The organism is Acinetobacter sp. YH12070, from assembly GCF_013419625.1.
Taxonomy (GTDB): Bacteria; Pseudomonadota; Gammaproteobacteria; order Pseudomonadales; family Moraxellaceae; genus Acinetobacter; species Acinetobacter amyesii.
In genome coordinates this window covers 1-115,343 of record NZ_VOZT01000001.1, presented here as the reverse complement: position 1 = coordinate 115,343, position 115,343 = coordinate 1, and the positions used below count along the sequence as shown (strand labels likewise).

The 115,343-nt window shown below is 41.8% G+C and carries 99 protein-coding genes, 5 tRNA genes and 3 pseudogenes (1 of these 107 running past the window's edge); 40 read left to right on the top strand and 67 right to left on the bottom strand.

Annotated features, from left to right (window positions below):
* The 4 genes from FTU17_RS00535 to FTU17_RS00520 all read left to right on the top strand — a co-directional run.
* Positions 1-320 carry the 3' portion of a hypothetical protein gene (locus FTU17_RS00535; protein ID WP_078189759.1) on the top strand. The gene continues 70 nt to the left of window position 1, outside the view, so the window shows 320 of its 390 coding nt (coding positions 71-390); the start codon falls outside the window, past its left edge; it ends in the stop codon at positions 318-320.
* Between the two features lie 352 nt (positions 321-672).
* A complete protein-coding gene (locus FTU17_RS00530; RefSeq protein ID WP_180026632.1) occupies positions 673-1,320 on the top strand; it encodes a hypothetical protein in 648 nt (215 codons plus the stop codon).
* A gap of 260 nt (positions 1,321-1,580) precedes the next feature.
* On the top strand, positions 1,581-2,069 hold the full coding sequence (locus FTU17_RS00525; protein WP_180116720.1) for a hypothetical protein: 489 nt from the start codon (positions 1,581-1,583) through the stop codon (positions 2,067-2,069).
* A 111-nt stretch (positions 2,070-2,180) separates the two neighbouring features.
* Complete coding sequence (locus tag FTU17_RS00520) at positions 2,181-2,690, top strand: hypothetical protein (protein WP_180134475.1); 510 nt, start codon at positions 2,181-2,183, stop codon at positions 2,688-2,690.
* Positions 2,691-2,833: 143 nt separating this feature from the next.
* Here the strand turns inward: FTU17_RS00520 and FTU17_RS00515 are convergent, their stop codons facing one another.
* From FTU17_RS00515 to FTU17_RS00505, 3 genes are all read right to left on the bottom strand, one after another.
* On the bottom strand, positions 2,834-3,787 hold the full coding sequence (locus tag FTU17_RS00515; protein ID WP_180134474.1) for a 2-hydroxyacid dehydrogenase: 954 nt from the start codon (positions 3,785-3,787) through the stop codon (positions 2,834-2,836).
* A gap of 97 nt (positions 3,788-3,884) precedes the next feature.
* On the bottom strand, positions 3,885-4,076 hold the full coding sequence (locus tag FTU17_RS00510) for a hypothetical protein (RefSeq protein ID WP_257227349.1): 192 nt from the start codon (positions 4,074-4,076) through the stop codon (positions 3,885-3,887).
* A 124-nt stretch (positions 4,077-4,200) separates the two neighbouring features.
* On the bottom strand, positions 4,201-5,472 hold the full coding sequence (locus FTU17_RS00505; protein ID WP_180134489.1) for an alpha/beta fold hydrolase: 1,272 nt from the start codon (positions 5,470-5,472) through the stop codon (positions 4,201-4,203).
* Positions 5,473-5,588: 116 nt separating this feature from the next.
* On the opposite strand from FTU17_RS00505, the gene FTU17_RS00500 reads away from it, so the two are divergent.
* Together FTU17_RS00500 and FTU17_RS00495 are read left to right on the top strand one after the other, a co-directional pair.
* Complete coding sequence (locus tag FTU17_RS00500) at positions 5,589-6,365, top strand: class I SAM-dependent methyltransferase (protein WP_180134472.1); 777 nt, start codon at positions 5,589-5,591, stop codon at positions 6,363-6,365.
* 9 nt (positions 6,366-6,374) lie between these two features.
* Positions 6,375-6,950: a hypothetical protein gene (locus FTU17_RS00495; protein ID WP_168377944.1), complete on the top strand. Its 576-nt coding sequence runs from the start codon at positions 6,375-6,377 to the stop codon at positions 6,948-6,950.
* A gap of 127 nt (positions 6,951-7,077) precedes the next feature.
* On the opposite strand, the gene FTU17_RS00490 is transcribed toward FTU17_RS00495, so the two are convergent.
* The 3 genes from FTU17_RS00490 to FTU17_RS00480 form a co-directional block, all read right to left on the bottom strand.
* Positions 7,078-7,488, bottom strand: a complete 411-nt coding sequence (locus tag FTU17_RS00490) for a GFA family protein (protein ID WP_180048801.1) — start codon at positions 7,486-7,488, stop codon at positions 7,078-7,080.
* A 73-nt stretch (positions 7,489-7,561) separates the two neighbouring features.
* The gene (locus FTU17_RS00485; protein ID WP_180134471.1) at positions 7,562-8,767 is read right to left on the bottom strand and encodes a TIGR03862 family flavoprotein; all 1,206 of its coding nucleotides are present in this window, start codon (positions 8,765-8,767) and stop codon (positions 7,562-7,564) included.
* 6 nt (positions 8,768-8,773) lie between these two features.
* Positions 8,774-9,424, bottom strand: a complete 651-nt coding sequence (locus FTU17_RS00480; RefSeq protein ID WP_180002966.1) for an SAM-dependent methyltransferase — start codon at positions 9,422-9,424, stop codon at positions 8,774-8,776.
* Between the two features lie 83 nt (positions 9,425-9,507).
* Here FTU17_RS00480 and FTU17_RS00475 point away from each other — a divergent pair, with 83 nt between their 5' ends.
* Positions 9,508-9,693 carry a DNA gyrase inhibitor YacG gene (locus FTU17_RS00475; RefSeq protein ID WP_078189771.1) on the top strand — a complete coding sequence of 62 codons (186 nt, stop codon included), beginning with the start codon at positions 9,508-9,510 and terminating at the stop codon, positions 9,691-9,693.
* A gap of 93 nt (positions 9,694-9,786) precedes the next feature.
* Here the strand turns inward: FTU17_RS00475 and FTU17_RS00470 are convergent, their stop codons facing one another.
* The 5 genes from FTU17_RS00470 to FTU17_RS00450 form a co-directional block, all read right to left on the bottom strand.
* Positions 9,787-10,431, bottom strand: a complete 645-nt coding sequence (locus FTU17_RS00470) for an MBL fold metallo-hydrolase (protein WP_078189772.1) — start codon at positions 10,429-10,431, stop codon at positions 9,787-9,789.
* A gap of 12 nt (positions 10,432-10,443) precedes the next feature.
* Positions 10,444-11,466, bottom strand: a complete 1,023-nt coding sequence (gene hemH, locus FTU17_RS00465) for a ferrochelatase (RefSeq protein WP_168377948.1) — start codon at positions 11,464-11,466, stop codon at positions 10,444-10,446.
* 65 nt (positions 11,467-11,531) lie between these two features.
* Positions 11,532-12,560 carry a DUF4062 domain-containing protein gene (locus tag FTU17_RS00460; protein ID WP_180054294.1) on the bottom strand — a complete coding sequence of 343 codons (1,029 nt, stop codon included), beginning with the start codon at positions 12,558-12,560 and terminating at the stop codon, positions 11,532-11,534.
* A 122-nt stretch (positions 12,561-12,682) separates the two neighbouring features.
* Positions 12,683-13,570 carry a glutamate racemase gene (murI, locus tag FTU17_RS00455; RefSeq protein ID WP_168377950.1) on the bottom strand — a complete coding sequence of 296 codons (888 nt, stop codon included), beginning with the start codon at positions 13,568-13,570 and terminating at the stop codon, positions 12,683-12,685.
* Between the two features lie 49 nt (positions 13,571-13,619).
* Positions 13,620-14,228, bottom strand: a complete 609-nt coding sequence (locus FTU17_RS00450; RefSeq protein ID WP_168377951.1) for a DUF1285 domain-containing protein — start codon at positions 14,226-14,228, stop codon at positions 13,620-13,622.
* A gap of 194 nt (positions 14,229-14,422) precedes the next feature.
* Between FTU17_RS00450 and FTU17_RS00445 the strand changes: the two genes are divergently transcribed.
* Positions 14,423-16,135 carry an electron transfer flavoprotein-ubiquinone oxidoreductase gene (locus tag FTU17_RS00445; protein WP_180134470.1) on the top strand — a complete coding sequence of 571 codons (1,713 nt, stop codon included), beginning with the start codon at positions 14,423-14,425 and terminating at the stop codon, positions 16,133-16,135.
* Between the two features lie 511 nt (positions 16,136-16,646).
* Here the strand turns inward: FTU17_RS00445 and FTU17_RS00440 are convergent.
* From FTU17_RS00440 to tusA, 4 genes are all read right to left on the bottom strand, one after another.
* Positions 16,647-17,126 (bottom strand): hypothetical protein, encoded by a 480-nt coding sequence (locus tag FTU17_RS00440; protein WP_180002898.1) that lies wholly within the window; start codon positions 17,124-17,126, stop codon positions 16,647-16,649.
* 128 nt (positions 17,127-17,254) lie between these two features.
* The gene (locus tag FTU17_RS00435; RefSeq protein ID WP_180002896.1) at positions 17,255-18,046 is read right to left on the bottom strand and encodes a hypothetical protein; all 792 of its coding nucleotides are present in this window, start codon (positions 18,044-18,046) and stop codon (positions 17,255-17,257) included.
* Positions 18,047-20,824, bottom strand: coding sequence for a type VI secretion system Vgr family protein (locus tag FTU17_RS00430; RefSeq protein ID WP_180002895.1), 2,778 nt, complete (start codon positions 20,822-20,824; stop codon positions 18,047-18,049).
* Between the two features lie 133 nt (positions 20,825-20,957).
* Positions 20,958-21,215, bottom strand: coding sequence for a sulfurtransferase TusA (gene tusA / locus FTU17_RS00425; RefSeq protein WP_078189780.1), 258 nt, complete (start codon positions 21,213-21,215; stop codon positions 20,958-20,960).
* Positions 21,216-21,415: 200 nt separating this feature from the next.
* On the opposite strand from tusA, the gene FTU17_RS00420 reads away from it, so the two are divergent.
* Both FTU17_RS00420 and lnt read left to right on the top strand, forming a co-directional pair.
* Positions 21,416-22,255 carry an HlyC/CorC family transporter gene (locus FTU17_RS00420; RefSeq protein ID WP_078189781.1) on the top strand — a complete coding sequence of 280 codons (840 nt, stop codon included), beginning with the start codon at positions 21,416-21,418 and terminating at the stop codon, positions 22,253-22,255.
* The gene (gene lnt, locus FTU17_RS00415; protein WP_180002894.1) at positions 22,252-23,811 is read left to right on the top strand and encodes an apolipoprotein N-acyltransferase; all 1,560 of its coding nucleotides are present in this window, start codon (positions 22,252-22,254) and stop codon (positions 23,809-23,811) included. Before FTU17_RS00420 ends, lnt begins: the two co-directional genes overlap by 4 nt.
* 83 nt (positions 23,812-23,894) lie before the next feature.
* Here lnt and FTU17_RS00410 read toward each other — a convergent pair whose 3' ends face one another.
* The 4 genes from FTU17_RS00410 to gspF form a co-directional block, all read right to left on the bottom strand.
* Entirely contained in the window at positions 23,895-24,233 is a 339-nt protein-coding gene (locus FTU17_RS00410; RefSeq protein ID WP_180010276.1) for a tRNA-binding protein, read from the bottom strand.
* 233 nt (positions 24,234-24,466) lie between these two features.
* On the bottom strand, positions 24,467-24,802 hold the full coding sequence (locus FTU17_RS00405) for a hypothetical protein (protein WP_180010249.1): 336 nt from the start codon (positions 24,800-24,802) through the stop codon (positions 24,467-24,469).
* Positions 24,803-25,085: 283 nt separating this feature from the next.
* A complete protein-coding gene (gspG, locus tag FTU17_RS00400; RefSeq protein WP_373683025.1) occupies positions 25,086-25,502 on the bottom strand; it encodes a type II secretion system major pseudopilin GspG in 417 nt (138 codons plus the stop codon).
* 57 nt (positions 25,503-25,559) lie between these two features.
* On the bottom strand, positions 25,560-26,765 hold the full coding sequence (gene gspF, locus FTU17_RS00395) for a type II secretion system inner membrane protein GspF (protein ID WP_180089615.1): 1,206 nt from the start codon (positions 26,763-26,765) through the stop codon (positions 25,560-25,562).
* Positions 26,766-26,915: 150 nt separating this feature from the next.
* Here gspF and FTU17_RS00390 point away from each other — a divergent pair, with 150 nt between their 5' ends.
* From FTU17_RS00390 to FTU17_RS00350, 9 genes are all read left to right on the top strand, one after another.
* Positions 26,916-29,138 (top strand): primosomal protein N', encoded by a 2,223-nt coding sequence (locus FTU17_RS00390; RefSeq protein ID WP_180134469.1) that lies wholly within the window; start codon positions 26,916-26,918, stop codon positions 29,136-29,138.
* Between the two features lie 78 nt (positions 29,139-29,216).
* Positions 29,217-31,058 (top strand): monovalent cation:proton antiporter-2 (CPA2) family protein, encoded by a 1,842-nt coding sequence (locus tag FTU17_RS00385; RefSeq protein ID WP_180134468.1) that lies wholly within the window; start codon positions 29,217-29,219, stop codon positions 31,056-31,058.
* Between the two features lie 50 nt (positions 31,059-31,108).
* Positions 31,109-31,984 (top strand): Hsp33 family molecular chaperone HslO, encoded by an 876-nt coding sequence (gene hslO / locus FTU17_RS00380; RefSeq protein ID WP_168377962.1) that lies wholly within the window; start codon positions 31,109-31,111, stop codon positions 31,982-31,984.
* Between the two features lie 261 nt (positions 31,985-32,245).
* Entirely contained in the window at positions 32,246-32,698 is a 453-nt protein-coding gene (locus FTU17_RS00375; RefSeq protein ID WP_180041039.1) for a DUF2147 domain-containing protein, read from the top strand.
* Positions 32,699-32,982: 284 nt separating this feature from the next.
* Positions 32,983-33,447 carry a DUF2147 domain-containing protein gene (locus FTU17_RS00370; protein WP_168377964.1) on the top strand — a complete coding sequence of 155 codons (465 nt, stop codon included), beginning with the start codon at positions 32,983-32,985 and terminating at the stop codon, positions 33,445-33,447.
* Positions 33,448-33,635: 188 nt separating this feature from the next.
* Positions 33,636-34,100, top strand: a complete 465-nt coding sequence (locus tag FTU17_RS00365; protein WP_078192815.1) for a DUF2147 domain-containing protein — start codon at positions 33,636-33,638, stop codon at positions 34,098-34,100.
* 141 nt (positions 34,101-34,241) lie between these two features.
* Positions 34,242-35,204: a DnaJ C-terminal domain-containing protein gene (locus FTU17_RS00360; protein ID WP_180010275.1), complete on the top strand. Its 963-nt coding sequence runs from the start codon at positions 34,242-34,244 to the stop codon at positions 35,202-35,204.
* Between the two features lie 10 nt (positions 35,205-35,214).
* Positions 35,215-35,553: a chaperone modulator CbpM gene (locus FTU17_RS00355; protein ID WP_078189792.1), complete on the top strand. Its 339-nt coding sequence runs from the start codon at positions 35,215-35,217 to the stop codon at positions 35,551-35,553.
* Positions 35,554-35,622: 69 nt separating this feature from the next.
* Positions 35,623-35,886, top strand: a complete 264-nt coding sequence (locus FTU17_RS00350; RefSeq protein ID WP_180002890.1) for a YdcH family protein — start codon at positions 35,623-35,625, stop codon at positions 35,884-35,886.
* A gap of 477 nt (positions 35,887-36,363) precedes the next feature.
* On the opposite strand, the gene FTU17_RS00345 is transcribed toward FTU17_RS00350, so the two are convergent.
* The 6 genes from FTU17_RS00345 to FTU17_RS00320 form a co-directional block, all read right to left on the bottom strand.
* Entirely contained in the window at positions 36,364-37,632 is a 1,269-nt protein-coding gene (locus tag FTU17_RS00345) for a magnesium transporter CorA family protein (protein ID WP_180105926.1), read from the bottom strand.
* 138 nt (positions 37,633-37,770) lie between these two features.
* Complete coding sequence (pnp, locus tag FTU17_RS00340) at positions 37,771-39,858, bottom strand: polyribonucleotide nucleotidyltransferase (RefSeq protein WP_171262611.1); 2,088 nt, start codon at positions 39,856-39,858, stop codon at positions 37,771-37,773.
* A gap of 273 nt (positions 39,859-40,131) precedes the next feature.
* Positions 40,132-40,401 carry a 30S ribosomal protein S15 gene (gene rpsO / locus FTU17_RS00335; protein WP_005007057.1) on the bottom strand — a complete coding sequence of 90 codons (270 nt, stop codon included), beginning with the start codon at positions 40,399-40,401 and terminating at the stop codon, positions 40,132-40,134.
* An 869-nt stretch (positions 40,402-41,270) separates the two neighbouring features.
* Positions 41,271-43,052 (bottom strand): exodeoxyribonuclease V subunit alpha, encoded by a 1,782-nt coding sequence (gene recD / locus FTU17_RS00330; protein WP_180134488.1) that lies wholly within the window; start codon positions 43,050-43,052, stop codon positions 41,271-41,273.
* Between the two features lie 140 nt (positions 43,053-43,192).
* Positions 43,193-46,963, bottom strand: coding sequence for a UvrD-helicase domain-containing protein (locus tag FTU17_RS00325; RefSeq protein WP_180134467.1), 3,771 nt, complete (start codon positions 46,961-46,963; stop codon positions 43,193-43,195).
* The gene (locus FTU17_RS00320) at positions 46,960-50,745 is read right to left on the bottom strand and encodes an exodeoxyribonuclease V subunit gamma (protein ID WP_180134466.1); all 3,786 of its coding nucleotides are present in this window, start codon (positions 50,743-50,745) and stop codon (positions 46,960-46,962) included. Before FTU17_RS00320 ends, FTU17_RS00325 begins: the two co-directional genes overlap by 4 nt.
* A gap of 179 nt (positions 50,746-50,924) precedes the next feature.
* On the opposite strand from FTU17_RS00320, the gene FTU17_RS00315 reads away from it, so the two are divergent.
* Complete coding sequence (locus FTU17_RS00315; RefSeq protein ID WP_168377972.1) at positions 50,925-51,446, top strand: hypothetical protein; 522 nt, start codon at positions 50,925-50,927, stop codon at positions 51,444-51,446.
* A 136-nt stretch (positions 51,447-51,582) separates the two neighbouring features.
* Here the strand turns inward: FTU17_RS00315 and FTU17_RS00310 are convergent, their stop codons facing one another.
* Positions 51,583-53,001 (bottom strand): phosphate--AMP phosphotransferase, encoded by a 1,419-nt coding sequence (locus tag FTU17_RS00310; RefSeq protein WP_180002885.1) that lies wholly within the window; start codon positions 52,999-53,001, stop codon positions 51,583-51,585.
* Positions 53,002-53,206: 205 nt separating this feature from the next.
* On the opposite strand from FTU17_RS00310, the gene FTU17_RS00305 reads away from it, so the two are divergent.
* The 7 genes from FTU17_RS00305 (at position 53,207) to FTU17_RS00275 (ending at position 59,506) form a co-directional block, all read left to right on the top strand.
* Positions 53,207-53,920, top strand: a complete 714-nt coding sequence (locus FTU17_RS00305) for a hypothetical protein (RefSeq protein WP_180134465.1) — start codon at positions 53,207-53,209, stop codon at positions 53,918-53,920.
* 226 nt (positions 53,921-54,146) lie between these two features.
* Complete coding sequence (gene ubiE, locus FTU17_RS00300; protein WP_078192823.1) at positions 54,147-55,091, top strand: bifunctional demethylmenaquinone methyltransferase/2-methoxy-6-polyprenyl-1,4-benzoquinol methylase UbiE; 945 nt, start codon at positions 54,147-54,149, stop codon at positions 55,089-55,091.
* Between the two features lie 16 nt (positions 55,092-55,107).
* On the top strand, positions 55,108-55,776 hold the full coding sequence (locus FTU17_RS00295; RefSeq protein ID WP_168377975.1) for an SCP2 domain-containing protein: 669 nt from the start codon (positions 55,108-55,110) through the stop codon (positions 55,774-55,776).
* Between the two features lie 18 nt (positions 55,777-55,794).
* Positions 55,795-57,414 (top strand): AarF/ABC1/UbiB kinase family protein, encoded by a 1,620-nt coding sequence (locus FTU17_RS00290; protein ID WP_180041028.1) that lies wholly within the window; start codon positions 55,795-55,797, stop codon positions 57,412-57,414.
* Positions 57,415-57,525: 111 nt separating this feature from the next.
* A complete protein-coding gene (locus tag FTU17_RS00285; RefSeq protein WP_180134464.1) occupies positions 57,526-57,933 on the top strand; it encodes a hypothetical protein in 408 nt (135 codons plus the stop codon).
* Between the two features lie 106 nt (positions 57,934-58,039).
* Entirely contained in the window at positions 58,040-59,119 is a 1,080-nt protein-coding gene (locus FTU17_RS00280; RefSeq protein WP_180002876.1) for a patatin-like phospholipase family protein, read from the top strand.
* A gap of 72 nt (positions 59,120-59,191) precedes the next feature.
* Positions 59,192-59,506 carry a hypothetical protein gene (locus FTU17_RS00275; protein ID WP_078189807.1) on the top strand — a complete coding sequence of 105 codons (315 nt, stop codon included), beginning with the start codon at positions 59,192-59,194 and terminating at the stop codon, positions 59,504-59,506.
* 70 nt (positions 59,507-59,576) lie between these two features.
* Here the strand turns inward: FTU17_RS00275 and FTU17_RS00270 are convergent.
* From FTU17_RS00270 to FTU17_RS00260, 3 genes and pseudogenes are all read right to left on the bottom strand, one after another.
* Positions 59,577-61,758 (bottom strand): annotated as a pseudogene (locus FTU17_RS00270) (SulP family inorganic anion transporter).
* 232 nt (positions 61,759-61,990) lie between these two features.
* A complete protein-coding gene (locus tag FTU17_RS00265) occupies positions 61,991-63,958 on the bottom strand; it encodes a DUF2075 domain-containing protein (RefSeq protein ID WP_180007251.1) in 1,968 nt (655 codons plus the stop codon).
* An 89-nt stretch (positions 63,959-64,047) separates the two neighbouring features.
* Positions 64,048-66,408 (bottom strand): Tex family protein, encoded by a 2,361-nt coding sequence (locus FTU17_RS00260; RefSeq protein ID WP_180089629.1) that lies wholly within the window; start codon positions 66,406-66,408, stop codon positions 64,048-64,050.
* 335 nt (positions 66,409-66,743) lie between these two features.
* Between FTU17_RS00260 and ompR the strand changes: the two genes are divergently transcribed.
* The 5 genes from ompR to FTU17_RS00235 all read left to right on the top strand — a co-directional run bounded on the left by ompR (position 66,744) and on the right by FTU17_RS00235 (position 72,320).
* A complete protein-coding gene (gene ompR / locus FTU17_RS00255; protein WP_078189809.1) occupies positions 66,744-67,508 on the top strand; it encodes a two-component system response regulator OmpR in 765 nt (254 codons plus the stop codon).
* Between the two features lie 246 nt (positions 67,509-67,754).
* Positions 67,755-69,215, top strand: a complete 1,461-nt coding sequence (locus FTU17_RS00250) for an ATP-binding protein (RefSeq protein WP_180134463.1) — start codon at positions 67,755-67,757, stop codon at positions 69,213-69,215.
* 206 nt (positions 69,216-69,421) lie between these two features.
* The gene (locus tag FTU17_RS00245) at positions 69,422-70,939 is read left to right on the top strand and encodes an acetyl-CoA hydrolase/transferase family protein (RefSeq protein WP_180002958.1); all 1,518 of its coding nucleotides are present in this window, start codon (positions 69,422-69,424) and stop codon (positions 70,937-70,939) included.
* A gap of 126 nt (positions 70,940-71,065) precedes the next feature.
* On the top strand, positions 71,066-71,485 hold the full coding sequence (locus FTU17_RS00240) for a GNAT family acetyltransferase (protein ID WP_078189811.1): 420 nt from the start codon (positions 71,066-71,068) through the stop codon (positions 71,483-71,485).
* 148 nt (positions 71,486-71,633) lie between these two features.
* Positions 71,634-72,320, top strand: coding sequence for a DsbA family protein (locus tag FTU17_RS00235; protein WP_078189812.1), 687 nt, complete (start codon positions 71,634-71,636; stop codon positions 72,318-72,320).
* 76 nt (positions 72,321-72,396) lie between these two features.
* On the opposite strand, the gene FTU17_RS00230 is transcribed toward FTU17_RS00235, so the two are convergent.
* Positions 72,397-72,597: a dodecin family protein gene (locus FTU17_RS00230; protein WP_067761311.1), complete on the bottom strand. Its 201-nt coding sequence runs from the start codon at positions 72,595-72,597 to the stop codon at positions 72,397-72,399.
* A 237-nt stretch (positions 72,598-72,834) separates the two neighbouring features.
* On the opposite strand from FTU17_RS00230, the gene FTU17_RS00225 reads away from it, so the two are divergent.
* From FTU17_RS00225 to FTU17_RS00205, 5 genes are all read left to right on the top strand, one after another.
* Positions 72,835-73,083 carry a glycine zipper domain-containing protein gene (locus tag FTU17_RS00225; RefSeq protein WP_218950844.1) on the top strand — a complete coding sequence of 83 codons (249 nt, stop codon included), beginning with the start codon at positions 72,835-72,837 and terminating at the stop codon, positions 73,081-73,083.
* A 234-nt stretch (positions 73,084-73,317) separates the two neighbouring features.
* Positions 73,318-73,506, top strand: a complete 189-nt coding sequence (locus tag FTU17_RS00220; protein WP_180010237.1) for a hypothetical protein — start codon at positions 73,318-73,320, stop codon at positions 73,504-73,506.
* Between the two features lie 349 nt (positions 73,507-73,855).
* Entirely contained in the window at positions 73,856-74,035 is a 180-nt protein-coding gene (locus tag FTU17_RS00215; RefSeq protein ID WP_180007056.1) for a hypothetical protein, read from the top strand.
* A gap of 83 nt (positions 74,036-74,118) precedes the next feature.
* Positions 74,119-75,495, top strand: a complete 1,377-nt coding sequence (locus FTU17_RS00210) for a hypothetical protein (RefSeq protein WP_180134462.1) — start codon at positions 74,119-74,121, stop codon at positions 75,493-75,495.
* A gap of 98 nt (positions 75,496-75,593) precedes the next feature.
* On the top strand, positions 75,594-76,754 hold the full coding sequence (locus FTU17_RS00205; RefSeq protein WP_180107104.1) for a hypothetical protein: 1,161 nt from the start codon (positions 75,594-75,596) through the stop codon (positions 76,752-76,754).
* A 68-nt stretch (positions 76,755-76,822) separates the two neighbouring features.
* Here FTU17_RS00205 and FTU17_RS00200 read toward each other — a convergent pair whose 3' ends face one another.
* From FTU17_RS00200 to FTU17_RS00175, 6 genes are all read right to left on the bottom strand, one after another.
* Positions 76,823-77,098 (bottom strand): hypothetical protein, encoded by a 276-nt coding sequence (locus FTU17_RS00200; RefSeq protein WP_180007052.1) that lies wholly within the window; start codon positions 77,096-77,098, stop codon positions 76,823-76,825.
* Positions 77,099-77,251: 153 nt separating this feature from the next.
* Positions 77,252-79,171, bottom strand: coding sequence for a molecular chaperone HtpG (gene htpG, locus FTU17_RS00195; protein ID WP_180134461.1), 1,920 nt, complete (start codon positions 79,169-79,171; stop codon positions 77,252-77,254).
* A gap of 117 nt (positions 79,172-79,288) precedes the next feature.
* Positions 79,289-79,636 carry a lysozyme inhibitor LprI family protein gene (locus FTU17_RS00190; protein WP_078189819.1) on the bottom strand — a complete coding sequence of 116 codons (348 nt, stop codon included), beginning with the start codon at positions 79,634-79,636 and terminating at the stop codon, positions 79,289-79,291.
* Positions 79,637-79,792: 156 nt separating this feature from the next.
* Positions 79,793-80,401 carry an OmpW family protein gene (locus FTU17_RS00185; protein WP_180113614.1) on the bottom strand — a complete coding sequence of 203 codons (609 nt, stop codon included), beginning with the start codon at positions 80,399-80,401 and terminating at the stop codon, positions 79,793-79,795.
* Between the two features lie 306 nt (positions 80,402-80,707).
* Entirely contained in the window at positions 80,708-82,075 is a 1,368-nt protein-coding gene (locus tag FTU17_RS00180; protein WP_117007831.1) for a Na+/H+ antiporter family protein, read from the bottom strand.
* 96 nt (positions 82,076-82,171) lie between these two features.
* Positions 82,172-83,047 (bottom strand): alpha/beta fold hydrolase, encoded by an 876-nt coding sequence (locus FTU17_RS00175; RefSeq protein WP_180134460.1) that lies wholly within the window; start codon positions 83,045-83,047, stop codon positions 82,172-82,174.
* A 128-nt stretch (positions 83,048-83,175) separates the two neighbouring features.
* Here FTU17_RS00175 and FTU17_RS00170 point away from each other — a divergent pair, with 128 nt between their 5' ends.
* Positions 83,176-83,658 (top strand): DUF4442 domain-containing protein, encoded by a 483-nt coding sequence (locus tag FTU17_RS00170; RefSeq protein ID WP_180110483.1) that lies wholly within the window; start codon positions 83,176-83,178, stop codon positions 83,656-83,658.
* A 51-nt stretch (positions 83,659-83,709) separates the two neighbouring features.
* On the opposite strand, the gene FTU17_RS00165 is transcribed toward FTU17_RS00170, so the two are convergent.
* The 30 genes and pseudogenes from FTU17_RS00165 to FTU17_RS00020 all read right to left on the bottom strand — a co-directional run bounded on the left by FTU17_RS00165 (position 83,710) and on the right by FTU17_RS00020 (position 113,087).
* Positions 83,710-84,066 carry a DNA transfer protein p32 gene (locus FTU17_RS00165; protein ID WP_078192840.1) on the bottom strand — a complete coding sequence of 119 codons (357 nt, stop codon included), beginning with the start codon at positions 84,064-84,066 and terminating at the stop codon, positions 83,710-83,712.
* 129 nt (positions 84,067-84,195) lie between these two features.
* Entirely contained in the window at positions 84,196-84,738 is a 543-nt protein-coding gene (locus FTU17_RS00160; protein WP_180002852.1) for a hypothetical protein, read from the bottom strand.
* Positions 84,739-84,898: 160 nt separating this feature from the next.
* Positions 84,899-89,098, bottom strand: coding sequence for a DNA-directed RNA polymerase subunit beta' (gene rpoC / locus FTU17_RS00155; RefSeq protein WP_078192842.1), 4,200 nt, complete (start codon positions 89,096-89,098; stop codon positions 84,899-84,901).
* A gap of 140 nt (positions 89,099-89,238) precedes the next feature.
* A complete protein-coding gene (rpoB, locus tag FTU17_RS00150; RefSeq protein ID WP_180063747.1) occupies positions 89,239-93,327 on the bottom strand; it encodes a DNA-directed RNA polymerase subunit beta in 4,089 nt (1,362 codons plus the stop codon).
* 303 nt (positions 93,328-93,630) lie between these two features.
* A complete protein-coding gene (gene rplL, locus FTU17_RS00145; RefSeq protein WP_078189828.1) occupies positions 93,631-94,002 on the bottom strand; it encodes a 50S ribosomal protein L7/L12 in 372 nt (123 codons plus the stop codon).
* Between the two features lie 48 nt (positions 94,003-94,050).
* Complete coding sequence (gene rplJ / locus FTU17_RS00140) at positions 94,051-94,557, bottom strand: 50S ribosomal protein L10 (protein WP_111885844.1); 507 nt, start codon at positions 94,555-94,557, stop codon at positions 94,051-94,053.
* A 301-nt stretch (positions 94,558-94,858) separates the two neighbouring features.
* Entirely contained in the window at positions 94,859-95,554 is a 696-nt protein-coding gene (gene rplA, locus FTU17_RS00135; protein ID WP_180134459.1) for a 50S ribosomal protein L1, read from the bottom strand.
* Between the two features lie 3 nt (positions 95,555-95,557).
* Positions 95,558-95,986, bottom strand: a complete 429-nt coding sequence (rplK, locus tag FTU17_RS00130) for a 50S ribosomal protein L11 (protein ID WP_004868049.1) — start codon at positions 95,984-95,986, stop codon at positions 95,558-95,560.
* A gap of 115 nt (positions 95,987-96,101) precedes the next feature.
* Complete coding sequence (nusG, locus tag FTU17_RS00125) at positions 96,102-96,635, bottom strand: transcription termination/antitermination protein NusG (protein WP_078189831.1); 534 nt, start codon at positions 96,633-96,635, stop codon at positions 96,102-96,104.
* 7 nt (positions 96,636-96,642) lie between these two features.
* Entirely contained in the window at positions 96,643-97,083 is a 441-nt protein-coding gene (gene secE, locus FTU17_RS00120) for a preprotein translocase subunit SecE (protein ID WP_078189832.1), read from the bottom strand.
* 76 nt (positions 97,084-97,159) lie between these two features.
* Positions 97,160-97,235: transfer RNA gene (locus FTU17_RS00115), tRNA-Trp, on the bottom strand.
* A 55-nt stretch (positions 97,236-97,290) separates the two neighbouring features.
* A complete protein-coding gene (gene tuf, locus FTU17_RS00110; RefSeq protein ID WP_180134458.1) occupies positions 97,291-98,481 on the bottom strand; it encodes an elongation factor Tu in 1,191 nt (396 codons plus the stop codon).
* A gap of 154 nt (positions 98,482-98,635) precedes the next feature.
* Positions 98,636-98,710: transfer RNA gene (locus tag FTU17_RS00105), tRNA-Thr, on the bottom strand.
* Between the two features lie 23 nt (positions 98,711-98,733).
* Positions 98,734-98,809, bottom strand: a tRNA-Gly gene (locus FTU17_RS00100).
* Positions 98,810-98,847: 38 nt separating this feature from the next.
* Positions 98,848-98,931, bottom strand: a tRNA-Tyr gene (locus tag FTU17_RS00095).
* A 54-nt stretch (positions 98,932-98,985) separates the two neighbouring features.
* Positions 98,986-99,061, bottom strand: a tRNA-Thr gene (locus FTU17_RS00090).
* Between the two features lie 98 nt (positions 99,062-99,159).
* The gene (trpE, locus tag FTU17_RS00085) at positions 99,160-100,653 is read right to left on the bottom strand and encodes an anthranilate synthase component I (protein ID WP_168379029.1); all 1,494 of its coding nucleotides are present in this window, start codon (positions 100,651-100,653) and stop codon (positions 99,160-99,162) included.
* A gap of 117 nt (positions 100,654-100,770) precedes the next feature.
* Entirely contained in the window at positions 100,771-101,439 is a 669-nt protein-coding gene (locus FTU17_RS00080) for a phosphoglycolate phosphatase (RefSeq protein WP_180002846.1), read from the bottom strand.
* A 77-nt stretch (positions 101,440-101,516) separates the two neighbouring features.
* Positions 101,517-102,266, bottom strand: coding sequence for an FHA domain-containing protein (locus tag FTU17_RS00075; RefSeq protein WP_180012116.1), 750 nt, complete (start codon positions 102,264-102,266; stop codon positions 101,517-101,519).
* A gap of 77 nt (positions 102,267-102,343) precedes the next feature.
* A complete protein-coding gene (gene gspD / locus FTU17_RS00070) occupies positions 102,344-104,575 on the bottom strand; it encodes a type II secretion system secretin GspD (RefSeq protein ID WP_180050750.1) in 2,232 nt (743 codons plus the stop codon).
* Positions 104,576-104,617: 42 nt separating this feature from the next.
* Positions 104,618-105,484, bottom strand: a complete 867-nt coding sequence (locus tag FTU17_RS00065; RefSeq protein WP_180012118.1) for a type II secretion system protein N — start codon at positions 105,482-105,484, stop codon at positions 104,618-104,620.
* Positions 105,484-106,227, bottom strand: a complete 744-nt coding sequence (gene gspN, locus FTU17_RS00060) for a type II secretion system protein N (RefSeq protein ID WP_180012120.1) — start codon at positions 106,225-106,227, stop codon at positions 105,484-105,486. Before gspN ends, FTU17_RS00065 begins: the two co-directional genes overlap by 1 nt.
* A 167-nt stretch (positions 106,228-106,394) precedes the next feature.
* Complete coding sequence (locus tag FTU17_RS00055) at positions 106,395-106,721, bottom strand: H-NS family nucleoid-associated regulatory protein (RefSeq protein ID WP_180007248.1); 327 nt, start codon at positions 106,719-106,721, stop codon at positions 106,395-106,397.
* 142 nt (positions 106,722-106,863) lie between these two features.
* The gene (locus FTU17_RS00050) at positions 106,864-107,295 is read right to left on the bottom strand and encodes a thioesterase family protein (protein WP_180012122.1); all 432 of its coding nucleotides are present in this window, start codon (positions 107,293-107,295) and stop codon (positions 106,864-106,866) included.
* Positions 107,296-107,304: 9 nt separating this feature from the next.
* Complete coding sequence (locus FTU17_RS00045; protein ID WP_180105495.1) at positions 107,305-108,498, bottom strand: heme biosynthesis protein HemY; 1,194 nt, start codon at positions 108,496-108,498, stop codon at positions 107,305-107,307.
* 6 nt (positions 108,499-108,504) lie between these two features.
* Entirely contained in the window at positions 108,505-109,347 is an 843-nt protein-coding gene (locus FTU17_RS00040) for a hypothetical protein (protein ID WP_180134457.1), read from the bottom strand.
* On the bottom strand, positions 109,344-110,123 hold the full coding sequence (locus tag FTU17_RS00035) for a uroporphyrinogen-III synthase (RefSeq protein ID WP_180041304.1): 780 nt from the start codon (positions 110,121-110,123) through the stop codon (positions 109,344-109,346). The genes FTU17_RS00040 and FTU17_RS00035 overlap by 4 nt, the downstream gene beginning before the upstream one ends.
* A gap of 3 nt (positions 110,124-110,126) precedes the next feature.
* Positions 110,127-111,044, bottom strand: coding sequence for a hydroxymethylbilane synthase (gene hemC, locus FTU17_RS00030; RefSeq protein WP_218950642.1), 918 nt, complete (start codon positions 111,042-111,044; stop codon positions 110,127-110,129).
* Positions 111,045-111,139: 95 nt separating this feature from the next.
* Positions 111,140-111,880, bottom strand: coding sequence for a LytTR family DNA-binding domain-containing protein (locus FTU17_RS00025; protein WP_078190465.1), 741 nt, complete (start codon positions 111,878-111,880; stop codon positions 111,140-111,142).
* A 53-nt stretch (positions 111,881-111,933) separates the two neighbouring features.
* A pseudogene (locus tag FTU17_RS00020) lies at positions 111,934-113,087 on the bottom strand (sensor histidine kinase).
* Between FTU17_RS00020 and argH the strand changes: the two are divergent.
* A complete protein-coding gene (gene argH / locus FTU17_RS00015) occupies positions 113,078-114,508 on the top strand; it encodes an argininosuccinate lyase (protein WP_180002826.1) in 1,431 nt (476 codons plus the stop codon). The pseudogene FTU17_RS00020 and the gene argH sit on opposite strands and share 10 nt — an antisense overlap.
* Positions 114,509-114,535: 27 nt before the next feature.
* Entirely contained in the window at positions 114,536-114,805 is a 270-nt protein-coding gene (locus tag FTU17_RS00010; RefSeq protein WP_078190466.1) for an oxidative damage protection protein, read from the top strand.
* Positions 114,806-115,246: 441 nt separating this feature from the next.
* Here FTU17_RS00010 and FTU17_RS00005 read toward each other — a convergent pair.
* Positions 115,247-115,343 (bottom strand): annotated as a pseudogene (locus FTU17_RS00005) (IS1595 family transposase); the annotation flags it as partial.

The window sequence follows — 115,343 nt, the reverse complement described above, 5'->3', positions numbered from 1 at the left end:
CGATTCCACAACTTGAAACTGGTGTATTACAAGAAGTTCAAAACATTGATGTCTACCCAGATACCACGGATAACAAAGCAAAACTGACTAAATTTGTAGATAAATGCGTGATTGAATTTACAGGCAATTTAGAAGAAGCAAAATCGGTTGAACAATGGTCATTTAAAGGCTTAACCCTGATTTCAGGTGGTACAGCAACCTTTGCTAAAGACGGCACAAGTTCAGCACACAATTTTGATTTAAATGCTGCGGATGTACAAAAGAACTTCCTTGCATTACGCGGTCATTTTGCAAAAGATGCACTTACACAATGTGAATAAATGATAAAAACCATATCTCCAAATGGGGGTATGGTTTCATTTTTCCTTGAATCTTGAACTATAATCCGTTCAAACCCATTATTTTTTATGATGAAAATCGTAACTAGAACCACACCACAGCAACGCGCAAATCACATATAAGCCACTGTATTTTCATAAAATTACAATACTACGTTAACTTAACTAAGTTTCCACATTTCAAACTTCCGCGTATCTGAGCTGTTATCGCATTGTGTGACTTATCGCACAAAACCACTTTTTGCTTTTTTTTTACTCTTAAGATGTCCTCTGCTCCAAAAGCGCAAATGCTGAGTGCAACAGCAGCGTTCAATAAAAGAGGACAAATGCAAAGATGAAACCTTTATTTAAAACAACACTGATCACCGCAGCATTATTCGCAACCACCCCACTATTTGCGAACACCGCAGTAGAAGCCAATGCGAAAGTTGAAACACAGCAACCGTCTGTACTGCAAAATCTAAAACAAGACATTAATCAGTCTGCGCATACAGCCGGTGACAAAATTGAAAAAGGCGTCGATAAGACCAAAACATTCACCCAAGAAAAATGGCAAGACACCAAAGAATTCAGTGCTGACAAAAAGCAAGATGCAAAAAATAAATGGGCTGACCTAAAACAGTCTAAAGATGAAAAGTCAGATGCAGCGAAAGCCAAGATCGATGCCAAGGCTGAGCAAAATAAAGCTAAGCTTGATGAGCGCAAAGCACAGCTCGATGAAAAAGCTGCAAAAGACAAAGCAAAACTTGATGAACGTAAAAGCAATGTCGACAACAAAGTTGATCAAACCAAGAGCTATTTAGGTGAAAAAGCTCAGGAAGGTCGCCAATTTGCCAGTGAAAAATGGCAACAAACCAAAGCGAATTTCCAAAAAGGTCAAGAAGCCAATGTGAGTGGCAGTAGCAATGTACAGTTGCAAACGCCTGTCGCACAAGCTGAAGTCCATAGCTCACATGAAGCCAGCTTAGGTGCTCACAAATAAGTAAACTGGCTTTCATACCCTCTCCTCCAGAGAGTAGGCTCACCCTTCGGTGGGCCTTTTTTACCTTATGCAAAATACAAACGTGTACAAAGCTGTCATTTGCTGTATTGATTTTGCTAAGGCAAGTTTTTTTCGCTGCAATTTTTCCTATAATGCGTTAAAACCATTCATCAGATAGAAAATCTATAAAACTCAGAGGTGAAGCTGTGAAGATTTCATTAAAAGCAACGTTATGCCTAAGCTTAATATTCACGACACCCATGCTTTGGGCACAAGAAAACACGGCAGCGCAAAGTACTGAGCAACAAGCGAAAAAACCTGTGAGCCCTTATGGCGATAATCCAAATTTATTGCATGTGTGGGCCTATAAAGCCCAAGAAGGCGTGGTCGGTGCTGCTAAAAATATTGGTGAAATGACTGAACGTGGAATTTCTAAAATTAAGCCTTCGGTCAACCAAGCTTGGGACAATACGAAAACTGCTACTCAAAATACAGTACAACAGGTTGATCAGGGCGCACAGCAAGCCACCCAAAACGTCAATGAAAAATTGAAGCAAACCCGTGAAAATATCACAGGCAAAACCAGCCAACCTGCGCCCATTAGCCAACAGTCGTTGAGTGAACCGTCTTCAGGCAATACAATCAATACGGCTCCGAGCAACAATGCGGGGCAAAATAACAATCAATATCCACAAAGTAGCTATCCATCGAGTTCAACGTCTACGACCTATCCAGTGACTGATTTATAATTTAGCACCACATTTAAAAGCTCAACTTTGGTTGGGCTTTTTTAAAACCAAAATTAAATACTTTTGGTCTTTGGCCTATGCCTATAAAAACAATGAATTAATGAGAAAAAAATGCGAATTTTATTTGGTATCTTGCTTGGCATTCTGCTCTGTGTTGGCTCTATGATTGGCTTACAACGTTTTCCACAATTGTTGAAAAGTTATCCACAGTTGCAAACTATTTTTCCCCAATTGTACGATTCATACCAATATAACCATGATGCCGAAGGTAAATTATTACAAACCTTAGAGATGCTAGATGACGAAGAATACAAATCGACTGAAGGCAATGAAGCGACGTTGTATCAACTTGATGGTCAATGCAAAATAAACCTCTATGTTTTTGGTGAATCCTATCAAAGCCTAACAAGTTTCTATTTTCACAATGATCAGATTTTACGTGCCTATGAGACAAATTTGATCTACCCAAATGGTGGCTTTAATCCTGTACCCAATACCAAAGAGCCTTTTAAACTCGAAAAAAGTTATTTACGAATCATGATGCCAAACAGTATCAAGACTGAACTTGAATTTGAGCGGATCAAAAATCATTTCAAACCAGCCTTCATTAAAGCCTGTTAATGCTGTGCATCTTCACTTTGAAGCGATTCACCACACTGTAAAAGTGTTATTGCTTACAGAGATATACCGCACGTACGGTCAATGCCATACAGAGCTGTAAAAGCATCAATCCAACACAGAAAAAGCAGTGTTAAAGACAAAATTTAGTTGACCTGACGACGAGGATGGCCCGCTTCAAAGGCTTCTACATTTTCCACCAATTGCTGCACAATGCGTTGTCGTGCATCGACGCTTCCCCATGCACTATGTGGGGTAATGATTAAATTTGGAATACTTGGGTCGAGCAGCACATTACCCTGCTTGGGTGGCTCAACCGTCAAGACATCGGTTGCTGCGCCTGCGATCGTGCCTGATTTTAATGCCTCAGCTAAGGCAGTTTCATTGACAACACCACCTCGTGCGCAATTGATCACAAAGGCCGATGCTTTCATTTGAGCCAAGCTTTCATGATTGAGTAAATCACGAGTTTCATCAGTTAAAGGACAATGTAAACTCAGAAAATCGACCTGCGCTAGCATCTCAGAAAATGCTACACGCTCAGCCGCCATAGGTCGATTCGGTAGCGCACCAATCATAATTTTCATGCCAAAAGCTTTAGCCAAATGGGCCACGGCTTGCCCCAATTCGCCATAACCAACAATCCCCAAAGTCTTACTAGCCAACTCAATAATTGGAAAATCCAGTAAGCAGAACTGATCCGCTTTTTGCCAATCTCCCTGTTGGACCGCCCGATCATACTGTCGAAATGATGTCGCCAAGTTCAACATTAACATCAAGGTATGCTGTGCGACCGCAGCGGTGCCATAAGCTTGGCAATTACACACCACGATGCCTTGTTGCTGTGCGTGTACAAGGTCAACATTATTGGTGCCAGTAGCAGAAATCAAGATCAGTTTTAATTGCGGATTGAGCTGCATGTGCTCAGCATTGATGTGTACTTTATTGCTGATAATCACATCAGCCCCTTGTATGCGCTGAGCAACCTCTGCAGCCGTTGTTGCGGGATAGAGTGTCAATTCATCAAACTGTGCGTCTAGTCCGCTAAAATCTAAGTCCTGTTTATCTAGAGACTGATAATCTAGAAATACCGCTTTCATGGCTGCTTCCCTTCTGGCCGATTATAAAGATTCGATTGTGAATGATTAAAACCTGTGATGCACCAAAGTGCAATCGAATAGCATATAAAAAAACCCGCTATTTCGCGGGTTTATCGAGATGATGTTGCAGTGAATTTCGAATTTTGAGTATGACATAAATGGTCAGTATCGTAAGTAACAACATACTGCTGCTAAAAACCAGTATGCTTGAACTAACCCCCTGTGCATAGGCTGAACCCATGGTCAGCACTAAGATGAATAATACAGCAAGCATCTGCGTTGAATGCATACTGATACCCCTCATATTCCTTATGATGTTTTGGGCAGTATGATTGTTTTTTATACTGCCTTTCTCTCATCATAATCTCTTCCTACAAATTAGCAAGCTTTGGATTTTCAACTAAATATCGAGCTTAAATTTGTTCGGGTTGCACCACGAACTGACAAGATGCATCGGCATTTTCCACAAAGAAGATTTGACCAAATTCATCACTACTCAAACGCAGTTCTTTATAGTTCAGCGTGTAATAGCCCACATATTTCTGCATTAAAATCGGATGCATACCTGTCGCCAATTCATCTTGAGCTAAGACCAGTTTCATTACCTGACGGTCATTCATCACCACCATGTAACGCTCATCTTGGACTTGTACGTATACCAGGCCTGTGCCCTTCGGCTGCAAAGGGATCAAAAACTTGTGATTCAGCGCAATCACACCGGCTGCATAGCTTTCAATTTTTTGGCTAATCACATTAAACACTAAACCATGTTCAAACTGGTCGAGTAACAGGTTACGATTATCCTGTGGCACAAAAGTTGTGATCCCCAACTTTTGCAGATCTTGCTCACTGACTTGTTTGTTATTAAACAATACCCGTAATAAGGTCTGCTTTTGTTTGGCATCAAAAAATTGTGGATCAAGCTGAAACGAATTGCTTTTTAAAATTTCACCCAAGGCATCACGATGGCGTGTCAGTAAATTTTCAATGACTTTTCGATAGTAGAATTTACTGTTTTTCTTAACCCGACGCATTTTTTGATAAAAATACGGCGCATCAAAAGGATGTCTTAAGAAATCATTTAACAGTTCTGAACTCGCCAACACTGCAATGGCATCATGCCCTGTAAACGGCAGATGCAACACATGCACATGCGGAATTAAAGCCTGTAGTTTTTCAAAGTGAGCGCGATCTTCTGGGCAATAAGGATCATACACCACGATATATTCGCGTGTAGTCGATACGTCTTCAGCAAGTACCCGCATATTGGCATGCAGATTGGGCTGAAAGAACATGCCATAGCGTGTATCGACAATGTCTTCTGGGTCTATGGAGTACTGCGGCACCATACTGACCACGCGCTGAAAACCAAATAAATTGGCATACTTAATGGCAGCATAGCCGCCCATGGAACCACCATAGGCAATACGCATCTCAAATTGCTCTAGGATCGGCTTGATGGCTTGATACATCGGTTGCATTGACGATGCTGGAAACCACGATTTTTGTTTCGGCATCACACCGATCACATTAAAATCATATTTTTGCAAAGACTTCTCGGCATTGATGCTCAAACCCTTGGCACGGGTAATCAAATCACCGAAGGAGAAAATAAGCTCACGAGAATTGCCAGGCTGAAAAATGACACGAATTTGATCATCTTCAAAAATGATGTGCTTTTCCATTGTGCTTTGCTCCAGTCCTTGTTGCGTCACGCTTTTCCTTCCTTGTTGCATTCAAAGTTTATCTTGTTCCGAATATGCTATTTTATAGAGGCCATACAGATTAAAAAGTGCAGAATATGACACATTCAATACATCCTGCCGCACAACAAGGCTTTAGCTCTGCAGCTGAACTCTATCAACAAGCCCGCCCTGACTACCCGATTGAAATCAGTGCGTGGCTACAACAACATTTAGCTTTAGCCCCTCAAGCCCATCTGGTGGACTTAGGCTCAGGTACAGGCAAATTTCTCGAGTATATTCGCCCACTCAGTGAAAATATCACCGCGATCGAACCTGTGCATGAAATGCTGCAACAATTGCAGAAAAAACATCCGCATATTGCAACTTTAGCCGCCCAAAGTGATCAGATTCCACTGCATGATCATTCTGTGGCAGCGGTATTTTGTGCCCAGTCTTTTCATTGGTTTGCCACCCCTGAAACCCTCAATGAAATCAGTCGTATCTTAGTTCCCAATGGGGATCTTGTATTGATTTGGAACCAACGTGATATCCAAGTCAATTGGGTCAAACAACTCGCTGATATCTTGAGTGAACTCGAAGGTGAAACACCACGTTATCATAGTGGGCAATGGCAAAAAGTGTTTGAGCAGCAGCAAGTGTTCAAATTAATTGCCGAAACCACCTTTCAACAATTGCATCATGGTACAGTGGAACACGTGGTTTCCAAACGATTATTGTCCACCAGTTTTATTGCAGCGTTAAGCCCGGATGAACAACAAAAACTGAAACAACAATTTGAAAATATCGTGGCTGAATCAACCCAAAAGACTGCGCAGGATTTCATTGATTTTCCCTATATCACGCATGTCTATATCTTTAGAAAAACACATTAGGACACGATTATGCTCTTGCCAATCTCTTTAAAAAAACTCAGTGTCATCTTCCTCATGGGTACAGTCTTAGGACTCACTGCATGTGAAAAATCATCAAAAACGGTGGAACAAAATAGTGAAATCAGTTCCGACGATCAAATCATGAAAGAGCTGAATAGTGATCCTATTAAAAACTTTGCCAAGACCCCAGATGATCTACACGACTTAACGCTTCTGACGCAATATGATGAGAGCTTTAGTCAAATTAGCGATGAGATGGAAGATGAGCTGATGAAACTGCGTGAGGAAGGCAAACTCACTGATGAATTTGCTACACAGCGTAAGCGTGACAACATCCAGTCAGCACTGAATATGCTCAAAGAACTCGAAATGAAAACTGAGCAAGGCCGTTATATTCAAGGCTTGATGTATCAGTACTGGGACAATCAATCACAAATTTATCGTGAGAAAAATCAAGCAGCCGATGGTGAGTTGAAAAATCCTAGTGATAGTGTCAAAGGTCTCGGTCAGTTTATTCATGCTCAAGAACAATTGGGACATTGGCAAGAACAATATCCTGAACTACAAAAAACTCGACAACCCTAATCATCCACCCTGTTGCAATCTATGCACCCAAATTCAACTTGGATGAATGAGAGAGCGATACGAGCTTATTACTTAACATCAAGGGTGCAAACCTGCCCTTGATGTGATTGCTCAATCTTGATTTTCGCTATGGTCGTTCAGCATATTGTGGTAAATCACCTGCGATATCATCCCATTCTGCTTTGGATGCGACAAAGATATGACAGGTTGGTTTCTGCGTCAGAGGTGTATCTAAGGTGCCTATACGTAAGCGGTAATAATCAGGCGTTTCAGCCTTTATACTGATGATCGGCGAACCACACTCACTACAAAAACAGCGCTGTGTGGTAGCGGTAGACGCATACTGTTTCAGAAACTGCTCACCGGCTACAATTTTAAAATCTGCTTTAGCAATCGGGGCATTGGTCGCAAATGCTGTACCATTGGCTTTGCGGCACCGAGAACAATGGCATTGCATGATCTCACCGACCGGACCATTGATCTCATAACAAACCGCTCCACACAAGCAGCTTCCGGTATATTGTTCTTGTACGCGCATAGTGGTCTTTCTTAGAAGAATTTCATCTCAAAATATCACAACTCCTCAGCAAGATTGTGACAATTTGAAGCGCTTAGTTCTGCAAAGAAACCAGATAGTTTTGAACCCCTTCACCCGCTGCTCGACCGGTTGCAAGGCAGGCTGTTAGTAAATAGCCTCCAGTAGGCGCATCCCAATCCAACATTTCACCGCAAGCAAATACTGCAGGATTGCTCTTCAATTGTAAGCCATCATTTAGGACTGAACGCTTCACACCACCTGCGCAGCTAATCGCCTCATCTATCGGGCGAAATCCATCAAGTTGAATATCTAAGTGTTTAATTTTCGCAGCAAGTAAGGCAGGTTCATGCCACAAAGATTTATCCACCAGTTCACGGACCAGTGCAGCTTTCGCCACATCTAAACCGGCTTTACGCCAAACATTGGTTAAAGATTGCTTTTTCGAAGGCTGTAATTTCTTAGCCAATTGCTCAACACTTTGATCTGGCAATAAGTCCAAAGTTAGCTGCATGGGCTGAGCAGATTTCACCTGTTGACGCAGTGCTCGACCTTGTTTGTAGATCAATCCACTTTCCAGTCCATAGTGTGAAATGATGATATCACCTTGGGTCGGCTCGGCTTGCTCGACCCATGCATTGACCCGCTTTAAAGGCTGTCCAAACACGGGCTGCATGAACTTCGACCAAACGCGTTCCACACCGGCATTACTGGCCTGAAAAACTTCAATACTCTCAGGCTGCAGCCATTTTTGCCATGCGCCATCACTGCCTAAACGTGACCAAGACACAGCCCCACATGCCATAATAATCGCATCAAAGCCAAGCGCTTGATTTGATCCATCAACAAGGTTTTGAATCGTCAGCTGATTGGACTGTAAGTCCAAAACTTGATGTCGATAATGAAACTGCACCCCGTCGAGACTGAGACGTTTTAACCAGGCTCGCAGCAAAGGCGCAGCTTTCATTTCAATAGGAAATACCCGACCCGATGAACCAATATAGGTTTCAATGCCCAGCCCCATCATCCACTGTTGAATCCATGCTGCATCCCACTGCTTAACCCATGGGCTCAGCCATTCCACTTGATCATAGCGCTGCACAAATTGTTCAACGGGTTCTGCATGCGAAATATTCAGCCCCGTCTTGCCAGCCATTAAAAATTTACGGGCTGCCGATGGTTTTTGCTCATAAACATGAATGTCATAGTCAAATTGGCTAAGCACTTCCGCCGCCATCAATCCCGCAGGACCTGCCCCAATGATTGCAATACGCTGAGTCATGCCCAATTATTCCGCAGATGCTTCGGTGGGTTGCTTGCCTTGTAGCGGCTGAAAATCATCAAAACGTGTGGTATAGCCAGCGGGTTTAGTCACCAATAATTGTTGGCACAACTCACCACGTTCTAGATATTTAATCTCAAAGTGTGTACGTGCTGAAGTCTCTGCAATGCGTTCTTTGACAAAAGGTAGCTTCCAAACATCGATTAACTGCTGCTGCGCTTCCTCAATATATTCAGGAATATTACTGGCCAAGGTAATCTGACCACCCGGCTGCAAACGCGACAATAAAAATTCAAAAAACGGCATATTTAACCAGCGCTGTGCAGGATTATGCGGTTCAGGGTTTGGATACAAAATAAAGAATTGCTGTACTTGCGCAGGATGTAAGGCATGTACTACCCAAGGCAATGCATCAGCATGAATTGGAGCTAAATTGCTTTGCCCTTCAAGTTGATGCTGCTTTTGCATTGCCACAAATTTTTCACGTGTCCGCTCAACAGCAATCAATTGAAATTCAGGGTGATTGGCTGAAAACAATAATGCATGTTTACCTTTACCAGCCCCAATTTCCACACAAATCGGCGTGGAATCAATCGGCTGAAAATCACGGGGAGCTCGCATACGCTGCGCTTGAAATTGACGAATAGGCATAAACAGATCAAACTAAACAGAACGGCATAAGTCTAACAACTGCGACTGTATTTGCCTAATTGAATCATCCGTTTTTGCTGGAGTTAAGCATGCCCACCACCATGAATTGTCCACGCTGCGGCGCATTGACGACTTGGGAAAATAATGAATATCGCCCGTTTTGCTCAGATCGTTGTAAATTGATTGATCTCGGTGCATGGGCCAATGATGAATATCGTCTGCCGACACAAGATGCACCTCAGGCCGATGGTGGCCGTGAAGAAGACCAATTCTAAGGACTCAAGTGCATAACCCTATTATTTAGGTAAATAAAACAGGAATCCGTTTGGATTCCTGTTTTGTTAATTTAAGTTTCTCAATCTAGTTGCTTAACCCGCTTTACCAGCAACGAAAGGATTATGTTGTTTTTCATAACCAATGGTACTCATTGGACCATGCCCTGAAATAAACTGCGTGTCATCCGGCAAGCTAAAACATTCACGCTGAATGGAGTCGAGTAATTGTTGATGGTTACCGCGTGGAAAATCTGTCCGGCCTATCGAGCCTTTAAATAACACATCCCCCGTCCAAAGCACGGCATATTTTGCGTTATAGAACATGACATGACCTGGTGTATGCCCCGGTGCAAAACGAACTTCAAACTCTTCTGCACCCAGCTTCAAGGTTTCGCCGCCTTCCAACCATTGGGTCACATGGACATTTTCAGGGATCGGGAAACCGTATTTCGCAGAAACCTCCTGAATCATGTCCAACCAAAACGCATCTTCTTTATGCGGGCCAATCACTGGAACATTCCAAGCTTGGGTTAATGCCCCAACCGCACCTGCATGGTCTAAATGGCCATGCGTTAACCACAAGGCTTTGACCGTTAAACCGAGCGCTTCAACTTCGGCTTTTAATTTTTCAGGCTCTCCCCCTGCATCAATCAAGACCGCTTCTTTCGACTCAGAGTCCCAAACAATGGAACAGTTTTGTTGAAATGCCGTAACGGGCACGATTTTAACTTGCAACATAGGGCGAAAACCTCAAGGCGATGAATGGGCTAATGTTTGCTTTAAGGCATCAAGATTAGCTTGAAGTAATAAATTGAGCAATGCGACATGATCATCCCGCGCGTTTAATGCAGGAATATAACCATATTCACCACCGCCTGCAGCTTGGAAAATTTCAGCATTTTGCAGCGCCAACTCTTCTAGCGTTTCCAAACAATCCGCTGAAAATGCAGGGCTCATAACCTGTACCGATTTCACGCCTTGTTTGCCCCATGCGTCCAAAGTGGCATCAGTATAAGGTTTCACCCATTCTTGCTTACCAAAGCGAGATTGGAAACTGATTTCATATTGATCTTCAGTTAAACCAAGCGCTTGCGCGACTAAATGTCCTGTTACACGGCAACGGTCAGCATAGGGATCACCCTTGTCTGCATAAGGCTGTGGAATGCCATGAAAAGACATCAATAACTTATCCGCGACCCCATGCTCCGCTTGATAATCACGCACACTTTGCGCTAAAGCTTGAATAAATAGCGGGTGCTGATAGTAATCACGAATAATACTCAAGCCCGGCAAATTGCGTTGCTGCGGAATCCATTGTGCGATCGCATCATATAGCGGTGCAGTCGATGTTGCTGAATATTGTGGGAATAGTGGAAACAGGACGATGTGGTCTTGTGGCTGCTGTGCCAATTGATCTAAAGCTGCTTGAATGCCTGGATTGCCATAGGTCATGGCAGGAACCACCTTCAGTTCAAATTCTGGATACGCTTGAGTTAAATGTGCTTTTACAGCGTCAACTTGCGCCAACAATATTTCACGCATAGGCGAATCATTGCCCCAAACCATTTCATAGGCATGTGCAACACGTTTAGGTCGAAATGGCAAAATGAACAAACGCAAAATCAATTGCCAAATCGGTTTTGGAATTTCAATCACCCGCTGATCTGACAAAAACTGTTGCAGAAAACGACGCACTGCGGGCACAGTTGGCGCATCAGGCGTGCCTAAGTTCGCCAGAATAATGGTGACTTTAGCTTTTTCGGCAGACAACATTACACTTTTTCCATCAATTTGAATGACGCTAATGTAGCAGCTTTTTATCTATTTTATAAAACAGATTAATATACAGTTTTAAATTGGAAAACCCGATCATTATCCAACAAATTACTTTCCAGTAGTTTTTGACCTTTCGAGGTCACTTGCCACAACATGCGTTGACGGTCATCACGTCCATTTGGAATGATCCAATCATTTTGACGCATTTGACTCTTGATACTATGCAAAGCCCGAATATTCACCTGAGCACGAGCAACCGCATGCGCACGAGGCATTTCAACGCGGGCATCTTCCAAACCTGTTTCGTTTAGAAATTCATTCATGCGTTTAGAGAAAAACTCTTCTGGGGTCGGATTGACAAAAGTTGAACCTAAAATCGAAAGCAACTGTGCCCACGTCATTTTTTTCTGAACTTTCAGCTCTTTAAAATTGCCGTCTTGATAGGCATGCATGCGATATTCAAAAGAGAACACTTCATGCATAGACACTTTCGGTAAGCTCAGGAATGGGTCGACTTCTCGTTTTCCTGATTCTGTTTCGAGTTGAACTAACTGGGCTTTTAAGCGATCAATTTCATCATGCAAAGCTTGGGTATTTTGCGGACGAACCCAACCTGAAACAGGATAGCGCTCTAGCATTTGCGGCATGTTCAATCGCACTGCCATTTCTAAATCACGCAAGGTTCGATAGCTAAAGACTTGATCCACTTCATTTTGCAATAGCTTACGAAAGTCTTTGAATTTTTCACGTAGCTCAGGCTTTTCATCATGCAAAGAAAGATCACGTGAATTTGGATCTTCATGCATAAACACAATGACCGGCTTTTGTTTCGTCACTGCATAAATATATTCAAGGTGCATATAACCCACACCTGAAACAGACTGCTCGCCATACTGACTACCCAGTAAGATCACCACATAATCACAGTCATCAATTTGACGACGCGCAAAAGCCGTACTTAATGGTGTGCGCTGTTCCAACCCCCAAGAGAAAAAACCCATCCCTACAAGCGTCTGAGCCAAAATGATCCGTTCTGGCTGCATTTCACTGCCAGATGTGGAAATGAATACTTGATAACGCTTATCGAGCATTAGAGATCCTCTTCCCGTTGCACGCTATATCCAGCACTCAAAAAAGTGGTTGCTGAAACATACAGCATGACTACCCCAAATAGATTTAAATTGTTTTATCTAAAATCGTTCAATCACAATGATTAAAATTCTAAACTTGCCGCCTGAATATTGCAGATTTTCCAAGTGATTTGATCATCTTGAATTAAGCGTGCTACCACAGGTGTTAAGTTTTCCGCATTATTTCCACTGACATAACATTCGATACGCAGTGAATCTTGGCGGTTATGCTCAAATAATAACTCATTTTTAATCAAAATTTGGGCTGTTTGTCGTGCAACCGCAAATCCTGAGTCAATTAATGTCAGCTTCTGACCAAAAATATACTGAATTGCCGATTTTAGGAAGGGGTAATGCGTACATCCAAGCACTAAATAATCTGCACCTGCATCTACAACTGGCTGTAATATCTCAGTTAATGTCTGCAGGCAAGGCTCAGTCATTTGCGCCCCCGCTTCAACAAAGGGCACCAATTCCAAAGAAGTCACTGACAAAACTTGCACCCCTGCAGGTTCAGCAAATCGCTGCATGACATCTTTGATTAATTTACCCCGAAAAGTCGCAGGCGTTGCGAGGACAGCCACAGTTTTACTTTTGGTCTGTAATACCGCAGGTTTTAAGGCTGGAACCAAGCCAATAATCGGAAAATTTTCACCGTAGTGTTCACGCAAATAATCCAAACTAAATGCCGATGCCGTATTGCATGCCACCACCGCGACTTTACACCCCTGACGGTATAACCACTCAATCGCATGTGCAGTCAGTTCACGGATGTCCTGATCTTGACGCGGGCCATAAGGGACATGTGCCGTATCTGCAAAATAAACAATCCGTTCATTCGGTAAATAACGTGCAATTTCCAACGCAACAGACAAACCACCAATACCTGAGTCAAATACCCCAATAGGCGCATCAGCAGTCGCTTTTGGCATGGGTACATTTAAGGGGTAAATGGGATGAATGGCGGTCATAGGGTCACTTTAATTTAGATTCAGAATGACAAGGTGGAAAGCTTAAACCTCAGGTGCCTAATTGCAAGTGCAAATCACCACTTTGTAACACTAAAATGGACTCCCCTTGCTCATTTTCAAGCAGCTCACCCATCTCGACTAAATGAAAAAATGCAGCACGTTGAATTAAGGCATTTATACCAAAACGAACATGCACATAAGGACGTAGTTCACCCTGATATTCACGCATAAAAATCGGATGTTCCTGATCAACAATAATCAGGTCTTGGGTGGTTGTGGTGAATTGAATATAGTTTTTAGCGTCAATCTCAACGTGATCCACCTGATTGACAAATAAAGGCTCATCTTCCACCTGTATTTCAATTTGTTCCACAGGGGTTTTTAAATAGAATTTCCCATCTTCTTTCCAAAGCACGGTTGAGAACAGATCAATGAGTGCTTGCCGCTTGATCAATTGACCATCGTGCCACCATTCTCCATTGGCTAAAACCTTCAAATCCATTGCACCACAATGCTTTGGATGCCATTGATCTAATGGAGGGATTGACCTTTTGTGACCGGACTGTCCATCTTTTAAGTATTGTGCAATGTTCATTAAATTTCTATCATCCCTATTAATGAATTTTTTCGTCGGGTTTTCGTTCAATTGCTGCTTCATCCGCCTAATAAATACCTTAGTGACGGAAAAATAATATGATTCAGCCAATTGGCTAGAACTCGGTTTAAAACTATACTAGCCCACAATATCAAAGACACGATAGAAAAATTGTGTCTGGGCATTAAGAACACTCATGGCAGCACCATTTAAATGAATTGAATGGATGCCACCTTCCGAAATATGAGGAGTCCTACATGGAACACATCGAACGTGAATCGATGGAGTTTGACGTAGTTATCGTCGGTGCAGGTCCTGCCGGCCTATCTGCTGCGATTAAAATTCGTCAACTTGCAATTGAAAATAACCTAAACGATCTGTCCGTTTGTGTCGTGGAAAAGGGCTCCGAAGTGGGTGCGCATATTCTATCAGGTGCTGTGCTTGAACCTCGCGCAATGAATGAATTGTTCCCAGATTGGAAAGAACAAGGTGCACCGTTAAATGTGCCTGTGACTGAAGATAAAACCTTCTTCTTATTGTCTGATGAAAAATCACAAGAAGCACCACATTGGATGGTGCCTAAAACCATGCATAACGATGGCAACTATGTTATTTCGTTAGGTAATGTGGTTCGTTGGTTGGGCGCTAAAGCTGAAGAATTAGAAGTGTCTATTTTCCCAGGCTTTGCCGCGTCTGAAATCCTTTACCATGAAGATGGGACTGTGAAAGGTATTCAGACTGGTGACATGGGCATTGGTAAAGATGGCGAACCAACGCATAACTTTACTCCTGGCTATGAACTGCATGCCAAATACACATTATTTGCTGAAGGCTGTCGTGGTCATTTGGGTAAACGTCTGATTGCTCAGTTCAATTTAGATAAAGATGCTGATCCGCAACATTACGGTATTGGTATTAAAGAACTTTGGGAAATCGATCCTGCTAAACACAAGCCAGGTTTGGTGATGCACGGTGCAGGTTGGCCTTTAAATGAAACAGGTTCTTCAGGCGGTTGGTGGTTATACCACGCTGAAAACAACCAAGTGACTTTGGGTATGATCGTTGACTTGTCATACACCAATCCACACATGTATCCATTTATGGAAATGCAGCGCTGGAAAACACATCCACTGATCAAGCAATATCTTGAGGGTGGTAAGCGTATTTCTTATGGCGCACGTGCGGTTGTAAAAGGTGGCTTCAACTCACTACCTAAATTCACTTTCCCAGGTGGTAGCTTAATTGGTGATGACGCAGGTTTCCTAAACTTTGCGAAAATCAAAGGCTCTCATACAGCAATGAAATCAGGCATGCTGTGCGGTGAAGCTGTATTTGAAGCGATTGCTGCGGGTGTGGAAAAAGGTGGTGACCTTGCCATTGCACGTGTGACTGAAGGTGAAGACTTCTTCACTAAAGAGTTAACTGCGTATACTGACAAGTTTAACAACAGTTGGTTGAAAGAAGAGTTATATAACTCTCGTAACTTTGGCCCTGCTATGCATAAGTTTGGTCAATGGATGGGTGGTGCGTTCAACTTTGTTGATCAAAACATCTTTAAAGTGCCATTTACACTACATGACTTACAGCCCGACTTCAGTGCTTTAAAAACTGTCGATGCTGCGAACTTCAAACCGAATTATCCAAAACCAGACGGTAAAATAACATTTGACCGTTTGTCTTCAGTATTCGTATCGAATACCGTTCATGAAGAAAACCAGCCTGCTCACTTGAAACTGACAGATGCGTCTATTCCAGTAAATGTGAACTTACCAAAATGGGATGAGCCTGCTCAGCGCTACTGCCCTGCTGGTGTTTATGAAATTATGGAAGAGAATGATGGTTCTAAGCGTTTCCAAATAAACGCGGCAAACTGTGTACACTGTAAAACGTGTGACATCAAAGATCCGTCTCAAAACATTACTTGGGTAACACCTGAGGGTGGCGGTGGTCCTAATTATCCTAATATGTAATCTCTTTTGAGATTGAAATAAACCCGCTTAATGCGGGTTTATTTTTTAATAGATAATCACACTCTTTAAATAAATATTATTACAAAAAAACTAATTCCTATAAAAAATGAATTTCATAAGTATTTCATTTAAAATAATTATCAATGTATTATTTTATATCCACTAGATTTAGATATTTTATAAATAATTAAAAGAAATAATTTCACTAAGCCTAAAAGGCTTTGTTGCATAAATATGTAAGTATCTGATTTAAATAAATTTAATTTTGGATCAAAAAATAATCAAAACCTTTAAAATCATATAGTTATGAAATCTTTGTGCAACAAAGCCCATCTATATTTAAGTATTATTTTTTTAAAACAAGTAATTTAATTTCACCAAAAATTTAAAATGATAGCTTTAAACCCAATATCTTTATTTAATAAACTTATAAGCCTATAAAATATTGAGTTTGCTTGAGACAACAAACCCGCTTAGGCGGGTTAATTTTAAATTATTATAAAAAAATCAACTACCTTCTTATTTCAAACGCTTGAAAGTTATTAGGATGCTTCTGTTTTCTATATTGTTCAGATTTTACAATAAATATAACATCAAACAATCCCTCATAAGAATATATATACCTATAATTACTTAATCTTGAGTCAAAATCAATTTTCTTAAAATTTAAAGAACTATTATTTTCAAAAAAATTGTCATTAAAATTTGGGATAAATTTAGTATAAAATACATTTTTACTATGTAATTTAATAACACTCCATTCAGAATCACCAACATTTTTAATTAAATTAACTTGCAAGTCTGGAAAGTTCGGGATATTAAAATATACTCCTTGCTCCTTCTTAAAGTTATTATTTTTGTGGGCTAAAATTTCTAACTTACCAAGCATTAAATCTGATTTATTAAAATCTCCATTTTTTACACAAAAAATAATTCTTTCAATTAATAATTGGTAATTAATATTATTTTTTGAAATAAATTCATTATTCATATTCAATCCATTTATCGACTTATCATTAACACTATTATTTGCATAACAGCCGAAAAAACTAGTACTTACCCATACGATTACTAGTAAAAAAATACGCATTCCATATCCCTTACAAGTATGATTTGAAATTAATTTTCGTAATAGCCATTCTCAAACAAAGGATCAAGTTGACCATTTTCCAACTTCCACGATGATACACTGAAATCATGCTCACCATCAGCATCAAATAAATCGACACCTTTACCATCCTCGGGATATTCAGGATAAATGTAAGCATTATCTCCATATTTTTTATAAAATTGACTACACCACATATATGGATTTACCACCCTAAAAGGGGGAATTTTTCCATCAATTTCAATGTATCCTTTTCCATTTGGCAAGTCATCAATGACATCATCTAAAATATCTTCTGCTTCTTCAGCACAGGTATCATTCAAAATTACATTATAAGGTTTTCCTTTAAGCACTGCCGCTTCAACTTTTGCTACTTTTTGTTTAATTTTATGAAATTTTTTTTCCGTGATATTTATTTTAAATATTTGAACAACTTCATAAATTAAATAAGAAGTTGTACTTGGCCTTTTATTTACGTATCCATTTGCATAAATTTTTTCATTTCCGTCTATCTCTTCTTCACCTTTTTTATATTCTATATCTCCCAACTCTTCTGTTGGGCCAAAACTAAAAAAGGCCTCCACAACATTATTTTTGGTTATGTAAAAGAAAGCATGGCCATAATCACTACCCTCCCCTTGCAAAATTTGAACTTTTTCAACTTTATTTTTTAAAATACCTACTTTGCGTTCAACAAAAGCTATTTCTGCTAAATTTGCTTCAAATCCAACCAACAAAGAATAATTATCAATTTTAATTTCAGTTTCAGGCTTTCCTTCTTGTGTATCAACCATTTGACTCATTTAATTATTATCCTTTAAAAAATCTTCAGCATCTTGACCAACCAAAATTCTTAATTTTTCCTTCTGCTGAGTAAAAATACGTTTTGTCATTGCGTTAATGTCACTTATTCCAGCCAAGTATTCTCCATTTGGTTTTACAATCACATATTTTTCATTTGGCATTATTTTTTGAGTATGATCTATGACCTTAATTTGTTGACTGAAGCTTTTCAGTTCATTTGGCAAGGTTGTGATTGGAACATTTACTTGTTGAGGCCCCACAAACTTATGCTGCCCTGCCTTCACCTCAAACTTACCGCTAGTAGTAGGCAATATACCCGCACTACTAATTTCAATCTGACTACCACCAGCAACTAAAACAATTTTTTTGCTTGCTTTGATTTCAACTTTATCTTCCGTGGAAATAATTTGAATACCTTTTCGTGCAATCAGATCCGCCCCATCTCCTTGGGCTTGGATTTCAACTTTGCCTTTGCCTGCATACGCGCGTAAACCTTCTTGTGCTGCAAATAGACTGATCTTGCTTTGTGCATGGGCAATCAAGGATTTTTGACTGCTAAGGTTGATGCTATCGCCTGCACTTTGGCTGATCTGCCCATCCGCTGAAAGATGAATATCTTCCTGACTACTCACAGCAATTGAGTTTGGTGCAGATAAAATCATTAAGGCTTGTTTAAAGGCATCCGCCTTTTCTTTACTGCCTTTTTCAATTTGTCCAAGAAAGTTTTTTAGGTTATCCAAGACTTCAAGTGGGTCAGTTTGTTGATTTTTCGCCACTTCACTTAAAGCTTTACTGCTGTTTAAGTTGGCTTCGATTTGATCTTTTGCAGCTTGTGCGTCGAGGTGCATTGCTGCTGCTTGTTGTTGTGGGTGTGTACTAACCAATAACCCTTGACCTGCACGCACCGCGCCCCATTGGTCGGTTCTCAGTTCAAAACCTTCGCCTCTTCCCTCACTTTCTGCGGTTTCTTTGGGATGACTGAGGTTCCCTAGGTTGAGCTGAGTGGCGCCATGGGTACTTTGTAATTGTGTTGAGATTTGTCCAGTCGTGTCATCAAAGCGAAGTTGTCCAAAGCCTTCACCTTGGACTTCCTTACTTTTTATTCCAGCCAGTTTTTTGGTGTCTGGCAGTTTGCCTTTACTATCAAATTGGGTTGGACTGCGCTGTGCTTCATGTATGCGCCCCACTACAAATGGTCGGTCAATATTACCGTCAAAGAAATCAATAACTACGATTTCATTAATGCGCGGTAAGAAGCGTGCGCCATAACCTTCACCTGCCCATGGAGTAAGTACATCGACCCATGCAGAATCCATATCATTGTCATTGCTGCCTGCACCACCATCATGGCTGTGATCATCACCACGGGTAAATAAGAAGCGGACTTTGATACGCCCCCATTCATCGACATGTATTTCTTCACCACTTGGCCCAACGACTTTAGCCCGTTGCGGATGGGTGCTTGGACGGTGTTCGAGTGGGTTATATGCAGGAACCGTCGCAATATTGCGGCGTTGTAATGTGAGCTGATTGGCCTGACGCTCGGCCTGTTCATGGATCGGTTTAATGTTCCACTGACTTTGTTCAATCAGTTGATTGACTTGTTCAGTAAGGTCTTTGGGTAAGTTATTTTGGTTATAGAATTTCTTTTCTGTGATTAAAAATTGTTTGTCTGCACCACTGTGTTGATCAATTTCTGGGTGTTCATTCAATTCAAACCAATAACCGACTTGTGTATCACGCACAGTCGATTGTGCATTGAATTTTTTCGATTGTAGCTCGTGATAGCGCGTTAGGTTTTGATTCAGTTTTTCAATCTGACTGTTTGATGAAGCGGTAGCTTGGTCTTCGCCTTTTAAGTCTTGCATCCATGCAGGGCTGATATGCCATGCTTGTTCCAAACTTAAACTGGCATTGTCTTGGCTTTGGCTATGCTGATGTTTGCTTTGAACTGAGCCTGCGCCTTCTTCTTGGCTCAGTCCATCGGCTTGCCAGCGCTGCACATGGACCGCAGTCGGTTGAATGCTACGTTCACCGATCAAGCTGGTGATGCTGTCTTGTTTTTCTGTGGCACTAGAGCGATGAAAGCGGATACTACGACGGCTGAGTGCTTGATATTGGCTATTGTCATCAATCAGGCGGAGTTTTTGTTTTTCGATCGGGCTACTGGAATGCATCACTTTCAATTGCGCTTCATCGATGAGCCAATTGATGCCTTCACTGCGCCAAAGACGCGTTAAAAAGTCATAATCGCTTTCATTCGACTGCATGATGAAAGGTCGTACATCATAGTTCTGACTTAAACCGCTTAGATCTAGCGTTAGACTGGCAGCAAAGAGCGGACTTTTGCTTTGCCATTCTTTAAAGAGAGTTTCACTGACATCGCGCACCGATTTGTTCATAAACACACGGCTGTTCCTGCGTTTATGCCACAGCGATGTTGCATCTTCTAAAGTGAGTTTATACAGCGTGAGTGAACCGTCACTCTGGCCTTGGGTGGCTTCGGTAATAATACCCGTGGTGCGGAAGAGTTCGCCCTGATCGGTCACTTGATCAACGGCGACTTGTACGCCAATAAATTGTTTTAGTGGAATAAGTGCATTCGTAGATAGGCAAATCAAAGTCGCTTGCAGGCCTTGGTTTAAGACATGCTCCCCATCAATACGTTGAATAAAAAGCTCTTCATTCAACGCAGGATTGGAAAATTGCACATGAATGGCACGTTTTTGGGCGGATAAGCCTAATTTTTCAAGTATAAGAGCAATCGAATTTAACATTTTAAAAGTCTGTTTTTTAAACTTTGTATAATTATGCTGCGAATGATATAGGCTAGCCATCAGACTTGACCAGCCTATTTTATTAATAAAAATGTAACATCTTAATAATTATTATTTTTTACAATCTCTTAAATTAACCTTTCTGAACCAAATAATGGAATTCTTTATTTCCATTTTCATCAAGACGTTCTTCTTGAAGCAAAAGCTCATGACCTAAATGCATACAAAATTTCGGAATATCCCAAGAGGTCGAATTATCTGTTGCAAAAACCTCAACAATATCACCCGATTTTGATTTACGAATGGCTTGATGCAACATCATCACAGGCTCAGGGCAACGTAAGCCACGGGTGTTTAATTGAATTGATGGGGGCACAGAAGGCTCAGACATTAGAAAACTCAGTATTAAAATCTAGGGCTATTTTAGCATAATCCTAACGACCGAATGTTAGCTTGAAAAATGCAGATGATAACGTCTTAAAATGACTTGATCGCTCATCATCTAGATCAACATTAACAATAGACAACTGTATTTTCTACGGTATGATAAAATCATCATTTATTAGATATTAAGAGTCTTTAGGAAAGATCATGCAAGAGGAATCCGGCCCGTCGTGGGGCATGCGCGGCTTACGTAAATGGCTGGGCACTGCACCAGAAACCCGTGACGAACTGTTGAAATTGGTACAAGATTCACGTCGCTTCTTAGAACCCGATACAGTTGCCATGCTCGAAGGGGTACTCGACTTACCTGCAACTAAAATCCGCGAGGTCATGACCCCCCGTACTGCGATGATCAGCTTACAAGAAGATGATGAGTTATTAGATATTTTGCATGTACTTGTTGAATCTGCACACTCACGTTTCCCTGTCTTTTCTTCAGACCAGCCAGACAATGTCGTCGGTATTTTATTGGCCAAAGATTTGTTGCCATTTTTGACAGAACCGACCACCAAAGTCGATATTCGTGCATTAATGCGCCAACCCTTATTTGTACCTGAGAGCGCGCGTTCTGACCAAGTTTTACGTATGTTGAAAAATACCCAAACCCATATCGCTGTTGTGATTGATGAATATGGCACAACTTCAGGCTTAGTGACTTTAGAAGACATTCTTGAAGAAATTGTGGGTGAAATTGAAGATGAACACGACAAAGTTGATGAAGAAGCTCAATTTATCATTCCAGATGAAGACCCGTTAAGTGCAAATACATGGTTGGTTCAAGCACTTACACCAATTGAACACTTTAACAATCTTTTAGATGCTGATTTTTCAGATGATGAAGTAGAAACTGTGGGCGGCTTACTGCTACAAGAAATGGGCTTGGTCAGTGATTTACAAGGTCAAGTGATTGAACTTGAAAACTGGGAATTTACCATTTTGGAGGCAGATGCACGTACTATTCATCTGATCCGAGCTGTCCGTAAATGAGAACCTACTTTGATAAGCTGCTAAACCACTCACAACAAAAAAAACAGCTACCTTTCATCTATCCTTTGCTGATTGCATTATTTTCAGGTGCCATCTTCAGCTTGTCGCTGGCACCTTATCATTATTGGTGGTTGGCAATTTTATCTCCAGCCATTCTGTATGCCTGCCTAAGTCAACGTGCACCTAAACAATCGTTTTTCATTGGTCTAGCGTATGGCTTTGGCTTATGGTTTGTTGGGGCTTTTTGGCTCTATACCTCGATCCATGTCTATGGTGATACCAATTCAGCACTGAGTGTTTTGATGATTGCCATTATGGCGATTGTGATGGGGCTGTTTACCGCAGTTCAGAGTTGGCTCTACCGCCGCTTCTTTCCAGAAACCCCACTGACCTTTGCGCCACTGTGGGTGTTTTTCGAGTGGAGTAAAACTTGGGTCTTTACCGGTTTTCCATGGCTGTTTGCAGGTTATGCATTTACTGAACGATTCCTCGATGGCTATGCGCCATTATTCGGGATCTTTGGAGTATCTTTTGCGGTCATTGTATTGGCCTGCGCCTTGGTTGAAATCCTGCGTAAACGCATCTTTTGGATTGTTCCCTCTGCCCTTGTTTTGCTCGGTGCATGGGGTGCAGCGCAATTGCAATTTGTTCAGCCTAAAAATGAAAAACCGCTGAGTGTTTCCTTAATTCAAGGCAATATTCCACAAGATTTAAAATGGTTAACAGAATACCAAGCTCAAACCTTAATGAAATATGCGTCATTAAGTCGGACCGAATGGGGCCGTGATGTCATTGTTTGGCCAGAATCCTCCATTCCAATGTTCCAAACCGATATAGAGCCGTTTTTGGATGCGATGAAAGTCCAAGCCAATAAAACAGGTACGGCTTGGGTGACAGGTATTCCCTATTGGGATCTGGCAGAATCACAGCAAAACCAACACCCTATGTATTACAACACCATCATGGCAACTGGTGATGAATCTTCTGGTTTATACAAGAAGCAACGTCTAGTTCCCTTTGGTGAATACATTCCGCTTTCAGGGATGTTAAGTTGGGTACTGCCTGCCCTACAAAATGACCCGTCGATGAGTGGCTTTTCACGTGGTGCAAACAACCAAAAGCCTTTGAATGTTAAAGGTCATGATTTAGGTGCAGCGATTTGCTATGAAGTGGCTTATCCCAACTTAACGCGCCGTAATGCCAGTCAAAGTGACTATTTGGTGACTATTTCCAATGACGCTTGGTTTACTGGAACAGCGAGCCCACATCAGCACCTACAAATGGTTCAAATGCGTGCCAAAGAAAATGGCCGTTGGTTTATTCGTGCAACCAATACAGGTATTACCGCCTTTATTGATCATAATGGTCACATTGTGAAACAGGCACCGATGGATAAAGATGCAGTACTGCGTGGTGATTTACCTGCCATGCAAGGCGAAACACTTTACACTCGCTTAAGTGATTGGCCTGTGTTGATTTTCTCATTCTTGTTATTGGTTCTCGGTTGGATTTATCGCCCGCGTAAAGTTGATATTTCTTTTAAATCACGCCGTTGATTCCGCTACAAAAGATCAAAAAACCGAGCCAAAGCTCGGTTTTTTATTGATAAACTTTCAGGGTGCCAGTTCACCCTACTTTTTCAAAGTAACTTGGTGCCTAGGGGAATCTCTGCATCAGGCACACAAAGAGCAACATGCCCCTCTGCATTATGAAAACCTGTGACCAAACACTCTGACTGGATTGGACCAATTTGTTTTTTTGGAAAATTCACGACGGCAACGACCAATTTTCCCAATAGATTTTCCGGCTGATATAGCTGTGTAATTTGCGCACTGGATTTTTTAATGCCCAGTTCCTCTCCAAAATCCACATAAATAATGTACGCAGGTTTACGTGCTTGCTCAAAGACTTCCGCCTGTACAATTTTCCCCACACGTAATTCAACTTTCAAAAAATCTTGCCAATCAATCTGTTGCATCTTTTCCTCTTGCTTTTCTTTGTTATGCTTCATCTGGCTATCTATGCATTATAAAAATTTGATTCAGGCTGACGATATGTGAAGCAGACATTCGATGCGTCAAAACGGACAAAGCAAGGTCATGTTAGAGCGCGTATCATGTAGAAGTATGCCTTGATGTAGGCTAACTGTTCATTAGCACGAGACATAAAAAAACTGGAGCAAGCTCCAGTTTGGAAGGTTTAATTTTGGGGTTATAACTGCGTAACTAAATAGGAAAGCATGGCAGCTAAAGACACCATTGGAATATATCGGTAAAGACGAACAACCATTTGTTCGATGGCAGATGCATGTTCTTGTTTTAAATTTGCCACAGTCGCTTTTAATGCAGACCAAAAACTTAAAGCCAGTAATGAGCTCATTAAGCTCATGGCAAAGAAGCCCACCATAATTTGGCTACTGCCCTCAGTGCTTTGCCATAAATACACAATGCCTTGACTGGTCGGCAGAATACTTAAAATCAAAAGAACAGATTTCAGCATAGACCAATGAAATTGGTTAATTTCATCCGTTAATAATAATGCTTTCATACTATCCTCCATGGCTAAAAAAGTACCATAAAAGATATTATGCTCGGTTTTATTTAAATGAAAAGCCTATATTTATTCATATTTTACGATTATTGTAATCAATAAAATTGGGAATAATTCTTATTATAAATATCACATATTTTATATTATATAATTTAAAGTAAATTCAACAACTTAATATTAATTTTATAATTAAGATTTATTATCACTTCACTCAATATTGAAACATCCTATTAAGTGAAGTGATTAATTCCATTAAAACTGAATTTATAATTATTCTCAGTTAGTGTTTATAGTAAATATCAGCATCATTTTCTTCACCGCCAGACTGACCATCCGCACCAAATGAATAAAGATCATAAGGACGGCCTTCAGAACCTGGAATCACATATTGAATGTCATTGTCCCAACTGTCTTTTGGATAGCCACCTTTGATGTAGCCACCCGGCAACCAGTTTTTAGCAGACTCAGGTTTGGTGACCAAAGCATTTAATCCGCCGTCTTGCATTGAAGGGAATTTACCATTGTCCATTTTGTATTGATCTAATGAGCCAGCGACACTTTTTAAAGTAATCGCCGTAGTATCAACTTTGGCTTTTTCACCACGGCCCATCACGTTCGGTACAATCAGCGCTGCCAAAACACCTAAAATGACAATGACCACCATCACTTCAATTAAAGTAAAACCTTGTTGCTTCATATTTTTTGTCTTCACTTGCATGTTACAAATCTCTGTTCACATCATTGTTCGAATGTCTTAAATCATATTATTCATATTCACGATTGGCAGCATCACAGCAATCACGATCACCAGTACAATGCTCGCCATAAATACCAACATCAGCGGTTCAAGCAACGCCAATAAAGTTGAAATTAAAGTCGTCACTTCTCGGTCTTGCATCGTCGACGCACGTTCTAGCATCCGATCTAATTCGCCTGAACTTTCACCACTTTTGATCATTTGTACCATCATCGGTGGGAAATAACCACTTCGCTCAAGCTGTGTTGCTAAATTACCACCTTCTGTTACTTTCTCTGCCGCAAGGTTGACCGAATCTCGAATCACCCAATTATTACTGACCGCTGCGCCAATTTTTAAAGCATCGACCAATGGCACGCCAGACTTGGTTAAAATCGACAAGGTACTGGCAAAACGAGCGGCATTAATACCTTTAGACAGTTTGGAAAATAACGGTAATTTCAAGGTCAATCGGTCAAAGGCATAATGTCCCGCCGCTGTTCTGAGGAATCGAACCAAGAGAAAAATCGAGACTACGCTACCGACCAATAAAAATGGCCAGGCCATTCGAATAAAATCACTGGCTTTCATTAAAGCGATCGTTATCCACGGCAAGGCATCTTTGCTTTGGTCAAAGGTTTTGACAATATCTGGGACCACATAGGTCATGAGTCCCATCACAATACCGAAAGACATTAACATCAGGATGATGGGATAAATCATCGCACCCTGCACTTTTTTTTGCATGGCAAAGCGATTTTCGGTGTAATCGGCAAGTTGATCGAGAATGAGATCGAGATGACCTGAACGCTCACCTGCTGCAATCGTGGCAATATACAGTTCAGGAAAGCGTCCCGCTTGTTGTAGTGCGTTGGCTAAAGAATGCCCTTCCAAAACTTTAGAACGCACCGACATCAACAGGTTTTGCACATGGGCTTTTTCGTTTTGTTTTCCCACAGCACGAATCGCTTCTTCTAATGGAATTGCAGCGGCAACCAAAACTGAAAGTTGGCGAGTTAATAAAGCCAAGTCATAGGCATTCAGCCCTTTTTGAAACCAGCGCTGCTGCGCGTGTTTGTCTTTTTGCTCAATCGGATCGACAGCAACTGGAATGAGTGACTGATCTCTGAGCTGTTGACGAATTTGACGCGCAGAATCACCCTCAAGTACACCCTTCTGCTGCTTCCCTGAAGCGTCTATGGCAGTAAACTGATATGCAGGCATTGTAATGCTCTAATTTTCCAAAATTTCTATCAGCGCAGTTGCGTCTGACCATCAAAATCATTCATATTCTTAGATATAAAATATGAGCTCACTCTAACACAACTCCTTTACGATCACGACGAAATTTAATCAGGAACTTATCCACGTTTTATGGCAAATTCAGCGAGCATTGCAACACCTATTTACCGCGTTCGAGTCGCCGTTCCGGTATATTTATACGACTGCTTCGATTACAGCTTAAACCAAGAGCAATACCAACAAGCTGAAGTAGGTGCACGCGTTGCTGTATCTTTTGGTCGGCAAAATTTGACCGGTATCATCGTGGAAAAAATTGCTCCCGATGCACCACTCGATTCAAGCTTTAAACTCAAGGCCATTACCGAACTTCTTGATGATCGTGCCATTTTAGATGAGAAAGTTTTAAATTTATTGACATGGTCTGCACAGTATTACCAATTTCCGATTGGTGAAGTGATGCAAAGTGCCCTTCCGACGCTGTTACGCCAAGGAAAGCCCTATAATTTATTGGCACGGACATGGAATCTGATTGACCATAATGCTGAAGCCAAAATTAAACGTTCAGAGCGTCAACAAGAGGCGTATAAAATACTAAAATTACATCCCACAGGCACAGGTGAAAATCTTTTAAATTTGTCAGGTGTGGAAACCGCGACACTCAAAGCATTAGAGAAAAAAGGCATCTGCCAATGTGTCTTGGCGGAACAGGACTTTAGCCCGATGCCCATGAGCATGGCGCAAATGCCACTCACTGCAAATCCTGAGCAAAAGAAAGCCATTGATCGGGTGTTAAAGGCGCGTAATCAATATCAGGCATTTTTACTTGATGGTCTCACCGGCAGTGGTAAAACCGAAGTCTATTTACAAATCATGCAAGAGATTCTAAAGCAAGGCAAACAGGTCTTGGTTTTAGTGCCTGAAATTGGACTTACCCCACAGACCATCAGCCGTTTCCAATCACGTTTTCATTGCAATATTGCTCTACTACATTCGGGTTTAAACGATTCAAAACGTATGCAAGCTTGGCAAGCGGCGCAAACAGGTAAGGCATCTATTATCTTAGGCACGCGTTCTGCGATTTATACGCCACTGCCTAATTTGGGTTTGATTGTGATTGATGAAGAGCATGATCTGTCCTTTAAACAACAAGAAGGCTTTCGCTATCACGCTCGGGATGTCGCACTTTACCGTGGGCATCTGGAACAATGCCCTGTCATTTTAGGTTCTGCCACGCCTAGTATCGAGTGCTATGCACTGGCGAAACAAGGCAAAATGACCGTACTGGAATTGAACCAACGTGCGGGCACTGCGGTCATGCCGAAAATGCACATCCTTGATCTGAAAGTGGCACAGAAACAGCATGGAATCAGCCAATTATTAATTGGTGAAATCCGTAAGCGCCTTGAAAAAAAAGAACAAGTGTTAGTGTTCTTAAACCGTCGTGGATATGCCCCGGTTTTAATTTGTGAAAGCTGTGCATGGCAGGCCAAATGTCCGCACTGTGATGCCAATTTCACGGTACACCGCACACCCTATCAACACCTACATTGTCACCACTGCGGCACCATTCACCGTATGCCAGAGCATTGTCCACAGTGTAATCACCAAGAACTGAAATCCGTGGGTATGGGTACAGCGAAGGTTGAAGAAAGCCTAAATGAGCTATTTCCGCAGCATGACGTTATACGGGTCGATCGTGATTCCACCAGTCGAGTCGGCAGTTGGCAAAAAATCTATGACAAGATTCAAAAAAGCGAACCTGCCATTTTACTCGGTACACAAATGCTGGCCAAAGGACATCATTTCCCTTACGTCACCTTGGTGGCGATTTTAGATATCGATTCAGGTCTACTGAGTGTGGACTTCCGTGCCATCGAGCGTACTGCACAGCTCATTGTACAAGTCACTGGGCGTGCCGGCCGTGGTGAACGTAAAGGCGATGTGTTTTTACAAACCCTAAGACCCGACCATCCGCTTTTGAATATCTTGGTCAATGAGGACTATCGAAAATTTGCCAAAGAAACCATGAAAGAACGGGAAATGGCACAAATGCCACCGTTTCGCTATGCTGCATTGGTGCGCTGTGAGTCCAAAAACCAAGAACTCAATACTGAATTTTTACAGCAACATGCCCAATTGCTGCGTCAGGACTCTGCTGGAATTATTGACATTTGGGGGCCAATTCCTGCCCCGATGGAGCGCAAAGCGGGACGTTATCAATCCCACATGGTTTTGCTGTCAACAGATCGTGCGCGCTTACATTATTATCTGCGTTATTGGTGGCAAAACATCTTGCATAACAAGCCATCAAATATGAAATTGAGCCTCGATATAGACCCACAGGAACTCAGTTAAACGCGTACAATTCAGTCTGAAAAATCAGTCATACTGAATTGCAACTTTCGACCAAAAATACAACTCTAGGACGAGTAAATGTCACTACTGTTACAGATCACAATTTTCCTTGGCGCATCCTTATTGCTTGTCCCTTTGCTCAAGCGCTTTGGTATTGCAACGGTATTGGGATATCTGTTCACCGGTATTTTGCTCGGCCCCGATGTCTTTAACATCGCCAGTGATCCCGAAGCGATCCAAGAGCTCGCTGAGTTTGGTGTGATCTTACTGATGTTCCTGATCGGCCTCGAACTACGTCCACAGCGACTATGGAGCATGCGTAGTTCTATTTTCGGCATGGGGAGTTTACAAGTTGGTCTTACCGGTCTTGTTTTAGCGCTAGGCAGTTTTTTTGCCTTACAACAAGGCATTGCAGCCAGTATCGTTATCGGTTTCGCTCTCGCTCTTTCTTCTACTGCCTTTGTCTTGCAGATGCTGAGTGAGAAGCAGCAATTAAACACAACCTATGGGCAACAATCCTTTTCGATTTTGCTGTTTCAAGATATGGCCGCAATTCCCCTGATTGCAGTCATCCCCCTGCTCGCAGGTACAGAATCATCACATCACGGAATCGCCTATTTCGCTGCCATCATTGCGACTTTTTCAGGCTTATTTTTATTTAGTCGATACTTAATGCGGCCTTTTTTCCGCTTCGTCGCGAAAAGTGGTGCGCATGAACTGATCACCGCTGTCGGTTTATTTATAGTGCTGGGTGTCGTGGTGTTGATGGATGTACTTGGTATCAGTACCACACTGGGTGCTTTCCTCACAGGTGTGTTACTTGCGGACTCAGAATTCCGCCATGAACTCGAAGCCAGTATTGCTCCGTTTAAAGGGCTTTTACTTGGTTTGTTCTTTATGACCGTGGGCATGACCACAGAACTGTCATTATTCGTTGAAATGCCATGGTTCATTATCGGTGGTGCATTGGCACTGATGCTCATCAAAATGGCGTCACTTACGGCGATTGCGCGTTATCTTAAAAATTCATGGCGCAACAGTATTTTACTGGCGACCTGGTTGGCTCAAGGCGGTGAATTTGCCTTTGTGGTCTTTAGTGTGGCGAAAAGTGAAAATGTCGTACAGCAAGCCATTTTGGAGCCATTAACCCTCATCGTCACCTTGTCGATGGTGTTGACCCCTATGTTGTACTGGTTAATACAATCACAAATTTTGCCGCGTTTTAATCCAAAAACCATTCCCGAATATGACGACATTCCGGATGAACATAATCCTGTGATTATTGCGGGCTTTGGGCGTTTCGGACAAATCATTGCTCGTGTGGCGCATTTACAGCATTTGTCTTTTACCGCCATTGATAGCAACTTAGACAAAGTCGATTTCGTACGTAATTATGGTGGTCATCTGTATTATGGCGATGCCACACAACCAGATATTTTACGCGCTGCGGGCATTGAACATGCCAAAGTGTTTGTCCTTGCCATAGATGATATTGAAGACTCAATGAACGTGGCGCGTCATATTCGTCTGAATTACCCTCAGTTAAAATTATTGGTCCGCGCACGTGACCGTCATCAGGTGCATTTGCTGCGTGATTTGGGGATTGAGCATATTTGGCGTGAAACCTATTTATCCTCTTTAGGAATGGCCTATCACATGCTGTGCGACTTAGGCATCAGCGATGAAGATGCCTATAAAAGTATCGAATTGTTCCGTGATTATGATGAGAAACTGCTGACTCAACAGCAGCAAATCTATACCGATGAACAAAAGATTTATGAAACGCATCGTAACGCTTTAGCTGAACTGGAACATTTGTTTGAAAGCGATGCGCAAGCCCGTGAAAAACCTACAGGTGTTGATTTACAACGCAGCTTACAACGTCATCGTATTGATGTCACAAGAGATGATAATGAATGACTTGTGTTTTACAATATCGTCACCATTAAAGCAGGGTTATGGAGAATTTTATGTCAGATTTACGCCAACGCTTTTTTATTGAAGATAGCCCTGTTCGTGGAGAAGTGGTTCATCTTGAAGAAGCCCTACAAACGATTCTTGCACAGCGTGACTATGCACCTGCTGTACAAATTCTCTTGGGTGAAATGCTCAGCGCGACTGCCTTGTTGGCCAGCACCTTAAAAATTAAAGGTCGTATTAGCTTACAAATTCAGGCTGCAGGCACTTTTAAATGGGCAATGGCGGAATGTAATCATCTCGGTGAAGTTCGCGCACTTGCCGATTATGAAGAAGACCCGCACTTTCAAGCCGCTGAAGACAGCAGCACGGTACTGAAAGCCTTGGTAAACCCAGTGCTTTTCATTAATATCGAGCCTGAATTTGGTGAGCGTTATCAAGGGATTGTACCTTTAGACAAACCGACATTAGCGGGTTGCTTGATGCAATATTATGATCTATCTGCACAGATCCCAACACGCATCGTCTTAGCAAGCAGCAACAGCCGTTCAGGTGGTTTACTGATTCAGTTATTACCTCGGAATAGCGAAGAAGAACAACGCCGAGTTGATGAAGATCTATGGCCACGTTTAACCATGCTGACCGAGACATTAAAAGCAGAAGAGTTAACGTCTTTATCTGCAAACGAAATTTTATATCGTTTATATAACGAAGAAGAAGTTCGTCTACCTGAAACTGAAGCCTTAAAATTTGGCTGCACATGTTCAAAAGAACGCTGTGCGACAGCACTTGAACAAATTGGTGTTGCTGCAGTTCGTGAAACCTTAGAGTTTCAAAACCCAATTGAAATGGATTGCCAATTCTGTAATACAAAATATACCTTTACGGCAGAAGAAGCTTTATCCCTTTTTGGTCAACACCTTAGCTAAATCATTGCATGATTAAAAGCCTAAATCTAAGCATCCTTCGGGGTGCTTTTTTATTGTCCCGATAAAATTTAGACCTACTACTTTCTTGCGCTTAGTCGAATGGGTTCGAACTATAAAGCATCAACATGATCAGCTGTATTTGCGATCAATTTTTTTTCGAGTAGAATCGCGCCAGAAATATCGCGCCAGAAATAAAGTCAAAAAAACCAACAAAGCTTTATTTTTAATTGAAAAATAATGTAAAAAAAAACTGGATAAATTATGAAACTCAAAACACTCGCTATTGCTTTAGCCATGTTCTACTTTGGCCCAATGACAGCACATGCAGCAGACCTCGTCGGGACATGGAAAACCATAGATGATAAAACAGGCTATGCTCGTGCTGAAGTCCAAATCACTAAATTAAAAGACGGCAGCTATAGCGGTAAAATCACCAAAGTGCATGCCATCCCCAACCGCCCTGTCACCACGATTTGTGAAAAATGCGAAGGTAAACTCAAAAATGCACCCTTAATTGGTTTACCGATATTCTCTGGCTTTAAACATAATGCAAAAGAGAATGCGTACACCGATGGCAAGGTGATCGACCCACTTTCAGGCAATACTTATCAAGGTAAAGGGCAATTGAATGCGCGCGGCAATGTCCTGACACTTCGAGGTTATGTTGGAACCACGCTTCTCGGCCGGACGGTATCTTGGATCCGCGTCAACTAAAGTCGCCATTTGGCTTTCATTGGCATGATGAACTCAACTCCAGACGAGTTCATCATGCCGATAATAATCTACTTTGAGATGAATTCCGACTATTTTACTAGTGCGTAGACGTTCAGCATAAACCTCATTTAGCGCCAACTCGTTCATGTTTTGGCTCAAAATATAAATACCAATTCTTAAAAAATCACTAGAATATTCATATTATTTCAGGCTACATTAAACCCATAATATTTTTATGCCTTTAAGTTTTAGGCATCCGCTTTTTGTGTAATGTGGGTAATTATATGGCTGTTAAATTCCTCCCTTCTATCCTGTTCGGCATGTTCTCCATCTGCAGTTTATCCTCTGCTTTTGCAGCGATTGACCCCTTAGTGGGGACATGGAAAACCATTGATGATCGAACAGGATATTCCCTTGCCGATGTGGTGATTCGCAAAGATAAGCATGACCTGTATTCGGCCACCATTATCCAAAGCCGAAGCGTACCCGGAACAGCAAATGTTTCGACATGCACGCAATGCACCGGTGCTCAGAAAAATAAACCCATGGTCGGTTTAACCACTTTAAGCGGCTTAAGCGCTGATCCAGAAAAGCCCAATGAATTTGTGGGTGGAGTGATGCTCGATCCCAAATCAGGCAAGCACTACAATGCACGCGCTCGTTTGATGAATAATGGCAAGCATTTGATCATCAATGGTCGTACTGAAGGCTCTGCAATTGGACGCAATGTCACTTGGGTCAAAAACTAAGCACGAGGCCTTTAAATCATTAAAGGCCTTTTTTAACTTAAAAATTAGAGTAAAAACTCCATATTAAAGCAGTGTTTTAAAAAAATATGCCAAATACATCACAAACTATCACATTGATTTTGTAAGACTTTATATATAACTTAGGCAAGTTACTCTAAAAACACAATTCTGAATTTTCAGGGGATGAAATGAAAAAAATATATCAACAATTATTTGCCGGAATACTACTTAGCACTTTGTCAGGATTGTCAATCGCTGCGGAAACCGATCCGCTAGTGGGGAAGTGGAAAACCGTCGATGACCGTACAGGATATTCGCGTGCAGACGTTGAAATTCGCAAAAAAGCCGATGGAAGCTATGAAGGCATCATTGTCACCACACGCAATGTCCCTGGCACTGAAAAAATGGGCGTCTGCTCGAACTGCCCAGGTGAATTGAAAAATAAACCTTTTATCGGCTTGCCATTTATTTGGGACTTTAAACAAGATCCAAAAAATCCACGTGAATTCCAAAACGGTAAAGTTCTGGACCCGATTGGTGGAAAAATCTATAAAGGCAAAGCAAGACTTAGTGCTTCAGGAAAACATTTAACTATACGTGGGTATGTTGGTGTATCTGTGATTGGTCGTAGTGTCACTTGGATAAAATATTAATTTTAAATGTGTTTTTAAAAGCCTCCTCGTGAGGCTTTTTTATTGTCATGTTTTGAAACAATAAGATGCTGTTTGCCCCTATGACAGTTTGATGAACCCTTCTATATTGATTTAAACATGATCAATATTTATACAGAGAGTATGCCAGACAATCACTATCAAACTTTAGGGATCGCCCGAGATGCTTCGGCAGATCAAATTAAAAAAGCCTATCGAAAATTGGCGCGTAAATATCACCCTGACGTCAGTAAAGAGGCTGATGCTGAAGCGCGTATGCAAGCGATTAATGTTGCATACGACACCTTGAGTGATGCCGAAAAGAAAAAACAATACGATTTTGAACTCGATCATCCTCAAGGATTTGCTGGGTTTAATGCTGGCAACCAAGATGGTTTTGACCAATCTCAGTTTTATCGCCAATCGACGACTGATGGTCAGCATGCGGACTTTAGTGGATTTGAAGACTTGTTTGGTCGTTTTGGGCAAGGCTTTGGTGGCGGTGACTATCAGTATCAACGTGCAAACCGCCAAACCAAGAGCTTCCGTGGTGAAGACCAACACGCCAGTTTAGAAGTGGATTTAGAAATCGCATTTCATGGTGCAACGCAGAATATCACCTTGCAGATTCCGAGCTTAAATGCCCATGGTGAGCCTGAAGTTCAACGTAAAACCCTACAAGTCAAAATTCCTGCAGGCATGAAATCAGGTCAACAAATTCGACTCTCCGGCCAAGGGCAAGCTGGCTATAACGGTGGAGCTGCTGGTGATTTATACATTGAAATTTTGTATAAACAAACCGAGCAAACCCGTGTAGAAGGTGCTGATATTTTCCAACAACTGAATATCAGTCCTTGGGAAGCAGCATTGGGTCAAAAAATTGCATTTACCAGTCCTGATGGCAAAACATTAGAGCTACAGATTCCTAAAAATGCGCGTACTGGACAGCAGCTACGATTAAAGGACAAAGGGATACCAAACAAAACACCCGGACAGCTTTACCTGGTTTTAAATATAGTGATACCAGCTGCACAAACAGAACAAGAGCAACAAGCTTATGCGGCTTTTGCTCAAGCTTTTCCGTCATTTAATCCACGACAGTCTTAAGGAGAGCACCATGACAACAATTCATTATCGTGAAATTGTCTGTGACGGATGTAAACAGACTGAAATCGTAGACGAAAAAAGTAGTTTTGATCTACAACACTTTGCCTCTGCCTGTGGGCAAAGTCCAGAATGGGTTCTGCAACTACTCGAATACGATATTCTGCCTAGCCGTTCAGAAGACAGGATTCATCAATTTTTTGGCGATGATATATCTCGCGCACGGCGTGCCTATCGGCTTCAACGAGATTTCGATGCCAGTTTTACTGCGGTCGCCATGATGCTCGACCTGATTGATGAAGTCCAACAACTACGTCGCCAAGTGAAACACCAACAGCTTCATTCGCACTAAATGTATTCGTGAACGCTCTGTCCTGCAGGGCGTTTTTCTTTTTTCTTGTAGAGGAAATGATCGACAACCATGAAAACACGAGATTGCAATAAAAAAGTCAAAAACATGTTTCCTGAGTACCGTGATTTGGTCACTCAGTTACGTGATGAAAATCCGCATTTTGCGCGGATCTTTGAAGAACATGATGAGTTGGATCGCGAAATCATTCAATTGGAATTAGATCCTGTTAATCACTACAACACGGATATTGAGACCATTAAGCGTAAGAAATTAAAGCTAAAAGATGAAATTTATCGCTTACTGAAAAGTAATGAAAATGATGATATATCTTGAGATATCGACTCGTATAGGGGAATTTTCATGATGCATGTCGTTCGCAGTACAACCCACGAGGCTACGCAATTGAATTGCTAAGACCATAAGGATCGGTCAAATCGCGTTGTACTGCAGATTCTTTAAAAAACAAAATGTAAAACAATTACATCATGACAAAGGATTCATCATGCACATGCATCATGTCCTATTGGGTGGCATTACTCAGTTTCAGTAGTCTATTACATGCCAGTGATAAACGAGTATTTGAAAAACCATGGATGACCAAACAGGATATTCACGCGGTGATGTGACCATCGTCAAAAATGCCGATGGGACGTATAGTGGAACACTTACTGCAATACGCCCAATGCCGTACAAGCCCTTGGTCGAAGTGTGCTTAAAACGCAAAGGCAAACTCAAATATGCACCCTTGGTGAGTCTCGAAGTTATCAAAGGATTTAAAGCAGACCCATCCATCAGAGAAGCTAACGCGAACTATTTGAGTTTCGTCAGCTTCTCAATTTCTTTCATAGTTTTAACCGTACCTTTGACTGTGCCCTTCACCGTTTGTTTAATTGGTTCATAATCCATAAACCAAAACAAATTCATGTGTTGATCGTCATGTTGCTGTGCCAGCATATCAATCACACTTTTTTCGCCACGCCCCACCAAATGCCGTCGATAAAAATAATACAGCAGTAAAATCGTGGTAATCAACATGATACCAAGCATGATCCAAAAACCGGTTGGCGATTTGAGTCCGGGAATAAACTCAAAGTTCATACCGTATATACCAGTTAATAAGGTTAATGGTGCGAAAATCGCCGTAATAATCGCTAAAATACGCATATTTTCATTGGTTTGGTTGGCAACGGCTGAAAAATGCAGATCAATGGCGGCCTGCACGGCACTGCGTAATCGTGTGGTGTGTTTTTGAATGCGTTCGATATGGCTAGTTAAATCATCTACGCGAACCAGCATGATATCCTGCTTTTCACTGCGCTTTTTGCCTTTCAAATGCGGGTAATTATCCACAACTTCATCACGCAGTTCTTGCAAGGCTTCAATTTGCTCTTCACACAAGTTTTCCACTTGCTGAAAGGCCATATTTTCCTGCAACAGTTGATGCCACTTGGTAAACCGTCGATGCCCTTGTAATAACTCTTGCTGCCAAAACTCGACACGGCGCGTCAAAGGAACACGTAAATCCAAGTATCCATCCACCATATTATTCAGTAAGCGCAATGCCAAATCTAAGGGCGTCATGGCTAATTTTCGTGGTTTATTTTGTTCATCAATCGGACGAGAAATTAAGGTTTCAATCCGCTGGATATAACTTTCAATGGCTTTGTTGCCCTTTTCACGAACCGTAATCAGCACTTGGGGCGTGAGCAAAAAACTGATCGGGGTAGTCGCCAAACCAAAGACCCGCTCATGCTTTTCAAGCGCGTCGGCGCCTGCAACAATTTGGTCATCGGGGGTGACCATTTTTCTAAAAATTAATAAATCGTAATCATCGAGTGTGTCAAAGGCACACGGATGCTCTAGATTTAAAATATCCCACAGATGATATTCATTGACCCGTAGATCACACGCCTGAATAATCTCACGCTGCCATTGCTCAGGGCGGTTAACGACATCTTCACGGGTACAATCAATCCAAATAAACTCAGGCTCAAGTTCAGGATGATGCTCACATTGCACTTGGTCTTGCACATAGATATGCGCGGCTGTTGGATGCTGAAAAAAATAATAGGTTTGCATATCTCATTTATTATTGTGTTTACTTTTTGCATGATGCCATAAAAAAAGCCTTGAGCAAGTCAAAGTTCATACTCTGACTGCACTCAAGGCTTTTTAGAATCCATTCACAGAGCCGAAACCCTGTGAATCAACAAACCATTAAGCTTGTTCGATGTCTTTCATGGTTAATTTGATACGACCGCGGTTGTCGACATCAGCAACTTGTACTTTGATCTCTTGACCTTCAGATAATACGTCTGAAACGTTCGCAATGCGTTCGTTAGAAATTTGAGAGATGTGAAGTAAGCCATCAGTACCTGGAAGGATGTTTACAAACGCACCAAATTCAACGATACGAATCACTTTACCAGTGTAGATTGTACCTGGTTCGATTTCAGCAGTAAGCGCTTGGATTTTCGCAACAGCAGCAGAAGCAGCCGCTTTAGTTTCACCAAATACGCGAACTGTACCGTTATCTTCGATATCGATTGCTGCTTTAGTTTCTTCAGTGATCGCACGAATCGTTGCGCCACCTTTACCAATCACATCACGGATCTTATCAGGGTTGATGTTGATCACTTGGAATGTAGGCGCGTGCATAGAGATTTCAGGACGAGCGCGTGAAATTACTTGGTTCATTGCATTTAAGATGTGCATACGACCTGCATACGCTTGGTTCAATGCAACTTCCATGATCTCTTCAGTAATACCTTCGATCTTGATGTCCATTTGAAGTGCAGTAATACCGTTTGCAGAACCTGCTACTTTAAAGTCCATGTCGCCAAGGTGGTCTTCGTCACCCAAGATGTCAGAAAGAACTGCGAAACGCTCGCCTTCTTTGACTAGACCCATTGCGATACCCGCAACTGGCGCTTTAAGTGGAACACCTGCGTCCATAAGTGATAGAGAAGCACCACATACAGAAGCCATTGAAGATGAACCGTTAGATTCAGTGATGTCCGATACGATACGGATCACGTACGGGAAGCGGTCAGCTGCTGGAAGTACAGCTTGTACACCACGACGCGCTAAACGACCGTGACCGATTTCACGACGTTTAGGACCAGATTCACGACCAGTTTCACCTACAGAGTATGCAGGGAAGTTGTAGTGCAACATGAAGTTGTCAGTTTTCGTACCCGCTAATGTATCTACCATTAACGCATCACGTGTATTACCCAAAGTTGTTGTTACCAACGCCTGAGTTTCACCACGTGTGAATAATGCAGAACCGTGAGCACGGTCTAACACGCCAACTTGTACGTCAAGCGCACGAACTGTTTTAGTATCACGGCCATCAATACGTGGTTTACCTGACAAGATGTTGTCACGTACTGTACGGTATTTCAGGTCTTCGAATAATTCAGCTAAGTCGTCAGCGATACCGTCAACGTCTTCTTCTGGAACGAATTGAGCAACAGCTTCAGCTTGAAGCGCATCAAGTGCTGCATAACGATCGTGTTTAACAGCGATTGTGTATGCTTCAGAGATTTTCGCTTCAAACGCTTCTTTTAATTTTGCACGAAGGTCTTCGTTTTTCGCAGGTGCAGTCCAAGTAGACTCTGTTGCACCAGCAGCCGCAGCAAATTCTTTAATCGCTTGGATCGCGATTTGCATTTCGTCATGACCGAACAATACAGCGCCAAGCATTTGGTCTTCAGAAAGTTCTTTCGCTTCTGATTCAACCATCAATACTGCAGATTCTGTACCTGCAACCACAAGGTCAAGGTCAGATTCTTTAAGCTGTTCGTGGTTCGGGTTAAGGATGTATTCACCGTTGATTAAACCAACGCGCGCACCACCGATTGGACCACGGAAAGGCGTACCCGCAATTGCAAGTGCAGCAGATGTACCTAACATTGCAGCAATGTCAGCATCCATCGTTTTGTCAGAAGAAATCACAGTCGCAGTCACTTGGATTTCGTTGTAGTAACCTTCTGGGAACAACGGACGGATTGGACGGTCGATTAAGCGTGAAATAAGAGTTTCAGCTTCAGACGCGCGGCCTTCACGTTTACCGTAACCGCCCGGGATACGACCTGCAGCATATTGTTTTTCTTGGTAGTTAACAGTCAATGGGAAGAAGTCTTGACCTGCTTTAGCTGTTGGTTGAGCAACAACGGCAACAAGAACTTGTACACCACCCATAGTGATGATTACAGTGTTCGCTTGACGCGCAACACGACCTGTTTCTAGGACAACTTGATGCTGACCGTATTGGAATTCTTTACGAATAATATTAAACATCGACATGTTTTATTTTTTCCTGATTTTATTCTAGTGGAGACCCCTAAGGTTTGGCATTCACTCAACGCCCCAAACGCTGCAACATAAATGACAAAGCTTAGAAGCCGACCTCACTAGATATTAAAAACATTAATTAAAAATGCTAATTTGAGACACAAAGAAGGAGCGAATCATCGCCCCTTCCCCATTATCCAACCAAGGTTGGATAGACTTTAGTTTTCAGTAATACAGCACTAAGCATGCAATAGTCCGAAAATAAAAGTTTAAATCGAATTAACGACGTAAACCTAAAGCAGCAATCAATGCGCTGTAACGAGTAGCGTCTTTACCTTTAAGGTAGTCAAGAAGCTTACGACGTTGGTTAACCATACGGATAAGACCGCGACGGCTATGGTGGTCGTGTTTGTGCTCTTTGAAGTGACCTTGTAAATCATTGATTTGAGCAGTTAAAAGAGCTACTTGAACTTCTGGTGAACCAGTGTCGTTTTCAGCGCGAGCGAATTTTGCAACGATCTCTGCGCGATCTGCGTTTGTTAAAGCCATTCGATTTCTCCGAGATGCTTATAAAGTTAACTTTTGATACGAATCAACTGATAAATCAGCTGACTGCCGTGCATCACTACAGCAAGTGCATTATATTAAGGGAAAATCGTCCCAATTGCAAAAAGAGATGGCCGACTTCGTCAGGTTTTCATGACGATAATAGCGCCTTTTTTTTCACATCGATTCCATTATAAATTTTTTATATGTTTCGATACTTTATGCGACACAAAACCGCATATTTCTAACATGTTGAATGCGATGTCATTGAATGAATTTTAAACTGATTTTTTGATATATTTTGCCACTCGATGTTTAGCATGCAAAACTCAAAGTGGAATGATTAAAAAAAAAGCCCGAGCTAGGCTCGGGCTTTTTTGCGCTGTAGTTTCTTCTTTTTTAGTTATTGTTTTATTATTTATTGTTTTATGTGGCGCTTTTCCGCGTCCTTATGTCAAACATTCCATGTTTTAACTTGCACTTCCTTATGTGGTAGATTTTGCCACAACGGCTATTAGATAAAAGTCGTATTTTTCGTATCTATATGTAAGCTTTTTCGTACATCAGTTAAGCTCTATTTCTTTTCTGTTACAGCGTATAGGCATTTCTTATTTTCCAGACATAAAAAAGCCCTGTAGTCTCTCCCAAAACTACAAGGCTTAGCGGCTGTAAGTTTCCTATTTCCTTACTTCACTGTAAGTTCGCTGTCTTTTGACGTTATTCTTATACTTTTGCGATTTTACTCAACCATCCGTGTTGAGTTCTTTTTCTGTGAAGTCATCTTCTCAAAAAGCTCTAAAAAGCTCTATGCGCAAATCTCCTGAATCGATGTAAGCCATTTCTTACAAAATACGGTACATTTTGCCTAGGCTTTACAAAGGTAGGTGATTGTTAATTTTTTCTAACAGACCACTAACTCGCGCTGTTCTTTTTATAAGCGCTTTTGCCAATGCATCTTTTGCAACAAGCAAACTCACCACTTTTTTGGCACGAGTGATGGCGGTATAAATCAGCTCTTTACTCATCATTTCGGTAGCATGATTTTCCAAAACTACCGCCGTATGGGTAAATTCAGAACCTTGAGACTTATGTATGGTCAAGGCATAGGCGGTTTCTATACTTTTAGGTAACCGTGTTGCCACCACCCATTTATCCAAACTTGGAAAATAAACCTCAAACTGCGACTTTTCCGTCATCGGTCGTTTTAAGCAAATCCCGATATCACCATTTGATAGTCCAAGTTGATAATCGTTATAGGTCATCATGACTGGACGACCGACATACCAATCCCCTTGTTTCAACACACCCAAGGTATTTAAGACCCGAAGTTCAATCTGCTGATTGAGTTCGTGTAAGCCTAATTTTCCATGTCGAATGGCCGATAGAATCCGATAATCATCAAAATAGCGAATCAATTGGGCTGACCAATTTGCATATTCAGCGGGTTGCTCTGGCCATTGTTTTAACCACGCCACATAGGGCTGAAAACCATACATCAGTTGATCATAATATTTTGCCCAATGTGCCGCACTGTTCGTAGCGTCGGGGAGATATTGCAACTGAATCACATCGCTCATATTCGGTGTCAGTTGAATCGGCTGAAGTTCGGATGCAGATACCACCTGATGTTCGAATTTCGCCAGAACTTCAGTGGTTGTTTGCTGTTGTTCTTGTTGTTGAATAAAACGAGCAAACTCACCAATGGCTGCACCCTGTACAAAACGGCGGCTGGTCTGTAAATGGGTACGGTTGGCTTGTAAGGCATCGACATCCTGAAGGTTGGCCAAAACAGCGCCAACATCGACCGAAGCCAACTGTTCTGCATCCCCCAATAGAATCAGCTTGCTGTGTTGAGGGATTGCCGCGAATAGCATCTGTGCCAAACTTAAGTCCAACATAGAGGCTTCATCGACCACAATGACGTCATAGGGTAAGCGTTGGCGCTCATTAAACCGCGGGATAGCGCGCGTCCCTAAACCCAATAGACGATGCAAAGTTACGGGTTTCAAATGTTTGTGAATAATCGAATAATGCTGCAATGCAGGATCTTTAAACGCTGCTTGTAAGGCTTCTTCCATTCGCTGCGCCGCTTTTCCTGTCGGCGCTGCCATCGTAATTCTTAAATTTGGATTTTGCTCATTCAACACGGCAATAATCCGAGCCAAGGTATAAGTTTTACCTGTCCCAGGCCCACCGGTAATGATATTAAAATTGTGCTGACACACCATGTGCAGTGCTTGGATCTGATGGGGATCGGTCAGTAAATCCTTTTCAATATTAAGCATCTGCGTTTGATTGAGATTTTGCTCTGTTTGCTGTTTTAAACGTGCAACTTGCTTGGCTAAAGCATTTTCTAGTGCCCAATAGCGATAGAGATACAGTCGCTGTGAATCAAAAATAAAAGGCGCAACAGGTGTTTTTTCAGCTTGCTCATGCTGAACCATCTGAGCCAAACATTGAATCTGTACATTTTCGGCCAAAATACAACTGTCGCCTTTTTCCACGGCTTGCATCAATTGTTGAATTAACTGATTTGCAGCAGGATGACTGACCTGATTGGGTAAATAATGTTGGATTAAATAGTCAATCCAATCCGGCAAAACCGCATCTAAATCAGCAGTTTCTTGGGGATTTTGGGTAACTAAAACCTGCATTTCTACAGTGTTTTCTTGTCCCGCGTGCAAAGGCTGTGCTGACAAGGCTTTTTGATCATTTTCCACACAGTTATCCTCAAACTTATCCACAAAGCAACTTATTGTTTCAGCGTGAATATTTTTATCTTTTTCGTGCTTTTTCACGTTTTAGCCACAACCTTTTCGCTCAATATTGCATCGAGGTTTTGAATGAATGTATCCGCCGGCTTCCAGTGATATACCCCACGATCGGACTGTCCATCCATACCGCGAAGATACAAATAACTCGCCCCACCCAAATGCTGCTTCATGTCATAGTCTTTCATCACGGCTTTCAAATAACGATGTAGGGCCACCAAATATAAAGCCGCCTGCAACCAGTAACTAGAATGACTCATACTTTCTCGAATATAGGCATGATTATAATGTGCGGTCTGATCGCCTAAGAAATTACTTTTATAATCGGCAATGTGATAACGCTGACCATCAAAATACACCAAGTCAATCGACCCCGTCAGATAGCGTGCTGTAAACACATCATTCAAATCTTGTATTTGTAAATCTGGCTCTTTTAGGCTTTCAAATAGCATGCGTATTTTACGTATCGCCAATGCACGATCTGCCATACTCAAATGAAAATCCATTTCCGAACGATATTCGCCATCGTTTAACTGATGCAAGCTAAAACCATCATGCAATGGTGTATGAATAATTTGACTGTACCATTCCCGCATTTCTTCAATCAGTTCAGCTTCATCTTGCTCAGGGTTTGCCGTTTGCCCGAACTGTTTCATTAAGTTTTGCAACATTTGCGGCGAATCAAACTCAACATCACTATGAAAACGTGATGCGATGGCTTTGGCCAACTTCTCTTCTGGGGTGCTAAATCGAACTTTTTCCATCAATTTATGCAAGAAACTTCCGGGCTTGGTTCCCTTTGGAAAATGCCGTTTAATCCAGCTTATTTTCTCTGCCGTTTCTGCTTCAACGATTTCAAGCTGTTCAACTTCATCGGCAGCACTGTCTTCCTGTTCGTTCATTGCCGCTGCCAGTTGGTCACGTTGTATATGTGCCTTATGTGCCGTACGCGTGAGCGCGGTAAAACTGGTGGTTTCCCGTGGATAAAAATGGCTGTTGGGAATTTCTTCCGCGTCTAATACAACAGTTTCAACCTGAGTCTGAGTCAAAATTGGTGGTGCTGCACGCAAAACATCAGCATCCACACTTTCTGCATGTTGGAACAGATCTGGTGCGCTTCCACGCCAAAAAGTCAGTCCTGAACGCGCTTCTGCCAATTGTTTCTTTTCTACTTCATGATGACGTAGCACGGCATAGACACGATAACTGGCACGGGTCAACGCCACGTACCACAAGCGATGATGCTCTGCTTCATTGCGCGCATCATTTTGTTGAATATCATCTTCGGGTAAGTCCGAAGACTTCACGGCAATCACACGTTCTAACCCAAGGCTTTTTTGCTGATTGTCTTTAAGGGAAAAATTCAAATTGCCTTTTTCACTTAAGCCCGCATTTGCTCCCAATAAAAACACACAACCAAACTCTAAGCCTTTGGATGCATGAATCGTCATCAGTTGCACCCCCAATTGCCCGGTCAATTTTCGCTCTTGGGTGCTTTCATTATTGATGCCTAAATTGATTTGGCGAATAAACCATTGATAGAGCTTATGCGCACCGGTGTAGTGTTCACTTTGCTGACTTAATAATTCTGCGATATGGCGTAAATTCACCACTGTGCGTTCATTATCTCGACTTTGTCCAGCCACCAACCGCGTCCACACCTGAAAGACCGTCATACAGCTATTCCACGCGCTGCGGAATCCTTGCTCATTCCAAATTTGTCGGACCTGTTCGAGTTTTTCGATGATTTCACTCAGTCCATCCGCTTGCTGTTCGAGTGCGACCAATTGTTTCAGATCAAAACCCAATAAACGGCTCAGTAGCGCACGTTTCACCTTGGCTTCTTGATAAGGATTTAAAATCGCCGTCAGCAAAGCGGCAACGTCTTGTGCGACGGAACTTTTATAGACACTGTCCCGAGATGCTTTATAACAAGGAACGCCCAGCTGCAATAAACATTGCTGTACTTGCTCTAAGTCGAAATGGTTTTGCCCCAAGACCGCAATATCGTTTGCTGTCAGTGCTCGCTGGGTATTATTGTCTTGAAAATATAAATGTCCTTGCTGAGCTTGGTTGAGCAAGGACTGAATCTGCCAAGCCACTTGCTCTGCTTCATTTAGCGTTTCATCCAAAGCCAACCAACGCAGCGGTTGTGGATTGACTTGCTCATGATCAATCAGCGGCGGATGCTCACGCTCACCTGCTTGAATCGGGGTGTATTCAACTTGCTCACCAAAGTCCATTTGCCGATGAAACAAGGCATCCACCACTTCAACCAAGTTTTTGACTGAACGATGGTTTTTGTTCAAGGTATAACAACGCCCACCCTTGGCTTGAATATCATGACGCGCTTTACGATAGGTCAGCATGTCACCGCCACGGAACCCATAAATCGCCTGTTTGGGGTCGCCGACCATAATCATACAACCCTGATGTAAGCGCTCCTTGACCCGCCAAATGCTAGACAGCATGTCATCTTGATCTTGGTTGGTATCTTGAAATTCATCGACTAAAATCAGCGGATATCGTGCTAAAACATGAGCAGCAAAACTGTCTTTCCCTGCGGCTGAGCTTTGCTGTAAGGCTTCCGATAAGGTCCGAATTTGTTGTGAAAAGGTGGTTTCCCCAGCGTGGGACAACACTTGAGGCAAACGCTTTTTAACTTCCTGCGCCAAATAAAAATTTAGATATTGTTCTGCTTGATTGATATGTTCATAAGCGCTGAGCACCGCTCGGAGTTGTTGAACAAAAGCATGTTGATAAAACGCTTTTGAGACATCAGGCTGCTCTTCAACGACTTTGTCTTTAAAGACACGTGGCTTAAATTCAGTTTTATTCGGATCATAAAACAATGAGCGAATGGCTTTCATCGTCGGTTGTAACACGTCGGACTGGGTCAAAACCCCTTGGCTACCCGCAGCTTCAAAGTGCTGTAAAAACTCGGGAATGCGTGTGTTAAAGGTGACAAAAAATGCCCCTTTATTAAAACGTCGAGCGTCCACCAGGTTTTTATAATGACTTGCGGCATCAAAACACGCTGCAAGCTCTACACGAGCGGCAGGCAGCATTTGTGCAAGCTGATGACACATCGCTTCAAAATGCGCCAAGGCATTTTCGGGTAATTCAGGGACGCGCAAATCCACCGATGGGAAATTTAGACTTTCCTTTACCACGCCCAGATAATATTCAGGACCTTTCAACTGATGATTCAACATCAAATATTCAATCAAATGTGCAGGCTGCTGCTGGATCCAATCTCTTAATAAATCATGAATGATCCGTTCAATATGCAGGTCTTCATCATCACTGATTTGCACCTGTTCGATACGACCACTTTCAAAGGCAAATTCACGTAATAACTTTTGACTAAAGCTGTCTAAAGTTCCGACAAAGAGTTCTTCATATTGTTGTAAGACCACGTTCAGACGATTGTAGGCATAATCTAAGTGATGCCCATGATCTTTCAGCACTTGCTGATACAAGGGGTCACTCAAACTTTGCTGAAGTTCGGCCAACTCACCTTGAGATGCCGCGAGCAGGCCATAAATAAAGTCACGGGTTTCTTCAATCCGCAGTCGTACCCGCGCTTTGAGTTCCGCTGTGGCTTTACGTGTAAAGGTGGTGGCAATGACCTGATTTGGCATATAGCGATCGAGAAAAATCCGCACCATCAGACTGGAAAGCGTATAGGTTTTCCCAGTACCCGCAGAGGCTTCAATCCAGTGCAGTCCGGTAAAGCTCATGTCTGCAATCGGGTTGGTGGACATTTTCATCGCTTGCTGTGGCATATTCATTTTTTCACCTCAGGCTTGATGACATTAAGTTTTTTTAGGCCGTCATCCGCCTCGGTATCCATCACATGATATAAACGTTCTGCATAATAACGACAGGACAATGCCAGAAGTTCATCTGCCGCTTGTTGCTGTAAAATAAAGCTCCAATCACGATGGTGGCTATTGGCTTCATTCGACTCCAACTCCACTCCACCAAAACTATGATTTTTCAGCCATTCCTCTTGAAGCTTTGCAAAATTATCAGGCATGAGTTGGCCTGTTTCATTTTCCACCCAAGTGCATTTTTCTTGGCGAATTAAGGCAGCAGGCAGCACCACAGGACGTTTTTGTGCATGTTTCCACATCGCCACCCATTCACTGAGCTGCAGCTTGGCTTGTGCAGAGCTTAATCCACAACAGACTATGCTTTTATCATTACAAATCACTTCACGACGATACGTCGCGCCCTCATCGCCTAAGTCTAAATAGCTCAACCACAATAGATATTCGAGCCAGGTTTGCGTCTGACGCTTAGGCTTTGCCCCAGACGCCATACAGCTTAACCAATGCATACTCTGAGAGTCTTCAGGCACGGTGATACTCAGTATCAAATGCGGTTCAAGCTGTAAGTTTTGTAAGGTGGTCGCGGTTACACGGCGTCCATCCAAACGCTCTAATAACTGTGCCTGCTCTTGCAAACTGAGCTTCCAAGTCGCTATTTGACTATGTCCCACAGGCAGTACATCTTGGAACAAGGCCATATCCGGTTCAGTTGGAGTCGTAGAGTTCTGATCCTCAGCTTGATGGACACGAGAGGCAGGTTGCACATAATGCTTTTGCAATAAGTCACGGACATGATATTGCTGTAAACGGTCGAGCAATAAAGGCTCTTGCTGTGGTAATTGGTCACCGGTATAGACACTGGCCACGCCAAGCGTTTTCAAATATGCACGAGCTGGAAACACCACATCTTTAATCCATTCCTGACCATCCAAAACCCGTACTTCTTGTTCATCATGCACAGGATAATCACGGTTAATCCACGATTGGCGTTGACCAGACTGATCTAAAATATGTTCCGCCACAGCAAACCATTGATCTTTATATCGTAAGTTTTTCGACTGCTGAAAACCCATCGGGTCAAAAGGCTGCAAAGGATAAATATGGTATAGCGGCTCGAGCTGCTGTGGAATGCGTAAGCCATCCAAATCCAGCATGGCATCATGGGGTTGGTTCAATTGCTGCGGCTGAATCATCCGTGCGAGGAACTGGCTAAATTCATATATCACAGAGGATGGCTCCCGACTTTCACCATCATTGACATCAAAGCCATTATAGAAAATCCACAAGGACTGTCGGGCAAATAACAAGGCATCTAGAAATGCACCTTTATCATCTTCCAAACGAGAGCGATCACCCAAAACCGGTTTAAACACATCCATCAAATCAAAAGGCACTTGCTGATCACGACGCGGAAATTTGCCGCTATCCATGTTCATTAACACCACCAATGAAAATGGGACTTGGCGGATTTTCCCCATGTCCGCAAAGGTCACTGATCCTGTCGGTTCGATCTGATCGGCAGAGCTATCGATGCCTTGTTGTATTTCTTTGAGCAGCAAAGATAATGGCAAATTAAAGCTGTTTGGGAGCGACTCAACTTTATCACTTTGGGCATTATGCAGACGTTGCGTCATCGCACGCATCACACTGCGAATGGTTTCAAATGCTCGACCACTGGCTTCCACAAAAGGCTTTAAATCTGCATCTAATTGTTGCAACCACACTTTGACAGTCTGTGTGCTGAGATTCGGATTGAGCCAATCTCGACGCGCACTGATATCTCGGTAGATCTGAATTAAAGTTTGAACCAACTCAAAATCACTACTCGACACCCCTGCAAAACTTAAGGTGTCCTCAAATACGGCATGTTGTGGTATCGCAATTCCTAACGCCAAACGGTCTAATGCAAATTTAAAGGTATAACGATAATCTCGGTCTTGCTCGGACAAATAAGCCAACATGTGCTGTTCGTCTAAACCACGACGGAAACCAGCTTGAATCAGCAGTTCCATCATACGTTCCATTTGCACATGGTCGAGCTGATACAGTTCTTGCACCGCATTCAAATTCAGCCAATCATGAAAATCTTCTGCGGTAAAACGACCTTGACTAATTTCAATGCGTCCAACAAAGGCTTGCCATGCATTTTGAATATCTTGACTGACCACCCCTGCAATTTTGACTGGGATATAAGGTAAATCCACAGCACTGCGACCCATGCCTCGAGTCGTCGAAAAGACCGTCCGAATATGCGGTTCCAGTTCTTTTAAGTTTGGCACCAAGACCAAGATATCACTCGGATGGCGTGGCTCTTGTTCCGTGCCATCGGCCAACCAATGCACCAACTGTTCACGTAAAACCTCTAACTGACGCAGGCTAGAATGACAGACATGAAATTGAATCGATTCATCTGCCCCCGCGAGTGCATATTGATGCTGCTCGGGTTCTTCTAAGGTCATGATGTCATATTGAATTTGAGCGAGCAGTGTTGTCGGCTCGGTGTCTGGAAAAATATCTTCCCAGCCTTCGCCACCAGACATATTCACCAATAATGCAAAGTTATCCCGCGCACGCTTGCCTAAACGCGTCAGTAGTGAATGCTGTGATTCACGAAATTCGGCATTGGTCGTACTCAGATAGGCCTGAATTTGCGCTGTGCTGACATTGGGATTTCGCTCAATATAACGCTGTTGTAATTTCAAGTTATAACGATCTTTCCAAACTGGATCGACCATGTCTGCCCAATACTCACGCGATGGGTTGAAATACAACAAATGTACTTCGGTATACGCCGCCAAGCGATATAAAAATTTCAGTTGTGCAGGTGGTAATTCTAAGGTCGTAAAAACAAAAATTTGTTCAGGCAAACCGTTATAGGTTTGATGACGCTCATCATCATCGCGTTCATCATCCTCAGCATCCAAATCAAACTGCTGCTGCCGATTTTGCTCAGCACGCGCCAAGGCAAACCAAAATTTATTGTCTATTTCCTGACGGTCATTAAAGTCTTTTTGGAATACTTGATGCCATAACCAACGCTGCCAATGCTCCAGTTGTCGAGCCTGCGTCGGTAGATATTCATCGGCTTGTTCAGGTTTCAGACCTGTGAGTTGCATGATATTTAAAGGCTGATTGTGACTCCACGCCTTCAACCAATCGGTATCGCAATGTGGACAAATCCAGTGCTCAACACCTTCATCTGGGGTATGAATACAACTGCCACGAAAGGCCATGTAGTTGGTAAAAAGCCGAGTGACTTGAGCAGCGATCCAGTACAACATTTCTTGCCGCTTTTGCTCACGTTTTTTTCGATCTGAGAGCTGTGCTGTGCTGTCAAAAATACGCTGAACTAAGGGCTGAACATCTGTCGGAATCTGTGCTGCATCAAACTGATCAGCTGCAATAAAAACCGCTAAAGCATTATAAATACGCCATTGCATAATCAACGGCGGCATGTTGATACCTTTAATCCGCTCTCGGTCTTGTTTATTCGGCAAGGCCCAATCGTAGGCTTTCCACTGCAACCCTAAAATTTTACGATGATGCTTAATATTGGCACTAATACTGATTTTTTCAGCAATTTGTTTTTCTAACCATGCAGCAATGGCTTGATCGGGCACCACGATATGTCGTTCTTGCAAGACGGACAAAGCATTGGTCGATTGATTCGATTTCAATTTTTCGATTAGACAATCCACCAAAACTTCGATTCGTTGACTTTGAATTACATGTATTGCCATGGATTACCTTTACAGCCTGAGTGACCAACTACTACAAAACAACAATGATTATTTACTATACATCTTGGGCTGTCTATGCGACTTTGACAAGAGAATAGATTGCAAAAAATGCTTTTAAACAAGTATCTTAATGATACTTTATGAGAAAAAAACCAATCCAGTATCAAGGGTATCTGCTTATGAAAATTGATAACATTCCTGATTCCATCGACCCTAACTTAAATCTGGACATTATTCGCGCTGAATGCTTAGAGCTCGTCAAAAAACGTGCTTATTTTTCAGCAGGTGCAGCTATTATTCCTGTGCCATTTTTGGATGTGGTGATTGACGTCGGAATTTTGTCACAGCTCATTCCAGAAATTAATGCGCGTTTTGGTTTAGCGCCAGATCAAATTAGTGTGTATGATCCAAAAACCAAACAAATTCATTGGACAGAACTGCGTAAACGTGGTGTCGAATTTTCTGGTTTAGTGGTTGCACGAACCGCGATGAAAAAATCGCTAAATAACATTGCAGCAAAATATATTACCAAACAAGTCACTAAATTTATTCCATTAGGTGGACAATTGGTGGCAGCCAGTTTGGGTTATATTGTGATGAAAAAAGTCGCTGAAACCCATGTAGAAGAAAGCTACCAATTGGCGAAGCGTATTCAACAGAAATTTCCGAACCAACCTGTCCCAACGCCGAACAATGTTTAACGGCGATATCTAGCGCATCAACATCGTTTATAAATCAAAGTGATCTAAACCATAGATCTAAAGATTAAGTAGATCTGAAAATGAGCTAGTTTTGAAAATGAAAAAAGCCACGAATATCGTGGCTTTTTTCATGCATTCAATCTGCTTTCAATTGCGCTAAGATCGTCTCTAATACCTGTAAGCGCGCACTATGTTTGTCATTGGTCGCGATCACATGCCACGGCGCATATTCTGTATCCGTACGTTGCAACATATCTGCGGCAGCTTTGAGATAGTCATCCCAACGGTCACGATTCCGCCAGTCATCTGGAGTAATTTTAAAACGCTTATGCGCGGTTTCTTCTCGAGCTTTAAACCGTGCAGCTTGCTCATCCTTTCCTATGGCTAACCAGAACTTGATAACGACCGTTTGACTGTCATATAAGTCCTTTTCAAAACGGTTGATTTCATCATAGGCCCTCTGCCATTCAACCGTATTGGCAAAGCCTTCAATCCGCTCAACCAAGACGCGACCATACCAACTGCGGTCAAAAATCGTGATTTTCTCTTCAGGGACAATTTTATTCCAAAAGCGCCATAAGTAAGGACGGCGTAGTTCATATTTTTCAGGTGCTGCTATGGTATGAATTTCATATTCGCGTGGGTCTAACTTTTTAACAATACGTTTAATTGCTCCGCCTTTCCCTGCGGCATCCATCCCTTCAAACACGATCACCACGTTGCGTGAATCAAAACGTAAAGCTTCAGCCACCTTACGGCTTAATTTTTTTAATTCTTTTTTATAATCGGCTTCATCAGCGACGGCTGTACTTGGCTCCAATAAAGCCTGTGGTGTTTTGGCTTGTTTCCAACGCCCTACCGCTTTAGTTTCATGTGTTGGACAATGTTTTAAAGTGCGTAAAATATGCTGTGCAAATTGCTGATCACGGACTTGCTCATCTTCACAGTCGATAATGATCCAGTCATGACTAAAACGCTGACGTAAACGTTGCAAGTTGTCATATTGTTTTTTATTGCGCCAATCTAAACCATGCAATTTATGCCAACGCGCTTCACTCGGGTCCATTTCATCCAAACGTTTTTGTAAAGATTTCCAAGATAAATCGAACCAGACCTTAATCACATCGACATGATTATTTTTTAGGTCTTGTTCATAGGCTCGCATGTTCTCGACATATTCATCAAATAAGGTTTCATCCAAAGGCTTCGACACATGCATGGCGGTACTGAGCAAATCACTGTACCAGTTTCCAAACATCACCATGATTTGCCCTTCGGCAGGAATAAACCGTGCATAAGACTGCCAAAACGTTTGTTTTTGATTAAACATGATCGGGGCATCCGCTTTCACCATTAAGTAGCGTGGATCGACCCATTCGCGGAGCTGTTTGACAGCCTCTCCCTTACCCGCAAGCTCGATTCCACTCACTAAAATCAACATGCTTTTGGCATTGGGCTGACGGCTGGTATTTTTCAGTTGATACTGCGCTTCAATCAGCTCAACCGAGAGTTGTTCTTCATCCATCAATTGAAATTCTGTTTCTTTTAAGCTCATGGCGGACCCTTGGTTTTATTCTGTTTTGAGTATAACCATGCCCTTCACCCCACAACAATGCTTTCATGTATATGCTGAAATGGAAAATATGACCGTTTCTGCAACAAACTGACTCAGATTGACCTGTAATTTCGTCACTTTGTCATAGCCCTAAGCTCCAACACCCACTAAGATTCAAACATCTAAAAAATAATTGAGACACTCAATGTCCAAACTTGCAGTATTAGATGATTTACTTGAACTGTATTACCAGTTGAACTACCACAAAAAGCCAGAAATTTTACAGCGTTTACAAGATGTCCAGCAGTGGCAAAAACAACGTATGCAACGCACACATGCCGTACAATTTGCTGAAAAACACAATGTGCTGATGTCTGAATATTTTATTAATCGTTTATATGGCGGTCCTGATTTTGATGCATTAGCAGCACAAATTGCTCGTCTCACGCGCTATGCACACAAAGCTGAAAAATTGATTCCAGACAATGCCATAAAGACTGGTACTTCGGGCGTTCAACTTGCGATATTGGCCGTACAGCTTGACGAACAAGTGGCCATTCAATTACTGGAAGATTATCCAAATAATCCAACCCTGACCGATGAAATGATGCGCCAGACCTATCTCAAGCTCGATCAGGGCAAGGACCGTATGTTACAGCTGCAACTATTGGACGATTTAGGTCGTAATTTAGATAAATATATGCGCTCATTTATGGTCTATACCGCCTTTAAGATGTGCAAAGGTGCAGCAATAAAATATAACTTCGAAGTGATGTATGACTTTATGCAAGATGGCTTTCTCGCAATGAAACCACTTAAGTCAGCAGAAAAATTTGTGCGTGAATTTACCACTGTAGAACGTCAAATCATTGACCGTGTACATGCTGGAGACCCGAACCCGTTTCAGCCTGCGACCTAACAAAATTATCATCCCCATTCAGCCCACATTTGATATAAAACAAACAGGGCGTTCAAGGCTGAATTCAGATTTTTTATAGGGGTTTTGCAAAGCAATTACAGCAGCCCCTTATTTTTTCTGTATATTATTCACAACAAATGCAAATGACTGCTGTATAACAACAGAGAATCTGTCATCATGCTTACAAAGTAACATTAACCCTATTTATAAGTTAGGAGTGACTCTAATGTCTAACGAGAATCAAACGCCTGTCCCTACACCTGAGTCGGCACAAAATACAGACAAAGCGAGTCCATTCTTAACTGAACCTTTACCACAAGGGACAGCGCAAGGTCAGCAACAATCTTTAGAACAACGTCTGACCGACACACCTGTGACAGGTTCAGTACCCAAATATAATCTGCCACGTGGCGCGAACACAGGTAATGTTGGGCCAACCACACACTTTGGTTATCAGACCGTGAGCAGCGAAGACAAAGCGCAAAAAGTCGCGGAAGTTTTCCACTCAGTGGCTGCAAAATACGACATCATGAATGATTTAATGTCATTTGGTATTCACCGTCTATGGAAACGTTTTGCCATTAACATGTCAGGTGTTCGTCGCGGTCAGCACGTACTGGATATTGCAGGCGGTACAGGTGACCTTGCTAAAGTGTTCAGTCGTGAAGTTGGTCCGACAGGTCATGTGGTGCTTTCAGACATTAACGAATCGATGCTCAATGTCGGTCGTGACCGCCTCATTGATGCTGGTTGTACCAATGTCGATTTCGTTTTGGCCAATGCTGAAACTTTAGAACCTTTTGCAGACAACAGTTTTGACCTATTAACCATTTCATTTGGTCTACGTAATGTGACTGACAAAGATGCTGCTCTTGCTGCAATGTACCGCGTTCTTAAGCCAGGTGGTCGTTTACTGATTTTAGAATTCTCTAAACCGGTATTTGAACCATTCTCAAAACTGTATGACTTATACTCATTCACTGCATTACCAATTATGGGAAAAATCGTAGCAAATGACTCTGAAAGTTATAAATACCTTGCAGAATCAATTCGTATGCACCCAGACCAACGTACTCTTAAAGGTATGATGGAAAATGCGGGCTTCCAAAACTGTGATTACCACAACTTAACGGGTGGTATCGTGGCTGTACACCGTGGTTTCAAACTTTAATACTGCAGGCTGAACTATGTGGTCGATTCTCGCACTTGGTGCAGTTGAACGCTTAATTCATCATGTCATTGATTTGGATGCTATTACTCGCATCCAACTGAATGAATTGCAAGGCAAAATGCTTCGTGTGGTGATCGACTCACCACAGTTGTCGGTGGATGTGTTTTTTGACGATCAGAAAGTTCGCTTAGAACCGACGCCAACAGGACATACTGAAACCGCATCCATCTTTGAGCAACGCCCTTTCGAGCAGCAGTTAAACATAACTGAAGCAACGGCGACCTTACATGTCAAAACGGTCGTCGAGCTCCTCAAACTGCTGTTGGCTGAAGATGTCGGCAATATTCCATTGCAAGGTGATTATCACTTATTGCAGGATATCCAGCGCATTATGCAGCAAGCTGAGCCTGATTTAGCTTCGCATCTAAGCCCTTGGATTGGTCCAAGCCTTGCGCATGAAATTGGTAAGTTACAACTTGCACCCAAACATCTCAAACGTACTTTACAAAGCCATTTGTTCTTTGCTGAAGACGCGTTAAAAGAAGATTCAGGCTTGCTTGCCCCACGCTGGCAAATGGATGACCTGAATCAAGACACCCGAATTTTGAATCAAAATCTGGACCGTGCAGAAGCAAAAATTCAGCAGCTGCACAGCCAAATTGACTCATTACAAGACAACACTTAAGACTAGGTAATTGCATATATGATTCCGCACGTTTCACGTTTACTCGACCTTTGGCGCATTGCTGCGCACTATAGACTCGACACGTTGTTTCCTGCGGAAGAATTACCGGAAAAAGCCCGTCATATTCTTTCTCTCATTCGCATGCACCCTGCGGCATGGTCAAGCCGCGAGCGAAAAAATCCGCTCAAGCTCAAACAAGCTTTAGAAGAGATGGGCCCGCTGGCCATTAAAATGGGGCAATTACTGTCTACCCGTCGTGATTTGATTCCACCTGAAGTTTTACAGCAATTGGTGCTTCTACAAGACCGTGTAAAACCTTTTTCGAATGACGTTGCCAAAATGCGCATTCAGGAATCACTTAAAGCCGATGTTAATACCTTATTTGCACGCTTTGACGAGCAACCATTAGCCGCAGCATCTATTGCACAAGTGCATACTGCTGCCCTGCATGATGGTCGCGAAGTCGTGGTGAAAGTGACTCGCCCGAATATTCGCAATCAAATTCTGCATGATTTTGAAATATTAGAGTGGCTTGGTCAGTTCCTTGAAAAACGCCTAGAAGCCGCTCGTGCCCTGCATCTGTCCGAAATTATTCAGGACTACCGTCAAATTATTCTCAATGAATTGGATTTGACTTTAGAAGCGGATAACACACGTCGTATGCGTCATTACTTCACCGGTTCAAGCATGATGTACGTGCCTGAAGTCTATATGGACAGCCGTGATGTCATGGTCGAAGAACGTATTACCGGTGTGCCGATTTCTGATATTGCGACCTTTGATCGCTTGCGCATGGATCGTAAAGATTTAGCCGAAAAAGGGCTCACCATTTTCTTTACCCAAGTGTTCCGCGACAACTTCTTTCATGCAGACATGCATCCGGGGAATGTCTTCGTCGAAACCATCAATCCAAGCAATCCACGCTTTATTGCACTGGACTGCGCGATTATGGGTGAGCTTTCAAAGCACGACCAAATGACCGTAGCACGCATGCTGCTTGCGGTTATGAACAGCGATTTTATGCAGCTGATTCAAATCGTGCATCAAGCGGGTTGGATTCCACCGGGTACAGATCAAGATGCCTTAGCACGTGAAATGCGTCGCACTGTGGGCCCAATGGTCTCTAAACCAATGCATGAATTGGACTTCGCCGGCATCCTGATTCAAGTGATGGATATTGCGCGTCGTTTCCATTTAGAGATTCCGCCACAACTGATGCTTTTACTAAAAACTTTAGTGCATGTGGAAGGTTTAGGAACTGATCTCTATCCTGAATTGGATATTTGGAGTTTGGCAAAACCAATCCTCACCGATTGGATTAAAGCGCAAATGAATCCGCAGAAAAACTTAAAAGAACTCGGACAAAAAATTCCAGACTTACTTTTAGGTGCGCAAGATTTACCAACGCTGATGATCGACAGTCTGAATGGTTTAAAAAATCAGTCGGCTTGGCATGCCAAACAACTGAATGAACTGCAAAGCATGCGCTTGCAAATGGAACATCAGCAAAAACGTAGTTGGGTTTTTGGCAGTATTATGGCCATCTTCCTCTCCATCGCGATAATTGCGCCATGGTATGTTTCCATCGTATTAATTGCACTTTCAAGCTTACTTTCCATTTGGCGTGTGTTTAAATAATCTGTGTTTAAATGATCTTGATGTATCCATAGCTCCTTTAAGCCTTTTGACAATAAAAGGCTTAAAGCCATAAAAACAAAAAATTCAAAAATTTAAATAAGGCTGAACGCCATGTCATACAGTTATTTAGGGGTACTGTATGGTCGAACCCCTCTCCGAGCATGTGCAACGGCCTTGCTGTATAGTTTTTCGACCCTGCTCGATGTGTTGGTTCAATTAAATATGCACATGCCTTTTCTAAACTGGCAACCGACAGCCAACACCACCCTGTATCGGATGCAGCATAGCGCTACATTTTGGTGGATCATTCTCTTTAATGCACTTCCCTGTTTATTCCTACTTTGTTTGCCACAGCAAAAGCTGATGGCGGGGTTAAATTATTGGTTATTAGCTGGGGCCGTGATTTTTATCATTAACCTATTTGCTTGGGCGGTCTTTCCAATGGCGACATGGGCAATCGTCTGCCTCAGTTTGTTTCAATTGCATCGGCATAACGAACAACTATTACAGCATTCCTGAGAGACGCCCTGATATGACTGAGAAGTCATTTGTCGGAAGTTTCAGCCATTGGGTCTGTGCAAAAACGCACTAGAATAATTCTACGACTGTATTTTAAGCGACTACCATGACTCAAATTTTGCAAAAAAGACCGCCTGCGCTCAATATCCGTGCTGGCCATTTAGCCCGCCAACTGATTGAACAAGAGGGTTTAAACGCTGCTCAAGTGGATATCCTGCCCGGTGCTGCGGGTGGTCCGAAAGGCATTGGTATTCAAGGTTTAGATCAGGCGATTTTTGCTGACTTTTTGCCACGCGCGCAACAAAAGCGTACTTTAATTGGTTCATCGATTGGCAGTTGGCGCTTTGCCAGTATTGCTGCTTGGGGAGCCATTGAAGGGACGAAACGCCTCTCTGAGCTGTATACCAATCTGAGCTTTCATAAAAAGATGAGCCGTCAAGAAGTCAGCGATGTGTGTCGTGGCATGCTGATCGATTTGATTCAAGGTCAAGAAGCGGCACTGGTTAATCACCCGGATTATCACCTCACTGTGCTTTCAGTCAAAGCTCAGCATATTTTCCAAAGTGATAAAGCCCTGCCTCTGTTAGCCTCTGTCGCAGGGATCGTGGGCACGACAGCGCTCGCACGTAAACACAGTCGTTATTTCATGCAGCGTGTAATTAGTCAGCCTGTGTCAGGTCATCAATTTACCGTGGCGGATGATGGCTTTACCACGCATTACCATGCATTGACTCAAGACAGTGTCATGCCGTGGCTTATGGCTTCTGCATCTATTCCCGGTGTCATGGCCGCGATACGTGATATCCCTGATGCGCCACAAGGCAGTTACCGCGATGGCGGCCTGATTGACTATCATATTGACCTACCCTTCCAAAGTCAGGGCATCGTGCTGTATCCACATTTCACGGATAGCATCACCCCAGGTTGGTTTGATAAATTATTTAAACGCCAAGCCAATCCTGAAAATCAGGCGCGTACCCTGTTACTGTCACCTTCACAAGAATACCTTGCAAGCTTGCCGCTTGGCCGACTGCCTGACCGTAAAGACTTTACCCTCAAAGGCTTAGACAACCAACAACGCATTAAAATGTGGAATCAATGTGTGGCTGAAAGTCAGCGTATGGGCGATGAGTTTTTGGAGTTGGTTGAAAAGCAACATTTCCCAGCAGTCATGCAAGCACTCTGAGCGTTACAGTAATCTCTTGCGAGGGACGCTATAATCCTATTTCAAAATTTTGAGCTTATTTAGTATAGATTTATGCGGATATTTTTAACTGTTTTGCAGTATGCCTGCATCGCTTTTGCACTTTTCCTTGTTTATCAAGTGTCAACCGCCTTGATCAGCGGCCAATACGATTTAATGGAAGTGGTGGCAGATGTTGGTACGATTTTAATTTGTATCGATTTGGCGGTGTTTTTATTTACCAGTAATGCAAAACAAGGCATTAGCATCGAAGACTATGCGAAACAATTGGAACAAAAGCCGTCAAAATTGGTATATGTGACCCGTAAATTGGGACATTTCGGTATTTTGCTGATCATTACCAGTTGGATCGTACCGATGATTCGCTAGTGTATTTTAGTTCAATAAAAAGGATCATCATGTGTTCATGATGATCCTTTTTTATGTCATCAGATTTTATTTATCCGAAGAAATTAACCCGTCCAGTTCTTACATCATACACTGCACCAACAATCGCCACTTTACCTTCTTGCACCAATTGCTGTAGCACTTCACTATTTTGCAAAATATAGCGGATGTTGTAATGCACATTCATTTGCGTCACTTGCTCTAAAAATGCCGGACTCAGCGTTTGTGGTTGCATCAATTCGGCAACACGCGATACAGACTCATTGAGTGGCCCCAGCACATATTGAATATGCGGCATACGCGTCAGGCTCTGTATCGATTGACCAGCTAAATACAACTGACAAGCACTGCTAACCGCACCACAGTCCGTATGACCAAGCACTACGATCACTTTGGCGCCTTTGGCTTCGCAGGCAAATTCCAATGAACCCAAAACTTTTTGCCCCGCGACATTCCCCGCTATGCGCAAACTAAATAAATCACCAATTCCAACATCAAAAATCATTTCAGTCGGCGCACGAGAATCCATACAACCTAACACTGCCGCAATCGGATGCTGCCCTTCTTCTGCGGTCACCCGCAGTTGACGATAGATATCTCGTTGCAAACGCTCATTTTGTACAAAACGTTCATTGCCTGCTTTGAGCAAAGCGAGCACGGCCTCTGGCGTCAAACGTTGCTGTAAAGCTGCGGTACTGATATCTATATCTAATGCCGCCTCCTGCGCATCGGCATAGTGTGTCTTGAAACCAATCAACTGTACTTGCACTTTACGCTGCACAGCCTTTTCCTGTTGGTACTCTTGAATGAGTTGGAAAATATCAGCATCCATATCACTCACATGTGTGGCATCAATCACCACTTGTTCACCGCGATGGATATGTTCCAATGCCGAGATTAATGCCGACCGGTTGAGAAAACTGACTTGTGAAGGCAATTCAATCCGTGTAATCACCCCATGTAAATGATGCTCTTTATACACCTTCAGCCCCTTATTAAAATTGGCGTATAAAATGAAGGCCGCACTACTGGCTAAACCAATCAAGATTCCGAGCAATAAGTCTGTGAATAAAATCGCCAATAAGGTAATAATAAAAGGAATAAATTGTTTCCAACCTTTTAAATACAGCTGTTTAAACAATTTGGGATGTGTCAGTTTAAAACCTGTGAGGATTAAAATTGCAGCTAATGCTGAAAGCGGAATCATGTTCATCAAAGGCACTAAACACAGCACGGCAAACAAGAGCAACACGCCATGAAAGATAGCAGAACATTTACTTTTAGCTCCGGCACTGGCATTGACCGAACTACGGACAATTACTGAAGTTAGCGGCATCCCGCCTATAGCGCCCGAAACGACATTACCGATGCCTTGCGCCCATAACTCTCGATTGGGGGGGTGAAGAGCGCTTATGCGGATCTAATTTATCTGCTGCTTCTAAATTTAATAAAGTTTCTAATGACGCCACAACCGCCAAAGTGATAGCACCCGTGTAAATCAGTGGATTATTTAAAGCGGTCCAATCTGGAAAGATCATCACATTTTGTGGTTGATCCCAAAGATTTGGAAGTTGGATGAGGTTCGATGGATGAACTGCATAAGACGAACCACTGAGTACCAACACAGCATTGCACAGTGCAGCGAGGACAACAGCAACTAAAGCAGAAGGCAGAACCCACTTTTTGCATGGGCTCTGCTCCCATAGCAACATCAGCACAAGGCTACCGATACCGATCAGAACGGCACCGATATCCCATTGCAAATCGAGCGGCTGTGACTGCCACAGCACAGACCATGAAAATTGGTTCAAGCCAAATAGATAAGGTATTTGACTCCCAATCAAGATCAGTCCGATGGCTGCCAATAAACCCAATATGACATTGTTTGGAATAAAGTTGGCAAAGAAACCGAGCCGAAATATGCCAAATCCAATCTGTAAAATACCGGCAAAAACAATACACAATAAAAAGGCGGCATAGTTGCCGCCGAGTAGTTCAAGCTGTACCAAAATGACTGCTGTTAAACCTGCTGCTGGCCCTGCAACACTGATATGTGAGCCACTCAATGCTCCGACTAAAATACCACCGACAATGCCGGAAATAATGCCAGAGAGAATCGGTGCGCCAGAAGCCAATGCAATGCCTAGGCATAGCGGTAAAGCCACGAGAAATACCACTGTTCCAGATAAAAAGTCGTGAATATGAAATCGATGTCGTTCAATTTTAGATGTCATCATTTTACCGTTTATAATAAATATCAAATAATTAGATGTAAGTATGTAAAGCCTAAAGTTTGTGACCACTTTATGGCGTGACTTATATTGTCTGACAATCGAACGATTCTATAGTGTGTTTTGATACGTGATTTGTGTGATTTTTACACTTTATTGCGAAGTTTAAGATTCAGCTCATTTATCTTTGATAAGCCTTAAAAGAAATAAAAAAACCTCCCAAATGGGAGGTTTTTTATAGCGTATTGAAACCACATTGCTTCAAAAAATTATACGTCGAATCATAATATTTCTTGGGACGAGTCCAGTCACTGTCATCTACAGATGGTATATACAACACCATACCTTGTCGCGCCCGAGTCAGTAGCACTCGATATGCATTTAACAGGTATTTCTGCTTTTCAGTTTGCCTTATATTTTGCCATCGACTACCTTTAAAGGCTTGAAATTGCCAATCTTGATCAAAATAAAAATTAATATCCCATGCCACGCAACTGTAATCTATTTCCAAGCCTTGCACATCAAACTCAGTTGCAATATCTTCCAAATAATACGCAGAACGTACATCTGTATTTGAATTCAAAAACCAATCTGCAGGTGTTATTTTATTCTTTACATCAATACCTTCGGCTTTTAAACGTCTGGCACCCGAACTAGCAATAACCCCAAAGCGCTCTGAACCCTTAGCCTTTCTTTTTAACCACTGTTTAGCAACATTAAAATCACGACAAAGCAGAATAGGATAATCTTGGGACATCATATGGTAAGTTTCTTTCGCGGACTTTGCATCACCATCTAATACATGTTGAATCAAATGTGAAACTTGTTCGCTGCGAAATGACCGGACAGAAACAGCAAGATGTAAATCTTCCTCATTTTTTCCATTTTTTTGAACCCAGAATTGTTGTTTAGGATCAGTTAAATAGACTTTATCCTGCAAAATTTTGTTAGAAAAGTAGATCTTCCATTTCGGGTATTTATGTTCTAATGCTGATAGCCATTCAGAAACACCTGCTTCTCCAGTGTTAATCTCCTGCCCACCACCAATCAGGCAAACAACGACACACCAATCAGCGTGGCGATCCATAACACTAATGAGAAACTCTGGTTCAGACATCGAAAAATTATCAATACCTTTTTTCTGTTTCATAAAGTTTGAAACCTGATCCTTTTGCCAGGCCCTTTGAGCTTCATCAAAAATAACGACTTTTTCGATTGGCACCTCATTTGACTTCAAATAATGATCTCTAAAATGATGAATATTTTGTATAAAGGCTTTGGCTTCACGTTCTGCCTCAGATCGCGTCTTTTTTTCTGTTTGTTGCTTAGCAAGTTCCACGGTATTTCGAACCAATGCTTCACGTAAAACATCAACTAAAGGACCATTCCCAGATAAAAATACAGAATGTTCTTGTTCATTTGTTTTTAAACGCTGGTTCGCAATATTAAGACCGGCCAATGTCTTTCCTGCACCAGGTACACCCGTTAAAAAACAAATCGTTTTTTTATTTGTTAATTTTGCATCTTCAATAATTTGTTCGATTTTTTTCGAAGTGATCGCTAAATTTTTTGCACCGGCATCACTTCTAGAAATTTCATCCACTGTATGACCTTGATATAACGCCTGAGCTGCTTCAATAATTGTGGGTGTTGGTTTATATCGAGACTCAACCCACTGTTTGATATTAAGTTGCGTAAGACCTGCAAATTGATAAAGCGCTTGTTCGATTACAATCCGTAAATTATGGGTGTTACAGCATAAAGTATCTTGATAAGTGGATACCGCTGACCATGACTGTTCACAACTTTGAGCTTGGGTTGAAATTAAAAGTGGTATGACCTTTTGCTGATGACTACCTTCATGAAAATTCAACAAATCCAAACAATAATCTATGACCTGAGTCTTAGCATATTGTGGGTAACTCTTTTCACCTACTTTAAATTCAATAACAAAAATTAAATTACGTATCAAAAGAATGTTATCTACGCGCTTACCCATCCGTGGAATAGAGAATTCAAAAAAGATTTCTCCCTCATCTAAAAAATCCAACTGTTGTTTTAAAATCTCAATTTGTTTTAACCAAGCGTTCTTTTGTAAATCTTCCAATGCAAATTCATGCTGTAGTGCCAAAGCCCCCATAATTTCTTGTTCATTTGTATGTATGAATTGTTGCACTGAACCCTGATAATAACTACGTAACATTATGGTCTTCTAAGTTTATTTAAGCTTTGATTGTTTTAATCTTATATAAAAAAACCTCCCAAATGGGAGGTTTTTTTAACAGTTAAAGATTACTTCGAACCTTTAATCCCTGCTTGTAATAACAACGCACCTAAACCACCAATTTTATTTTCTTGTGGTTTCGCTGCTTGAGGTTTTTTATGACCTTGTGGGCGGTCACCTTGCGGACGAGCATGCTGTGGACGTTTCGCATGTGGCTTACGCTCACCTCGTTGTTCTTGCTGTACATTGTCACGACGTGGTTGACGTTGTGATTTCGCTGCAGCAGCACCTTCTGCACGCATAGACAAGTTAACACGGTTACGCTCAACATCGACATTCAAGACACGAACTTGAACAATTTGACCTGGTTTCACGACTTTGTGCGGATCTGCAACAAATTCATTTGCAAGTTCAGAAATATGCACTAAACCGTCTTGGTGTACACCCACATCCACGAATGCACCGAAGTTCGTCACATTTGTAACCACACCTTCAAGCTGTAAACCTTCAGTCAACTGAGCCACTTCAGTGATGTCTTCACGGAATTTTGCCGTACGGAACTCTGGACGCGGGTCACGACCTGGTTTTTCAAGTTCAGATAAAACGTCCTGAATCGTTGGCAAACCAAATTGGTCATTTACAAATGCTGCTGCATCGACCTGACGGATAATTTCAGTATTACCAATAATATCTTTTACAGTCGTCGCTTTAGCTTCCACAATTTTTGCCACCAAGTCATATGACTCTGGGTGAACTGCAGATGCATCCAATGGTTCAGAACCATCTTGAATACGTAAGAAACCTGCTGCTTGTTCAAAGGTACGTTCGCCTAAACGAGGTACTTTCTTCAAACTTTGACGGTTATCAAAACGACCATTTTCTTTGCGGAATTCAACGATTTGCTGTGCAATCGATTTATTTAGACCCGCGATATAACCCAAAATAGCAGATGATGCTGTGTTGACATCAACACCTACTGAGTTCACACAGTCTTCCACAACCGCTTCTAGCGTTTTTGCCAAACCGGTTTGGTTCACATCATGTTGGTATTGACCCACACCAATCGATTTAGGATCAATCTTCACAAGTTCAGCCAATGGATCTTGTAAACGACGTGCAATCGATACAGCACCGCGGATCGATACATCTAAATCTGGCAATTCATTTGACGCCAATTCAGATGCTGAGTAAACCGACGCGCCTGCCTCAGATACTGACACACGAATCAAGTTCAAGTCTGTATTTGCTGCCATCATTTCAGCCACAACAGCTTCAGTTTCACGGCTTGCAGTACCGTTACCAATGGCAATCAGTTCAACATTAAACTCACGACATAGACGGGCAAGTTCAGCCACTGAACCAGCTTTGTCTTCTTTCGGAGCAAATGGGTAAATCGTGCTATGTGCAAGAACATCACCTGATGCATTCACAACAGCCAATTTCACACCCGTACGGATGCCAGGGTCTACACCCAATGTGCAACGTGCGCCTGCAGGAGCAGAAAGTAATAAATGACGTAGGTTTTCAGCAAAGACATCCATCGCTTCAGCTTCAGCAGCCAAACGTTTTTCAGTCAATAATGAATGTTCAATCGCAGGACGAACTTTACCGAGCCAGAATAATTTTGCAGTTTGTTTTAAGAAATCTGCACGTGCTTGTGGTTGTGCTGTTTCTAAATTGTATTCAGTATCAATACGAGCCAATGGTGCATCATCTTCACCATCGACTTTTAAGCCCAAGACATTTTCTTGACGGCCACGGAGCATCGCCAATAAACGGTGTGAAGGGACTTTATTTAAGCTTTCAGAGAAATCAAAGTAATCACGGAATTTTTTACCGACTTCTTTTTTCTCATCGCTTGCAACTAAACTTTTCAACACTGCAGTTTTCGCAAATGTCGCTTTTAGCTCAGTAGTTAATGCAATATTTTGTGCCCAGTCATCAATTAAAATGTGTTGAATCGCATCTAATTGGCTTTCAACATCAGCATAATCTTCATGACTAAAACCAACTAAAGCTTCGGTTGGGTCTACCGCTTCATTAAAGATTTTTTCAGCGATTGGGCCTAAACCCGCTTCTTTTGCTTTAAATGATTTACTGGTACGTTTTGGACGATACGGCGCGTAAATCTCTTCTAAAGCATTTTTAGTTTCTGCTGCATTCACGCGAGCAAGTAAGTCATCAGATAACTTGTTTTGTTCTTTTAGAGATTCGATTACCTTTTCACGGCGCTCAAATAAATCACGCAGGTAAGTCAGACGTGTATCGAGCTGACGTAATTGAGTATCGTCCAGACCTTGCGTCACTTCTTTACGGTAACGTGCGATAAATGGAACACTGGCACCTTCATCAATGAGCTTGATGGCAGCTTCAATTTGATTTGGACGTACGGCAATTTCTTTTGCCAACTGCTGAACTAAGTCAGTCATCGTATTAGATCCCTGCAAGGATAAGTTCTAAAAGCCATGATTATAAAGACCAAGACCATAAAATCCACAATTGTTTTTATAAATTTATTCGTGGTTTTTAATGCCAATTCATCTCAAATACACATTTTTTTACGAAACTGACTATGAAACAACAAATTAGCGAGACTTAGACAAGCAAACTGATTCGAACAACATGTATACATTTGGTATCTATGTCTTGATTTTAACTGCAATATTTGTTGCTTTAGAGCATAGTAAATTTATATAAATGAATCGTATACTCAAGTGAAATCGACTTTTTGTTTACGATGACAATAAAGAATAAGGAGCACGTCATGAGTTTAGTTGTACCTGCTGAAAAAACAGATGCCGTACAAGCCGAAACCGACCGAGTCGAACGCATTCTGGTTGTCGATGATGATGTGCGTCTACGCACCCTCTTACAACGCTTCCTAGAAGATAAAGGTTTTGTTGTCAAAACCGCACATGATGCGACTCAGATGGATCGTCTGTTGCAGCGGGAACTCTTTTCCCTGATTGTGCTCGACTTTATGTTGCCTGTTGAAGATGGCTTGAGTATTTGCCGCCGTCTGCGCCAATCTAGCATCGACACCCCGATCATTATGCTGACCGCTCGTGGTAGCGATTCAGACCGTATTGCTGGACTTGAAGCCGGTGCAGATGACTATTTACCAAAACCATTTAACCCGAATGAGCTATTAGCTCGTATTCGTGCAGTACTACGTCGCCAAGTGCGTGAAGTTCCGGGCGCACCAAGCCAACAAATGGAAGTGGTGTCTTTTGGTCCTTGGTCACTCGACCTATCTACACGTACCTTAACCCGTGAAGGTCAAGTCGTCACATTAACAACGGGTGAATTTGCCGTACTCAAAGCATTAGTTCAACACCCACGTGAACCACTGACACGCGACAAGTTAATGAATCTTGCTCGTGGTCGTGAATGGGGTGCTATGGAACGTTCAATTGACGTTCAGGTTTCTCGCCTACGTCGTTTGGTTGAAGAAAACCCAGCACGTGCGCGCTATATTCAAACCGTTTGGGGCGTAGGTTATGTCTTTGTTCCAGATGGTGCTGAATAAGCCATAAAATAAGACCTGAGAATCGAGTCACCGTACCTCATGTCCGGAAATACCATTCGCTGCTGTCTGAGCCACTTGAAATTGAATGAATAAAAGTAATGTGTGCGAGTTCAGCGAATGGCAAAAATTTTGGTTACTTTTTTAAAAAGTAACATAACGAACTCCTCCCGAAGAACGTTCCAGCAGTAAGATTCCATCGCAAAGAATAAAAACTGCCTTTCAAAAAATTTGCTTAAAGGATTCTGCGTGAAACTCGAACCCATCGACCCACAGGAATTTACCGACTACGTTACCTACTCCGAAAAAAAACGGACACCTTGGGAACGCTTCCTCGATAAAATCAAACCCCGCTCTGCAGCCATGCGGACCACCGTATTGGTCTTATTTGTGGTGTTTTTTAGCCTGTTTATGTCCTTATGGTTCTTTTGGCGCACACTCTATTTACCCGAAATTCAACAACATGCTCGTTACCTCGCGGTCGAACTTGAAATCATTAACAATCCTGATTTACGGATTTTTCATAACAATGCCGAAGTAGATGTCGACGACTGGATGCGCAACCGTGTCGGGATCGAATATGTGACCGATCCGAAAGAATTCCCCAATGTCAAAGACAAAGTGATTGCAGAGTTCTTTACCAATCAAATTGAAAAGAAACTGGCCAAAGAAATGCGCATTGATAATGCGACCGTGTATTTCCAATTTAAACCTGACCCACGCATCTGGGTTCAAACTCCAGAAATGAATGGAAACTGGGTTCGCGAGCCTTTAAAAACCTATGCCAACTATAGCGCAGAGCTGATTTTAGGTTGGTTATTGGGTATTCCGCTGATTGCTGGCATCATTATCTTAACCTTGGTTCGTCAGCTCAACCGTCCACTAAAACGTTTACAAGATGCGGCAAACAACTATAGTAAACACGGCACTGCACCTTATTTAGAAACCAACCATGGGCCACAAGAAATCCGTGAAGTAAACCAAGCCTTTAACCACATGGTCTACACGCTGGAACAAACTGAACGTGATCGTCGTATCATGTTGGCCGGTATTTCCCACGATTTGCGTACTCCGCTGACCCGTATTCGACTCAGCGCAGAAATGATGCCTGATGATGACTTCCTAAAAGAAGGTCTGATTTACGATGTTGAAGATATGGATGCGATTCTGAATCAGTTCATTTCGTATATGCGAGATGGTTCAGATGAAGTTCCGCAAGATACTGATTTAAATGCGCTATTGCAGGAATTAGTGATTCAATTTAAACCTTTAGATATTCGCTTTGAACCTCAAGACTTACCGATTATTCAAGCACGTAGCCTGTCCTTAAAACGATTAATAGGCAACTTAATCAATAACTCAAAACGCTATGGTGCCGAGCCGATTGAACTGTCTACCGAATATGAAGGTGACCATATTCAAATTCGCGTTGCCGATAATGGCGAAGGGATTCCTGAAGACCAAATTGAAGACCTGATGCAACCTTTTGTACGTGGTAATGATGCACGTACCATTCAAGGCAGTGGACTCGGTTTAGCCATTGTAAAACGTATTGTGGATATTCACGAAGGTCAACTTTCAATTCACAATCGAGCAGAAGGTGGACTCGAAGCGATCATTTCTTTACCACTGCAAAAACTCGAAAATGATGAAATATTAAACAACAGCCCATTGGAAAAAATTAAGCAAAGTTTAACTGAACGCTTTTAACAAGCGTTCAAAAAAGCAACGAACAGTTTTGTTTAAGCTTTAACCATTGATATTTTTAACCTTATTATTCAGTGGTTTAAAAATCATAATAAAATCTTATACCCACATTTTTTCAAAAAATTAGACCTTAGCCTAACAGGTATGCAAAATGGCTTTTTTGATCGGTACAATCCGTATCAGTTTTGAGAATTTCACGAGAGTATATGATGTCTTTAGATCGCATCCGTTTAGCTGCCCTTCACGACAAAGTTATCAGCGCAGAAAAAGCTGCTGAATTCATTCAGGATGGTATGACGGTAGGTATGAGTGGTTTCACACGCGCAGGTGAAGCGAAAGCTGTACCTTTAGCGTTGGTTCAACAGGCTCATGCTAATCCTCTTAAAATTACCCTAATTACTGGCGCGAGCTTGGGTAACGATTTGGACAAAAAATTGACTGAAGCAGGTGTTCTTGCTCGTCGTTTACCGTTCCAAGTAGACAACACATTACGTAAAGCCATCAATAAAGGCGAAGTGATGTTCATCGATCAGCATTTGTCTGAAACAGTTGAACAAATGCGTAACCTTCAGCTTAAAAAGCCTGATGTGGCAATTATTGAAGCTGTTGCGATCACTGAAGATGGTGGCATCATTCCTACAACGTCTGTAGGTAACTCTGCAAGCTTCGCAATTTTTGCTGAAAAAGTGATTGTTGAAATCAACACCAACTTAAGCCCAGCATTCGAAGGCTTACACGATATTTATATCCCAACATATCGTCCAACACGTCAAGCGATTCCATTGACTCATGTTGACGAACGTATTGGTACACATGCAATCAACATCGATCCTTCAAAAATCGTAGGTATCGTATTTAACAACGAATTGCATGACTCTCCATCTACAGTGACTGCACCTGATGATGAAACTCAAGGTATTGCTAACCACCTTATCGCTTTCTTTGAAAAAGAAGTAGAAGAAGGTCGTTTACCGAAAAACCTTGGTCCATTACAAGCAGGTATCGGTTCAATTGCAAACGCAGTATTGACTGGTCTTAAAGATTCGAACTTTGAAGACTTGATCATGTACTCTGAAGTACTTCAAGACTGTACATTTGAATTGATCGACGCAGGCAAAATGAAATTTGCTTCAGGTTCTTCTATTACGCTTTCTGCTAAATATGGCGAAAAAGTATTTAATAACCTTGAACAATACAAAGACAAACTTGTATTACGTCCACAAGAAATTTCTAACCATCCAGAACTTGTACGTCGTTTAGGTATCATCGGTATCAACACTGCGCTTGAGTTTGATATCTACGGTAACGTGAACTCAACTCACGTTTGCGGTACAAAAATGATGAACGGTATCGGTGGTTCAGGTGACTTCGCACGTAATGCACACTTGGCGATCTTCGTGACTAAATCAATTGCAAAAGGCGGCGACATTTCTTCTGTTGTTCCATTTGCTTCTCACATTGACCATGCTGAACACGACGTTGACATCTTAGTTACTGAACAAGGTCTTGCTGACTTACGTGGTCTTGCTCCACGTGAACGTGCTCGTGCAGTAATCGACAACTGTGCTCACCCTATGTACCGTGATGCGCTAAATGATTACTTCGACCGTGCATGTGCGAAAGGTGGTCAAACACCTCACCTTCTACGTGAAGCATTGTCTTGGCACATCAACTTCGAAGAGAACGGCTACATGTTAGCTGCTCAACCTGAAGTGAAAACTGCTTAATTGACAGTGAATAAAAAAACGCTCTTCGGAGCGTTTTTTTATGGCTTTTATTTTTCAATATGACTTATCAAGTCTGCAAAACTCGACTAATCTAGATTGGTCAAAATACATGCTAAAACAAAAATTATGTTTATTATCCGCCCCTATCTCGAATCTGATTTAGATGATGTGATTGCACTTTGGGAACTGTGTGATCTGACCCGTCCATGGAATAACCCTGAAATTGATATATTTCGAAAATTGGCTCAACGTGATCAATTATTTTTATTGGCTGTCAAAGATGATCAATTGATCGCAACTGTGATGGGTGGCTATGATGGACATCGAGGCTGGGTCAATTATCTCGCCGTACATCCACATTTTCAGCGAAATGGTGTCGCTACTGCCCTCATTCAGCAATTAGAAAAACGCTTAATTGCTTTAGGCTGTCCAAAACTTCAATTACTGATTCGCCAAGACAACATTGACGTACAAAATTTTTATGAACAATTGGGCTATGAAGAGGTTGAAGTGATTTGTTTGGGTAAACGTTTAATCACGGATTAGTGGCCAGACAAATCTTCGGTCAAGCCTTGTATCAACATCAAAAAAATTCGACATTGCGCCATCGAAACAAAAATGGATTGCATTGCTTGGCTTTAAATTTTAGGATTTGCCCCCATCATTTTCCCAGAACATAGAAAAGAGATTTCCCATGCGTGTAGATATCTGGTCAGACGTGGTTTGCCCATTTTGTTATATTGCGAAAAAACGCCTTGAAGCTGCTGCCGAAGAATCGGGTGTAGAACTTGAAGTGTTTTGGCATAGCTATCAACTTGATGCAGATGCGCCCGCTCGCCTAGAAATTTCCAATACTGAACGTCTGGCTCAAAAATATGGCCGTAGTATTGAAGAAGTTGAAGAAATGCAGCGCAATATTGCCGAAATGGCAAAAGCTGAAGGTATTGAATTTAACTGGCAAAAAGCCAATTCAGGCAATACTTTCAACGCGCACCGCTTGATTCATCTTGCACAAAGCAAAGGTCTCGGTAGTGAAGCCAAAGAAGCGTTCTTCTATAGCTATATGACGCAAGGCTTGGCCATTGGTGAACGTGAAACCATAGAAGATGTTGCATCTCGTATTGGTCTAAACCCTGTTGAAGTTGATGACTTATTAGACTCAGATGAATTTGCCGATTTCGTTAAATACGACGAAGAAGTAGCACGCGACCAACTTAAAGTCACCGGTGTACCGTTTTTTGTCTTTGAGCAACGTATTGCATTAGCTGGCGCTCAACCGAAAGACGTGTTTAAACAAGTGATGGACAAAGCTGCGGAACTTCCTGAACTTGCTCCTACACCTGTATGTAATGATGAAAGCTGTGAAACGCCTGAAAAATAATTCAGCGTGTTCAAACAAAAATCCCCGAACTTCGGGGATTTTTTATGATCAGTTTTTAACATCAATAAAATGAAACTTATTCCACCAAGAAGCTGATTTTTAAGTTCACTCGATATTCTGCAATTTTATTGTCTTTCACCACGACTTTTTGTTCATTAATCCATGCACCCTGAACGTTTTTCACAGTTTCAGTGACTTTATTAATTCCCGTTTGAATTGCATCTTCAAAACTTTTTGTGCTACTTGCATTTACTTCAACGACTTTAGCAACAGACATTGTATTTATCCTCATTGTTATGATTTTGAATCTTCATCATATGATTAAGTCGCTTATTTTGGTTATTTTTTAAACATCAAAACAGCAAAATATTACATGTCTTACACAGGAGTGAATTCCACTTCGAGGGATTACAAACTGACCATCATTTATTACATGCTTTCTGTTTAAGCTGCGGTCGCTTCCGATTAGGCTAAAAGCTTCATTCTTCTAATGATCATGCTCGGGAGTAATGTCATGACAATTGAACCTCAAGTAACTTCTGCTGAAACCGATCTATCTACCAATACAACCCCTCAAGCAACCGCCAACGAGTCGCAAACAGGGAAGAATAGCTTTCTCTCGCGTTTTTCTCCGACCGTCAAAGGTGCTGCGATCGGTGCTGTTGCAGGCAGTATTTTGCCCGTTTTTGGCACGATCAGCGGTGCCATTATTGGTGGTATCGCAGGCAAAGTCTATGAAAAGAAATGTGCCAAACATTCATAGATTTTTCATCTTTATCTGAGTGATACAACGCTGTCACTCAGCCACCAAAAGCTCTAGAGCAATAACTCTAATAGATTGTTTTATATAAATATTAATTCATACCGTTTATCTTGCGTTGCCGAATCGATCATTTTTAATTGATTATTTTTTGATATTATTTTCACATAAATTCAAGTGATTAATTTTCTCCCTGACTCATTTTTTGAGTCACTAATGATTGATAGGAATACACAAATGAACGCAATCAAATATGCTATGGCTGTTGCTGTGATGGCGCTTTCTGCAACTGTTTCTGCACAAATCGTTTATGTACCAGATTTTCCAGTAAAAAAAGCTGTGACTGCTGAAACTGCCAATGCAGATAACAAAGCACCTGCTGCAGATACAACTAAAGTTGTAACAAACACAGAAAAAAAAGCATAATTTTTAGCTGATTTTTCCATAAAAAACCGATGGCTCCCACCATCGGTTTTTTATTTTATGTGCCTTTACTTTGGGCTTTATTCTTTACTTAACATTAAAAATGAACATCTAAAAGCGCTCGATCGCTGATGATGACTTCAAAAAAATTGATCAAACCATACCGCTATATCTTTTGCAAAACCTATCTTTAAGCTAATGATTTGGTATTATTTTTAAACAAAATGCGCATTAATTGTCATATTTAACGCTTAATTTGTAGAAGCTGACATTTATTTCCATGTTTTTTTAATGAAATCTCTATAATCAAATGAACTAATCGACTTCTTTATTTTTAAATTTACATTGTCCTATGCAAGAACTTCAGGCACTGATACAAGGAAAAATTTCACCGCAGGTCATAGATATTGAGCACCTGATTGAATTGGCCAATACATATCGAAACCCGAATTCGGCTGAATATAAATTAGTAGAACTTGCAACCAATATTGTATTGGCTAAATATTTAGAAAAAGCACAAAAAGTCCTTTAGGAAGTGGACAAATGAATTTACAAGACAAAGTACAATTAATAAAATAAATCCATGTACTGACCCATCAACTTGAACATCGTGCTTTGAGTTTTTATGAAACTGCGCTTTCTAAACGTCGGATTCATGAAATTTTTGCCTTATGCGATGAACCGATTTTTCAAAAGCAAATATTAAGTTATCGTGCATTAACTAAGCCACAAATGGCTGCCACTGAATTTTCCAAACAAACGCCATATTCATTGTTATTTCGTGGCTATTTTAACCATGATGCTGCACTTGAAAATGCTTTATATCAATATCCAGAGATGGGTTGGGCCTTGCTGCATGACCATGAATTAGGTTGGCAAGTGTGGATGATTCCAGCCAAACAGCGCACGGCTTTACTCAGTGAATGGGGCAATTTTAACGAATGCTATGATTGGTTAATTGAACAACAACAGCTATATAAATGTTTAATCAGTGATACCGATCTAAGTCTACATACCTTACGCCTAAAGGATGAAATCATTACAGCGCCAAGCTGTGTTGCCGCAAGTGTGGACGACCTACTGCCAATTGAAGCGATAAATAAAGACGGTTCTGTCGATCTAGATCATTGCGATAAGCAAATCAATGAAGCGGATACGTTGCTTGATAACTCAAATACAAATAAACCGGAGCTTTCTGCACCTGATACCGTTCCTCTTGTTCTAATTGAGCAGCCAACACATGCGCCATCGGAGGAACATCTCAACTCGACAATGGCAGGCGTTGAACTTCCTGAACAGGTTCAAATCGCTCAATATGCCGCTCGCGTTCAAACGCTGCAAAACATCGATGCGCAATTGGCCTTGTATGAATTGCAGTTTATAGATCAGCCTGAACTCACAACGCAACTTGATGTTCTATTGCATACGACAGATGGTACAGATTGGAAAAACCAGCCACTGTATTTAGCAGAGCAAATCAATACCGAAGGTCGCTTCATCAAATATCTCTTGTTGTTTGGTGCTCAAACGCAAATGGAAGCCATTCGACTCTCTCAGCTGTTTTGCCAACAACATCAACATGAACTTGCTGCGATTAAAGTCATGACATGGGACAATCTAGAGCAACTCTGTGCTGCACCTGATCAGCTCTATCAACAGTCTCAGCATGCTGAAATGATTTGGTCGCAAAACGACTATTATCCATTTATCCCGGCACAGTTAATTCATACGCAAAAATTCATTCATTTTGATGAACCTGAACCGACGCTACATACCCCGCTGTTATTATTACAAGAACGTCAAAAAATACGTTTAATCCACGGTCAAAAACGCCTGACTCTATCGCGTACTGAACAAGCCCTTCCCTATTTGATCCTCCATCGACAGCAAGGTTTAAATTGGCAAAGCATCCAAAATGTGATCCAACAATTGCCTCAACCCATTGATGTGATTTCGCTTTATCAAGCACTTAAGCAAATGACCGAAGATTAATTGCATTTATTTTGTAGTTTGGCTTGCATTTATCCGATAAAAATAACAAAACTACAGATGCAGGATACTCAGATGATAATTAAATAGAGCCAAAACATATGCATAAAAAACAACAGTACTTTATTCGGACTTTGCTTTTTTCCGCATCAATGAGCTTGATGTATCAAGTTGCTTGGGCCAATGAAACTGATGCTGTCGTCAATGAAACTGAGGGTGAACATTCGCAGGATGTGCCTGCAACCGAGCAAAGTTCACCGTATATCATGCCAAAGACCTATGATTTTTTAGATCAAATTCCACGTTGGATTGATACAACACCGACCTTCTTACCTGAACAATCAGATCACCCCATTGTTCCGACAACAGAACAAACGGAAAATAATAGCTGGACCGATCGACAACAGAAGAAAGTCCGAAATTGGGCAGATCGAACTGCCGTTCGCATGGATAACTGGTTTGGGCAAAGTGAGCCAGAAAAGCCTGCCAATGCAACCCTACGGGTCATTTTAGATAACAGTTGGGATAAGCATGACGGTTACGAAATTAAGCCACGTATACGAGGAAAAATTAGACTCCCGACCTTGGAGAAAAAGTTAAGCGTCGTGTTTGGTGATGACTCTTTGGATAATGAGCTTGAAAATAATGCCGCGATTACCAATGAAAACCCTGCGGGGCGTAGTGATAAAAATTATGACAATAAGCAAACCCGTGAAGATAACAGTTCGCTCGCGTTACGTTGGTCAGAAATTTCAGATCGACTGCCCTTCGAAACTGACGTTGATCTCGGTTTACGTTCTGGTGATGACCTATATGTCCGCTTAAAAGCAGCTAAAAAATGGCAACTCGACAATGATTACAGTTTTTTAGCCGAACAAATTTATCGTTATGGTATCGATAGTGAAAATTATCTAAGAACTAATTTAGAATTAACCCATGCTCGTCCAGGCCAACCCTTTATCTCAAACCAATTCAACCTGACCTATGCAGATGCACAGGATGATGATCTGAAATGGGATAACTTCAGTTACCGCCAACACCAATTTTTTAAAGGTAACCGATTCAACTACGGCCTATATACAGGTGGTTTTTACAATAACGATCAACTGCGTTTAAACAGTTGGGGACCCTATGTATCATGGCGACAGCCCTTTCTGCGCGAATGGTTTTATATCCAAGGTGATCTCAACTACCTCAACAACCATCGTGACGATAAAAGCCACTTTGTGGGCGCCTTAGTGCGCCTTGAAGCCTTGTTCTAGAACCCGCTATTTCACAGCGAATAAAAAGCCCATCTCGACAGGATGGGTTTTTTTTAAATAACTCAGCTTCAATTTTTCTTAATCACACGTACACGATCATTACGTACAATACTCGGCTGTTTTTCAGCGACTTTTTTCACTTTAGGAAAACTATACTGAACACGATCATTTCGTATCACACGGCGACTATCTACAAAAGGATTAATATCATATTGTGCGATTTGTTTTGAAACCTGCACACGGTCATTACGCACCATTTTTTGCTTAGCGCTATCTGCCTGAGCAGATTGCATGAGACCCATAGAGAGCAGCGAGCCCATTGCAGCGATCACTAAAATTTTCATCTTAAGATTCCCAATACTTAATGATCGTTATTATAGATTAATTATTTATTTTTAATCTATTTAAAAGATTAAAACATGGACGTTTTTATTCATGTGCTCTATCGAAAAACCAAATAAAAAACCTCCCGAAGGAGGTTCATTTCATATCTACCGTTACTTCAGCAATAAGCTGTTAATCCGTTTAATGTATTGGGCAGGATCTTCGGGTAAACTGCCTTCAGCAATCAACGCCTGATCAAAAATAACATTTGCTAAGTCATCAAACTGCACCGAACTTTCTAATTTTTGTACCAACGGATGGGATGGATTGATTTCCAAGACTGGTTTTGACTCGGGAACCGCTTGTCCTGCTTGTTTTAGCATACGGACCAGTTGCGGTGATAACTCACCCTCAGCCACCACCAAACACGCAGGAGAGTCCACTAAACGTGTTGTTACACGCACTTCAGAGGTCTTATCTTTTAACGCATCCGACAGTTTTTCAACAACAGGTTTAAACTGCTCAGCAGCTTCCTCAAGTGCTTTCTTCTCTTCAGCATCTTGTAGATCACCCAAATCAACTGCACCTTTCGATACATTCTGTAATGGTGTTCCATCAAACTCAAAAACAAATTCCATCGCCCACTCATCCACTCGTTCAGTCATGAGCAGCACTTCGATACCTTTTTTCTTGAACAATTCAAGTTGTGGTGAGTTTTTCGCAGCATTTAAACTATCAGCAGTCACATAGTAAATTGCCTTTTGGCCTTCTTTCATATTGGCTTTATAGTCTGCAAATGATGTTTTCACTTCATCATTATTTGACGAAGCAAAGCGTAATAATTTTAGAATACGCTCACGATTCGCTATGTCTTCGCCTAAGCCTTCTTTTAAGACTGAACCAAACTCAGCGTAGAATTTTGCAAACTTCTCTTGATCAGCAACATCTTCAGATTTCGCCAAACCATCTAGCACCGTTAAAATACGGCGGGCGTTACCTTCACGAATCGTTTTAACGTCGCGACTTTCTTGTAATAATTCACGGCTTACATTAAGTGGTAAGTCTGCGCTATCCACCACACCTTGAACAAAACGTAAATAATTAGGAATCAAATTATCCGCATCATCCATGATAAATACACGTTTCACATACAGCTTAATTCCTGCTTTAGCTTCACGTGTGAAAATATTGCTTGGTGCGCGAGATGGAATATAAAGTAACTGTGTATATTCCGTACTTCCCTCTACACGGTTGTGTGTCCACGCAAGCGGGGCTTCAAAATCATGGCTCAGGTTTTTATAAAACTCAGTATATTGTTCTTCACTGATCTCATTTTTATTACGCGTCCATAATGCACTTGCTGAGTTAATCGCTTCCCATTCATCCGTCAGTACATATTGACCAGGTTTTGCTTCTTCGCCTTCGGCAGCTTCCTCTTGTTGCCAAACTTCTTTCTGCATCTCAATTGGCAAACTAATATGATCAGAGTATTTATTAATAATCTGCTTAACTTTGTAACGATCTAAATAATCTAAAGCATCCTCGCGTAAATACAAAATGATGTCGGTTCCACGTGAAGCCTTATCAATTGGCTCTACATCAAACTCACCTGTACCATTACTAACCCAACGTACCCCTTCAGCGGCATTTACCCCAGCACGACGTGATTCCACTGTAATTTTTTCAGCAACAATAAAACCTGAATAGAAGCCCACACCAAATTGACCAATCAATTGTGCATCTGACTTTTGATCACCCGTAAGCTTCGACATAAAATCTTTAGTGCCAGACTTAGCAATCGTACCCAAATGATCAATCGCTTCTTGTTGTGTCATACCAATACCATTATCCGAAATGGTAATTGTCTTCTGCTCTTTATTTAAATGAATACGCACATGTAAATCTGGATCATTTTCATAATATTCAGGATGTTTAATGCCTTCAAAACGTAATTTATCGCAGGCATCAGATGCGTTTGATACTAACTCACGAAGGAAAATTTCAGGATTTGAATATAAAGAATGTGTTACTAAATGCAGTAACTGAGCCACTTCCGCTTGGAAGCTGTGTTTTTGAGATTGTTGTTCGCTCATCAGTCTCTCCGTTCATACTAAGTAAAATTATCAATTGCCTATATGAATGGAGGGACTTCACTATTTTTCAATAGTGTGAATGGAAAATTTTTATTCTATCGCACTAAATTTTAAGGTTTAAAAAGGTCCTTGTTTATAAACGCGGTCCATGTAGAGATCCAGTTTTTGCTGCCGCATTTTATATACATCACTTAAACAACTGACATTGTCACGGCACTGATCGCGTAGTTGTAGCCATTTAATTTGTTGATCTTGAATTGCACCACGTGTCCCCATGGGAACCAAATGACGAATAATCGTATAGGTCGTGGCCATTTTGACATCGGCATCATTAATACTCCGGTTATCACAAACCGCATGTTCGGTAATGGTTTTCGCCTTTTTACAATCAAAACTTGCGGCATAACTTGTCGAAATAAAATAAGCACTGCCCAAGACCAGCATACCCTGAATAATTTTTTTCATCGTCTTTTCTCTTCTTCCAACTTGCTGATTTATTTTGACTCTAACAGTTCCACCTTAATTTTCTATTGCCTATTTGTTCAATTCGATCAACTGATGAATGGAATATGCTGCATAAAAAACCCTGCCTAATGGCAGGGTTTTAAGATCAGTTACAGCTTAGAATTTGTAGCTATAACCAATTGTATACACCATAGGATCGATATCTAAATCAAATTTAGGTACACCTGTAATTTCCACTTCTGGGCTAATCTGAGCATAGCGTGCATCAAAGAAAACACCCCAGTTTTTTGCATCGGCTGGCTGGTAGTTAAAACCGACTTGACCAGCAAAACCAAAGTCTTCTTTTACTTTTACTTTAGCACCAGCTAAATCACCACTTGCTTTTTCATCCCACGCAACAAATGCTGTACCACCTACACCAATATACGGTGTGAAACGTGTTGAATTTTTAAAGTTATATTTTGCAGTAATTGTAGGTGGCAAATGTTTAACCTTCACACCAGCATCTACAGCACCTGTAACATTTACATCATGACTTATTGGCGTTGCCAAAAGTAATTCAGCTGAAATGTTGTCATTAAAGAAATATTCAATTGATGGTGTAAATGCATATTCATGATCTGCTTCAACATTTACTGCGCCGTTTAAAATACTTGTGTCGGAAGTAGGGGCTACCACAGAACCACCAACTTTCACTTGCCATTGACCAGCCATAGCTGATGCAGACATACCCAATAATGCAATAAGAGCAGCTTGTTTTAACATTTTAAAGCAACCTTCTAGAATGAATAATTAATATTAAACATTAGTATTAAAATTATGCAACATTATTATTTTATAAATTTTTACATTATTATATAAGTCATTATTAATTAAAAATATTTATTTTAATCATAGCACAATGCTTGGTTTTATATTTTCACCATTATAATTAATTTATTATTCATAATATACCAACCTTTTTAATCAGAATTAATAAAATGAATTATTTTAATCCAACCAAAATCCTCAGGATTAAATAACAAAAAAGGCGATTATATAATCGCCTTTTTATTTATCTTTGAAAATTTTTTAGAGTACCATTGCGGCAATCCAACCAAAGATCATTAATGGAATATTGTAGTGAATGAAGGTCGGTACCACACTATCTTTCATGTGGTCATGCTGACCATCCATATTAAGACCTGATGTTGGCCCTAAAGTTGAGTCTGATGCTGGAGAACCTGCATCTCCCAAAGCTGCTGCTGTACCAATAATTGCAATCGTTGCCGCTGGGCTAAAACCAAATTGAATACAAAGTGGTACATAAATAATGGCCAAAATTGGGATTGTTGAGAATGAAGAACCAATACCTAAGGTAATTAATAGCCCAATTAATAACATCCAAAATGCCGCTAAACCTTGGCTGTTTCCAATCCATTCAACCGAAGCTTGTACCAGTATTGGTACTTGATTCGTAGCCTCAATCACAGATGCAAAGCCTTGCGCAGAAATCATAATGAAACCAACCAGTGCCATCATGCGCATACCACTGATAATGACATCATCGGCTTCTTTCCACTTAAAAATACCTGCACAGCTTAAGATCGCAACACCAACCAGACCGGCCAAAATCATCGACTCAGATATGACTTGAACAGAAAGCGTAGCAACTACTGCTACCGCAGCCATGATCAAAGTAAATTTAGCGACTTGTGGTTTACCATTTTCATCTGCTTTTACATCAGATGAGATGGTGTGCTGTGATTCCTTAACCTGAACGTCAGCATACTCTCGTGGTTTACGGTAGCTATAAAAAACAGCAATTAATAAGCCAACAAACATCCCAAATACTGGAATTGCCATAGCAGTTGGAATTTGATCATAGCTGATGTTGAAACCGTATGGCTTACCAAAGGTATTGATGTTTTGACCTAAAATATCATTAAGGAAAATAGCACCAAAACCAAAAGGTACCAGCATATAAGTCGCCACAAGACCAAAAGTCAGAACACAAGCAATCAAACGACGGTCAAGTTTTAAATGATTAAATACACTGAGTAATGGTGGAATTAATACTGGAATAAACGCAATGTGCACTGGAATCACGTTTTGTGAACATACGGCGGCTAAAGCGATAGTAGCGAAAATTACGTATTTCACGCGATTCTGGGCTTTCACATTACTGTTACCTTTGAGTTTGGTAATGAGTTGATAAGCCAGTAAATCAGGCAAACCTGAACGCGCAAGTGCCAAAGCAAATGCCCCCAACACGCCATAAGCAAGTGCGATTTGAGCACCGTTGCCTAAGCCACTATTAAACGCTTCGATGGTGCCATGAATACCAAGGCCAGCTAACAAGCCACCTATTACTGCACCAATGATCAGTGCAAATACAACAGGCACGCGTGCCAGCGACAGTCCAAACATGACTGTAATTGCGGCAAGAATAGCAAACATAAGAAAAAAGGGAGTCTGACAAAAAACCATATTTTATCAGAATTTGCTCGCTATTTAGCCCCCTATCGATGAAACTGACACTATTGAAAGATTTACTTAAAGCTGCTGTGATTGCGCAAATTGAGCGATGTAACCTGCAATTTTTTCGGGTTGGCTCAGCACAGCCCAATGATTGGCATTGACTTCAACCACCGATAAATCCTCAACCCATTTAGGTAATTCTTTAATGTAGTCTGGACTGACAAAATTATCATGTTTCAACACAATCGCTTGTACAGGACAGACCGCATGACGTTGTCTAGGCTGAGTTAAGCGGGGAATAAAATTAGCACGGTAAAGCGCAATACCGTGTTTACCATCATGCTGAATATTATGATTCAAAGGCAATTCTTGAGTACGTTCTAAATCATTCACAATTTTTCCCCAACGTTCAGCATTCAAAAAATGCCACGCGGTCGGTGCCAAAAATGGTAATTGGAATACCCCGATGTACCATGACTTACTTAATAATTTGAGTAATTTTTTCTGCTGATGCTTAAAGCTATTTCTGAGCAAAAATGCCGCATGATCCAAACATGGCCCAGAAATAGTTGAATAAGACAAAATACGTGAGCGAAATTTTGGCTCAGTCACCGATTCCCAAGATTGGATAGAGCCCCAATCATGCGCGGCCAAATGAAAACTACGCTCGCCTAATACCGCTTGCGTCACACTATCTAAATCAAGTGAAAGTTGTTCTAAACGGTAATCTCGTACTTTACGGGGCACAGATGACTGCCCTGCACCTCGCACGTCATAGCTCACAATATAAAATTCAGAACCAAGATGTTCAATAACCGGTTCCCATACTTCCTGATTATCAGGATAACCATGAACCAAAACCAAAGCGGGCTTGGTTTCATCACCCCATGTCTTTACATAGAGCCGTTGTTGATCTGTGGTATTCACCCATTGCGTATTTAGTGGTTGCATTCTTCTAGTCCTTTTATCGATTCCATCGAATTGACGTTTTATTTGTGAACATGGGTAATGTGATCAATGCCACAGTTTTGAAACTCATTTAGTATGCAAAGTTCAGCATAAAAAAAAATTGACCCAGTATGAGCATAATCCAGAAAATAATGACAATGCCTATTGTCTCTAAATTCTTACTCAATCATTATGCCCCTTATAAAGGTGCTGGCATTTCGATTGATAAAATTGATCTCGCCAATTATCACATTTGCGTCAAAATGCCATTAACTCGTAAAAATCAAAATATCGTCGGTGTACATTTTGGCGGTAGTCTTTATTCAATGGTTGACCCATTTTATATGTTGATTTTGATGCATCACCTTGGCTCACGTTATATCGTGTGGGATAAAGCCGCAAATATCCAATTTTTATCCCCCGGGCGTGGAACGGTATACGCTGATATCCAGCTCGACCCAAATGAAATCAACCATATTAAAAACTTAGCAGATAACCACGTACCTGTGCTACGGAACTATAGTTTAAATATTTTTGATGAAGCAGGCTTACGTATCGCTGAAGTTCAAAAAACCCTATACATTCGTCGCAAGCAACCCCGTCCCCGCAAATAAAAAAAGGCGCTTATCTTTAAGCGCCTTTTCATTCAATTTTATCGGATTGGATTAGCGATTTTGCTCAATTGCAGCACCTGCACCACCACCGATTGCACCACCAATCGCAGCACCGGTGTTACCACCAAAGATACTTTTACCGACTGCAGAACCAATCGCACCACCTACACCACTATATGTAGCATTTCGGTTTGAACCATTTTGAGTTTTACTACCGACAGCTGCACCAGCGCCACCACCAACGGCTGCACCTACACCACCACCGACATTATTACCCACACCACCACCAATGGCACCACCTAAAGCTGCAGCACCAATACGCTGTTCATTGGGCGACATGCTTTCACAACCAGCAAGCATTAGGGTCGACATCATCGCGACTGCGCATACGCTCATTACTTTTTTCATTGTGATGTTCCTTGTCTTCTTCAATACCTATGATTCTAAAACCATTGTATGAAACAATTAAACATAGCTTGTTACGGCTTGGAGCATAAATGCTGCATTTTGTAAAAACCACGCCTAATCGCTTACGAATCACTCAGGGTTTTCATCCAAAATCATCAAATCTTTTGTTGTTTCACCATTTTCAGTCAGCACAGCATGAGAGAGTTTGGCTTTGCTTTCTGGATCTGTTACCTGATCTAGTTTTAGCGTGCGTTTAATCGGTTCCTGCCCTTTCTTAAACTCTACACCTTCTGCATCAATATTGGTGTTTTGACGAATAATCTGACCGTCCTGCTTCACCGTAGTCTTGGTTTCAATTTTAGAAGTCGGGATGATGACACCACCACGTTGTACTACTGGAATCGATAATTTCTTTTCAGAAAAATCACTTTGGTGATCTGAAAGTTCAATTTCACGTGCCACGATATCCTGACCTTTATTGGTCATTTCTAACACTGTTGCAGTTACTTGGCGTACAGGTTCTTGACCTGCAACACGGCGAATCACTTCTGTTTTTAGTACTGGAACTACAGCTTTATCTTCTACCACAATCGAATTGGGCATAGGTGCAGCAATCGCTGTCAATGAGCTGAATAATGCAGAAACTGCGAATAATTGCTGTGTGAATTTCATCAAAAGACCCCGTTATGTTTAAGTTTAAAAATCAAGAGATTTGTTATGTTCTATTTTTACTATAGGAAATATTTCAATATTAGGAAAGCTTTAATTTTCAATTCATCCACATAAAAAAAGCCACCCGAAGGTGGCTTTTTTGGAATGATTTAAGGGCTAATTAAAGACCGTTAAATTCATCGCTAAATGCTTGGCTTAACGCTTGATCTACATCAGAGAAGTCATTGTGAAGCTCAAGCTCTGCAGCTTCAGACTCTTGACGACGACGTTCTAAGTGGTATGCCAAACCTGTACCCGCTGGGATCAGACGGCCTACAACCACGTTTTCTTTCAGACCACGTAATTCATCTTCTTTACCTGTTACAGCAGCTTCAGTTAACACACGAGTTGTTTCCTGGAACGATGCAGCAGAAATGAACGAGTCAGTAGAAAGCGACGCTTTGGTAATACCCATCAATTGACGTTCAAACTTCGCTGGGAACTTGTTCTGAGCTGCCACAGCTTGGTTTTCTTGAACAACGCGGATGTATTCCACTTGCTCGCCTTTGATGAAGCTTGTATCACCACCGTCAGTGATTTCAACTTTACGAAGCATTTGACGTACGATCACTTCAATGTGCTTGTCGTTGATTTTTACACCTTGCAGACGGTATACGTCCTGAACTTCGTTCACGATGTAATTTGTCAGTGCAACTTCGCCTTTCAAACGTAAGATGTCGTGTGGATTTTGCGGACCATCAGAAATGGTTTCACCACGGTTTACATGTTCGCCTTCGAACACGTTAATCGTACGCCATTTCGGAATTAGCTCTTCGTAAATTTCAGAGCCATCATCCGGAGTAATCACAAGACGGTTCTTACCTTTGGTCTCTTTACCGAAGCTTACGATACCTGAAATTTCAGCAAGGATCGCGTGTTCTTTCGGTTTACGTGCTTCGAACAAGTCAGCTACGCGTGGAAGACCACCGGTAATATCACGAGTACGTGAAGATTCTTGTGGCACACGACCAATAACATCACCGACACCAATTGTTTCGCCATCGCGCACAGTCAGAATCGTGTTTTGTGGTAGGAAGTAGAACTGTTCGCCGCCATCTGTTGTATCCAATACAACAGCTGGACGCATATCTTTACCAGATGCTGGACGTGAAGTTACTGGAAGTACCTCAATAGTCGTCATACCTGTTGCATCATCAGTTTTCGATGTCACAGTTACGCCATCAGCGATTTGGCTGAAACGCACTTTACCTGCAACTTCGGTAACAAGTGGATGTGTATGCGGATCCCAAGTCGCTACGATACCGCCAGCTTCCACAGCTTCGCCATCTTTAATGATGATTGAAGCACCGTATGGAATTTTGTAACGTTCGCGTTCACGACCGATGTCATCTGCGATACCGATTTCACCTGAACGTGAAGTTGATACCAAGTGACCTTTAGCGTGTTGTACTGTTTTCACATTGTGGAAACGTACTGTACCTTTGTTACGAACTTGTACGCTGTTAGCAGCAGAAGTTCGGCTCGCAGCACCACCTACGTGGAACGTACGCATTGTTAACTGTGTACCTGGCTCACCAATTGATTGAGCAGCCATTACACCCACAGATTCACCTGGATTCACCAAGTGACCGCGAGCAAGGTCACGACCGTAACATTTCGCACATACACCGAAAGTAGATTCACAGTTTACAACTGAACGTACTTTCACTTCATCGACACCTTGCTCTTCTAAGTAGTTTGCAAGTTTTTCGTCGATTAAAGTATTACGTGGGAGAATCACATCATCCGAACCTGGTTTCTTCGCATCTTCAGCAAGTACACGACCCAATACTCGAGTACCTAAGTTCTCGATGACATCGCCACCTTGAATGAACGGAGTCATTACAAGACCGTCGAAAGTACCACAATCTGGCTCAGTAATTACCAAGTCTTGTGCAACGTCAACCAAACGACGAGTCAAGTAACCTGAGTTCGCAGTTTTCAATGCAGTATCGGCCAAACCTTTACGTGCACCGTGTGTTGAAATGAAGTACTGAAGTACGGTCAAACCTTCACGGAAGTTCGCTTTAATTGGTGTTTCAATGATCGAACCATCTGGTTTCGCCATCAAACCACGCATACCCGCTAACTGACGAATCTGAGCTGCCGAACCACGGGCACCTGAGTCAGACATCATGTAGATCGAGTTGAATGATTTTTGTTTCTCGTCTTCACCCTGTTTGTTTTTAACAGTTGTGAAAGACAAGTTGTCCATCATCGCTTTCGCTACTTGGTCGTTTGTACGCGCCCAAATATCGACAACTTTGTTATAACGTTCGCCGGCAGTTACGAAACCTTGCTCGAATTGTTGTTCAATTTCACGAACTTCAACTTCAGCTTTTTCGATAATTGCTTGTTTTTGTGGCGGAATCAACATGTCTTCCATACCAACAGACACACCTGAGTGAGTCGCTTGACGGAAGCCCAAGTACATCAATTGGTCAGCGAAGATAACAGTATCTTTAAGACCTAATTTACGGTAGCAAGAGTTGATCAATTTAGAGATGTTCTTTTTCGTCATCTCAACGTTGATTTGTTGGAAATCCATACCTTCAGGTACAACTTCCCAAAGTAAACAACGACCTGGAGTTGTGTCTACAACAATGGTTTGTTGTTCACGGTTACCATTTTCGTCAATGACAGTTTGGTGTACACGTGCTTTTACGCGAGCGTGTAAATCAACTTGACCTGTTGCAAGTGCACGGTTTACTTCGTCAGTATCCGCAAACACCATGCCTTCACCTTTGGCATTGATCGCATCACGAGTGATGTAGTACAAGCCTAAGACAACGTCCTGAGAAGGTACGATGATTGGCTCACCGTTCGCAGGAGAAAGAATGTTGTTTGTTGACATCATTAACGCACGAGCTTCTAACTGAGCTTCAAGTGTTAATGGTACGTGTACCGCCATTTGGTCACCGTCGAAGTCGGCGTTAAATGCCGCACAAACTAACGGATGAAGACGGATTGCTTTACCTTCAATCAGGGTTGGTTCAAATGCTTGAAGACCCAAACGGTGAAGTGTAGGCGCACGGTTCAACATCACTGGATGTTGACGAATTACGTGAGCAAGTACATCCCAAACTTCTGGAGTTTCACGCTCAACCATTTTTTTCGCAGCTTTAATGGTTGTCGCTTGGCCAGACGCTTGTAGTTTCGCGAAAATGAATGGTTTGAATAATTCAAGCGCCATTTTTTTCGGAAGACCACATTGGTGCAGACGTAAAGTTGGACCTACAGTAATTACCGAACGACCAGAGTAATCGACACGTTTACCCAATAAGTTTTGACGGAAACGACCTTGTTTACCTTTGATCATGTCTGCCAAAGATTTAAGAGGACGTTTGTTCGAACCGGTAATTGCGCGACCACGACGACCGTTATCAAGCAATGCATCTACAGACTCTTGTAACATACGTTTTTCGTTACGTACGATAATGTCTGGTGCTGCAAGGTCTAGAAGACGCTTTAAACGGTTGTTACGGTTGATTACACGACGGTAAAGATCGTTCAAGTCAGAAGTCGCAAAACGACCACCTTCTAGAGGAACCAACGGACGAAGATCAGGTGGAAGTACTGGAAGTACATTCATCACCATCCATTCTGGCTTGTTGTTCGACTCTTTGAACGCTTCCATCAATTTCAGACGTTTAGAGGCTTTTTTAAGCTTCGTTTCTGAAGTTGTATTTGGAATTTCTTCACGAAGACGTGAAATTTCAGCTTCAAGATCGATGTCTTTCAACAAATCTTGAACTGCTTCTGCACCCATTTTCGCAGTGAATTCATCACCGTGTTCTTCTAAAGCCGTGAAGTATTCTTCATCGTTTAGAAGTTGGTATTTCTCAAGTGGAGTCATACCTGGGTCAGTTACAACGTATGATTCGAAATACAATACACGTTCGATATCACGTAAAGTCATGTCTAAAAGCAGACCAATACGGCTAGGAAGTGATTTTAAGAACCAAATATGCGCAACTGGAGAAGCAAGGTCAATATGACCCATACGCTCACGACGTACTTTTGCAGTTGTTACTTCAACGCCACATTTTTCACAAATGACGCCCTTGTATTTCATACGCTTGTATTTACCACACAAGCATTCGTAATCTTTTACTGGACCAAAGATTTTGGCACAGAATAAACCATCACGTTCAGGTTTGAACGTACGGTAGTTAATGGTTTCAGGCTTTTTAACTTCACCATGAGACCACGACTTAATCATTTCTGGTGACGCAAGACCAATACGGATGCGATCAAACTCTACAGGAGCATGACCGTCTGAATCCGTCTTTTTGCGCATGATATCGAGCAAGTCTTTCAATTTTTTTCTCCGTGTGTTGTGGAGATTTTCACTTCACAACTGGGTCACAAATATTGTTTTTTAACTGAGAAATCCCCCTTGCCCCTCTTGATTAAAGAGGTGAGAAGCACTGCTTCGCAAGGGAGATTCAATGGAGCTAATTAGTCACCATTTTTCAGTTCAATGTTGATACCTAAAGAACGGATCTCTTTGGTCAATACGTTGAACGATTCAGGCATACCTGGGTCCATGTAATGGTTACCATCTACAATGTTCTTATAGATACGGGTACGACCTTCAACGTCATCCGACTTCACAGTAAGCATTTCTTGAAGTGTGTATGCTGCACCGTAAGCTTCGAGTGCCCATACTTCCATCTCACCGAAACGCTGACCACCGAATTGTGCTTTACCACCAAGCGGCTGTTGAGTTACTAGAGAGTAAGAACCAGTAGAACGCGCATGCATCTTGTCGTCTACCAAGTGGTTCAGTTTCAACATGTACATGTAACCTACAGTTACAGGACGGTCAAAACGTTCACCTGTACGACCATCATACAATACTGTTTGACCAGTACGTGAAATGCCACCAAGTTCTAACAATTCTTTGATTTGTGATTCTTCAGCACCATCAAATACTGGTGTTGCTAAAGGAACACCTTTACGCAAGTTACCTGAAAGCACCAAGATTTCTTCATCAGTCAAGCTATCAAGATCTTCTTGTTCGCCACCAACTTTGTTATAAATCTTGTCTAAGAAATCACGAAGCTCAAGTACAGTACGCTGCTCTTTCATCATCTTGTCGATTTGATCGCCAAGACCTTTAGCCGCCATACCCAAGTGAGTTTCAAGAATCTGACCCACGTTCATACGTGATGGCACACCCAGTGGGTTAAGTACAACATCAACTGGAACACCGTTTGCATCGTGTGGCATGTCTTCTACAGGTAAGATGTTAGATACAACACCTTTGTTACCGTGACGACCCGCCATTTTATCACCCGGTTGGATGCGACGTTTTACAGCCAAGTAAACTTTAACAACTTTCAATACGCCAGTTGTCAGTTCATCGCCTGTAGAAAGTTTGCGTTTTTTCTCTGCAAATTTCTCGTCAATTTCAAGGCTCTTCTCTTTCAAGAACACTTGAATTTGAGTTAAACGTTCAGCAATCGCTTCGTCGACTGGTTGGATTTCAATAAGATCAACCAACTCAAGACCAGACAATAACTCTTCAGTTAATTTGTCACCGCGTTTAGTTGTACCGCCACCGTTAGATTCTTGACCTTTCAATAGACGAACAATACGTTCACGAGCCGCTTCTTCGAAGATTTTGTATTCTTCTTTCAAGTCTTTACGGTAAGCATCAAGTTGTGCTTTCTCAATTGCTTGAGCACGTTCGTCTTTTTCAAGACCGTCACGTGTAAATACTTGAACGTCAATTACAGTACCTTTCACAGATGAAGATACACGTAATGAAGAGTCTTTTACGTCAGCCGCTTTTTCACCGAAGATTGCGCGAAGCAATTTTTCTTCCGGAGTTAACTGAGTTTCACCTTTAGGCGTTACTTTACCTACAAGAATGTCACCAGCAGTTACTTCAGCACCGATATAAACGATACCTGATTCATCCAATTTAGAAAGTGCAGCTTCACCCACGTTCGGGATATCCGCTGTAATTTCTTCAGCACCCAATTTGGTATCACGTGCAACACATGAAAGCTCTTGGATGTGGATAGACGTTAAACGATCTTCTTGAAGTACACGCTCTGATAGTAAGATCGAGTCTTCGTAGTTGTAACCGTTCCAAGTCATGAACGCTACACGCATGTTTTGACCCAATGCCAATTCACCGCCATCTGTTGATGGACCATCAGCAAGAACGTCACCACGTGCAACTTTATCACCTAAACGTACAACAACGTTTTGGTTGATACATGTATTTTGGTTCGAACGTGTGTATTTGATCAGGTTGTAGATATCTACACCTGCTTCGCCTGCCACCATCTCTTCTTCGTTTACACGAATAACGACACGAGAAGCATCAACGAATTCAATACGACCACCACGTTTCGCAAGTACACACACACCCGAGTCATGCGCTACGTTTGCTTCCATACCTGTACCAACAAGCGGTTTGTCAGCACGTAATGTAGGAACAGCCTGACGCTGCATGTTTGAACCCATCAATGCACGGTTGGCATCATCGTGTTCAAGGAACGGAATAAGTGATGCCGCTACAGATACAACCTGCTGAGCAGATACATCCATATGCGTTACTTTTTCTGGTGGAATACGTACGAATTCACCTTGGTGACGTACAGATACGAATTCTTCAGTTAAGTTACCGTCTTTATCGATACCAGAATCGGCCTGTGCAATCACAGTACCTACTTCTTCAATCGCAGAAAGGTATTCAACGTCATCCGTTACACGACCATCAACAACTTTACGGTATGGAGTTTCCAAGAAACCGAAGTTATTACATTTCGCATAAACAGAAAGTGAGTTGATCAAACCAATGTTTGGACCTTCAGGAGTCTCGATTGGACATACACGACCGTAGTGAGTTTGATGTACGTCACGTACTTCGAAGCCCGCACGTTCACGAGTCAAACCACCTGGGCCCAATGCTGATACACGACGTTTGTGTGTAATTTCAGACAACGGGTTGTTTTGGTCCATGAACTGAGACAACTGGCTTGAACCAAAGAATTCTTTGATTGCAGCAGCAACTGGTTTCGCATTGATTAAATCTTGCGGAGACAAGTTATCAGTTTCAGCTTGAGATAAACGTTCTTTAACAGCACGTTCAACACGAACTAGACCAACACGGAATTGGTTTTCTGTCATTTCACCAACAGAACGAACACGACGGTTACCCAAGTGATCGATATCGTCGACTTCACCTTTACCGTTACGGATTTCAACTAATGTTTTCAATACATCAGTGATGTCTTCGTTCGAAAGAATGCCTTCAACTTCACGAGACTTCTGATCCGTACCCACTTCGTAAGGACGACCCAAACGACGGTTGAACTTCATACGACCTACTGGTGATAAGTCATAACGTTCAGAAGAGAAGAATAAATTGTTGAATAAGTTTTCAGCAGCTTCTTTTGTTGGTGGCTCACCCGGACGCATCACTTTGTAGATTTCTACAAGTGCTTCTTCACGACCAGTTGTAGTATCTGCACGTAAAGAGTCCGCAATGAATGGGCCACGGTCGATGTCATTGGTATAAAGTACGTTGAATTGTTTAACGCCGCCTTCAGCCAATTTCACCATAATTTCATGGCTTAGTACTGTATTTGCAGCAATTACTTCGCCATCACGTAATGTTACATCTTCAGCAACAATACGTTCATATAGGTATTCATCAGGAACAGAAAGTTTTTCAAGACCTGCTGCTTCCATTTGACGAACATGGCGCGCGTTAATACGTTTACCTTGTTCAACAATTGTCTTACCGTCTGTACCCACGATATCAAACTGTGCCATTTCGCCACGTAGACGTTCTGGAACCAAGTCAATTTGATAGCTACCCATATCAAGATATACAGGTACTTTTTCGTAGAACATGTCTAGGATTTGTTCGTTGTTATAACCCAAGGCACGAAGCACAACAGTCGCAAGTAATTTACGACGACGGTCAATACGAACATATACAAGATCTTTTGCATCGAATTCAAAGTCTAACCATGAACCACGGTAAGGAATGATACGAGCAGAATAAAGAACTTTACCACTAGAGTGAGTTTTGCCTTTATCGTGATCAAAGAATACACCTGGTGAACGGTGTAATTGAGATACGATTACACGCTCAGTACCATTGATCACAAAGGTACCGTTGTCTGTCATAAGTGGCATTTCACCCATGTAGACTTCTTGCTCACGCACATCTTTGATTGTTTTAGTTTCGCGATCTTTAATGATCAGACGAATTTTTACACGCATTGGCGCCGCATAAGTTGAGCCACGAAGAATACATTCGCGCACATCAAATTCAGGCTTACCAAGACTATACTCAACAAATTCTAAAGCAGCATTGCCAGAATAACTTTCAATAGGAAAAACTGAACGAAATGCGGCTTGGAGACCGATATCTTCGCGGTTTTTTGGAGTTTTGCCGTCTTGAAGGAAAGTTCGGTACGAGTCGACTTGAATCGCGAGCAAGTACGGAACATCCATTACCTTGGGCAATTTACCAAAATTCTTACGGATCCGTTTCTTTTCGGTATATGAGTATGCCATCTGGAGTCCTCGGAAAGTAAACTAAGTCCGCCTGCAGAACGAACTTAGAAGGAATTACGCAGGCCGATATGGCCACCACTTTCACAAATGCTGCAATTTTTAGTGGTATTAAAACGCTTAACAATATTTTTTACTGAAAAATATTGGTAAGCGTTTGGTTTTATAAATTATTTTTAATTTGTATGATTTTTATATCATGCAAACAAAAATCGAGCCGATTATTGTAACGCAAAAAGGCTGATGACCCAAGGGCCACCAGCCATTTTTTGGAGCCGATTATAAAAAAATCGACTCCCCTTAAGATTACTTAAGTGTAACTGTAGCACCAGCTTCTTCAAGTTTTTTCTTAAGTTCTTCGCCTTCTTCTTTAGAAACGCCTTCTTTAAGAACTGAAGGAGCGCTTTCAACAAGATCTTTAGCTTCTTTAAGACCAAGGCCAGTAGCTTCACGAACTGCTTTAATTACAGCAACTTTGTTAGCACCGAAAGAAGTCAACTCAACGTTGAATTCTGATTGTTCTTCAGCAGCAGCACCAGCAGCGCCAGGAGCAGCAGCAACTGCTACAGCAGCAGCAGATACGTTGAATTTTTCTTCGAAAGCAGAAATAAGTTCAACAAGTTCAAGAACAGTTTTTTCAGCAACTGCGTTTAAGATTTCTTCGTTTGTTAAAGCCATGAGAGTAACTCCAAATGGGTATTGAATGGTGTGTAAATTGATTTAAGCTTAAGCAGCTTCTGACTCGTTTTTCTCTTTGAGCGCAGTAATAAGGCGACCCAATTTCGAAATAGGAGCTTGAAGAACGTTTGCAAGCATAGTAAGCGCTTTCTCTTGGTTTGGAAGGTTCGCGATAACGCTAACTTCAGCACCTTGATAAACTTTACCGTCAAATGCAGCAGCTTTAAGTTCAAATGCTTTATTAGTTTTAGCAAATTCTTCGAACAAACGAGCAGCTGCGCCCATGTCGTCTTCAGAAGTTGAGAAAGCTAAGATTGTTGGGCCAACAAGGTTGTCGCTCAAGATATTGAATTGAGTATCTTGAAGAGCACGTTTAGCCAAAGTGTTACGAACTACACGAGTAGCAACACCTAGTTTACGAGCTTCAACACGTAGAGCAGTTAATTGCTCAACAGTTAAACCTTGATAGTCAGCAACAACAGCAGCATACGCAGTAGAAGCAACTTCAGTTACTTCAGCTACGATCTGTTTTTTGCCTTCGATAAGAAGAGCCATTGTAAAACCTCCTAACGGTGATTTATGCACCTATACAGATGCACTCCCAATTCGTTAGCTCATCACTGAACCAACACGCGGAGGAGGAACAAATCACACCACCGCGTCTACTCAGGCTAGGCTATTAAGAAGAAAGCATAAAACTCCCCTCGCCTGAGGTCTTTGACGCTGATAAATCTAAATTTATCAATTCAAAGTTTGCCTGAATCACGCAATATACGACGGAACGTTTCTTGCGTAATATTTAAAGTGGTGCTTCAAATATTACTCAGGGCTTTAAAATTCTGTAATAAGTCGAAACTTATTTAGAAACGTTTGCCACATCAACAACAAGACCAGGACCCATAGTAGAGCTTAGAGTGATCTTTTGGATGTAAACACCTTTAGAAGTAGCAGGTTTTGCTTTCTTAAGGTCTGCTACAAGAGCTTCAACGTTTGAACGAACAGCTTCAGCAGTGAAACCTACTTGACCGATCGCAGCGTGGATGATACCTGCTTTGTCTACACGGTAACGTGCTTGACCAGCCTTCGCATTTTTAACAGCAGAAGCTACGTCAGGAGTTACAGTACCCACTTTAGGGTTTGGCATTAAGCCACGTGGACCAAGAATCGTACCTAACTTACCAACAACGCGCATTGCATCCGGAGCTGCAATTACTACGTCAAAGTCAAGGTTACCCGCTTGGATGCTTTCAGCAAGATCATCAAAACCAACAACGTCCGCGCCTTCAGCTTTAGCAGCTTCAGCAGCAGCGCCTTGAGCAAACACAGCTACACGTACAGTTTTACCAGTACCTGCAGGAAGTGTAGTCGCGCCACGAACAACTTGGTCAGATTTACGAGGATCAACACCTAGGTTTACAGCAACATCCAAAGATTCTTTGAATTTTACTGCTGGAAGGCCGTTAAGAACTGCAACTGCTTCTTCCAAAGTGTAAACTTTGTTAGCTTCAACAGCAGCAATAATGGCTTTTTGACGTTTAGTTAATTTAGCCATGTCTTATAGCTCCACTTCCAAGCCCATAGAACGCGCAGAACCAGCAATGGTACGTACACGTGCGTCTAAATCAGCACCAGTAAGATCTGGTTCTTTAGTAGTCGCAATTTCTTCTAATTGAGCGCGAGTCAACTTACCAACTTTAGTTTTGTTAGGTACAGCTGAACCCTTTTGGATGCCCGCAGCTTTCTTAAGAAGAATCGCAGCAGGAGGAGTTTTCATGATGAATGTGAACGACTTGTCGTTGTACACAGTGATCACTACTGGAATTGGAAGACCAGCTTCAACTTTTTGTGTCGCAGCATTGAATTCTTTACAGAATGCCATGATGTTAACACCACGTTGACCTAGTGCAGGACCAATCGGTGGAGATGGATTTGCTTTACCAGCTGGAACTTGCAGCTTGATATAGCCGTCAATCTTCTTAGCCATTTCAATTACCTCTGGGTACTAACGCCGCTAGGCTCCCCATACATATAAGTAACGATACCGTTACAACAACAATGCCCGACTCATAACAAATCGGGCGTTTATCAACCAAGTTAAATTAAACCGATTTTTCGACTTGGCGAAATTCCAGCTCAACCTGAGTTGGTCGATTAAATACATTAATCGTCAACGTTAAACGTGACTTATCGTATAGAACTTCTTCCACCACGCCTTTAAAATCGGTAAATGGACCGTCAATTACGAGTAATTCTTCACCTGGTTCAAACATCGTCTTAGGACGAGGTGCTTCGCCAGTATTGCGTACACGTGCAAGAATCGCATCAGCTTCTTTTTGCGTAATTGGTGCAGGCTTTTCTGCAGTACCACCGATGAAACCTAATACTTTTGGACATTCTTTAACAATATGCCAAGTTTCATCATTCATTTCCATCTCGACTAACACATAGCCGGGAAAGAATTTACGCTCAGATTTACGTTTCTTACCATCCTTCATTTCCACTACTTCTTCAGTAGGGACAAGGACTTCACCAAAGCTATCGGCTACAGCGCTACGCTGGATTCGATCATTAAGTGAGCGTAACACTTGTTTTTCATAACCAGAATAGGCATGAATAATGTACCAACGTTTCATAGCTCTCTTACCCGATAATAAACTTCATTAACCAGCTCAAAGCATAGTCAAAGCACCATAATAAAATAGATGCCACTAAGACTACCGCAAGTACCTGCCAAGATGTGGTCATGGTCTCTTGCTTGGTTGGCCAAGTCACTCGACGTAACTCAATTCGAGCATCTTTCAACAATCGAACAAAGCCTTTGCCTTGATGGGTGGCGTATAATAAACCTAAAGCCACGATGATACAAGCCAAAATTACCCCAACACGGACCCAAACATCATTCGCTGGTGCCCAGTATGCTGGCAAATGTTGATTCACCATCATAGAACTACCGAGTAAAATCAACGCGATAACCCACAGAACATAGTCTAAAGGGGAACCAGAATTAACAACTTCAGCAGGATTATTTCTTTGAGGAATTGGCGCGTCGCTTAATGCGTCACGCGATTTATCATTCGACATTTTTGTACTCGTCGTAGGATTCGCGACTTATTATATGACCAGTTGAGCCAGCATCAAGCTTCTTTTTAAAAAAATTTGGCAGGCCAGGAGGGACTCGAACCCCCAACATTCGGTTTTGGAGACCGACGCTCTACCAATTGAACTACTGACCTGCAGAGCAAATCGAGAGTCGAAACTCTCGATCTGTACAAAGATAACTGTATTATATTATGCAGTTACTTTAGAAACAACACCCGCACCAACTGTACGACCACCTTCACGGATCGCAAAGCGTAAGCCAGCGTCCATTGCGATTGGGTGGATTAATTCTACTGACATTTCTACGTTGTCACCAGGCATAACCATTTCAACGCCTTCTTTAAGCGAGATCGCACCAGTTACGTCAGTTGTACGGAAGTAGAACTGTGGACGGTAACCGTTAAGGAATGGAGTATGACGACCACCTTCGTCTTTAGAAAGTACGTATACTTCTGCGTCGAATTTAGTATGCGGTTTGATTGTACCTGGTTTAGCAAGTACTTGACCACGTTGAACGTCTTCACGTTTAGTACCACGTAGAAGAACACCACAGTTCTCGCCCGCACGACCTTCGTCAAGAAGTTTACGGAACATTTCTACGCCAGTTACAGTTGTTTTAACTGTATCTTTAATACCAACGATTTCAACTTCTTCGCCTACTTTCACGATACCAGTTTCAACACGGCCAGTTACTACTGTACCACGACCTGAAATTGAGAATACATCTTCGATTGGCATAAGGAATGCAAGGTCGATAGCACGTTCTGGCTCTGGAATGTAAGAGTCAAGAGCTTCAACAAGAGCAACTACAGCGTCTTCGCCGTATTGACCAGCTTCACCGTTAAGCGCCGCAAGAGCAGAACCACGGATTACTGGAGTGTCGTCGCCTGGGAAGTCATAAGTAGAAAGAAGTTCACGAACTTCCATTTCTACTAATTCAAGAAGTTCTTCATCATCCACAAGGTCGCATTTGTTTAAGAATACAACGATGTAAGGTACACCTACCTGACGAGAAAGAAGGATGTGTTCACGAGTTTGTGGCATTGGACCATCAGTCGCAGCACATACAAGGATCGCACCATCCATTTGCGCAGCACCAGTAATCATGTTTTTAACATAATCGGCGTGACCTGGGCAGTCTACGTGAGCGTAGTGACGGATTGGAGAATCGTATTCTACGTGTGAAGTATTAATTGTAATACCACGTGCTTTTTCTTCTGGTGCAGAGTCGATTGCAGCGTAATCTTTCGCTTCACCGCCGAATTTTTTTGCACATACAGTTGCAATTGCAGCTGTTAAAGTCGTTTTACCATGGTCAACGTGACCGATTGTGCCCACGTTAACGTGTGGCTTATTACGTTCAAACTTAGCCTTAGCCATGCTTTTCTTCCTCGTTTACGTCGAACACAATTCTGAGTAAAACCCAGCTCCGACATATCGCCTAAAAAAATAAACACCCAATACTTGAAAAGCAGACTAAAAAGCCTGCTTCTGGAATCTTGTGCAACATTTAAAGTTGCTAAACTGTAAAATCTGGAGCTCTTATCGAGATTTGAACTCGAGACCTCTCCCTTACCAAGGGAGTGCTCTACCACTGAGCTATAAGAGCAAATATAAGCACTTCAATAGATATGGAGCGGGAGACGAGGGTCGAACTCGCGACATGTAGCTTGGAAGGCTACCGCTCTACCAACTGAGCTACTCCCGCACGATGTTGGTACAAACCACTTATTGAAGTCTTAAAATTGGTGGTGAGGGAAGGATTCGAACCTTCGAAACTTTCGTAGCGGAGTTACAGTCCGCCCCCTTTGACCGCTCGGGAACCTCACCATTTTACACTTACTTCAGTGTCGTTCTTTCTACTCACTCTCAAACTTTCTAAGATGGTGCCGGCACACGGATTCGAACTGTGGACCTACTGATTACAAGTCAGTTGCTCTACCAACTGAGCTATGCCGGCGTTTCTTAGTGTTTCGTACGTTTCGTATCGGAACGGTGTGCAGTTTAGCAAATCTTGAAATCCTTGCAAGTGTTTTTTCTAAAAAAAACGTGAAAAACTCATAAAATCAATCCATTTGATGATAATTCAACCGCTTTGATCACTGCGCGAGCTTTTATTTGGGTTTCATTCCACTCTGATTCAGGATTTGAGTCATAAACTACCCCTGCTCCAGCTTGAACATAGACCTTATTTTCTCGAATTACACAGGTACGAATCGCAATCGACATGTCCATTTCCCCATGCCAGCCTAAATAACCAACAGCACCACCAAAAATTCCACGTTTTACTGGTTCAACTTCGTCAATAATTTCCATAGCGCGGATTTTTGGTGCGCCTGAAAGCGTACCCGCAGGGAATGTTGCCTTAAAAACATCCAAAGCATCGACATCATCACGTACTTCACCTTGTACATTTGACACAATGTGCATGACATGCGAATAACGTTCGATCACCATTTGATCAGTCACGTGAACTTTACCGATTTTAGAAACACGTCCAACATCATTTCGACCCAAATCGATCAACATCAAATGCTCTGCAATTTCTTTTTCATCAGATAGCAAATCTTTTTCAAGTGCTAAATCTTCTTCTTTGGTTTTACCCCGTGGTCGCGTGCCCGCCAAAGGACGAACTGTTGCTACACCATTTTCTAGGCGGGACAAAATTTCAGGTGATGAACCGACGATATGAAAGGGAATGTCATTCTCAAGTGTTTGCCCTTGCACCAAGAACAAATATGGAGATGGATTGAGGTGACGTAGTGCACGATAGACCTGCAAAGGCTCACCATCAAAATCGGATACCATACGATGGCCCGGCACAACCTGCATCACATCACCGGCTTTAATGTACTCTTTTACTTTTGCAATAGAGTCAATAAAGTTGTCATGTCCAGTGATGGATTCAAACTGTGGTGCAGTATGCTTATTTGCTTTGAGTGCAATTGGGGTTGCCAAAAGTTCTTCTAGCTCATCCAATTGTTGCTGCGCTTGGGTATAGGCCTCAGCATCATTTACATCGGCATGTACAATTAAGAATAAAGTATCTTTGAGGTTATCAAAGACAATGACGGTTTTAGATAGCATCATCCAAATATCTGGAATCCCGACTGGGTCAGCTTCTGGCACATTATTGAGCTTCGGTTCGATATAACGCACAGCGTCATAACCAAAGTATCCAACCAATCCACCGGTAAAGCTCGGTAACGCAGGCAAATCTTGCTGTGTAGGGACTTTATATTGTGCTTGGAAGTCACGGATGTATTGAAATGGGTCTGCACATTGTTGTTTTTCAATCGAACCATCAACATGTTGAACGGTCAACTGCCCTTCATTACACGAAAATACGGTGGACTCACCCAAACCAATAATGGAGTAACGTGCCCAGTTTTCGCCACCCTCTACAGATTCAAATAAATAGGCTTGTTTATGTTGTTTTAATCGCGCAAAGACAGACAGCGGAGTTTCTGTATCTGCCAAGCGCTGACGATAGACTGGAATCAAGTTATATCCAGCAGATTTCAGTTGTTCAAATTGAGTTTGTGTAGTCATCTCGGTTTCTCTATATTTCGCGTGGTCAATTTCAGTTAATTTCTTCTCATGCTGATTGAGTGACGCCATCGAAAACCTACACACTTGCTCATTTTCACTTCCTTAACCCTAATTATTTCAACCCAATAATTCTTTTAAGTTATCGACCACATGCTGCGGCTGACAATCTCGAATATTTTCACCATGATTATAGCCATAGCTGACCACAATACAATCAATACCAGCACGACGTGCTGCCTCTACATCATTGACAGAATCACCCACCATCAAAATTTGCTGTTTTGGTAAGGCATAATGTTCCGCACAATACTCTAGCTGCTTGGGATGTGGTTTCCGCTCTTCAAAACGATCTCCGCCTATCACATCATCAAAGTAATCATGCATACCCAGTGCTTGCACAATACTGCGTGCCGGTTGCTCTGGTTTATTGGTTACACAAATCAGAATTTTCTGCTCTGCTTTTGCCCAATCCAAGAACGATAGAATGCCGTCAAAGGGCTGCGTCAAGACACAAGGATCGGCATTGTAAATCTTTAGAAAAGTTTCCAGTAAAAGATGATGCTGTGCGGCATCCACCTTTCCGGTCAAGTATTCAAGTACGCTATGACAAAATAATGAAGTCCCTTTCCCAATCCAGTTTCGCACCTGCTCTTCTGTGACCAAAGGTAATTGCAACGCATTTAGACTCATATTCATCGCACGATGTAAGTCAGATGCTGAATCGACTAGCGTTCCATCCAGATCAAATAAAATCATTTGGCGTTCTGCTAAACGAACTTCAAACATAATATCCCTCTATTTTTTTGTAAATTTTCCCCATAAAAAAGGCATGCCCATGCATGCCTTTTGAGGAATGTCTCGGTTTATTTAAACAACACCCATGCAATAATTGCAAGAATGATTAAAACAATGACTGAGATTAAGCCTACAGAGGCATTTTTTTGCGCTTCACGCTCTTGCTCTACACATGTCGCTGGAATTTCTACATCACATGCTTCATTTTTCGGAGCAGCAGTAATGTCAATTCCCTCAGGGATTGGCGCAGGTTTAGGCACACCCACATTGGTCGGCATACCATCACGAGTCAATTGAACTGAACCATCACGCTCTTTCAACTCTGGCATCCCTTGATCATTCATTTGTTGTGCTGCAGTTTTAACGATAGGCTCTTGTGTCTCAGTTTCAGACGTTTTAACAACAGGTTCTTGTGCCGCAGTTTCAGAAACCGCAACAGCTTCAGACGGCTGCTGAACAGGTGTAATTTCTTCTGTTTGCAACGCTTCAACGCTTTGTTCAATATCCGCTGGGATCTGAACAGCTTTAGCTGGAGCCAATAAACTAAACTTCACACTGGCAAACTGTACAATATCACCTTCTTTTAAAAGTGATTCACCAGTCAAACGGACATCATTAATAAACGTCCCATTGGATGAATTGAGATCTTGCAACCAGAGTGCCTGATCTTTCAGTACAAAGGCAGCATGTTTACGCGATACATCAGATTCTTGTAAAACAATATCTGCTTGTTGATGACGACCCACCAACATATCTCGCTCAATACTAATTTCTTGTCCTGTTAAATCACCAGAAATTGCTTGAATTTTCCAAGTCATGAAGTTAATTCTCTATTGCTCGTTTTTTTCATCATAGCATGCAGTGGTTTCAAAGCTAAACCACCCTACTGTCTAACCTAAGGAGTTTCCGCCACTTTGCCATTCGGTACGGTTATGGTTTGGCGCTTCACTGCAGGTTCAATGGCGACTGGCGTGGAGACCACTGCCGCTGGCTGTGTGGTTTGTGGTGCTGTAGGTACCGTCTTATACACAGGGGCTGGTGCTGTACCTTTTGAAACAGGTATGCGCTGCTGATACACATCGTCCACATTTTCAGGTAATTTCGCAAAATTACCGTCATTATCCAGTGCCAGTTGCAGACTATAGAGCTGACTGTAACGTTGCTGAGACATTTTCTTCACATCAGCAGAATTTCCAACAATGGTCGGATGAATAAAGATCAGCAAATTGCGTTTACTGTTGGATTTTCCTTCCGAGCTAAAAAGTTTGCCCAGTACAGGAATAGCCCCGAGCCCCGGAACGGATTGACGCCCATGCAATGTATTGTCCGAGATCAAACCACCCAACACAATCGTTTGACCATGCTCTGCCAAGATCGAGGTTTTAATCGCACGTTTAGTCGTAACTAAGTCCGACGCTTGACCTTTATTGTCTTTTACATCAGAAACTTCTTGCTCGACCTCTAAACGCACCGAGCCGCCATCACCAATATGCGGCACAACTTTCAAAGTAACACCGACATCTTTACGCTCAATCGATGTATACGGATTGGCTGTACCACCATTGGTGGTGACCGAACCTGTCACAAATGGAACGTTTTCACCCACCACAATATAGGCTTCTTCGTTGTCCATCGTCACTATCGACGGTGTAGATAATAAATTGGATTTGGTCTTTTCTTTTAAGGCCTGAATCATCGCACCATAGAGTTTGCGCGAACCATCACTGCCTTCACGATAATCACCAAGAACTAAAGAAGTACCCGCACTCACCGCGCTACCCGCACCCGCAGCACCACCAGTTAAATAACCTGCGGCAATATTTTTTAAACTAGAACCAAAGTTATCAAAGTTAATTAAGCCGATACCACTACTGATATCTCCCAACGCCCATTGCACACCGAGCTGATCGGTATCCGTGCCTTCAACTTCAATAATCGCCGCTTCGATCAGCACTTGCTGACGACGAATATCGAGCTGCTGAATCGCAGATTCAATTTCACGCATGAGCTGCGGATCTGCTTTCACAATCAGTGCATTTTGTGTGGCATCAGCAATAATACTCACGCCATTGGCATTAAAGCTTGAGATACCGTTTTGCGTATTATTGGAAGAGTTATTACTGTTGAGGTTAATACCTGAACTGGTGTTATTTTGTGAACTGAATGACTGTGAATTCGAACTGTTACTATCATTCATTAAACTGTTCATCGTGCTGCTATTTGAGCTATTCGATGAATTTGTACTCGAAACGGCCTGCCCTGTGACCAAGCCTTGTAAGATTTCTGACAAGTTTTTGGCACTTGCATACTTTAGACGAAAAACTTTCAATCCACCCAATCGATCTGCAGCAGGCACATCTAAGGTCTCAATAATCTTACGAATACGCTTACGTGTCGCTGTATCACCTTTAATGATAATACGATTGGTTCGATTGTCCGCAATAATACGAATTCGTGAACCTTTCGGGTCTTTTGATGCGCCGGTCGAACTCATCGACTCTAACAGCCCAATCATTTCTTCGGCCTGACTCGATTGCAGCGTCACGGCTTCGATATCATTTTGACCCGTTCCATCTAAATTACGAATAATCGTTTCGAGCTGGTAAATATTACTAGCACGGTCTGAGACGATCAGCGCATTGGTCCCCGCCACTGCTGACAAATGTGCAAATTGCGGCATCAGTGGACGTAGGGCTGGAATTAAGTCGTTGGCATTGGTGTTATCAAGCCAAATTACTCGGGTGACAATTTGGTCTCCAGACGCACGGTGGCGCGCATCATAAGGAATGCCCGAGCTTTTTACATTACTGTCTGGAACCAGTTTAATGGTGTTGCCCGATGGAATCGCCACCACGCCATTGACATTCAATACACCGAGAAACAGGTCATAGACTTCATTTTTATTTAAAGGCTTATTGGAAATAACCGTTACATTTCCTCGTACCCGTGGGTCAACTGCAAAATTTTTCCCCGTGATATCTGCGACTTCATTAATGAATGCCGTAAGATCTGCATCACGTAAATTGATTTTCCATGTTTGTGCATAACTTGCTGTGCTGACCATAGCAACCAAGGGCACCATGGCATAGGCAGCTAAAGTTGAACGGTTATTATTAAATAAAGCCATATACGCCTGTGTTTCCTAACCCTATAAAGTGATGAAACATCACTAAAAATCCTGTTGTATGGTCATCACTTGATCACCACGTTTGACTTCAAGTTTCACCTGCCCTTCACGGCGGGCTTGTTCTAATAATTGCGCCTCAGATTGTCCTGCACCGACTGCCTGCCCATTTAAAGACATAATGCGGTCACCCGGTTGCAAACCCAATTTATTTCTCAAGGCAGCAGGTGTTCGATTTGAAATCTCAAACCCACCATTACCTGATGGATTCACCCCCATTTCCTGCAGATATTGCTCACGATTTTCTGTCATGCGTTGTACGGCCTGACCAATCGCGGACTGCGTCGTGCCTTGCCCTGAATTTGCAGGATTAGCTGCATTTTGCATGCTGTTATTTTGCAAAGATCCGCCTGATGTTGCATTGGCTGTAGGGACAATCGGTTGATCTAATCCGTTTTCAATACCTTGGAACGCTAATTCACGCCGTGCACCATTACCCTGCGTTAAAATCACCTTATCCCAATAAACTTCAGCCAGTTGATATGATGAACCTTGAATGGTTTCTCCAACCAAGTAGCGATCTGAACTCTCATTGACCTTAATCACTGCCGACGAGTAGCGACTTGGCTGTCCAACCACCACACCTTGTAACACCATATTTAACTGCGCGTCAGCTGCTGAACTGCGGTTTTCCTGAAACAAGGCAAAAGAGCTAATATTAGGAACTTGCGTTTGCTGTGAACCCAATTCAACTCGGTCTAACTGCATGGCTTGTGGCGGTGCAATCAATAACCAAAATAAAGCGGCTAACTTCCAGCACAGGTACAAAATTATTAAAGCCAAGACCACAGGTGCAAGTCGATCTGTTTGCTTCCAATTGATCTCGCGGATTTTTTCGAAATAGTCAGCCATCAGTTCACCCCACTCAATAGAGGTTGACGCGAACTAATCACATACGTATCTAATCCTGCCTTACCTTCATAGGAAGCAACATTCATCAAAAAGCGCTGGGTTAATTGCACATCCAACATGAGGTCTGGCTCAAGTGATAAATTCATCATCTTTTGTTCGCGTTGATCTCGAACATCAATCGACAATTTGCCATTATCATCTTTTAATTGAGCTAACATGGCAGGCACATTCATTGACTCTTGACGCTGTGCAAAGCTAAAGGATAAATCCCCACCTGCCCACTGCATCTCGCCTAATGACTGACTAAATCCCTGTTGTGGCTTATATTTAAACTGCACATCTTTTAATTGAATGGCATTCGTTGGCCATTGCCAATCGGCAAAACTTTTTAAAGTTTCAGGGGCAATTTGACCCTCTAAGTTTTTGATGCTGATACTTTTGCCAAAACCATACCCCATAACACCTTGCAGTTTGGTATTGCCACTATGAATTTCAACATTTGCACCCAAGCGTAATAAAATCAAGTCCCACGGGCGTGTGTTCCAGTTTAACGAGCCTTTCAAATTTCCTCGTGTCCAATCTGCTTGCCCATGCCAAATATTGCCACTGACGTTATGTAGCATTTGGTTATTTTTATAAAACTTTGTAATGAGCCACGCTGCTGGCACTTGCAGCATAACGAAAATTAAAAAACTGATCGCAGCAAAAATGAGCCACCGAATATTATTAGTTTTATTGATCATCCCACCACAACCGATCCATCAATTTTTTTCCATCATTTAAACATTTTTCTTTATAGACACATTATGCATACTTTTTCTGCATAGCCAATTCAAAGAGATAAAAAAACCAGGCATTTGCCTGGTTTAATTATCCTGAACTCAGGATATGACGATTTCATGAATTGTTCTTAAATTAAGAAGTCTTCTAGTTTCGCGCCTTTTTCTAACTCAGCCACTAACCAACGTGGTTGTTTACCACGACCAGTCCACGTGTCATCTGCATTGGTTTTGCTACGGTAACGTGGCTCAACCGCTTTACGCGTTGATTTTTTACGTTTGCTTAAACCAAATTCAAGAATTTGTTCAACGCTTAAATCTAAATTTTCTGCAATTTCAACAATACGGTTATACGCATCTTCAATCGCTTGATCTTTTTTAGATGCAATCAGTGCTTCAGCTTCTACTTGAAGCTTCTTTAACTCTTCAACTGATAAATTACTAATATCAGGCATAATCTTTAACTCCGAAATTTCATTTTAATAATGCTTATGAAAACTCGCTCATAATATTATAATAAAATTTTTATTCAATAAATAATTTTCATTTTACTACAATATTTTAACACGACTCCTTAAAATATATAAAGTTAAATTGTATTTAAATATTATTTCCCACTGAATTTTCTAAGGCTTTTATTTTGGTTTTAATATTTTCTGGAATAGAGGTTTTTTGCAGGGTCATTTTATCCACGCACACAATAACCGCATCGCCTGTTGCAACGATTTTTTGTTGCTGTTCACTCCATAATATATAACTCATACGAAATGCACTATTTCTTAATTCTTCAACGCGCGTTGCCACTTTTAAAATATCAGGATAAACCACGGGGCTTAAATATTTACATTGGCTTGAAGCCACAACCGTAATCACAGACTGATTAAATATATCCAACTGATCTAAATAACCAATCCGCGCACTTTCCATATAACGATAATAATGCACGTTATTTACATGACCAAAAGCATCCATATCCCCCCAAGCGACGTGTTGAGTATGAACCAATGAATATTGAGCTAAATCTTCTTGCATATAATGTCCTTATATTCGAATTTCCATAAAATTGGCATTATTTTCAAATATTAAATTTAATTGTTTGATCAAGTCATCCTGCTGATTTAAGGCTGACTTGATGCGTAAATAACTCATTAATACATCATTTGGATATAATTCTAACAATGCATCTGCTTCAGCTTGACGTGCTGTCGCTTGGTAAATATTCCATTTTGCAAAACTAAAAACAGGCAGCGCAGGATACTTTTCTTCCCAACGTTGAATCTGCTGTTCTACAGCCACATAGTCAGGGTTTTGCTTCAGCATTTTTTGCTGGAACCACAAAAAGAACACTTCTTTGTTAAATTGCTGTTCCAGTAAATGAATAGCCAATTGCTCATGTTCCTGACTCATCTCTGGCACACGAGATAAGACTTTTAACCAAAGCACTTTGACCACATATTTACGCTCTGTGATTTGATTTTGCAAATCCAAATAACGCTGCTTTAGGTGCTGTAAGTCATCGACATCTGCTTGATCAAATGCAGATAATAGTTGCTCCAACCAAGCTTGTTTTGTCAGCTCATCTAAGTGCCCATAACGTGTCGAACGCAAATACAACCAAGGAAACTGCAACGCAAACATGCCCCATAGCGTGGTTAAACGCTGCTCATAGGCCGTGCTGACTTTTTGCAACCATGGCGATAATTCATGTTGATTCAAAAATTCGAGATGCGTTAAAGCCTTTTCACCCTGTTGTTGAGACAAATAAATTTCAATCCGTTGCAATTCTGCAAGCTCAAAAGCCATTGGGTTGGTCTGAGTTAATGCATTTAATGCTGTTTCATATTGTTGCTGAATCCAATATAAACGCGCATCGATCACCCCTTTTAATAATCCAGACTCAGTAAAAGCTTGCTGAATAAAGTTTTTTTGATCTTGCGCAGCATTTAAAAGCCAAATGACAGCCAATTGCTCATAGGGATGTAGTTTATTAAAACTAAAGACTGTTTCAGATTTACGCTGTTCTCGACTTAAATAGCGTTTAACCGCATACCAAAGCATTTGCACGAACAAACTCAGTAGTGCCAGCAATAATGCTAAAAACCAAATATTAGATTGAACTTGCCATTCACGCCAGTATAAATAGACATAGCCTGCACCATGTCCAAAACTCAGCAAACTAATAATGGCAACAACCAATAAGCTAATAAATAAATAGGCCAATAAAATATGTTTCATAGTCGATTATCCTATGAGTGCCTGAGTATTTAATAGCGGTACAGAAATAACCGGAATGTCCTTTAATTGTTCTAGACGTTGGCGTATCGGTTTTAATGAAGCATCTGGCAATTGCTGCATAATTTGCATAATTTCAGTGATTTCTTGTTGAAATTGAGGATATTGTCCTTGATTTAAAACTTGCTGAGCCAAAATTAAACGTAACTGCATTTCTTTTAATACCAAGCTACGCTGCATTAATACGGGACTCGGTTGCTCGACCGATTCGACTTGAATCCATTTTTGCCAAAAAGAAAGACCCTTTTGCTGCTCTTTAGAACTATAGGGCTTTAATATTTCTTTTTCTAACAATTGATCGATCGATTGCAGGGTATTTTTCACTTTATCAGATTGCAACTGACGCTCTGTCACATATTGCTTTAAGGTCTCACGATCTTTTTGAATCACCTGATGCAAACTCATGCGAAGTGCAGGTGCCAAGCTCAACTGATCTAATTGTTGGTCTAATTGGTTTAATTTTTCCAAAGCGACAGCAAATTGTTGTTGCTGCATGGCAAATTCAACCAAATCAAGTTGCTGGCCCACAACCATCATTGGCTCAATGCTATGGGTTGCCTCAGCAGCAATCGAAGTATTCGATGTCGTTGCAGCCGCCATCTCGGTCGTTGTGCCGCTCAACTGACGTTTCAAAGCCACGACCTGATCATTCAAACCTGCATTGCGCTGTTGCAATAAAGTTTGCTGTTGCATCAGTTCGGTTTGTTGAGCATTGACTTGAAATAGGTCAAAACTGAGTTTAGCCAACCAAAGTACGGCGACAATGACCACAACGACAAACAACTTCTTCATGTATTTCCCTGCACGACTTGCACATGCTGCAATATGTGTGTCGCGTTTAAATCTTCGAGTTGAATAATTTTAAAATCTTTGTTCAGTGTTATACGACTTTGCTCAAGTAGCTCGAACAACCTTACACCTAAAACTAAAAAATGTGCATGGCGCAGTACTGATAAATGCGACTGAATCAGGTCAAGCCAATTGAGCCAACTGGCCTCACTGGTGATCAACATACAATACGGAGATGACAACTGATGTTCAGAAATGAGTGTTTTTACTTTTTGAGTGGTCTCTTCCGGTAGATGGCGTTCGTATAGCACAAAATTAAGAATCTGAATGCCACGTGCTAGCAACTGCTGCATCATAAATTGACGACCACCTTCACCGCGCCAAAATGCAACGCAAGCCCCGGCCTCCAATTGTTCTAAATGGCTTAAAGTGAGCATTCCCTCCGAGGTTTCCACCTGCGGTACGACACTGTGAATGCCATAATCAGCCAGTTTTGCTGCGGTTGCGTCACCAACTGCAACCCATTGAATATGTTCGAGCTGCTCAAGTGAAATGCCTGCCTTACGCAAACCTTGCATACCAAAGGTGACCGCAGAGGGGCTCACCACAACCAATACATCCGCAGCACTCAACTGGGCATAGCACACTGCCAATGCTTCTGACCATGCCCGCGGCTTAAGCTCAAGTAATGGAAGCTCAGCCACAGCAACACCCGCAGAGCGCAGCGTCAAGCTAAGCTGCGCTGCACGATCTGTCGGACGTGTATTGATAAAAAGCATGTATTAATACAGTGCCTTTAAAATTTCACCGGCACCTTGGGCTAACAAGTCTTGGGCCAATTTGACACCGAGCTGTTCAGCCTGTTCGGGAAGACCTACTTGCTGTGCTTTCAACAAGGTTTGACCGTCAACACTACCGACTCGACCTTCCAAATGAATCTGACCATTTTCTAAGGTTGCATAACCTGCAATCGGTACTTGGCAGCCACCTTCTAGATATGCATTAAAAGCACGTTCTGCACGTACACAAGAATTGGTCTCTGCATGCATTAAGGGCAAAATTAAATCCAATACAGCTTGATCTTGGCTACGACATTCTAGGCCCAATGCACCTTGTCCAACTGCAGGTAAACTCACAACAGGCTCAAGAGTATGACGAATACGCTCTGCTAAGCCCAAACGCTTCAGCCCTGCACTCGCCAAAATAATCGCATCATAGTTACCCGCATCGAGTTTAGATAAACGCGTACCCACATTGCCACGCAGATCAATAATTTCAAGGTCTGGACGTTGTTTTAAAATTTGGCATTTGCGGCGCAAGCTCGACGTCCCCACCTTCGCACCCTGGGGTAAATCATCAAAACTGTTATAAGTATTTGAAACGAAAGCATCTAATGGGTCTTCACGCTCACAAATCACGGCCAAGCTTAAACCTTCAGGCAAAGCCATTGGCACATCTTTCATCGAATGAACTGCCAAGTCTGCACGACCATCCAACAACGCCGCTTCTAATTCTTTTACAAATAATCCTTTTCCCCCAATTTTGGCTAAAGGGGTATCTAGAATCTTGTCACCTTGGGTCACAAAGGTCACCAACTCAACTTTCAAATTTGCATGAAGTGCTTCTAAGCGTGCACGAATATGTTCCGCCTGCCAAAGTGCAAGCGGGCTTTGTCGAGTTGCGATCTTAAGGATATTCATAAATTTTAAAATACAGTCTATAGGGCTATTATTCTAAACTTAACTTGCTCAGTTGAAAATGCAAGCTTAATTCGCAATGTGCTTTGACCCTTGCCCTATAATTTTTGTATTCGCTCACGCAAATTCGGTAAATGTCGACGGCTGACCGCCAAACGTTCTTCTAAATCTCGACAACGCACCTGATATTGCCCCGAGCTTACGACTTCCAAACCATCTAAAAAGCTCACAGACACCAAGGCATTGCGATGAATGCGTATAAAACGATCACCAAATTCATGCTCTAAATCTTTCAGCGTTTCATCAATGAGTACGCTGCCATTTTTGTGCCGAACAGTGACATATTTCTGATCTGCAAGAAAATAGTAAATATTTTCCACAGGTACCAACTCTACACCACGATAGGTCTTTGCCGCGATTTGATGGCGGCTGATTTTAATTTCGTCCATATTTTCTTTTTGTTTTATCGTGCTCAATTGAGCTTGGGTTAATTTAGTTAAATGATCTAAAACCTGCTGCAATTCCTGTTGCATAACCGGTTTTAGTAAATATCCCTCTGCATTCGACTTAAATGCATCAAGTGCATGATGATCATATGCAGTGCAAAAAATAATAGCGGGCATGGGGTCTAATTCACGCAACAATTTCGCGCAAGTCAACCCATCCATTTCAGGCATTTGAATATCTAGTAAGATGACATCAGGCTCGAGGCTTTGAGCCAAGTCAATCGCTTGTTGACCATGTGAGGCTTTCGCAACCACTTGATGTCCAAGTTGAGTGACTAAACGTGACAATCGCTCTACTGCTAGAGGCTCATCATCACAGATCAGGATGTCCATTTCTCCTCCTTATCTCGTTAACGTCATTTATTTTTATTGGTCAACTGAGATTTCTATTTATATTGATATTGCACCACAGTCGTATACATTCCCTCGCCTGCGTAGGTTTGAAAAGTGACATGCTGACCATAATATGCCTCAAGTCTCTGTTTCACGTTTTCGATGGCAATACCATTCCCCTGACGTAATTTAATTGTATCCTGTGTATAAGGATTTGTAATAACGATATTAATTTGATTTTGTAATATTTCAATCAATATATTTATCGTACTCTTTGTCAAAATCTTTTTAACTCCATGAAAAATACTATTTTCTAATAAAGGTTGTAAAGTTAATAGTGGAATTTGTACTTGAGCGTATTGTTCAGTACCTTCTAGTTTCCACTCCACCTTAAGCCGATCACCTAAACGCATTTGTTCAATGGCCAAATAACGCTGACACAGATCGATCTCATCTTTGAGACTTACCAACTTCAATTCTTGAAAACTTGCACGGAACAATCGAGATAAATTCAGTAGCATTTGCTCCGCTTTATCTGGGTCAATCGCAATCAAGCTAATCACATTGTTTAAGCTATTAAATAAAAAATGTGGATGAATCCGAGCTTGCATAGCCTGAATGCGTGAGTTTAATTCACTATGATGTTGTCGACCCCACTGTTCTCTTAAATATAAATATCGAAAACAAAATGCCCCAAGTAATACCCCATAGCTCAGATTTAAAACCACACCAGCAGTTAAAACGTCCACACTCAAGCCAGTTAAACTGAAATTTCCACCAAAATAGATCAAGACATTTAAAATTAAGGTGGTGAACAACACCAAAGCTTGCAATAAAACAAACCCGCTAAACATGAGCATTTTCATGCTTAAACCACGCGTCTTACTCTGCAAAAGCTCTGAAAATGCAGCAAATGCCAATAAAATCCAGTTAATAAACAACATATGCTGCATGACACTGGAAAAACTTAAAGCATGCCACGATTGAGCTTGGGCCAAGGCCAAGACCAACGCCACGATATTGCCCGCAAGAAACAGCTCCCACAGATAGTGCCAGCGGCCCATTTTTCCTGAAAATACAGAAATTGTCATAGACCTAAACCCTGTCTAAAAGTTTGATCAACTTGCCCTTCGGCAACTGGGTTCGAATTTGCTATACTCTTGCTCAGTTCTATGCTTTTTATCTTATTGAGCCGACATGACCACATCTTCTAATTCCTCAAATCCGTCACAAGCCCAAACTTCAGGCATGTGGGGCGGTCGTTTTTCCGAAGCTACTGACACTTTTGTTGCTGAATTTACAGCATCTGTACAGTTTGACCAACGCTTTTATAAACAAGATATTGCAGGTTCAATTGCACATGCAACCATGCTTGCAAAAGTCGGCGTTCTGACTGAACAAGAGCGTGACGATATTATTAATGGCTTAAACACCATTAAAGCAGAAATTGAAGCGGGTAACTTCGAATGGCGCATTGACCTAGAAGATGTGCACATGAATATTGAGTCACGCTTGACTCAACGTATCGGTATTACAGGTAAAAAACTACACACCGGTCGTAGTCGTAATGACCAAGTTGCAACCGATATCCGTCTGTATGTTCGCGACGAAATCGATGCGATTTTAGAATTATTGAAAAAATTACAAAAAGGCATCCTAGGCTTAGCGGCGAAAAATACCAATACCATCATGCCGGGCTTCACGCATTTACAAACTGCACAGCCAGTGACTTTTGGCCACCATTTAATGGCGTGGTTTGAAATGTTGGTACGTGACTCAGAGCGTTTAATCGACTGCCGTAAACGTACCAACCGTATGCCTTTAGGTTCTGCTGCACTTGCAGGAACAACCTACCCAATTGACCGTGCATTCACTGCCGAATTACTAGGTTTTGAAGCTGTCGCTGAAAACTCTTTAGACGCCGTATCTGACCGTGATTTTGGTATTGAATTCAATGCTGCAGCATCACTCATCATGATGCATTTATCACGTATGTCAGAAGAAATGATTCTTTGGACATCGGCACAATTCAAATTTGTGAACATTCCTGACCGTTTTTGCACCGGCTCTTCAATCATGCCGCAAAAGAAAAACCCAGACGTTCCTGAGTTGATTCGTGGTAAAACTGGCCGTGTATATGGTGACTTGATGAGCCTATTGACCCTAATGAAAGGTCAACCTTTGGCATACAACAAAGACAACCAGGAAGATAAAGAACCACTATTCGATGCAATTGATACTGTTCGTGGCTCACTCATGGCATTTGCCGACATGATCCCTGCACTAGTGCCAAACATTGACATCATGCGTGAAGCAGCGCTGCGTGGCTTCTCAACTGCAACTGACCTTGCCGACTACCTCGTTAAAAATGGCGTAGCATTCCGTGATGCGCATGAAATTGTGGGTAAAGCGGTTGCCCTCGGTGTTCAAGAAGGCAAAGACCTTTCAGAATTAACCCTTGAGCAACTTCAACAATTCTCTGACTTGATTCAAGCCGATGTCTTCGAAAAAGCATTAACACTTGAAGCATCTGTCAATGCACGTAACCACATTGGTGGTACTGCACCTGCTCAAGTTGAAGCAGCAATTGAACGCGCACACGCACGTTTAGAAAAACTTTACGCATAACTTTTTCAAGTTAAATGGAGTATTGATATGTCTCGACAAGTTTTTTGCCGTAAATATCAGGCTGAAATGGAAGGTTTAGACTTTGCACCATTCCCTGGTGCGAAGGGACAAGAATTGTTTGATACGGTATCTAAACAAGCTTGGCAAGAATGGCTAAAACACCAAACTACGTTGATCAATGAAAAACGTTTAAACGTGTTTGAAGCTGACGCGAAAAAGTTCCTTGAAGAGCAGCGTGAAAAATTCTTCAGCAATGATGAATCTTTAGAAAAAGCCGAAGGCCTAAAGCCTGAGTAATTTTTAGAGCGCTGCTCTAAAAATTACGCAAGACAAGCGAAGCGCGTAGTTTCAAATGTCATGAAGGAGTCCAAAGGGGCTCTTTTTTTTATACTCCGCCACGCCGCAAGACAAGCAGCTATGCTGCGCGTGGGCTTTAATTGAAAAGAATCTCCAAGTTTGGGGATTCTTTTTTACTACTCTACAAATGATGCAAGACAAGCGAAGCGCGTAGCTTCAAATCTCAAAAAGGAGTCTAAAAAGGCTCCTTTTTTTTGTGCTTAGGAGCACTGCTTTTTTTCGTAAGACAAAGATGACGTCTGTGTAAGCTTTCATTGAGAAATGATCTTTATCATTGCTGAAAAATCTTTTATCCATTGATCAATTTTATTTAAACTTAAATAGATGAATCTATTATTTAAATAATGTTAAGGCTCTAGACTAGCAGATTTGCACTTAGTTTTACCTAATGAGGTCCCACAACTCTGTTGCTAGCTCATTAGGCTCCCTCATCCAACGCCATTCTGTTTCTTTAAGATGATAATCAAAATACTCTTTT

Bases quoted from the DNA above. Each gene is read 5' to 3' on its own strand.
- FTU17_RS00010 (WP_078190466.1), top strand. From the start codon at position 114,536: ATGTCTCGACAAGTTTTTTGCCGTAAATATCAGGCTGAAATGGAAGGT.
- FTU17_RS00160 (WP_180002852.1), bottom strand. From the start codon at position 84,738: ATGAAATTCACACAGCAATTATTCGCAGTTTCTGCATTATTCAGCTCA.
- FTU17_RS00285 (WP_180134464.1), top strand. From the start codon at position 57,526: ATGTCATACAGTTATTTAGGGGTACTGTATGGTCGAACCCCTCTCCGA.
- FTU17_RS00190 (WP_078189819.1), bottom strand. From the start codon at position 79,636: ATGAAAAAAATTATTCAGGGTATGCTGGTCTTGGGCAGTGCTTATTTT.
- FTU17_RS00430 (WP_180002895.1), bottom strand. From the start codon at position 20,824: ATGTTAAATTCGATTGCTCTTATACTTGAAAAATTAGGCTTATCCGCC.
- FTU17_RS00235 (WP_078189812.1), top strand. From the start codon at position 71,634: ATGCGTGTAGATATCTGGTCAGACGTGGTTTGCCCATTTTGTTATATT.
- FTU17_RS00325 (WP_180134467.1), bottom strand. From the start codon at position 46,963: ATGAATATGCCACAGCAAGCGATGAAAATGTCCACCAACCCGATTGCA.
- FTU17_RS00420 (WP_078189781.1), top strand. From the start codon at position 21,416: ATGCAAGAGGAATCCGGCCCGTCGTGGGGCATGCGCGGCTTACGTAAA.
- FTU17_RS00360 (WP_180010275.1), top strand. From the start codon at position 34,242: ATGCCAGACAATCACTATCAAACTTTAGGGATCGCCCGAGATGCTTCG.
- rplK (WP_004868049.1), bottom strand. From the start codon at position 95,986: ATGGCTAAGAAGATTGACGGCTATATCAAGCTGCAAGTTCCAGCTGGT.
- FTU17_RS00170 (WP_180110483.1), top strand. From the start codon at position 83,176: ATGAGCATAATCCAGAAAATAATGACAATGCCTATTGTCTCTAAATTC.
- FTU17_RS00320 (WP_180134466.1), bottom strand. From the start codon at position 50,745: ATGGCAATACATGTAATTCAAAGTCAACGAATCGAAGTTTTGGTGGAT.
- FTU17_RS00495 (WP_168377944.1), top strand. From the start codon at position 6,375: ATGCTCTTGCCAATCTCTTTAAAAAAACTCAGTGTCATCTTCCTCATG.
- recD (WP_180134488.1), bottom strand. From the start codon at position 43,052: ATGCAGGTTTTAGTTACCCAAAATCCCCAAGAAACTGCTGATTTAGAT.
- nusG (WP_078189831.1), bottom strand. From the start codon at position 96,635: ATGAAACGTTGGTACATTATTCATGCCTATTCTGGTTATGAAAAACAA.
- FTU17_RS00205 (WP_180107104.1), top strand. From the start codon at position 75,594: ATGCATAAAAAACAACAGTACTTTATTCGGACTTTGCTTTTTTCCGCA.
- FTU17_RS00410 (WP_180010276.1), bottom strand. From the start codon at position 24,233: ATGCAACAGATTGATTGGCAAGATTTTTTGAAAGTTGAATTACGTGTG.
- FTU17_RS00275 (WP_078189807.1), top strand. From the start codon at position 59,192: ATGCGGATATTTTTAACTGTTTTGCAGTATGCCTGCATCGCTTTTGCA.
- FTU17_RS00045 (WP_180105495.1), bottom strand. From the start codon at position 108,498: ATGAAACATATTTTATTGGCCTATTTATTTATTAGCTTATTGGTTGTT.
- FTU17_RS00460 (WP_180054294.1), bottom strand. From the start codon at position 12,560: ATGCTCGATAAGCGTTATCAAGTATTCATTTCCACATCTGGCAGTGAA.
- FTU17_RS00305 (WP_180134465.1), top strand. From the start codon at position 53,207: ATGTCCAAACTTGCAGTATTAGATGATTTACTTGAACTGTATTACCAG.
- gspF (WP_180089615.1), bottom strand. From the start codon at position 26,765: ATGCCTGCATATCAGTTTACTGCCATAGACGCTTCAGGGAAGCAGCAG.
- tuf (WP_180134458.1), bottom strand. From the start codon at position 98,481: ATGGCTAAGGCTAAGTTTGAACGTAATAAGCCACACGTTAACGTGGGC.
- trpE (WP_168379029.1), bottom strand. From the start codon at position 100,653: ATGACTACACAAACTCAATTTGAACAACTGAAATCTGCTGGATATAAC.
- ubiE (WP_078192823.1), top strand. From the start codon at position 54,147: ATGTCTAACGAGAATCAAACGCCTGTCCCTACACCTGAGTCGGCACAA.
- FTU17_RS00350 (WP_180002890.1), top strand. From the start codon at position 35,623: ATGAAAACACGAGATTGCAATAAAAAAGTCAAAAACATGTTTCCTGAG.
- FTU17_RS00240 (WP_078189811.1), top strand. From the start codon at position 71,066: ATGTTTATTATCCGCCCCTATCTCGAATCTGATTTAGATGATGTGATT.
- argH (WP_180002826.1), top strand. From the start codon at position 113,078: ATGACCACATCTTCTAATTCCTCAAATCCGTCACAAGCCCAAACTTCA.
- FTU17_RS00315 (WP_168377972.1), top strand. From the start codon at position 50,925: ATGAAAATTGATAACATTCCTGATTCCATCGACCCTAACTTAAATCTG.
- FTU17_RS00440 (WP_180002898.1), bottom strand. From the start codon at position 17,126: ATGAATAATGAATTTATTTCAAAAAATAATATTAATTACCAATTATTA.
- rplA (WP_180134459.1), bottom strand. From the start codon at position 95,554: ATGGCTAAATTAACTAAACGTCAAAAAGCCATTATTGCTGCTGTTGAA.
- FTU17_RS00485 (WP_180134471.1), bottom strand. From the start codon at position 8,767: ATGACTCAGCGTATTGCAATCATTGGGGCAGGTCCTGCGGGATTGATG.
- FTU17_RS00245 (WP_180002958.1), top strand. From the start codon at position 69,422: ATGTCTTTAGATCGCATCCGTTTAGCTGCCCTTCACGACAAAGTTATC.
- FTU17_RS00520 (WP_180134475.1), top strand. From the start codon at position 2,181: ATGCGAATTTTATTTGGTATCTTGCTTGGCATTCTGCTCTGTGTTGGC.
- rpoB (WP_180063747.1), bottom strand. From the start codon at position 93,327: ATGGCATACTCATATACCGAAAAGAAACGGATCCGTAAGAATTTTGGT.
- FTU17_RS00525 (WP_180116720.1), top strand. From the start codon at position 1,581: ATGCTTTGGGCACAAGAAAACACGGCAGCGCAAAGTACTGAGCAACAA.
- FTU17_RS00065 (WP_180012118.1), bottom strand. From the start codon at position 105,484: ATGGCTGACTATTTCGAAAAAATCCGCGAGATCAATTGGAAGCAAACA.
- lnt (WP_180002894.1), top strand. From the start codon at position 22,252: ATGAGAACCTACTTTGATAAGCTGCTAAACCACTCACAACAAAAAAAA.
- FTU17_RS00490 (WP_180048801.1), bottom strand. From the start codon at position 7,488: ATGCGCGTACAAGAACAATATACCGGAAGCTGCTTGTGTGGAGCGGTT.
- ompR (WP_078189809.1), top strand. From the start codon at position 66,744: ATGAGTTTAGTTGTACCTGCTGAAAAAACAGATGCCGTACAAGCCGAA.
- FTU17_RS00365 (WP_078192815.1), top strand. From the start codon at position 33,636: ATGAAAAAAATATATCAACAATTATTTGCCGGAATACTACTTAGCACT.
- FTU17_RS00435 (WP_180002896.1), bottom strand. From the start codon at position 18,046: ATGAGTCAAATGGTTGATACACAAGAAGGAAAGCCTGAAACTGAAATT.
- FTU17_RS00180 (WP_117007831.1), bottom strand. From the start codon at position 82,075: ATGTTTGCTATTCTTGCCGCAATTACAGTCATGTTTGGACTGTCGCTG.
- FTU17_RS00355 (WP_078189792.1), top strand. From the start codon at position 35,215: ATGACAACAATTCATTATCGTGAAATTGTCTGTGACGGATGTAAACAG.
- FTU17_RS00280 (WP_180002876.1), top strand. From the start codon at position 58,040: ATGACTCAAATTTTGCAAAAAAGACCGCCTGCGCTCAATATCCGTGCT.
- secE (WP_078189832.1), bottom strand. From the start codon at position 97,083: ATGTCGAATGATAAATCGCGTGACGCATTAAGCGACGCGCCAATTCCT.
- FTU17_RS00290 (WP_180041028.1), top strand. From the start codon at position 55,795: ATGATTCCGCACGTTTCACGTTTACTCGACCTTTGGCGCATTGCTGCG.
- FTU17_RS00530 (WP_180026632.1), top strand. From the start codon at position 673: ATGAAACCTTTATTTAAAACAACACTGATCACCGCAGCATTATTCGCA.
- FTU17_RS00200 (WP_180007052.1), bottom strand. From the start codon at position 77,098: ATGAAAATTTTAGTGATCGCTGCAATGGGCTCGCTGCTCTCTATGGGT.
- rpsO (WP_005007057.1), bottom strand. From the start codon at position 40,401: ATGGCTTTAACAAACGCAGATCGCGCAGAGATCGTTGCAAAATTCGCT.
- gspG (WP_373683025.1), bottom strand. From the start codon at position 25,502: ATGAAGCAACAAGGTTTTACTTTAATTGAAGTGATGGTGGTCATTGTC.
- FTU17_RS00370 (WP_168377964.1), top strand. From the start codon at position 32,983: ATGGCTGTTAAATTCCTCCCTTCTATCCTGTTCGGCATGTTCTCCATC.
- FTU17_RS00295 (WP_168377975.1), top strand. From the start codon at position 55,108: ATGTGGTCGATTCTCGCACTTGGTGCAGTTGAACGCTTAATTCATCAT.
- pnp (WP_171262611.1), bottom strand. From the start codon at position 39,858: ATGTTTAATATTATTCGTAAAGAATTCCAATACGGTCAGCATCAAGTT.
- hslO (WP_168377962.1), top strand. From the start codon at position 31,109: ATGTCAGATTTACGCCAACGCTTTTTTATTGAAGATAGCCCTGTTCGT.
- FTU17_RS00040 (WP_180134457.1), bottom strand. From the start codon at position 109,347: ATGAAGAAGTTGTTTGTCGTTGTGGTCATTGTCGCCGTACTTTGGTTG.
- gspD (WP_180050750.1), bottom strand. From the start codon at position 104,575: ATGGCTTTATTTAATAATAACCGTTCAACTTTAGCTGCCTATGCCATG.
- FTU17_RS00230 (WP_067761311.1), bottom strand. From the start codon at position 72,597: ATGTCTGTTGCTAAAGTCGTTGAAGTAAATGCAAGTAGCACAAAAAGT.
- FTU17_RS00390 (WP_180134469.1), top strand. From the start codon at position 26,916: ATGGCAAATTCAGCGAGCATTGCAACACCTATTTACCGCGTTCGAGTC.
- FTU17_RS00165 (WP_078192840.1), bottom strand. From the start codon at position 84,066: ATGAAAAAAGTAATGAGCGTATGCGCAGTCGCGATGATGTCGACCCTA.
- FTU17_RS00445 (WP_180134470.1), top strand. From the start codon at position 14,423: ATGGAACACATCGAACGTGAATCGATGGAGTTTGACGTAGTTATCGTC.
- FTU17_RS00175 (WP_180134460.1), bottom strand. From the start codon at position 83,047: ATGCAACCACTAAATACGCAATGGGTGAATACCACAGATCAACAACGG.
- hemH (WP_168377948.1), bottom strand. From the start codon at position 11,466: ATGTTGTCTGCCGAAAAAGCTAAAGTCACCATTATTCTGGCGAACTTA.
- rplJ (WP_111885844.1), bottom strand. From the start codon at position 94,557: ATGGCTCTTCTTATCGAAGGCAAAAAACAGATCGTAGCTGAAGTAACT.
- FTU17_RS00310 (WP_180002885.1), bottom strand. From the start codon at position 53,001: ATGAGCTTAAAAGAAACAGAATTTCAATTGATGGATGAAGAACAACTC.
- FTU17_RS00220 (WP_180010237.1), top strand. From the start codon at position 73,318: ATGAACGCAATCAAATATGCTATGGCTGTTGCTGTGATGGCGCTTTCT.
- FTU17_RS00405 (WP_180010249.1), bottom strand. From the start codon at position 24,802: ATGAAAGCATTATTATTAACGGATGAAATTAACCAATTTCATTGGTCT.
- FTU17_RS00265 (WP_180007251.1), bottom strand. From the start codon at position 63,958: ATGTTACGTAGTTATTATCAGGGTTCAGTGCAACAATTCATACATACA.
- FTU17_RS00215 (WP_180007056.1), top strand. From the start codon at position 73,856: ATGCAAGAACTTCAGGCACTGATACAAGGAAAAATTTCACCGCAGGTC.
- FTU17_RS00185 (WP_180113614.1), bottom strand. From the start codon at position 80,401: ATGTTAAAACAAGCTGCTCTTATTGCATTATTGGGTATGTCTGCATCA.
- murI (WP_168377950.1), bottom strand. From the start codon at position 13,570: ATGACCGCCATTCATCCCATTTACCCCTTAAATGTACCCATGCCAAAA.
- FTU17_RS00475 (WP_078189771.1), top strand. From the start codon at position 9,508: ATGCCCACCACCATGAATTGTCCACGCTGCGGCGCATTGACGACTTGG.
- FTU17_RS00080 (WP_180002846.1), bottom strand. From the start codon at position 101,439: ATGTTTGAAGTTCGTTTAGCAGAACGCCAAATGATTTTATTTGATCTG.
- tusA (WP_078189780.1), bottom strand. From the start codon at position 21,215: ATGTCTGAGCCTTCTGTGCCCCCATCAATTCAATTAAACACCCGTGGC.
- FTU17_RS00075 (WP_180012116.1), bottom strand. From the start codon at position 102,266: ATGACTTGGAAAATTCAAGCAATTTCTGGTGATTTAACAGGACAAGAA.
- hemC (WP_218950642.1), bottom strand. From the start codon at position 111,044: ATGAATATCCTTAAGATCGCAACTCGACAAAGCCCGCTTGCACTTTGG.
- gspN (WP_180012120.1), bottom strand. From the start codon at position 106,227: ATGATCAATAAAACTAATAATATTCGGTGGCTCATTTTTGCTGCGATC.
- FTU17_RS00260 (WP_180089629.1), bottom strand. From the start codon at position 66,408: ATGACTGACTTAGTTCAGCAGTTGGCAAAAGAAATTGCCGTACGTCCA.
- FTU17_RS00500 (WP_180134472.1), top strand. From the start codon at position 5,589: ATGACACATTCAATACATCCTGCCGCACAACAAGGCTTTAGCTCTGCA.
- FTU17_RS00385 (WP_180134468.1), top strand. From the start codon at position 29,217: ATGTCACTACTGTTACAGATCACAATTTTCCTTGGCGCATCCTTATTG.
- FTU17_RS00345 (WP_180105926.1), bottom strand. From the start codon at position 37,632: ATGCAAACCTATTATTTTTTTCAGCATCCAACAGCCGCGCATATCTAT.
- rplL (WP_078189828.1), bottom strand. From the start codon at position 94,002: ATGGCTTTAACAAACGAAGAAATCTTAAACGCAGTTGCTGAAAAAACT.
- FTU17_RS00050 (WP_180012122.1), bottom strand. From the start codon at position 107,295: ATGCAAGAAGATTTAGCTCAATATTCATTGGTTCATACTCAACACGTC.
- FTU17_RS00035 (WP_180041304.1), bottom strand. From the start codon at position 110,123: ATGCTTTTTATCAATACACGTCCGACAGATCGTGCAGCGCAGCTTAGC.
- FTU17_RS00225 (WP_218950844.1), top strand. From the start codon at position 72,835: ATGACAATTGAACCTCAAGTAACTTCTGCTGAAACCGATCTATCTACC.
- FTU17_RS00025 (WP_078190465.1), bottom strand. From the start codon at position 111,880: ATGGACATCCTGATCTGTGATGATGAGCCTCTAGCAGTAGAGCGATTG.
- FTU17_RS00450 (WP_168377951.1), bottom strand. From the start codon at position 14,228: ATGAAGCAGCAATTGAACGAAAACCCGACGAAAAAATTCATTAATAGG.
- FTU17_RS00510 (WP_257227349.1), bottom strand. From the start codon at position 4,076: ATGCATTCAACGCAGATGCTTGCTGTATTATTCATCTTAGTGCTGACC.
- FTU17_RS00515 (WP_180134474.1), bottom strand. From the start codon at position 3,787: ATGAAAGCGGTATTTCTAGATTATCAGTCTCTAGATAAACAGGACTTA.
- FTU17_RS00505 (WP_180134489.1), bottom strand. From the start codon at position 5,472: ATGGAAAAGCACATCATTTTTGAAGATGATCAAATTCGTGTCATTTTT.
- FTU17_RS00470 (WP_078189772.1), bottom strand. From the start codon at position 10,431: ATGTTGCAAGTTAAAATCGTGCCCGTTACGGCATTTCAACAAAACTGT.
- htpG (WP_180134461.1), bottom strand. From the start codon at position 79,171: ATGAGCGAACAACAATCTCAAAAACACAGCTTCCAAGCGGAAGTGGCT.
- FTU17_RS00375 (WP_180041039.1), top strand. From the start codon at position 32,246: ATGAAACTCAAAACACTCGCTATTGCTTTAGCCATGTTCTACTTTGGC.